102 protein-coding genes, 3 pseudogenes and 1 riboswitch (1 of these 106 cut by a window edge) are annotated in these 114,301 nt (G+C 69.6%); of the genes and pseudogenes, 49 read left to right on the forward strand and 56 right to left on the reverse strand.

Translation table 11 applies throughout. The features are described 5' to 3' along the window. The 3 genes from ACWEOI_RS07470 to ACWEOI_RS07480 form a co-directional block, all read right to left on the reverse strand. Positions 1-1,256 (reverse strand): class I adenylate-forming enzyme family protein (locus ACWEOI_RS07470; RefSeq protein WP_452359209.1); only part of this gene is annotated, 1,256 nt, incomplete at its 3' end. Between the two features lie 58 nt (positions 1,257-1,314). After that, entirely contained in the window at positions 1,315-2,463 is a 1,149-nt protein-coding gene (locus tag ACWEOI_RS07475) for a serine hydrolase domain-containing protein (protein WP_452359210.1), read from the reverse strand. A 14-nt stretch (positions 2,464-2,477) separates the two neighbouring features. After that, positions 2,478-3,860, reverse strand: a complete 1,383-nt coding sequence (locus ACWEOI_RS07480) for a flavin-containing monooxygenase (RefSeq protein WP_452359211.1) — start codon at positions 3,858-3,860, stop codon at positions 2,478-2,480. Positions 3,861-3,976: 116 nt separating this feature from the next. On the opposite strand from ACWEOI_RS07480, the gene ACWEOI_RS07485 reads away from it, so the two are divergent. Beyond that, on the forward strand, positions 3,977-4,615 hold the full coding sequence (locus tag ACWEOI_RS07485) for a TetR family transcriptional regulator (RefSeq protein WP_433667799.1): 639 nt from the start codon (positions 3,977-3,979) through the stop codon (positions 4,613-4,615). Here the strand turns inward: ACWEOI_RS07485 and ACWEOI_RS07490 are convergent. From ACWEOI_RS07490 to ACWEOI_RS07525, 8 genes and pseudogenes are all read right to left on the reverse strand, one after another. After that, on the reverse strand, positions 4,612-5,019 hold the full coding sequence (locus ACWEOI_RS07490) for a nuclear transport factor 2 family protein (protein ID WP_452359212.1): 408 nt from the start codon (positions 5,017-5,019) through the stop codon (positions 4,612-4,614). The genes ACWEOI_RS07485 and ACWEOI_RS07490 overlap by 4 nt on opposite strands. A gap of 133 nt (positions 5,020-5,152) precedes the next feature. Beyond that, positions 5,153-5,365, reverse strand: coding sequence for a hypothetical protein (locus ACWEOI_RS07495; protein WP_433667802.1), 213 nt, complete (start codon positions 5,363-5,365; stop codon positions 5,153-5,155). A 134-nt stretch (positions 5,366-5,499) separates the two neighbouring features. Continuing rightward, the gene (locus ACWEOI_RS07500; RefSeq protein ID WP_452359213.1) at positions 5,500-6,324 is read right to left on the reverse strand and encodes a sirohydrochlorin chelatase; all 825 of its coding nucleotides are present in this window, start codon (positions 6,322-6,324) and stop codon (positions 5,500-5,502) included. A gap of 551 nt (positions 6,325-6,875) precedes the next feature. Continuing rightward, positions 6,876-8,030, reverse strand: a pseudogene (locus ACWEOI_RS07505) (uroporphyrinogen-III synthase); the annotation flags it as partial. Continuing rightward, positions 8,027-8,422, reverse strand: coding sequence for a nitrite reductase small subunit NirD (gene nirD / locus ACWEOI_RS07510; RefSeq protein WP_357283661.1), 396 nt, complete (start codon positions 8,420-8,422; stop codon positions 8,027-8,029). The gene nirD and the pseudogene ACWEOI_RS07505, both read right to left, overlap by 4 nt. Positions 8,423-8,487: 65 nt before the next feature. Continuing rightward, a complete protein-coding gene (gene nirB, locus ACWEOI_RS07515) occupies positions 8,488-11,040 on the reverse strand; it encodes a nitrite reductase large subunit NirB (RefSeq protein WP_452359561.1) in 2,553 nt (850 codons plus the stop codon). Between the two features lie 38 nt (positions 11,041-11,078). Beyond that, positions 11,079-12,584, reverse strand: coding sequence for an MFS transporter (locus tag ACWEOI_RS07520; RefSeq protein ID WP_433667806.1), 1,506 nt, complete (start codon positions 12,582-12,584; stop codon positions 11,079-11,081). Positions 12,585-12,865: 281 nt separating this feature from the next. Then, a complete protein-coding gene (locus tag ACWEOI_RS07525; RefSeq protein WP_433673455.1) occupies positions 12,866-14,017 on the reverse strand; it encodes an MFS transporter in 1,152 nt (383 codons plus the stop codon). Between the two features lie 224 nt (positions 14,018-14,241). Between ACWEOI_RS07525 and ACWEOI_RS07530 the strand changes: the two genes are divergently transcribed. Together ACWEOI_RS07530 and ACWEOI_RS07535 are read left to right on the forward strand one after the other, a co-directional pair. Next, positions 14,242-14,925: a FadR/GntR family transcriptional regulator gene (locus tag ACWEOI_RS07530; protein ID WP_379277676.1), complete on the forward strand. Its 684-nt coding sequence runs from the start codon at positions 14,242-14,244 to the stop codon at positions 14,923-14,925. A 145-nt stretch (positions 14,926-15,070) separates the two neighbouring features. Then, positions 15,071-16,525 carry an MFS transporter gene (locus ACWEOI_RS07535; protein ID WP_452359214.1) on the forward strand — a complete coding sequence of 485 codons (1,455 nt, stop codon included), beginning with the start codon at positions 15,071-15,073 and terminating at the stop codon, positions 16,523-16,525. Positions 16,526-16,613: 88 nt separating this feature from the next. On the opposite strand, the gene ACWEOI_RS07540 is transcribed toward ACWEOI_RS07535, so the two are convergent. The 3 genes and pseudogenes from ACWEOI_RS07540 to ACWEOI_RS07550 all read right to left on the reverse strand — a co-directional run. Further along, entirely contained in the window at positions 16,614-17,465 is an 852-nt protein-coding gene (locus tag ACWEOI_RS07540; protein ID WP_357087345.1) for a TIGR02569 family protein, read from the reverse strand. A gap of 172 nt (positions 17,466-17,637) precedes the next feature. Continuing rightward, positions 17,638-18,825, reverse strand: a complete 1,188-nt coding sequence (gene moeZ, locus ACWEOI_RS07545) for an adenylyltransferase/sulfurtransferase MoeZ (RefSeq protein WP_433667810.1) — start codon at positions 18,823-18,825, stop codon at positions 17,638-17,640. Between the two features lie 284 nt (positions 18,826-19,109). After that, a pseudogene (locus tag ACWEOI_RS07550) lies at positions 19,110-19,379 on the reverse strand (sigma-70 family RNA polymerase sigma factor); the annotation flags it as partial. Positions 19,380-19,773: 394 nt separating this feature from the next. On the opposite strand from ACWEOI_RS07550, the gene ACWEOI_RS07555 reads away from it, so the two are divergent. Beyond that, a complete protein-coding gene (locus ACWEOI_RS07555; protein ID WP_452359215.1) occupies positions 19,774-20,031 on the forward strand; it encodes a hypothetical protein in 258 nt (85 codons plus the stop codon). Here the strand turns inward: ACWEOI_RS07555 and ACWEOI_RS07560 are convergent. Next, positions 20,016-21,011, reverse strand: coding sequence for a DUF3152 domain-containing protein (locus tag ACWEOI_RS07560; RefSeq protein WP_433673456.1), 996 nt, complete (start codon positions 21,009-21,011; stop codon positions 20,016-20,018). The two genes, ACWEOI_RS07555 and ACWEOI_RS07560, sit on opposite strands and share 16 nt — an antisense overlap. 389 nt (positions 21,012-21,400) lie before the next feature. On the opposite strand from ACWEOI_RS07560, the gene ACWEOI_RS07565 reads away from it, so the two are divergent. After that, positions 21,401-22,066: a TetR/AcrR family transcriptional regulator gene (locus ACWEOI_RS07565; RefSeq protein WP_452359216.1), complete on the forward strand. Its 666-nt coding sequence runs from the start codon at positions 21,401-21,403 to the stop codon at positions 22,064-22,066. A 96-nt stretch (positions 22,067-22,162) separates the two neighbouring features. Here the strand turns inward: ACWEOI_RS07565 and ACWEOI_RS07570 are convergent, their stop codons facing one another. The 3 genes from ACWEOI_RS07570 to ACWEOI_RS07580 form a co-directional block, all read right to left on the reverse strand. Beyond that, a complete protein-coding gene (locus ACWEOI_RS07570; RefSeq protein WP_213559758.1) occupies positions 22,163-22,390 on the reverse strand; it encodes a DUF3107 domain-containing protein in 228 nt (75 codons plus the stop codon). A gap of 96 nt (positions 22,391-22,486) precedes the next feature. Then, complete coding sequence (locus tag ACWEOI_RS07575; protein ID WP_452359217.1) at positions 22,487-23,176, reverse strand: ferritin-like fold-containing protein; 690 nt, start codon at positions 23,174-23,176, stop codon at positions 22,487-22,489. A 45-nt stretch (positions 23,177-23,221) separates the two neighbouring features. Beyond that, the gene (locus ACWEOI_RS07580; RefSeq protein ID WP_452359218.1) at positions 23,222-24,256 is read right to left on the reverse strand and encodes an alpha/beta fold hydrolase; all 1,035 of its coding nucleotides are present in this window, start codon (positions 24,254-24,256) and stop codon (positions 23,222-23,224) included. A 430-nt stretch (positions 24,257-24,686) separates the two neighbouring features. On the opposite strand from ACWEOI_RS07580, the pseudogene ACWEOI_RS07585 reads away from it, so the two are divergent. The 4 genes and pseudogenes from ACWEOI_RS07585 to ACWEOI_RS07600 form a co-directional block, all read left to right on the forward strand. Next, positions 24,687-26,109 (forward strand): annotated as a pseudogene (locus ACWEOI_RS07585) (DEAD/DEAH box helicase); the annotation flags it as partial. Positions 26,110-27,413: 1,304 nt separating this feature from the next. Further along, positions 27,414-28,637, forward strand: coding sequence for an Rv3212 family protein (locus ACWEOI_RS07590; RefSeq protein WP_433667822.1), 1,224 nt, complete (start codon positions 27,414-27,416; stop codon positions 28,635-28,637). A 163-nt stretch (positions 28,638-28,800) separates the two neighbouring features. Then, positions 28,801-29,418: an acid phosphatase gene (locus tag ACWEOI_RS07595; RefSeq protein ID WP_433667824.1), complete on the forward strand. Its 618-nt coding sequence runs from the start codon at positions 28,801-28,803 to the stop codon at positions 29,416-29,418. Beyond that, on the forward strand, positions 29,415-29,894 hold the full coding sequence (locus ACWEOI_RS07600) for a GNAT family N-acetyltransferase (RefSeq protein ID WP_433667825.1): 480 nt from the start codon (positions 29,415-29,417) through the stop codon (positions 29,892-29,894). Before ACWEOI_RS07595 ends, ACWEOI_RS07600 begins: the two co-directional genes overlap by 4 nt. Before the next feature lie 91 nt (positions 29,895-29,985). Here the strand turns inward: ACWEOI_RS07600 and ACWEOI_RS07605 are convergent, their stop codons facing one another. Continuing rightward, entirely contained in the window at positions 29,986-30,444 is a 459-nt protein-coding gene (locus tag ACWEOI_RS07605) for a hypothetical protein (RefSeq protein ID WP_433667827.1), read from the reverse strand. Between the two features lie 198 nt (positions 30,445-30,642). On the opposite strand from ACWEOI_RS07605, the gene ACWEOI_RS07610 reads away from it, so the two are divergent. Together ACWEOI_RS07610 and ACWEOI_RS07615 are read left to right on the forward strand one after the other, a co-directional pair. Next, a complete protein-coding gene (locus ACWEOI_RS07610) occupies positions 30,643-31,581 on the forward strand; it encodes a diacylglycerol/lipid kinase family protein (protein ID WP_452359219.1) in 939 nt (312 codons plus the stop codon). Positions 31,582-31,836: 255 nt separating this feature from the next. After that, positions 31,837-32,091 carry a WhiB family transcriptional regulator gene (locus ACWEOI_RS07615; protein WP_033087439.1) on the forward strand — a complete coding sequence of 85 codons (255 nt, stop codon included), beginning with the start codon at positions 31,837-31,839 and terminating at the stop codon, positions 32,089-32,091. 251 nt (positions 32,092-32,342) lie between these two features. On the opposite strand, the gene ACWEOI_RS07620 is transcribed toward ACWEOI_RS07615, so the two are convergent. Then, positions 32,343-33,857, reverse strand: coding sequence for a histidine kinase N-terminal domain-containing protein (locus ACWEOI_RS07620; RefSeq protein WP_433667831.1), 1,515 nt, complete (start codon positions 33,855-33,857; stop codon positions 32,343-32,345). Positions 33,858-33,942: 85 nt separating this feature from the next. Continuing rightward, positions 33,943-34,158 (reverse strand): biotin/lipoyl-binding carrier protein, encoded by a 216-nt coding sequence (locus tag ACWEOI_RS07625; RefSeq protein WP_213559751.1) that lies wholly within the window; start codon positions 34,156-34,158, stop codon positions 33,943-33,945. Positions 34,159-34,249: 91 nt separating this feature from the next. Here ACWEOI_RS07625 and ACWEOI_RS07630 point away from each other — a divergent pair, with 91 nt between their 5' ends. Beyond that, entirely contained in the window at positions 34,250-34,324 is a 75-nt protein-coding gene (locus ACWEOI_RS07630; protein WP_153805149.1) for a 50S ribosomal protein bL37, read from the forward strand. An 82-nt stretch (positions 34,325-34,406) separates the two neighbouring features. Here the strand turns inward: ACWEOI_RS07630 and rsrA are convergent, their stop codons facing one another. Both rsrA and ACWEOI_RS07640 read right to left on the reverse strand, forming a co-directional pair. Then, positions 34,407-34,688, reverse strand: a complete 282-nt coding sequence (gene rsrA / locus ACWEOI_RS07635) for a mycothiol system anti-sigma-R factor (protein WP_452359220.1) — start codon at positions 34,686-34,688, stop codon at positions 34,407-34,409. A gap of 65 nt (positions 34,689-34,753) precedes the next feature. After that, entirely contained in the window at positions 34,754-35,482 is a 729-nt protein-coding gene (locus ACWEOI_RS07640) for a sigma-70 family RNA polymerase sigma factor (protein ID WP_379095821.1), read from the reverse strand. Between the two features lie 234 nt (positions 35,483-35,716). Between ACWEOI_RS07640 and ybaK the strand changes: the two genes are divergently transcribed. From ybaK to ACWEOI_RS07660, 4 genes are all read left to right on the forward strand, one after another. Next, the gene (gene ybaK / locus ACWEOI_RS07645; RefSeq protein ID WP_379278411.1) at positions 35,717-36,208 is read left to right on the forward strand and encodes a Cys-tRNA(Pro) deacylase; all 492 of its coding nucleotides are present in this window, start codon (positions 35,717-35,719) and stop codon (positions 36,206-36,208) included. A gap of 156 nt (positions 36,209-36,364) precedes the next feature. Beyond that, positions 36,365-36,910: a MarR family transcriptional regulator gene (locus ACWEOI_RS07650; RefSeq protein WP_433667833.1), complete on the forward strand. Its 546-nt coding sequence runs from the start codon at positions 36,365-36,367 to the stop codon at positions 36,908-36,910. 71 nt (positions 36,911-36,981) lie between these two features. Then, positions 36,982-38,598 carry a DHA2 family efflux MFS transporter permease subunit gene (locus ACWEOI_RS07655; RefSeq protein ID WP_433673457.1) on the forward strand — a complete coding sequence of 539 codons (1,617 nt, stop codon included), beginning with the start codon at positions 36,982-36,984 and terminating at the stop codon, positions 38,596-38,598. Positions 38,599-38,765: 167 nt separating this feature from the next. Next, positions 38,766-39,068: a hypothetical protein gene (locus ACWEOI_RS07660; protein WP_433667834.1), complete on the forward strand. Its 303-nt coding sequence runs from the start codon at positions 38,766-38,768 to the stop codon at positions 39,066-39,068. Between the two features lie 23 nt (positions 39,069-39,091). Here ACWEOI_RS07660 and ACWEOI_RS07665 read toward each other — a convergent pair whose 3' ends face one another. Further along, positions 39,092-39,859, reverse strand: coding sequence for an SOS response-associated peptidase (locus ACWEOI_RS07665; protein WP_452359562.1), 768 nt, complete (start codon positions 39,857-39,859; stop codon positions 39,092-39,094). Between the two features lie 146 nt (positions 39,860-40,005). On the opposite strand from ACWEOI_RS07665, the gene ACWEOI_RS07670 reads away from it, so the two are divergent. Next, entirely contained in the window at positions 40,006-41,514 is a 1,509-nt protein-coding gene (locus ACWEOI_RS07670) for an aldehyde dehydrogenase family protein (protein WP_433667835.1), read from the forward strand. A gap of 50 nt (positions 41,515-41,564) precedes the next feature. Here the strand turns inward: ACWEOI_RS07670 and ACWEOI_RS07675 are convergent, their stop codons facing one another. Further along, on the reverse strand, positions 41,565-41,855 hold the full coding sequence (locus tag ACWEOI_RS07675) for a hypothetical protein (RefSeq protein ID WP_433667837.1): 291 nt from the start codon (positions 41,853-41,855) through the stop codon (positions 41,565-41,567). A 104-nt stretch (positions 41,856-41,959) separates the two neighbouring features. Between ACWEOI_RS07675 and aroA the strand changes: the two genes are divergently transcribed. The 4 genes from aroA to ACWEOI_RS07695 all read left to right on the forward strand — a co-directional run bounded on the left by aroA (position 41,960) and on the right by ACWEOI_RS07695 (position 45,051). Beyond that, positions 41,960-43,261, forward strand: coding sequence for a 3-phosphoshikimate 1-carboxyvinyltransferase (gene aroA / locus ACWEOI_RS07680; RefSeq protein WP_452359221.1), 1,302 nt, complete (start codon positions 41,960-41,962; stop codon positions 43,259-43,261). Then, entirely contained in the window at positions 43,258-44,265 is a 1,008-nt protein-coding gene (gene rsgA, locus ACWEOI_RS07685) for a ribosome small subunit-dependent GTPase A (RefSeq protein WP_357087350.1), read from the forward strand. The genes aroA and rsgA overlap by 4 nt, the downstream gene beginning before the upstream one ends. Positions 44,266-44,343: 78 nt before the next feature. Next, positions 44,344-44,499: a hypothetical protein gene (locus ACWEOI_RS07690; protein ID WP_433667840.1), complete on the forward strand. Its 156-nt coding sequence runs from the start codon at positions 44,344-44,346 to the stop codon at positions 44,497-44,499. A gap of 27 nt (positions 44,500-44,526) precedes the next feature. Beyond that, positions 44,527-45,051 (forward strand): nitroreductase family deazaflavin-dependent oxidoreductase, encoded by a 525-nt coding sequence (locus tag ACWEOI_RS07695; RefSeq protein WP_433667841.1) that lies wholly within the window; start codon positions 44,527-44,529, stop codon positions 45,049-45,051. Between the two features lie 6 nt (positions 45,052-45,057). Here the strand turns inward: ACWEOI_RS07695 and ACWEOI_RS07700 are convergent, their stop codons facing one another. Further along, positions 45,058-47,883: an AAA family ATPase gene (locus ACWEOI_RS07700; RefSeq protein ID WP_452359222.1), complete on the reverse strand. Its 2,826-nt coding sequence runs from the start codon at positions 47,881-47,883 to the stop codon at positions 45,058-45,060. Positions 47,884-48,211: 328 nt separating this feature from the next. Here ACWEOI_RS07700 and ACWEOI_RS07705 point away from each other — a divergent pair, with 328 nt between their 5' ends. Continuing rightward, on the forward strand, positions 48,212-48,529 hold the full coding sequence (locus ACWEOI_RS07705) for a hypothetical protein (RefSeq protein WP_357283604.1): 318 nt from the start codon (positions 48,212-48,214) through the stop codon (positions 48,527-48,529). A gap of 36 nt (positions 48,530-48,565) precedes the next feature. Here the strand turns inward: ACWEOI_RS07705 and ACWEOI_RS07710 are convergent, their stop codons facing one another. From ACWEOI_RS07710 to secA, 3 genes are all read right to left on the reverse strand, one after another. Continuing rightward, the gene (locus tag ACWEOI_RS07710) at positions 48,566-51,187 is read right to left on the reverse strand and encodes a LuxR C-terminal-related transcriptional regulator (RefSeq protein ID WP_452359223.1); all 2,622 of its coding nucleotides are present in this window, start codon (positions 51,185-51,187) and stop codon (positions 48,566-48,568) included. Positions 51,188-51,390: 203 nt separating this feature from the next. Then, on the reverse strand, positions 51,391-51,630 hold the full coding sequence (locus ACWEOI_RS07715) for a hypothetical protein (RefSeq protein ID WP_452359224.1): 240 nt from the start codon (positions 51,628-51,630) through the stop codon (positions 51,391-51,393). A 171-nt stretch (positions 51,631-51,801) separates the two neighbouring features. Continuing rightward, a complete protein-coding gene (secA, locus tag ACWEOI_RS07720; RefSeq protein ID WP_452359225.1) occupies positions 51,802-54,627 on the reverse strand; it encodes a preprotein translocase subunit SecA in 2,826 nt (941 codons plus the stop codon). A 459-nt stretch (positions 54,628-55,086) separates the two neighbouring features. On the opposite strand from secA, the gene ACWEOI_RS07725 reads away from it, so the two are divergent. From ACWEOI_RS07725 to bluB, 6 genes are all read left to right on the forward strand, one after another. Next, positions 55,087-56,508: a wax ester/triacylglycerol synthase family O-acyltransferase gene (locus tag ACWEOI_RS07725; protein WP_433667851.1), complete on the forward strand. Its 1,422-nt coding sequence runs from the start codon at positions 55,087-55,089 to the stop codon at positions 56,506-56,508. Then, positions 56,492-57,082, forward strand: a complete 591-nt coding sequence (locus ACWEOI_RS07730) for a DUF6912 family protein (protein WP_433667852.1) — start codon at positions 56,492-56,494, stop codon at positions 57,080-57,082. The genes ACWEOI_RS07725 and ACWEOI_RS07730 overlap by 17 nt, the downstream gene beginning before the upstream one ends. A gap of 201 nt (positions 57,083-57,283) precedes the next feature. Next, the gene (locus ACWEOI_RS07735; RefSeq protein WP_379280008.1) at positions 57,284-58,447 is read left to right on the forward strand and encodes a ferredoxin reductase; all 1,164 of its coding nucleotides are present in this window, start codon (positions 57,284-57,286) and stop codon (positions 58,445-58,447) included. A 155-nt stretch (positions 58,448-58,602) separates the two neighbouring features. Next, positions 58,603-60,078 carry a fatty acid desaturase family protein gene (locus tag ACWEOI_RS07740; RefSeq protein WP_452359226.1) on the forward strand — a complete coding sequence of 492 codons (1,476 nt, stop codon included), beginning with the start codon at positions 58,603-58,605 and terminating at the stop codon, positions 60,076-60,078. A gap of 94 nt (positions 60,079-60,172) precedes the next feature. Further along, on the forward strand, positions 60,173-61,423 hold the full coding sequence (locus ACWEOI_RS07745; RefSeq protein WP_433667853.1) for a fatty acid desaturase: 1,251 nt from the start codon (positions 60,173-60,175) through the stop codon (positions 61,421-61,423). Positions 61,424-61,564: 141 nt separating this feature from the next. Next, positions 61,565-62,197 carry a 5,6-dimethylbenzimidazole synthase gene (gene bluB / locus ACWEOI_RS07750; protein ID WP_452359563.1) on the forward strand — a complete coding sequence of 211 codons (633 nt, stop codon included), beginning with the start codon at positions 61,565-61,567 and terminating at the stop codon, positions 62,195-62,197. Between the two features lie 78 nt (positions 62,198-62,275). Here the strand turns inward: bluB and ACWEOI_RS07755 are convergent, their stop codons facing one another. From ACWEOI_RS07755 to ACWEOI_RS07800, 10 genes are all read right to left on the reverse strand, one after another. Continuing rightward, positions 62,276-62,977 (reverse strand): hypothetical protein, encoded by a 702-nt coding sequence (locus tag ACWEOI_RS07755; RefSeq protein WP_452359227.1) that lies wholly within the window; start codon positions 62,975-62,977, stop codon positions 62,276-62,278. 23 nt (positions 62,978-63,000) lie between these two features. Further along, complete coding sequence (locus tag ACWEOI_RS07760; RefSeq protein ID WP_433667857.1) at positions 63,001-63,369, reverse strand: hypothetical protein; 369 nt, start codon at positions 63,367-63,369, stop codon at positions 63,001-63,003. Positions 63,370-63,434: 65 nt separating this feature from the next. Continuing rightward, entirely contained in the window at positions 63,435-63,860 is a 426-nt protein-coding gene (locus ACWEOI_RS07765; RefSeq protein WP_433667859.1) for a hypothetical protein, read from the reverse strand. A gap of 221 nt (positions 63,861-64,081) precedes the next feature. Then, entirely contained in the window at positions 64,082-65,374 is a 1,293-nt protein-coding gene (locus tag ACWEOI_RS07770; protein WP_452359228.1) for an acetyl-CoA C-acyltransferase, read from the reverse strand. 110 nt (positions 65,375-65,484) lie between these two features. Next, positions 65,485-66,150, reverse strand: a complete 666-nt coding sequence (gene hpf, locus ACWEOI_RS07775) for a ribosome hibernation-promoting factor, HPF/YfiA family (protein WP_452359564.1) — start codon at positions 66,148-66,150, stop codon at positions 65,485-65,487. A gap of 233 nt (positions 66,151-66,383) precedes the next feature. Continuing rightward, complete coding sequence (locus ACWEOI_RS07780; protein WP_433667862.1) at positions 66,384-67,028, reverse strand: ComF family protein; 645 nt, start codon at positions 67,026-67,028, stop codon at positions 66,384-66,386. A 15-nt stretch (positions 67,029-67,043) separates the two neighbouring features. Then, positions 67,044-68,843 carry an MtrAB system accessory lipoprotein LpqB gene (gene lpqB, locus ACWEOI_RS07785; protein WP_452359229.1) on the reverse strand — a complete coding sequence of 600 codons (1,800 nt, stop codon included), beginning with the start codon at positions 68,841-68,843 and terminating at the stop codon, positions 67,044-67,046. After that, positions 68,840-70,843 carry an MtrAB system histidine kinase MtrB gene (mtrB, locus tag ACWEOI_RS07790; RefSeq protein ID WP_452359565.1) on the reverse strand — a complete coding sequence of 668 codons (2,004 nt, stop codon included), beginning with the start codon at positions 70,841-70,843 and terminating at the stop codon, positions 68,840-68,842. Before mtrB ends, lpqB begins: the two co-directional genes overlap by 4 nt. 44 nt (positions 70,844-70,887) lie before the next feature. Next, a complete protein-coding gene (gene mtrA / locus ACWEOI_RS07795) occupies positions 70,888-71,565 on the reverse strand; it encodes an MtrAB system response regulator MtrA (protein WP_033090495.1) in 678 nt (225 codons plus the stop codon). 78 nt (positions 71,566-71,643) lie between these two features. Beyond that, entirely contained in the window at positions 71,644-72,291 is a 648-nt protein-coding gene (locus tag ACWEOI_RS07800; protein WP_357087078.1) for a dTMP kinase, read from the reverse strand. A gap of 165 nt (positions 72,292-72,456) precedes the next feature. On the opposite strand from ACWEOI_RS07800, the gene ACWEOI_RS07805 reads away from it, so the two are divergent. Together ACWEOI_RS07805 and ACWEOI_RS07810 are read left to right on the forward strand one after the other, a co-directional pair. Beyond that, on the forward strand, positions 72,457-72,732 hold the full coding sequence (locus tag ACWEOI_RS07805) for a hypothetical protein (protein WP_433667865.1): 276 nt from the start codon (positions 72,457-72,459) through the stop codon (positions 72,730-72,732). A 155-nt stretch (positions 72,733-72,887) separates the two neighbouring features. Then, the gene (locus ACWEOI_RS07810) at positions 72,888-73,322 is read left to right on the forward strand and encodes a hypothetical protein (RefSeq protein WP_452359230.1); all 435 of its coding nucleotides are present in this window, start codon (positions 72,888-72,890) and stop codon (positions 73,320-73,322) included. Positions 73,323-73,398: 76 nt separating this feature from the next. Here ACWEOI_RS07810 and ahcY read toward each other — a convergent pair whose 3' ends face one another. The 4 genes from ahcY to ACWEOI_RS07830 form a co-directional block, all read right to left on the reverse strand. Then, positions 73,399-74,874, reverse strand: coding sequence for an adenosylhomocysteinase (gene ahcY / locus ACWEOI_RS07815; RefSeq protein WP_433667868.1), 1,476 nt, complete (start codon positions 74,872-74,874; stop codon positions 73,399-73,401). A gap of 33 nt (positions 74,875-74,907) precedes the next feature. Then, positions 74,908-76,065: a fatty acid desaturase gene (locus ACWEOI_RS07820; protein WP_433667870.1), complete on the reverse strand. Its 1,158-nt coding sequence runs from the start codon at positions 76,063-76,065 to the stop codon at positions 74,908-74,910. Positions 76,066-76,276: 211 nt separating this feature from the next. Beyond that, positions 76,277-76,990: a response regulator gene (locus tag ACWEOI_RS07825; protein WP_433667872.1), complete on the reverse strand. Its 714-nt coding sequence runs from the start codon at positions 76,988-76,990 to the stop codon at positions 76,277-76,279. Continuing rightward, positions 76,987-78,537 (reverse strand): ATP-binding protein, encoded by a 1,551-nt coding sequence (locus ACWEOI_RS07830; RefSeq protein WP_433667874.1) that lies wholly within the window; start codon positions 78,535-78,537, stop codon positions 76,987-76,989. The genes ACWEOI_RS07825 and ACWEOI_RS07830 overlap by 4 nt, the downstream gene beginning before the upstream one ends. Positions 78,538-78,614: 77 nt before the next feature. On the opposite strand from ACWEOI_RS07830, the gene ACWEOI_RS07835 reads away from it, so the two are divergent. Next, positions 78,615-79,958: a cation:dicarboxylate symporter family transporter gene (locus tag ACWEOI_RS07835; protein WP_452359231.1), complete on the forward strand. Its 1,344-nt coding sequence runs from the start codon at positions 78,615-78,617 to the stop codon at positions 79,956-79,958. A gap of 75 nt (positions 79,959-80,033) precedes the next feature. Here the strand turns inward: ACWEOI_RS07835 and ACWEOI_RS07840 are convergent, their stop codons facing one another. The 4 genes from ACWEOI_RS07840 to cofD all read right to left on the reverse strand — a co-directional run bounded on the left by ACWEOI_RS07840 (position 80,034) and on the right by cofD (position 83,607). After that, complete coding sequence (locus ACWEOI_RS07840; RefSeq protein ID WP_357087100.1) at positions 80,034-80,480, reverse strand: 6,7-dimethyl-8-ribityllumazine synthase; 447 nt, start codon at positions 80,478-80,480, stop codon at positions 80,034-80,036. 76 nt (positions 80,481-80,556) lie between these two features. Beyond that, positions 80,557-80,719: riboswitch (FMN riboswitch) on the reverse strand. 52 nt (positions 80,720-80,771) lie between these two features. Continuing rightward, entirely contained in the window at positions 80,772-81,290 is a 519-nt protein-coding gene (locus tag ACWEOI_RS07845) for an NUDIX hydrolase (protein ID WP_357283541.1), read from the reverse strand. Further along, the gene (locus ACWEOI_RS07850; protein ID WP_433667877.1) at positions 81,287-82,651 is read right to left on the reverse strand and encodes a coenzyme F420-0:L-glutamate ligase; all 1,365 of its coding nucleotides are present in this window, start codon (positions 82,649-82,651) and stop codon (positions 81,287-81,289) included. The genes ACWEOI_RS07845 and ACWEOI_RS07850 overlap by 4 nt, the downstream gene beginning before the upstream one ends. Then, the gene (cofD, locus tag ACWEOI_RS07855) at positions 82,648-83,607 is read right to left on the reverse strand and encodes a 2-phospho-L-lactate transferase (protein ID WP_379275090.1); all 960 of its coding nucleotides are present in this window, start codon (positions 83,605-83,607) and stop codon (positions 82,648-82,650) included. Before cofD ends, ACWEOI_RS07850 begins: the two co-directional genes overlap by 4 nt. A gap of 595 nt (positions 83,608-84,202) precedes the next feature. Here cofD and ACWEOI_RS07860 point away from each other — a divergent pair. Further along, the gene (locus ACWEOI_RS07860) at positions 84,203-84,463 is read left to right on the forward strand and encodes a WhiB family transcriptional regulator (RefSeq protein WP_213560898.1); all 261 of its coding nucleotides are present in this window, start codon (positions 84,203-84,205) and stop codon (positions 84,461-84,463) included. A 52-nt stretch (positions 84,464-84,515) separates the two neighbouring features. On the opposite strand, the gene ACWEOI_RS07865 is transcribed toward ACWEOI_RS07860, so the two are convergent. After that, entirely contained in the window at positions 84,516-84,995 is a 480-nt protein-coding gene (locus ACWEOI_RS07865; protein ID WP_357087107.1) for a metallopeptidase family protein, read from the reverse strand. A 206-nt stretch (positions 84,996-85,201) separates the two neighbouring features. On the opposite strand from ACWEOI_RS07865, the gene ACWEOI_RS07870 reads away from it, so the two are divergent. The 5 genes from ACWEOI_RS07870 to ACWEOI_RS07890 all read left to right on the forward strand — a co-directional run bounded on the left by ACWEOI_RS07870 (position 85,202) and on the right by ACWEOI_RS07890 (position 90,580). Then, on the forward strand, positions 85,202-85,591 hold the full coding sequence (locus tag ACWEOI_RS07870) for a DUF3499 domain-containing protein (protein WP_379275089.1): 390 nt from the start codon (positions 85,202-85,204) through the stop codon (positions 85,589-85,591). A 121-nt stretch (positions 85,592-85,712) separates the two neighbouring features. Next, positions 85,713-87,089 (forward strand): phosphomannomutase/phosphoglucomutase, encoded by a 1,377-nt coding sequence (locus tag ACWEOI_RS07875; protein WP_433667879.1) that lies wholly within the window; start codon positions 85,713-85,715, stop codon positions 87,087-87,089. Positions 87,090-87,162: 73 nt separating this feature from the next. Further along, positions 87,163-88,359 (forward strand): tobH protein, encoded by a 1,197-nt coding sequence (locus ACWEOI_RS07880; RefSeq protein ID WP_433667881.1) that lies wholly within the window; start codon positions 87,163-87,165, stop codon positions 88,357-88,359. Further along, positions 88,359-89,582 (forward strand): mannose-6-phosphate isomerase, class I, encoded by a 1,224-nt coding sequence (gene manA / locus ACWEOI_RS07885; protein ID WP_433667882.1) that lies wholly within the window; start codon positions 88,359-88,361, stop codon positions 89,580-89,582. Before ACWEOI_RS07880 ends, manA begins: the two co-directional genes overlap by 1 nt. Positions 89,583-89,653: 71 nt before the next feature. Further along, on the forward strand, positions 89,654-90,580 hold the full coding sequence (locus ACWEOI_RS07890) for a cation diffusion facilitator family transporter (RefSeq protein WP_433667884.1): 927 nt from the start codon (positions 89,654-89,656) through the stop codon (positions 90,578-90,580). On the opposite strand, the gene ACWEOI_RS07895 is transcribed toward ACWEOI_RS07890, so the two are convergent. The 3 genes from ACWEOI_RS07895 to ACWEOI_RS07905 are packed head-to-tail and all read right to left on the reverse strand — an operon-like array spanning position 90,581 to position 93,106. Further along, on the reverse strand, positions 90,581-90,982 hold the full coding sequence (locus tag ACWEOI_RS07895) for a hypothetical protein (RefSeq protein ID WP_433667886.1): 402 nt from the start codon (positions 90,980-90,982) through the stop codon (positions 90,581-90,583). Positions 90,983-90,998: 16 nt separating this feature from the next. Beyond that, on the reverse strand, positions 90,999-92,480 hold the full coding sequence (locus tag ACWEOI_RS07900; RefSeq protein WP_433667887.1) for an FAD-dependent oxidoreductase: 1,482 nt from the start codon (positions 92,478-92,480) through the stop codon (positions 90,999-91,001). A gap of 38 nt (positions 92,481-92,518) precedes the next feature. Further along, a complete protein-coding gene (locus ACWEOI_RS07905) occupies positions 92,519-93,106 on the reverse strand; it encodes a TetR/AcrR family transcriptional regulator (RefSeq protein WP_379275064.1) in 588 nt (195 codons plus the stop codon). A gap of 124 nt (positions 93,107-93,230) precedes the next feature. Between ACWEOI_RS07905 and ACWEOI_RS07910 the strand changes: the two genes are divergently transcribed. Continuing rightward, positions 93,231-93,449 (forward strand): DUF4287 domain-containing protein, encoded by a 219-nt coding sequence (locus ACWEOI_RS07910; RefSeq protein ID WP_433667890.1) that lies wholly within the window; start codon positions 93,231-93,233, stop codon positions 93,447-93,449. Positions 93,450-93,528: 79 nt separating this feature from the next. Here the strand turns inward: ACWEOI_RS07910 and ACWEOI_RS07915 are convergent, their stop codons facing one another. From ACWEOI_RS07915 to rfbD, 3 genes are read right to left on the reverse strand one after another with little or no spacing between them, the layout of a single operon-like run. Continuing rightward, positions 93,529-94,620 carry a mannose-1-phosphate guanylyltransferase gene (locus ACWEOI_RS07915; protein ID WP_433667891.1) on the reverse strand — a complete coding sequence of 364 codons (1,092 nt, stop codon included), beginning with the start codon at positions 94,618-94,620 and terminating at the stop codon, positions 93,529-93,531. A 60-nt stretch (positions 94,621-94,680) separates the two neighbouring features. After that, a complete protein-coding gene (locus ACWEOI_RS07920; protein WP_357087136.1) occupies positions 94,681-95,601 on the reverse strand; it encodes a glycosyltransferase family 2 protein in 921 nt (306 codons plus the stop codon). Then, entirely contained in the window at positions 95,598-96,515 is a 918-nt protein-coding gene (gene rfbD / locus ACWEOI_RS07925; protein WP_433667893.1) for a dTDP-4-dehydrorhamnose reductase, read from the reverse strand. The genes ACWEOI_RS07920 and rfbD overlap by 4 nt, the downstream gene beginning before the upstream one ends. A gap of 273 nt (positions 96,516-96,788) precedes the next feature. Between rfbD and ACWEOI_RS07930 the strand changes: the two genes are divergently transcribed. The 3 genes from ACWEOI_RS07930 to ACWEOI_RS07940 all read left to right on the forward strand — a co-directional run bounded on the left by ACWEOI_RS07930 (position 96,789) and on the right by ACWEOI_RS07940 (position 100,358). Then, the gene (locus tag ACWEOI_RS07930) at positions 96,789-98,246 is read left to right on the forward strand and encodes an LCP family glycopolymer transferase (protein WP_433667895.1); all 1,458 of its coding nucleotides are present in this window, start codon (positions 96,789-96,791) and stop codon (positions 98,244-98,246) included. Next, a complete protein-coding gene (locus tag ACWEOI_RS07935) occupies positions 98,234-98,950 on the forward strand; it encodes a TIGR03089 family protein (RefSeq protein WP_433667896.1) in 717 nt (238 codons plus the stop codon). Before ACWEOI_RS07930 ends, ACWEOI_RS07935 begins: the two co-directional genes overlap by 13 nt. 112 nt (positions 98,951-99,062) lie before the next feature. Beyond that, positions 99,063-100,358, forward strand: coding sequence for a cytochrome P450 (locus ACWEOI_RS07940; protein ID WP_452359566.1), 1,296 nt, complete (start codon positions 99,063-99,065; stop codon positions 100,356-100,358). 31 nt (positions 100,359-100,389) lie between these two features. On the opposite strand, the gene ACWEOI_RS07945 is transcribed toward ACWEOI_RS07940, so the two are convergent. Next, a complete protein-coding gene (locus ACWEOI_RS07945) occupies positions 100,390-101,949 on the reverse strand; it encodes a carboxylesterase family protein (protein WP_433667898.1) in 1,560 nt (519 codons plus the stop codon). Positions 101,950-102,059: 110 nt separating this feature from the next. Here ACWEOI_RS07945 and ACWEOI_RS07950 point away from each other — a divergent pair, with 110 nt between their 5' ends. After that, complete coding sequence (locus ACWEOI_RS07950) at positions 102,060-102,281, forward strand: FmdB family zinc ribbon protein (protein WP_379093988.1); 222 nt, start codon at positions 102,060-102,062, stop codon at positions 102,279-102,281. Here ACWEOI_RS07950 and ACWEOI_RS07955 read toward each other — a convergent pair. After that, complete coding sequence (locus ACWEOI_RS07955) at positions 102,278-102,577, reverse strand: SelT/SelW/SelH family protein (protein WP_357087150.1); 300 nt, start codon at positions 102,575-102,577, stop codon at positions 102,278-102,280. The genes ACWEOI_RS07950 and ACWEOI_RS07955 overlap by 4 nt on opposite strands. 187 nt (positions 102,578-102,764) lie before the next feature. Here ACWEOI_RS07955 and ACWEOI_RS07960 point away from each other — a divergent pair, with 187 nt between their 5' ends. The 7 genes from ACWEOI_RS07960 to chrA all read left to right on the forward strand — a co-directional run. Beyond that, the gene (locus ACWEOI_RS07960) at positions 102,765-105,686 is read left to right on the forward strand and encodes a DUF5691 domain-containing protein (protein ID WP_452359232.1); all 2,922 of its coding nucleotides are present in this window, start codon (positions 102,765-102,767) and stop codon (positions 105,684-105,686) included. A 2-nt stretch (positions 105,687-105,688) separates the two neighbouring features. Further along, positions 105,689-106,801: an AAA family ATPase gene (locus tag ACWEOI_RS07965; RefSeq protein ID WP_433673463.1), complete on the forward strand. Its 1,113-nt coding sequence runs from the start codon at positions 105,689-105,691 to the stop codon at positions 106,799-106,801. Beyond that, positions 106,798-109,155, forward strand: coding sequence for a DUF5682 family protein (locus tag ACWEOI_RS07970; RefSeq protein ID WP_452359233.1), 2,358 nt, complete (start codon positions 106,798-106,800; stop codon positions 109,153-109,155). The genes ACWEOI_RS07965 and ACWEOI_RS07970 overlap by 4 nt, the downstream gene beginning before the upstream one ends. 139 nt (positions 109,156-109,294) lie before the next feature. Continuing rightward, positions 109,295-110,455: a VWA domain-containing protein gene (locus ACWEOI_RS07975; RefSeq protein WP_452359234.1), complete on the forward strand. Its 1,161-nt coding sequence runs from the start codon at positions 109,295-109,297 to the stop codon at positions 110,453-110,455. Between the two features lie 98 nt (positions 110,456-110,553). Next, positions 110,554-111,978: a protein kinase domain-containing protein gene (locus tag ACWEOI_RS07980; RefSeq protein ID WP_433667904.1), complete on the forward strand. Its 1,425-nt coding sequence runs from the start codon at positions 110,554-110,556 to the stop codon at positions 111,976-111,978. 79 nt (positions 111,979-112,057) lie between these two features. Then, a complete protein-coding gene (locus ACWEOI_RS07985) occupies positions 112,058-113,203 on the forward strand; it encodes a serine hydrolase domain-containing protein (RefSeq protein WP_452359235.1) in 1,146 nt (381 codons plus the stop codon). 72 nt (positions 113,204-113,275) lie between these two features. Beyond that, positions 113,276-114,301: the 5' portion of a chromate efflux transporter gene (chrA, locus tag ACWEOI_RS07990; protein ID WP_433667907.1), read on the forward strand. Its footprint extends 156 nt past the window's final position; 1,026 of the gene's 1,182 nt are visible here — the first part of the coding sequence; its start codon is at positions 113,276-113,278; the stop codon falls past the right edge of the window.

The following is a 114,301-nucleotide window of genomic DNA, read 5'->3' on the forward strand; positions in this document are numbered from 1 at the left end:
TTGTTCCAGTAGCCGAGCATGACGTAGGGGCTGCGGATGCAGATCTCCCCCTCCTCGCCGTCGGGCACCGGCTTGCCGTCCGGATCCCGGACCTCCAGCGAGACGCCGACCACCGCGCGGCCCACGGTCTCGTTGTCGGCGGCCAGTTCCGGCGGGGTCGCCACGGTCGCGGCGGTGCCGGACTCGGTGCAGCCGTAGCTGGTGGTCAGGCCCTGCAGCGCCACCGGGAACTTCTCGCGCAGCCGCTGCACCAGCGCCGGGGAGGACGGCGCGGAGTTCAGCGAGAACGCGGTCAGCGAGGACAGGTCGTACTTCGAGATGTCCACGCCCAGAATGCGGCTCGCCAGCGTCGGCACGGCCGCCCAGTTGGTGACCTTCTCGGTCTCGACCAGCTCGAGCAGCGATTCCGCGTCGAACTCGCCCGAGGTCGGGAAGACCACGGCGTCACCGGTGGTGAGGCGCGGGATCGACAGGTTGTGCAGGCTCGCGATGTGGAACAGCGGCATGGTGGCCAGGTAGCGGCGGCCGGCCGGGGAACCGTCCCAGGCCTGGCCGCGGAAGCCGGCGGCCAGCGCGTCCATGAAGCGGTGGTAGTCGGCGACCGCCACCATGTTCCGCTGGGTGTGCACCACGCCCTTGGGGCGGCCGGTGGTGCCGGAGGTGTAGAGGATGATCGCCGGATCGTCCTCGGTCATCTCGGCGGCCGGGTTGCCGCCCGCGAACTCCGCGATCAGCGCGGGCAGGTCGGTCTCCATGGTCAGCACCGGGATGTCGGTGCCGGTCTCGGCGGCCAGCGCGGCGCGCTTGGCGTCGGCGATCACCACCTTCGGGGCGGAGTGCTCGAGACCGTACTCGATCTCGCGCGGCACCCACCAGGCGTTGTAGCCCACCGGGATCGCGCCCAGGCGCTGCGCGGCCCAGAAGGTCAGCACCCATTCGGGGGTGTTGGCGGCCAGGATGCCGATCCGGTCGCCCTTGCCGACGCCGTAGCGCTCGGCCAGCGCGGCCGCGAGCGCGCCCGCAGCGGCGTAGTGCTCGGCGAAGGTGTAGCGGGTGCGCGCGGACACGAGGTAGTCGAGTTCGCCCAGGTCACGGGAGGCGTCCAGCAGCTCCAGCAGCGACGCGTGGCGGTGCTTGAACACCGGCTGCGGCACGCCCAGCACCTGCTCGACCGTCATCTCGAACGGGCCGCCCGGGCCGGTCAGCTTTCCGGCGACCTGCGCGGCGAGCGCCTGGAGGTCAACTGCGTTGGTCATGAATCAAGTCCTCGAATCCTTGTGCGCGAACCGTGGCGGGTGATCGGAGTGAGGCCGGTCACGCCGCCCCCCGGACTGTATCGAAGGTCGCTTTCAGGTAGGCGTCGGCACGAGGCGAACCGATCAGGCCGGCCTCCATCCGGTTCATCGCGTAGGCGAAGGTGACCCGGTGGTCCAGGTCGTTGACCACCATCGACCCGCCGATCCCGGCCCACCAGCACACCCGGCCGTCCGGCACGTGCGGCGCGGTCTGCGGCTGCGGCAGGCCGTACCCGATGCCGAAGCGCAGCGGCACCATGATGGCCAGGTCCACGCCGTCGGACTGCTGCTCGAAGATGAGGTCGATGGTCTTGTCCGACAACAGCTTCCGGCCGCTCAGCTCGCCGCCATTGCTGATCAGCGACTGCAGCCGGGCGATGGAACGGGCATTGCCGTGCCCGCCCATGCCGCCCAGCTCGGCCTGCTGCCACTGCGGGGTGCCGCATTCGGCGAAGTCCAGCAGCGGCTGGAACAGGGTCTTGAACATGACGCTGTCCTGCGGCAGCAGCGACGGATCGAAGTCCGGCAGCTCCGGCGGGACCAGGGTCGCGACGCGGCCCAGATCCTCGGTGGCCATGCCGATGTGGAAGTCCGCGCCCAGCGGGCCCGCCAGCTCCTCGGCGAAGAAGCGGCCCAGCGGGCGCCCCGTGACGCGCTTGACCAGCGCGCCCAGCAGGTGGCCGTAGTTCATGGCGTGATAGCCCGACGCGGTGCCCGGCTCCCACCAAGGTTCCTGCGTCGCAAGACGATCCGTGGAGGCATCGGTGTCATAGATGTCCGACAGCACGATCGGGGCCTCCCAGCTGGAGACGCCCGAGGTGTGCGAGAGCAGGTGCCGCACTTCGATATCGGCCTTGCCGTTGGCCGCGAACTCCGGCCAGTAGTGGGCGACCTTCTGATGCACGTCCAGCTCACCGCGATCGACCAGCAGCAGGACGCTCAGCGCGACCATGGTCTTGGTGATCGAGAAGGTGTTCACCAGGGTGTCCGGGGCCCAGCGCGCGGTCTTCTCCGGATCGGCGTAGCCGCCCCAGAGGTCCACCACCGGCTCGCCGTCCACGGTCACGCAGACCGACGCGCCCAGTTCGGCGCCCGACTCCACCTGCTCGGTGAAAGCCGCACGGACAGCTTCGAATTCATCGGCACAGAAACCAGCGACGTTGCTCATTCCGACCGTCCCCTCTACGCCTCGACCAGCGCGCGGCTGCGCACCGGCAGGGCATTACCCACCGCGGCGGCACGGCGCGCACCGTCGGCGAGTTCCTTCTTCAGCTCGCGCACATAGATGTCGAAGTCGATCTGGATCGTGTGCCGCGGTGAGTTGTAGTAGCGCTCGGCGCGCTCGGCCTCCGCCTTGGTCACCGCGGCGCTCATGTCCGCCTGCGACGGGAAGCGGTAGTTGCCCGACAGGTACGCCGCGACCAGCTTGGACTGCTGCTCGGCGAAGTTCACCAGGGTCGGCATCGGCTGGGCCAGACCGAGATAGAACAGATTGTCGACATCGGGCTTGAGCATCTGACGCCACAGCGGCAGCTTGTTGCTCGCGTCGGGCTTGAGCACCGGATCGGTGAAGAACGGGAAGCTGATGTGATAGCCGGTGGCGCAGACGATCACGTCCACCTCCTCGGTGGAGCCGTCCGCGAAGTGCACGACCTTGCCGTCGAGCTTGGTGATGGCGGGCTTGAAATCGATGTCGCCGCAACCGACCTTGTGCAGGAACTCCTCACTGGCCGACGGATGCGCCTCGAAGGGAAGGTGATCCGGCTTGGGCAGGCCGTAATCCTCCATGCGGCCGCGGTTCTTGACCACGAAGCGCTGCTTGAGCTTGAGCGCCAGCTTCTGCGGCATCCAGGACGGCACCACCTGGGTGTCGCCGACCTTGCCGCCGACGTACTTGGGCAGCACCCACACGCCACGGCGGGCCGAGACCCACAGCTTGTCGGCGATGAACTTCTGCGACAGCTCGCAGGCGACGTCCAGACCCGAATTGCCCATGCCCACCACGACGATTCGCTTGCCGCGCATGTCGATCGGGTCGAAGGGGTCGTTGTAGGAGTGCGAGTGGATCAGGGTGCCGTCGAACTCGCCCGGGTAGTCGGGGGTGCGCGGATCCCAGTGGTGGCCGTTGGCCACGATCAGGGCGTCGTAGGTCTCGACGGTGCCCTGGTCGGTGGTGACCGTCCACAGGCCGTCGGCGGCGCGATCGGCCGAGGTCACCTTGTGGTTGAACCGGATTCGGTCGCGGAGGCCGAAGTGCTCGACGTAATCCTTGAAGTACTGGTGCAACTGGCTGTGGTGCGGGAAGTCCGGCCACTCGTCGGGCGCCGGGAAGTCCTCGAACTGCAGACGGAACTTCGAGGTGTCGATGTGCAGGCTCTGGTAGCAGGCCGACATCCCGTTCGGGTTCTTGTAGTACCAGTTGCCGCCCACCTCATCGGAGGCTTCGTAGCAGTCGAAGGGGATGCCGTATTCGGCCATGCGCTTCGCGGCGGTGATGCCCGAGGGGCCCGCGCCGATGATGGCGACCCGGGGTAGCTCGCGGTTCTGTGCGGATTTCGCAGCCAATTCACTCTCCTGATTCGGCGACGGGTCTGAGAGCCCTGCCGGACGTGACGTGCCACACACGCTAACACTCACTAGACAGTGTGTCTAGTGAGTGAACTTGCGTCTATCATTCAAGCGTGACCCGATCCGATGTAGACCACCCCGAAACCCCGCGGCGCACCTCGCTGCGCGACGAACAGAAACGGCTCACCCGCAGCCGGCTCATCGACGCCGCCAAGCAGCTGTTCACCGAGCAGGGCTACGCGCCGGTCCGCGTCGACGACATCGCCGCCGCCGTCGGCTGTAGCCGCGCCACCTTCTACCTGCACTTCACCGGGAAACCGGACGTGCTGCGGGCCATCGCCGAACAGGGCACGCTGCCCAGCGTCCGGAACTTCTACGAGGACCTCGACCACGTGCTCGACACCGGCTCGCGCGAGGAATTCGCGGCGTGGATGCGCCGGGCCATCGACTGGTTCCAGGAATACAAGGACCTGCTCCCCGCCTGGGACGAGGCCACCACCCTCGAACCCGAATTCCGCGAAGTGGCCAAGGAGGGCATCATGTCGCTGCCCAGCGTCATGAGCTCCTACCTGTCGCGCTGGCCCGCCGATCGTCAGGAGGAGGCGCGCCTGCGCGTCGAACTCCTGGTCGCCCAGCTGGAACGCTTCTTCACCCGCTGGGCCATGCAGGGCACCATCGACGTCTCGGCCGACGAGGCCGCCGCCGTTCTCACCGATATCTGGTACCCGGCGCTCCAGACGCCGAAGGGCTAATTCGAGACCGGCGTGACGCGGGCGCGATCCAGTTCCCAGAACGCGCGCAGCGCAATGATTTTCCCGTCCGCGTTCACGCGGTAGACGGCCACCAGATCGACTTCGACGCTCACCTCGGGGCGCGTACTGCGAATGGTTCCGGTGAAGGCCGCCTCGTCGCCGCAGGCGAAGGAATCCGACCAGGTGAATTCGATTCGGCTGGGCTCGATCGCCAGATCCCAGAATGCCGCGATGGCCGCGTGCCCGGAATGCCCGTGACCCACCGGGTCGTACGGGGAGACGCCGACGGGATCCTCGACACAGGCGTCATCGGCGAACAGGGCCAGCCACTCGTCCTTGCGCTTGGCGCGCACCGCCGCCTGCGAGGCGAGTCCGGCACGGCGAGCGGGATGTTCGGGCGACATCCCGCCATCCTGACCGCCACCCGCGCGGACCGAACCGGCAAATTCCGGTGAGCGGGATGGCGAGTGCGCGAAATAGACTCGGGCCGGCGTCGAATGACGCCGGCCCGAGTCTGAAAATCAATTGTTTTAGAGATCAGCGGGAGAACGAGGAACCGCTGTAACCCAGACCCGCGCCCTGATCGGTCGGCTGGGTGTTGTTGACCAGCGCCTGGCACTGCTCGACCGTCTGACCCGCCTGGATGCAGGCCGCCCACGGGTCGTAGATCGTGGGGAAATCGGCGGCGGCGGTGGCGGCCGGGCCGGCGATACCGCCCGCGATCACAGCGGCGACGACAAGCTTCTTCACGTGGTAATCCTCCAGAGTCTTTACCGAATTGCGGTAAAGGTTGCCACGCGAATCCGAAAATCACCAAGCGGTACGGGAATTCGGCGTGGGAATTAGGGCAGAACCCCTAATCCCCACGGGACGGAAGGGACCGATCAGGCAACTCGGACGTCGGCCGCCGAGGTGTCGGCCGTCAAGGATTCGACGGCCCTGTAATAGCGATCGGCGAGCAGGCGCACCACGGACGGGTGCACGCCGATCGGCTCGGCGACGCCGTCCGCGCCCGCCTCGTGCAGGCGCTGATGGAACAGGCCGTGCGCGAGCAGGTACGAGGCCACGAAGACCCGGCGCGCGCCCGCGGCCCGGACCCGGGCCACCACTTCGGGGACCTTGGGCTCGCCGGTGGCGATGTAGGCCAGATGGGCCGGCGTGCCGACCCGCTCGGAGAGCAGGTTGGCGGCGCGCTGCACATCCTGGCGCGCCCGGGCGTCCGAGGAGCCCGCGGCGGCGAAGACCACCGCGTCCCCCGACCGCCAGCCCGCCGCGCGCAGCCGCAGGTGCATGACCTCGGCCAGCGCCGGGTCCGGACCCATGGCCTGGGTGACCGCGACCGCGTCGTGCGCACTCGCGGCCACCTCTCGCGGCACATCCTGATACACGTGGTAGCCCGAGGCCAGAAAGGCCGGAACCACCACGGCGGGAACCGGATCCAGATCCCGCAACACCTCGGCCGGGGACGGGCCCAGCACATCCACGAACGCGGTCCGCACCTGCGGCGCGGCCGTGATCGCCACTTCACGCAACGATGCCGATGCGGCCCCGAAATCGGCACCGGCACCTGTCCCGGACAGCCGGGCCGCGTGTGCGAGCGCCGAGGCGCCCAGCTCCCGCGCGACCGCCTCGGCCAGCTCGGCGATCATCTCCACACCGCGCGCGCTGCGGGTGCCGTGGGCGACCAGCACCAGCGCGGGGGCGCTCACCACGCACCCCGCGGCGGACGGACGGCTCCCGACCCCGGCGGGATGCCGGGAGAGCCGTACGAGCGGGGCGGGAAAGCCTGCCGTGATACCGAACTCGACTGTGTGGCATTGGGATTCGACGGGCGCGACGCCGACACGGCGCGAGCGGTGGCCGCCGACCGGGCCGAGCCGGCCGCCGGACCCGCGACCGGGGTCACGGGTGCCGCGCTGCCGGTCTGCGCCGGAAGACCGACGGGGCGAACATCATTCGCCGGGGACGCCGATCGCACCGGGGCCGCGCCCGGTCGCGCCGCCCCGGTACTCGGGCCCGCCGGAGCGGGCGCCGATCGCAGCGGCGCGGCGGTGGACCGCGCCACCGGCGACGGGGCCGCGGACGGGTGAGCCGTGCCGTTGACGGCCGACGGGGCGCCCGGGCGGCGAGGAGCCACGGCGGGCGGGGTGTCGGTCAGCGGCTGCCGGGTGCCCGGGATCCGCGACGCCGGGACCTCCCGACGGGCGCCCAGACCGGTGCTCCGAGCCGGGCCCGCCTGGCGGGCAACGGGATTCGTGGCCTCGTGCGGATTGTCGATGCACTCGGCCGGGTCCAGGGCGAGACGGTACCCGCGCTTGACGACGGTCTGGATGGCCTTGGGGGTGCCCAGACCCGCCCGCAACCGGGCGATCGCGGTCTCCACGGCGTGGGTGTCGTCGCCACCGCCGGGGAGGGCGGCGAGCAGGTCCTCACGGGAGACAACGCGGCCGGGCTGGCGGGCCAGCGAACGCATGAGCGCCATCGGCGCGGGCGCCAGCTGCCGCACCTGACCGTCCACCACGACGCAGCCGCCGCGGACGCTCAGGACGTGACCGGCGGCCTGAATCCGGTTGGCGCGCCGGGGCAGTTCCTCGGCGACGTGCCGGGCCAGGGCGCCCAGGCGGGCACGGCCGGGGCTCGTAGTGGGCACGCCCAGCTCCTCCAGCGGCGCGGCCGTGATCGGGCCGACACAGGCGGGCAGCACCCGGGTGCGGAAGGCGTGCAGTACCGCCTCCAGCAGACCGGTTTCCTTGGCGCGCATGAGAAGTGACGCGACGGCCGGGGCACTGGTGAAGGTCACGCAGTCCAGTCCGGCCGTGACGATCCCCTCGATGAGGCGATCCATCGGGGTGCGGTCGTCCGGCGGGATCCACCGGTAGACGGGCACCGGAACCACGTCGGCTCCGGCGCAGCGCAGCACCTCGCAGAAGTCGGGGACGGGCTCCCATTCGGTGGTCGCGCCGTGCAGCTGCACCGCGATCCGCACCCCCTCGACGCCCTGCGCCAGCAGGTGATCGAGCACCTCGGCACTGGATTCCGAAGCGGGAGACCATTCTTCGCGCAGCTCGGCCGCGCGGATGGCGCCCTTGGCCTTGGGGCCGCGGGCCAGCATGCGGGTCGAGGCCAGCGTGGAGCGCAGCTCCTCGGCCAGGCCCCAGCCCTCCGCGGCCTCCATCCAGCCGCGGAAACCGATGCCGGTGGTGGCGACCGCGATCTGCGGCGGGTCGGCGACCAGCTGTCGCGTCACCCGCTCCAGCTCGTTGTCGTCGGCAAGGGGAATAATCCGGATGGCCGGGGCGGACACGACATTCGCGCCCCGGCGGGCCAGCAGGGTGCCGAGTTCGTCGGCACGCCGGGCAGCCGTGATGCCGACCGTGAAACCGGCCAGCGGAGTACCGCCGTCGACCTCGGTCATGCGGTACCGCCGACGAATTGCACGGGGTCGTTCGACACCGCGACCACGCCGTCCTCCACACGCACCGCGTAGACCGGCAGGGAGATGGCGTCGTCGTCCAGGCAGCGCCCGTCGATCAGCGAGAACGCCTGCTTGAGCAGCGGGGACGCCACGACGGGCACGCCGCCGCGGTCGCCGACCAGGCCGCGCGACATGACCGCCGCGCGCCCGAACGGATCGATATTGCCGACGGCGAACAGCGTGCCGTCGGTGGTGAGGAACAGGGCCGCCTGGCGGCCGCCCTTCAGCAGCACCGCCACGCCGCGGCCGGGAATCAGATAGTCCTGCCGGCAGGCCTGGGTCCACCCCGAGGTGGTGGTGACTGCGGTGCCGGGTGTGTCGATCACGGTCATCGGTAACTCTCCTCCGAACGCCTTACCTATTGGTACCGGCGCCCTGTTTCCAAGTCGTTAAGCAGTCATTTCCCGGTTGTGGCGGCTTCTGTGGCCTGGGCCGCACCGACCGGAAGCTCCGGAATGCCGAGCAGGACGGGCACCTTGCGCTCGCCGCTCTCGTCGAAGCCGATGGTCGGGTCCGACTCCTCGGGGGCGTTGACGAAGGACACGAAGCGCGACAGCTTGCCCTCGTCCTCGAGCACGGCGGCCCACTCGTCCTTGTAGCCGTCCACGTGCTTGGCCATGGCGGCCTCCAGGTCGGCGGCGATGCCCAGGCTGTCCTCGCAGACGACGGCCTTGAGGTAGTCGATGCCGCCCTCCAGGGCCTCCTGCCACGGCGCGGTGCGCTGCAGGCGGTCCGCGGTGCGGATGTAGAACATCAGGTAGCGGTCGATGTACTTGATCAGCGTCTCGTCGTCGAGCTCGCCGGCCAGCAGCACCGCGTGCTTCGGGGTCAGACCGCCGTTGCCGCCGACGTACAGGTTCCAGCCGTTCTCGGTGGCGATGACGCCGACGTCCTTGCCGCGCGCCTCCGCACACTCACGGGCGCAACCCGACACGGCCAGCTTCAGCTTGTGCGGGGAACGCAAACCGCGGTAACGCTTTTCGAGCAGCACCGCCATGCCGACCGAGTCCTGCTGGCCGTAGCGGCACCAGGTCGAGCCGACGCAGGACTTCACCGTGCGCAGCGACTTGCCGTAGGCGTGGCCGGACTCCATGCCCACGTCCACCAGGCGCTTCCAGATCAGCGGCAGCTGCTCGACGCGGGCGCCGAACAGGTCGATGCGCTGACCGCCGGTGACCTTCACGTACAGGTCGAATTCCTTGGCGATCTCACCGATGGTGATGAGCTGGTCGGCGGTCACCTCACCGCCGGGCATCCGCGGCACGACCGAGTAGGTGCCGTTCTTCTGCAGGTTGGCCAGGAAGTGGTCGTTGGTGTCCTGCAACGAGGCCTGTTCGCCGTCGAGGATGTGATCGCTCGAGGTGGAGGCCAGGATGGAGGCCACCGTCGGCTTGCAGATGTCGCAGCCGGCGCCCTTGCCGTGCTTGGCGATCAGCGCCGAGAAGGTGCGGATGCCGGTCGACTGGATGATGTGGAACAGCTCGGCGCGCGACTGCGAGAAGTGCTCGCACAGCGACTTGGAGACCTCGACGCCCGACTGCTCCAGCAGCTTCTTGAGCATGGGAACGCAACCGCCGCAGGAGGTTCCGGCATTGGTGCAGCTCTTGATGGCCGGGACGTCGCAGGCGCCGTCGGCGATCGCGCCGCAGATGGAACCCTTCGAGACGTTGTTGCAGGAGCAGATCTGCGCGTCGTCGGGCAGCGCGTCCGCGCCCAGTTCCGCACCGGCCGGGGAGATCAGCGCGGCCGGATCGGCGGGCAGCGGACGGCCGACCAGCGGACGCAGCGCCGAGTACTGGGTGGCGTCACCGACCAGGATGCCGCCGAGCAGGGTCTGCGCGTCGTCGGAGACGACCAGCTTGGCGTAGGTGCCCTTGGCGGCGTCGTGCAGCACCACCGACAGCGCGCCCTCGGTCCTGGCGTGCGCGTCACCGAAGGAGGCCACGTCCACGCCGAGCAGCTTCAGCTTGGTCGACATGTCCGCGCCCGGGAACTCGCCCTCGCCGCCGAGCAGGCGGTCCGCGACCACCTCGGCGGTGCTGTAACCCGGGGCCACCAGGCCGTAGCAGACGCCCTCGACCGCGGCCACCTCACCGATGGCGTAGATGCTCGGGTCCGAGGTGCGCAGGCCCAGGTCGGTGATGACACCGCCGCGCGGGCCGACCTCGATGCCGGCGGTCTTGGCGATCTCGTCGCGGGGACGCACACCGGCGGCGAAAACCACCAGCGCGGCCCGCAATTCACTCTCGTCGGACAGCTTCACCGACAGCTTCTCGGCGAGCGCGGCATCGGCGACGATCTCGACCGAGGAGGTGCCGACGCCGGTGTGCACCTCCAGGCCGAGCTCGGTGACCAGCTTCTCCAGGATCGCGCCGCCGCCCTCGTCGACCTGGGCGGGCATCAGCCAGTTGTTGTACTCGATCACGTGCGGGGTCATGCCCAGCAGGCGCAGCGCGTTGGCCGCCTCCAGACCGAGCAGACCGCCGCCGACCACGACGCCGACCGCGCCCGGACCGGCCGCCTCGGCGGTGGCCCGGATGCCGTCGAGGTCCTCGAGGGTGCGGTAGACGTAGCAGCCCTCGGCGTCGGCGCCCGGCACCGGCGGCACCCAGGCGTAGGAGCCGGTGGCCAGCACCAGCGCGTCGTAGCCGATCACGTCGCCGGTGGAGGTGGTGACCTTGCGGGCCGCCTTGTCGATGCTGTCCGCGCGTTGGCCCAGCCGCACCTCGACCAGCTCGTCACCCTCGTAGTCGTTGCCGGGCAGCGCCAGCGCCGAGGTCTCCCAGATGCCGACGTAGGACGAGAGCCCGACGCGGTCGTAGGCGGCCAGCTTCTCCTCGCTGAGCACGATGACCTGCCACACGCCGGCCTCGTCGCGGGAGCGCAGGGCTTCCACGAAGCGGTGTCCGACCATGCCGTGGCCGACCACTACGACGGTCTTGCGTTCGATGTTGTTGGTCATGACGGTCCCTTTCGAGAACGGGCAGGTCAGGCGCGAGCCGACGTAGCGGACGAAGCGGGGTTGGATGCAAGATCGGCTGCGGCGGAGTGGGATTCGGCCTCGAGGACCACGGCCTCCGCCTCGACGACGACATCGGCGCCAGAGGTCTCGGCGGACAGCGCCCGCAGGCTCGGACGGCGCATGAAGACCGCCCAGCAGACCACGCCGCACAGCACGTAGAAGGCCATGAAGACCCAGAAGGCGGTGGTCGCGGACTTGGTGGAGGCGTAGGAGGTGCGCAGCATCAGGTTGATGCCGACGCCGCCCAGGGCGCCGATGGCGCCGACGAACCCGATCAGCGCGCCCGAGGTGTTGCGGGCCCATGCCGCGCGGCTGGCCGAATCACCTTCCAGCGAGCGGGATTTGGCCTCGAACACCGAGGGGATGATCTTGGTGACCGCGCCGTTGCCGAAACCGGAGATCACGAACAGCGCGGTGAAGCCGATGATCATGGCCACCAGCACCCCGCCCGTCGGGTGCCCGGCGCGATCGCCGAGAGTCGAGGCCACCGCGACCACCACGGCCGCGGCCGTCATCGCGACGAAGGTGAACAGCGTGACCTTGCTGCCGCCGATGCGGTCGGCCCACTTGCCGCCGTAGGGGCGGGCCAGCGAACCCAGCAGCGGGCCGATGAAGGCGATCTGCGCGGCGTGCAGCGCGGCGGCGGCGACGGTCGCGCCGTCGGCCTTGAAGGTGATCTGCAGGACCTGGCCGAACGCGAAGCTGTAGCCGATGAACGAACCGAAGGTGCCGATGTAGAGGAAGGCGATCGCCCACGACTGCGGGATCCGCAGCGCCTTGATCATGTAGGACAGGTCGGCCTTCTGGTTCTTGACGTTGTCCATGAACAGGGCCGCGCCCAGCGCCGCCACCACGATCAGAACCAGGTAGACCGCGCACACCACCGAGGCATTGCCGTAGTGGTTGCCCAGGGTCGCGATGACCGCCAGGCCGATCAGCTGCACCACCGGCACGCCGATATTGCCGCCGCCCGCGTTCATGCCCAGCGCCCAGCCCTTGAGCCGCTGCGGGTAGAAGACGTTGATGTTGGACATCGACGAGGAGAAGTTGCCGCCGCCCAGGCCGGCGAAGGCCGCCACCACCAGGAAGGTGGTGTAGGACGTGCCCGGCTGGTTGATGAAGTACAGCGTCAGCAGCGCGGGGATGAGCAGCAGCAGCGCGGACACGATGGTCCAGTTGCGGCCACCGAACTTCGCGGTCAGCACGGTGTAGGGGATCCGCATGAACCCGCCGACCAGCGTCGGGATCGCGCCCAGGAAGAACTTGCCCGCCGGATCGATGTGGAAGACGTCGGTCGGCATGAACAGCACCATGACCGACCAGATCGACCACACCGAGAACCCGATGTGCTCGGCGAAGACCGACCAGATCAGATTGCGGCGCGCGATGTCCTTACCACCGGCTTCCCAAGCCACGACATCTTCGGCATCCCAATGCTCGATGTCGCGCTTGCGGGTCAGCGTCGTCAACAAGAGGCCCTCCTGAAATCTGGATGGCCCCAAGGTAGAAAACGGGTATTGCGCCCGTGCTGCGCGAAATGTCCGGCAAATCAACGGTTGCTCACGAAATCCGGGATTACGGCGTGAGATCCGGTCTTATGTTTCGCCTATGTGACACAACGGTTTCCGGCGGTCACAAAACGCCTGAAAACGAGTTTCCGAGCCGTGAGGTGAGAGCCTTGCCACACAGCATGGCCCCAACCTCACGACTCGGCAACTCGAAAAGTGAAATTCCGGCTAGCTCCGGGTGACCGTCAGTTCCAGCTGTCTTCCAGGAAACGCGGCTTGCACGCGACCCACGCGCCGGCCATCAGAATCAGCACCGCCACCGTGAGGAAGGCGAACGGCACCGGCCAGCCGCCGGTCATGGTGTGCAGCGTGCCGAACAACAGCGGACCCACGCACGCCACCGAGTAGCCGACACCCTGGGTGAAACCGGACAGCGCGGCCGAACCGGCGCCGGTGCGGGTCCGCAGGTTGATCAGCGTCAGCGCCATCGGGAAGGTCGACGGGCCCAGGCCCAGCGCCAGCACCCACACCAGCGGGGCGCTCATCGGCGCGAACAGCAGGCCGGCGAAACCGATGAAGAAGAACACCGCGCAGCCGATCACCACCGGGAACGGATTGGCCATGCGGCCCACCACGATCGGCGCGCTCAAGGCCGCGACCAGGCCGATCAGCGCGAAGATGCCGACCATCGAGCCGCCGAACGCCGCGTCCGCGCCCGCGTCGCCGAAGATCGTGGGCAGCCAGGTGAACATCGAATAGGTGATCAGCGAGGTCATGCCGAACATGAAGGCCATGCCCCAGGCCAGCGGCGAGCGCCACACCTTGCCGGTGGACTCGGCCGGGTCCGCGGGCAGTTCGGTGGTGTCGAACCGGGCGTTCGCGCGGCGGGTGCGCAGCACCGCGATCCACGGCAGCGCGGCGGCGAAGGCCAGCGCGGCCCACATGCCCAGCGACAACCGCCAGCCGTGCGCGTCCGCGATCGGGACCGTGATCAGCGCCGGGAACACCGTGCCCAGCTGCACCATCACGATGTAGACGGAGCTGAGCAGCGCCAGCCGATCCGAGAAGTACCGCTTGACCAGCGGCGGGATCACCACATTGCCGATGCCCATACCGGCCAGCGCGAAGGCCGAGAAGGCCAGCAGCTGCCAGGTGTCCGGCACCAGGGCGCGCAGCACCGAGCCGATGCCGGTCATGAGCATGGCCGCCAGCGCGGTCATCTCCAGGCCGAATCGGCGCGAGAGCACGGGGGTGAGCAGGCCGCCGAGGGCGAACATAGCGGTCGGCAGCATGCCGAAGACGCCGACCACGGCGGTGGAATAGCCGATGTCATCGCCGATGCGGGCGGCCAGCGGGGTGAACGCGGTGACCGCGATACGCAGGGTCAGCGCGGACATGACGATGGCGACCAGCACCAGCAGGCGACCCTCGAAGAGCGCGCGCTTGGAAATCGCGGACTGGAGGTTCGGCGCTTCGAGATGGACGCGCCCCGGCTCGGCAGGGGTACGGGTCGTGCCCCGCCCGGGGGCCATCGTCTCATCCATCGTCGCAGTCACCACGAAATCATAGGATGACCCGATGATGTGATGCAACGAATGTGAGGCAAGGTACGCTGTCCCCCGTGCAACCAGTCCGGCGCACGAGCCTCATCGCCCAGGTGACCGAGCAGCTTCGTGCCGAAATCCGTTCCGGCCGTTGGGCCGTCGGCTCGCGCATCCCCACCGAGCCCGAACTCACCGAACTCACCGGCACCGGCCGCAATACCGTGCGCGAGGCCGTGCAGGCCCTCGTGCACGCCGGCATGCTCGAACGCAGACAGGGTTCGGGCACCTACGTCATCTCGACCTCCACCCTCGGCGGCACCCTCACCGAGTACTTCGCCGACGCCCAGCAGCGCGACGTCCTCGAACTGCGCCAGGCCCTCGACACCACCGCCGCCCGGCTGGCCGCCACCCGCCGCGACGACCACGACATCGCCGAACTCCGGCGACTGCTCGACGACCGGACCCGGCTGTGGGACAGCGACTTCGACGCCGCCATCGAGGCCGACGTGCAACTGCACCGCGCCATCGTGGTCGCCAGCCACAACGCGGTGTACCTCGAGTTCTACGACTCACTGCTGCCGGTGATCGCCGCGGGCATCCGTTTCCGCTCCGCGCGCGAGGGCGAGACCTACCATGACGAGCACGCCGAGCTGGTGGCCGCGGTGATCGACGGCGACCCCGACCGGGCGGCCCGCACGGCCAACTGCTTCCTGGACTCGCTCATGGCTGAATACCGGACGCTCGATAAGAATTTCGGGTAACCGAAGGGTCACCATGCGAATCCGGGCCAAGTGAGCCCGAATTGTCATCTCCGTCATGGAAAAACACCCGGACGTAAAACGGGCTTCCTACGGTTGACGGGACCGCAGATGAGGGCGGTCGCATCAGCCGAGAGGACAACCGCTCATGGCAACAGTTATCGAGCCTACCGAAATCACGTATCAGAAACGCGGACGCTGGATCGACCGTTGGGAACCCGATAACACCGAATTCTGGGAAAACGGGGGTAAACAAACCGCCCGCAAGAATCTGATCTTCTCGGTATTCGCGGAGAACCTCGGATTCAGCGTCTGGGTGCTCTGGGCCAGCGTCGTCACCGCCATGGGCTCGGCCGGATTCGCCTTCCTGGGCAAGAACAATCCCGACGCCGTGAACAACGCCCTGCTGCTCACCTCCACCCCGACCCTGGTCGGCGCGGCGCTGCGGGTGCCCTACACCTTCGCGATCCCCCGCTTCGGCGGCCGCGCGTTCACCGCGTTCAGCGCGGGCATGCTGCTGCTGCCCACACTGGGCCTGGCCTATTTCATCAACCAGCCCGGCACCCCCATGTGGGTGTTCATGCTGCTGGCCGCCATCGCCGGTGTCGGCGGCGGCAACTTCTCGTCCTCCATGGCGAATATCAACTTCTTCTTCCCCGAGGGCAAGAAGGGCGCGGCCCTGGGCATCAATGCCGCGGGCGGCAATCTCGGTGTGGCACAGACACAATTGTTCGTACCGCTCATCATCACGCTGGGCACCCACATCATGGCCAAGGACGCCGCCGGATACCGCTTCGGCATCACGCTCGCGGTGCTGGTGTGGATTCCGTTCATCCTCGCCGCCCTCGTCGGCGCGCTGCGCTACATGGACTCGCTGTCCGGCGCGAAATCCGATGGCACGTCCTACAAGCGGGCGCTGGCCAACCGCCACACCTGGGTGATGGCCATCCTCTACATCGGCACCTTCGGCTCCTTCATCGGCTTCTCCTTCGCCTTCCCGACCCTGCTCAAGGCCAACTTCCCGAGCCTGGCCAAGATCGGCTGGATGAGCACGCTGGGCAACCTGGCCTTCCTCGGCGCGCTGGTCGGATCCTTCAGCCGGCCCTTCGGCGGGTGGATCGCCGACAAGCTCAGCGGCGCCCGGATCACGCTCTACGTCTTCGGCGGCATGGCCTTCGCCACCGCGCTCATCGTGGCGTCGTTGTCCGCCAAGAACTTCCCGCTCTACCTGGCCTCGTTCCTGCTGCTGTTCGTGCTCAGCGGCATCGGCAACGGATCGACCTACCGGATGATCCCGATGATCTTCACCGCGGAAGCGCGGCGGCACGCCTCGGAGACCGGGCAGGACATCGGTGGCGCGCTGATCTCGGCCAAACGGCAGGCGGGCGCGGCCATCGGCGTGATCGGCGCGATCGGCGCGGCGGGCGGCTGGATCCTGCAGCAGGCGCTTCGACTCTCGAACACCCACTACCACAGCATGAATCCGGCCTTCTGGGGCTACGTGGTGGCCTACCTCGCCATGGGCGCGCTGTGCTGGTGGTTCTATCTGCGATCCTCGTTCGCCGTCGGCCGGGCGCCCTCGCTCGCCCACGCGAACGTGTAAGACTCCCCAACCGCCCCTGGGGAAACGGAAAGGCCGCACCGGAATTCGTCGCCCGGTGCGGCCTTTCCGCATGATTTCGCGGGGACCCCTAGAGCAGCAGGCGGGTCATGTCCGCGGTGCGGGCCAGACCCGGGAACGCCTCGGGGGTCGAGCGCGGGTGCAGGGCGTGCACGGCCAGCCGGAACATGACCGCGCGCACCAGCATCTGCGGCCACTCGGGCAGCTGGGCCCAGCGCTCCAGCAGACCGTCGTCCGCGCCGCCCCAGGACAGGGCGTCCACCACGATGACCGCCGCCGCCCACGGCGCGGGACGCCAATAGGGGGTGATGTCGGTCAGACCGGGCGCGTAACCGCCGGAGAACAGCACGGTGCCGAACAGATCGCCGTGCACCAGCTGAGGGGGCGTGGTCACCGGCTTGCGCAGGGTCGACAACTGGGTGATCAGGGTCAGGCTGCGGTCGCCGTCCGGCGAGGTGGACGGCAGCATGCCGCCCAGCTTCAGGCTGCGCAGCGGAACCGCTTCCCACGCCGCCCGATCCGCGGCCGCGAACACGTCCACGTCCGCCCACGGCGCGACCGGCTGCGCGGCCAGGAAACGCGGACGCTCCAGTTGCGCGGTCACCTGGTGCAGCCGCAGCGACAGCGACACCACTTCGTCGTGCCGCGGTTCCGGCACGCCTTCGAGGTAGGTGTCGGCGCGCCACCCGGATACGACATACCGTCCATCGGTGGCCCGTACCGGCCGCGCCAGGCGCAGCCCGTCCACCCGCAGCGTCTCGCGCACCTTCGCCGACCAGGCGGCCCGCGCATGATCGGTCACCGGGCTCAGGACGACATCGCCACACCGCCAGCCGCCATCCCAGTTCCCCAACGGGACCGGCGGTTCCTCGCGCAACCCGAAGGTTGAGCGCACATGCTCAGGAGGTTCCACAACAGTCATCGTCACGCGCGTACGGTACCGCTGGCCAGGTTTTCGCGACTCTCGCCGCGCCGACCGTTCCACACGCCGAAACCATGGTGTGAAACACCGGCGACCGAGGCGTTACCTCCGGGCTCCCGGACCGCCGCCGAACAGGCCCCCGCGCTACCGCCGAGGGCCCGTCCGCGCGGACTCAGTAGACCGGCAGCGAGGGGTCGACCTGGTTGGCCCAGGCGATGATGCCGCCCTGCAGGTGGGTGGCATCGGAGAAGCCCGCGTTCTTCAGGGCCGCGAGCGCCTCCGCGGAGCGGATACCGGTCTTGCAGTGCAGCACGATCGGGGTGTTCTGCGGCAGCTCCGACAGCGCCTCACCCGAGAGGATGCGGTCCTTGGGGATCAGGGTCGCGCCCTCGAGCCGGACGATGTCCCATTCCACGGGCTCGCGCACGTCGATGATGGCCACGTCCTTGCCCGCGTCCAGCATCTCCTTGAGCTCGCGGGCGGTGATGGTGGAGCCGATGGCCGCGGCCTGGCCCTCCTCCGACACCACGCCGCAGAAGGCGTCGTAGTCGATGAGCTCGGTGATGGGCTGACGCTCCGGATCGCGGCGCAGCTTGATGGTGCGGTAGCTCATGTCCAGTGCGTCGTACACCATGAGCCGGCCGAGCAGCGGGTCGCCGATACCGGTGATCAGCTTGATCGCCTCGGTCACCATGATCGAGCCGATGGACGCGCACAGCACGCCCAGCACGCCGCCCTCGGCGCAGGACGGGACCATGCCCGGCGGCGGGGCCTCCGGGTACAGGTCGCGGTAGTTGATGCCGCGGCCGTCGGGGGCGTCCTCCCAGAAGACCGAGACCTGGCCCTCGAAGCGGTAGATGGAACCCCACACGTACGGCTTGCCCGCCAGTACGGCGGCGTCGTTGACCAGGTAGCGGGTGGCGAAGTTGTCGGTGCCGTCCACGATCAGGTCGTACTGCCGGAACAGCTCGATCGCGTTGTCGGGCTCGAGCCGAATCTTGTGCAGCTCCACCGTGATTCCGGAATTGATCTCCAGAATCGAGTCGCGGGCGCTGTCGGCCTTGGAGCGGCCGATATCGGATTCGCCGTGGATGATCTGCCGCTGCAGGTTCGACGCGTCGACCTCGTCGAACTCGACGATGCCGAGGGTGCCGACACCGGCGGCGGCCAGATACAGCAGCGCCGGGGAGCCGAGCCCGCCCGCGCCGATCACCAGCACCTTGGCGTTCTTCAGACGTTTCTGACCGTCCACCCCGAGATCCGGGATGATCAGATGGCGGCTGTAGCGGGCGACCTCGTCCCGCGTCAGCTCCGCCGCCGGCTCCACCAGGGGCGGCAGGGAGGGATGCGATGCTGTCACGTGTGCGGACTCCTCAATCGAATTCGCCGGAAACTCGCGGCCATTTCTGCAACACAGAGACCGGGGCCGTTCTTCCCCAAGCCTAGGCCCTGACGAACCGGGGTGATCAGAGGCCGGTCGGTAGCCCGAACGCCGGGAACAAGGCGGGCGCGTGGAACAGATCCATGCGGGCGACACCCGCGCGATCCAGCGTCAGCACATGCAGATTAGCCGCCTCGAAGCCACCGCCGGGCGTGCGCCGGCGATTCGGGCGCGGGCGGCAGACGACCCGGGCCCACCACGGGATTCGGCTCCACCAGATCCACCGGGAGTGCCCGCCGCCCGGCGTTCTTCAAGGCGGTCAGACACACGTTCGTGGCGATCCGGTACAGCCAGGTGCGCAGCGAAGCCCGTTGCGGGTCATACGAATCCGCCGATCGCCACGCCCGCACCAGCACCTCCTGCACCAGGTCCTCGGCGTCGTGCAGCGACCCCGACATCCGATAGCAGTAGGCGAGCAGTTCGGGCCGATGCGATTCGGCGACGGCGACCACGTCGTCGACGGTGGCGGTCATCTCCCCTCGCCGCCGCCCGATGCGGTCGCCGATCACCGACGCGGTGAGCAGCAGGACCGCGAAGGCGAGCGTGTAGGCGTTGAGCGTCCACCCCAGCGCTTCGAGCGAAGCGCCGAGCTGGACCCGGATCGTATTGAGCGCGGTGGTGACGACGAGCGCGTCGCCCTCACCTCGGTGGCGTCGCTCATGGTGGGGCTGCTCGGGCTGGTGCTGGGACTGGTGCGCGGCAATGTCAGCGGATGGACCAGTCCCGAGATCCTGGGCGCGCTGCTCGGCGGGGTGGCGCTGCTGGCCGGGGTCGGGGTCTCGGCCGCCATGCCCGCGGTGCAGAACGCGGCCATCAGCTCGGTCCGGGCCGGAAGCCATCGGCACCGCCTCGGGGGTGTACAACGCCATGCGGCAGCTCGGCGGAAGCTTCGGGATCGCGGTCACCTCAGCGGTTTTCACCGTCGGCGGCGGCTACGGGTCCGATGCGGCCGTGCAGCACGGGTTCCGGGCCGCGGTTCTCACCGCCGCGGCGAGTGCCGCTCTCGGGGTATTGGCCGGACTGGGAGTGGCGCGACACCGGCGTTCCGCCGCAATGGAATCCGCGCGACCCGCGACGACCGAGCTGCCCGGCGCCGCGCCCGAGGTCGCTCAGGCGCGGGGGTAGGGCCAGGGGTTGAAGCGGCAGGTCTTGCCGTCCATCGGCACCACGCCTTCGGGATCCAGCTTCGCGATGTCGTTGTTCCGGGTCCCGAAGGTCTGCTGCATCATGACCGGGGCCAGCCCGCCGTCGGTCTCGCACGGCTGATGCTCGTGGTAGCCGAGGGCATGGCCCACTTCGTGATTGATCTGGTACTGCCGATACGAGCCGACATCACCCTCGAAGGCCGGGGCCCCGCGCACCCACCGCACCTCCGAGAGCACGACGCGGCCCAGTTCGGTGTTGTAGCAGGAGGAGTCGACCGGGATCTCGAAACCGCACGACTTGCGGGTGGTGTCCCGCGAGGTCAGCGAGATGCGGAAGTCCGGGTTGCCGGCGTCGACGCGGCGCAGCGCGAAGCGCGGATCATGGGTCCAGGACTTGGGATTGGCGAGAGTGGCGTCGATCATCTGCGCCACCGCCGCGTCACCGCCCAGGGACGCGGTGTCCACCCCGTTCTCGATCTCGACGGAGTAGGTGAAGGCGTGCTGGGTGCCGGTGCCGACCTGCGCGGTGGTGCCCGGAATCACCCGCCAGGTGCCCGCGCCGGTGTCGGTGTAGGCCCCGCCGGGCGGGACCGCGCCGGTGGGCAGGTCGACGGCGTACTTGCCGTCGCCCTTGGGCGCGCCGCCGATGATGCGGCCCGGCTTGTCGGTGTACTCGCTCAAGCGTCCGAATCCGGGCAGCCCGGCATCGCTGTCACCGGTGTGGCGGAAGGCGTCGACGGCGACCACGACGGTGATCACCAGCAGCACCGGCAGCGCGTAGGCGCGCCAGCCGTAGGTGTTCACGAACCGGCCCAGCGGACTCTGCTTCTTGGTCTCGCGGTCGGGGCGCGGGCGATTGCGGGCGTCGGCGGGCGGGGAAGTCGGGTCCCAGCGGGCGCGCAGCGGCTGATGCGGCAGCGGGCGGTCCTCGGCGGGGAGATCCGGATCGGGTGGCGCGATGAGCCCAGAAGATACCGACGGGCCGGTCTCCGATGCGCCGTCGTCGTCGAACAAACCGAGCGGATCGTAGATCGGCCCGCTGGGTCTACCCCGTCGCTTGTTGCCGGCGGCCTTCTCGGTCACGCCTGACAGACTCTCACAGCCCGGCCGGTCGCCGAGAGCTGCCGTCCCAGCCCGTGATCATTGCTGCGAGATATCTCACGCTAATGCGGCAGACCTCACAAATCGGAACATGTGCTACACAGTTGTGATCGGCCTCGCATAATCAATGCGAGCATCACGCGACCAATATTCGGAACCTGGATCGGCAGCGGCCCCCTGAGCGCGTATCGTTCGTGGGATACCGGTGAACATCCTTCCCACCGGGAATCAACTGGGAGAAATAGGCAATGACTGACCTCGTGGACCGGATGACATCGCACCGTGTGTCGTCCGAGGCCATGGCGACGAGCAAGCGCGGCACCCGTCTGCCCCGCGAGGCGCGCCGCGCGCAGCTTCTCGCCGCAGCCAGCGAGGTCTTCGTGCAACGCGGCTATCACGCCGCCGGCATGGATGAGATCTCGCAGTGCGCCGGCGTCAGCAAACCGGTGCTCTACCAGCACTTCTCGAGCAAGCTCGAGCTGTACCTGGCGGTGCTGCAGAACTACGTCGACGTGCTGGTGTCGAGCGTGCGCCAGGCGCTGCGCTCCACCACCGACAACAAGCAGCGCGTGCGCGCCGCCGTCGCGGCGTACTTCGACTTCGTCGACCATGAAACCCAGGGCTTCCGCCTGGTTTTCGAATCGGATCTGACCAATGAGCCGCAGGTGCAGCGCCGGGTCGAGCAGGCCACCGAGGCCTGCGTGGACGCGGTGTTCGACCTGGTCGCCCACGACTCCGGTCTGGACCCCTACCGGGCCCGCGTCCTCGCGGTCGGCCTGGTCGGCGCCAGCCAGCTCAGCGCGCGGTACTGGCTCGAGGCGGACCGGCCGATCCTCAAGGACGACGCCGTCGACACCACGGTCGCGCTGTGCTGGGGCGGACTCAAGCACGTTCCGCTGCACCCGATCGATTGAGAGATAACAACTCTCGTTGAATCAAAAAGAATGGCCCGCCGACAAAGTCGGTGGGCCAATTCTTTTCGCGCGATCTACCGCGTCGCGCGCGGGAAACTAGACGGCGGCGAAGCCGACACGACCCGAGGACGGAGCGCCGATCTCGACATAGGCGACCTTCGCGGCCTGGATCAGGAACTTGCGGCCCTTCTCGTCGGTGAGCGCCACGACGCCGCCCTCACCCTGCAGCGCACCGCTGACGAGCGCCTCGACCTCGGCCGGGGTCTGCGAGCTGTTGATGACGAGCTCACGCGGGCTATCCGAAATGCCGATCTTGACCTCCACGGCCAACCTCCGAACCTAGAGTCGTAGTCCTGTCCCGATCACGCTAGCGCAGGCGCGACCGCCATCGGCCCCGACCGCCTGCGCTGATAGCGAAACTCAGCCCAGACCGAGCACGCGCATGCGCTCCGCGTGACTGTTCTGCATGTGCTCGAACAGCGTGGCGATGCCGTTCAGGTCGCCGGTCGCGATGAGCACCAACTCGGTGAGCTCATCGCGCTGCGCCATCACGTACTGCGCCTGGGTGATCGCCTCGCCCAGCAGCCGGCGGCCCCACAGCGCCAGCCGGTCGCGCTCGGAGCGGTTCTGCGCGACCGCGCCGCGCACCTCCTCGATCACGAACTCGGAGTGGTTGGTCTCGGCCAGCACATCGCGCACCACGTCGGCGACCTCGGGAGCCAGGGCGCCGGCGATCTCGGTGTAGAAGTCGGCGGCGATGCCGTCGCCGACGTAGAACTTGACCATCGACTCCAGCCAGGTGGAGGGGTCGGTGGAGGCGTGATAGGCGTCCAGGGCGCGCACGAACGGGGCCATGGCGTCGAAGACATCCGTGCCGCGGTCGGCGAGGGCGCTTTCCAGGGTCTGGAAATGCTCGGCCTCGTTACCCGCCATCTTGGCGACGGCCACCTTGCCGCGCAGCGTGGGCGACAGCTTGGCCTCTTCGGCGAGACGGTAGAAGGCGGAGATCTCGCCGTAGGCGAGGACGGCGAAAAGGTCGGTGACACCCGGGTGTTCGGCGGCGATGAGGTGGCCCGTGGGCTCCGGGGCGGTGGACGAGTTTGCTCCCATGGGTCACCACCCTAGCCCCAGAAATTGACGGGCACCGGTCACCGATCAGGCCAGGTCGCGCAGGAACTTGTCCAGATAGGTCCACGTGGTGTCACGGGCGATGAGGATGCCGAGGTGCGAGCCCGGGGCGGTCTCGTACCGCACATCCGGCGACCCGGTCAGGGTCTTCGTCCCGTGCTCCACGGCCGCGGCCGCGGTGATCGCGTCCTGCGGTCCGCCGACCAGCAGCACCGGCTGGGTGACCTCGGCCAGCGCGATCTCACGCTCGCCCAGCCGCAGCCCGCCCTTGCCGATGTCGTTGTTGAGGATGAAGCGACCCCACAGCTGGTTGTAGAACCGTCCCGGATAGCCGGGCAGCGAATTCTGGAACCGGTCGATGGTCTCCATCCGGGCCAGCGTCGCGGTGTCGGCGATATTGCTCGCGATGAACAGCGGGCGCTCGAGTTCCCGGTTCCAGGCGGTGGCCCGGTACGCGAACCGGGTGATCTGCGCCGAGACGCCGCCGAGGGCCCGGATCGCGGTGGTGGCGGTGCGGCCGCCGTCGAGGCGGGCCAGTGAGCGCAGTTCGCGCGCGCCGAACATGTGGTCGTAGCTCAGGGGCGCGCCCACCGCGGTGATCGAGCGGATCGGCAGGGTCTGGTCGGCCGCGGCGGTCAGCAGGGCCAGCACGCCGCCGATGGACCAGCCCACCAGGTCCACCGGGCGGCCGCCGCGATCGGCGGACACCTGGCGGATGGCCTCGGGCAGGATGTCGTCGATCCAGGTCTCGAAGCCCATGCGGCGGTCGTCGAAGGTGATGTCGCCGTAGTCGACGAGGTAAGGGGCGCGGCCGGAGTCGAGCAGGAACCGGGCCAGGCTCTGGTCGGGGCGCAGGTCGAAGCAGAAGGCGGGCGCGGCCAGCGGCGGCACCAGCAGCACGGCCGGATCGTCGGGGCCCGCGCCGTCGTAGCGGCGCAGTTCGCGGTGCGGCGCCTCGGACAGCACCGTCGAGGGGGTGGGATCGGGGGCCTCGATGCCGTCGCCGAACGTCAGGGCCCACGCGTTGCGCGCAGCGGTTGTCACGGTGTCTGCCAAGCTCACGGCACCACCATGACAGATAGTGGTACACGACGTATCACACATGTGAGCAACTCAACTGCCGATGACGCGGCCCGCTCCCGCTCCCGGACCGAATTATGGTGCGCCGCAATCATTAACGCTACTGCGAAACCCCGGATCGGACCCCTGTCCGATATCGATAAGCGCGCCTACCAGCGCAATAATGCCGCACATCGGCGGTGGCGGAAAACAGGGCGAAGGTTGTATCACGCTACAATCTCCGCGGACGGTGGAAATTCATACCCGCCAGTCCATGGAAAATGTGCGCGCACTCCGATCCGCAGCACTGCACCGCCGCGCCAGGTCGACGCCCATCCCCCCGGACAGGCATCCCAGCAGCGGCGAGAAACCGGATCTAGTGGTCGTCGCGGGCCGTCCGGGTCCGCCCCACGCCTCGTGCGCGCGAGACGCGATAACGAGGAAAGGCAAGAACCTGAGCAAGATCACCGTAGAGCAGGAACCGGGTGTGGCGGACACGCTGCTGACCGCGGAACTCGACGACACCCACCTCGCTCCCACTTTCGCCGAATTGGGCGTGCGCCCCGAAATCGTCCGGGCCCTCGCCGACATCGGTATCGAACGCACTTTCGCCATTCAGGAACTCACCCTGCCGCTCGCGCTGGCCGGTGAGGATCTCATCGGCCAGGCCCGCACCGGTATGGGTAAGACCTTCGGTTTCGGTGTGCCGCTGCTGAACCGGATCGCCACCGCAGGCTCCGGCACCAAGACTCTCGACGGCACCCCGCGCGCCCTGATCATCGTGCCGACCCGCGAACTCTGCATGCAGGTCACCGAAGATCTGGAGAACGCCAGCAAGTACCTGAAGGACGACCACGGCACCCCGGTGCGCGTGACCGCCATCTACGGCGGCCGCCCCTACGACACCCAGATCGCGGCGCTGCGCGCCGGCGTCGACGTGGTCGTCGGCACCCCGGGCCGTCTGCTGGATCTGGCCCAGCAGAACCACCTGATCCTGGGCAAGGTGGAGGTGCTCGTCCTCGACGAGGCCGACGAAATGCTGGACCTGGGCTTCCTGCCCGATATCGAGCGGATCCTGAACATGGTCCCCGAACAGCGGCAGACGCTGCTGTTCTCGGCCACCATGCCGGGCCCGATCATCACCCTGGCCCGCACCTTCCTGAGCCGGCCCACCCACATCCGCGCCGAGGAGCACCACGAATCCGCGGTGCACGACCGGATCACCCAGCTGATCTACCGGGCCCACGCGCTCGACAAGAGCGAGCTGGTCGCCCGCATCCTGCAGGCCGAGACCCGCGGCGCGACAATGATTTTCGCGCGCACCAAGCGGACCGCGCAGAAGGTCGCCGACGATCTGGCCGAGCGTGGCTTCGCGGTCGGCGCGGTCCACGGCGACCTCGGGCAGATCGCCCGCGAGAAGGCGCTGAAGAAGTTCCGCGAAGGCAAGATCGACGTGCTGGTCGCCACCGACGTGGCCGCCCGTGGCATCGACATCGACGACGTCACCCACGTCGTCAACTACCAGTGCCCCGAGGACGAGAAGACCTACGTGCACCGCATCGGCCGCACCGGCCGCGCGGGCAAGACCGGCGTCGCGGTCACCCTGGTCGACTGGGACGAGCTGAACCGCTGGGCCATGATCGACAAGGCCCTGGGCCTCGGCATCCCGGAACCCGCGGAGACCTACTCCCGCTCCCCGCACCTGTACGAGGAGCTCGGCATCCCGCAGGGCGTCACCGGCACCGTGCGCAAGGGCCCGGCCCCGCGCGACGAGGACGCCGTCGTCGTCGAACGCGAGCGCCGCGCGCCCCGCGAACGCAACCGCCGCCGCACCCGTGGCGGCCGCCCCGAGGGTGACGCCGCCCCGGCCGCCACCACCACTGAAACCGTTGCCGCCGAGACGGATTCGACCACCGGCGATCCGGAGAAGACCGGCCGCCGTCGTCGCCGTCGTCGCCGCGGCAAGGGTGGCGCGGAGACCAACGCGACCGTCCAGGCCACCACCTCGGTGGAGACCGAGGCCGCCGCCGAACCCGCGGGCGAGACCCCGGCCGAGGGTGGCCGCAACCGCCGCCGCAACCGCCGTGGCAGGCGCTCCGAGAACGGCACCGTGGAGGTCACGACCGAGAACGTGACGGGTGACGCCGCGTCCGGCGAGAGCCGCCCGGCCGAGGCCACCACCGCCGTCGCGGCGCAGGACCAGGCTCCCGCGGTTGCCGCGACGACCGATTCCGGTGCGGAAGCGACCGCGACGACCGCTCCGCGCAAGCGCACCCGTGCCGCCAAGGCGGCCGCGCCGGTGACCGAGACGGATTCGGCCGCCGAGGCCGTGGTGGTCGAGGCCGCGTCGCAGGATGCGGAAGCGCCGCGCAAGCGCACTCGCCGCAAGGCCACCGCCGAGGCCGGTTCGGCGATTGTCGCCGACAGCGCCGTGGCGGACCCGAAGCCCGAGGCCGCCGTGGTCGCGGAGACCGCGCCGGAGGCGGCGGCACCGCGTAAGCGGGCCGGCCGAACCAAGGCGACCGCCGAATCCGCTACCAGCGCAAACGGTTCCGCCGCAACGGTGACCGCCGAGAGCGATGCGGATGTCGCGATGGCCGCGCCGAAGAAGCGGGCGAGCCGCGCCAAGGCCGCCGTCGAGGCAGTGACCGAGGAGTCGGGTGCGGTCGCCGAGGCGGCGCCGCGCAAGCGCACTCGCAAGGCCGCGGCCGAGACCGTCGCCGAGGCTCCGGCCGCGGAGACCGTCGAGGCGCCGAAGAAGGCTCCGGCCAAGCGGACTCGCAAGGTCGCCGCCGCCGCTGCCGACACCCAGGCCGAACCCGCCGACAGCAAGACGGAGCCGGCCACCAACGGCAAGGCGAAGTCCGCCACCGCGAAGGCCGCGCCCGCCAAGGCCAAGGCCGGGGCGAAGAAGGCGACCGCTGAGGTCGTGGCCGAGGCGGAGGCGCCGAAGAAGCGGGTTCGCAAGGCCGTGAAGGCGGCGGCGAAGTCCGAGGTCGAGGCCGTCGAGTCGGGTACCGCGGCAAGCGGTTCCGAAGCGGCCCCGGTGAAGCGGACACGTCGCAAGAAGACCGAGGACGGGGCGGAGGGCGCCGTCACGGTGGCCGACACCGCGGTCGCGGCCTCGGCCTAGTCCACCGGATCGGCTACTCTCGCTGTCGTGCTCGCACCCGAGCGGCGGACGCGCGCCGATATTCTCACCGCTGTCGCGATCGCCGCTCTGGTGGCGATCGCGACAGTGGTCGTGGTGCTGACCAGCGGTGTTCGCGGTACCCACGCCAGTACCGCCACCCGCACCCTGCCCGCGCCGATCTCCACCGATCCGGTGCCCCAGCAGGTCGCGGAGCTGTGGCACGCCCCCGACGGGGCGACCCAGCGGTCGCTGGTGGTGGGCGGCGTGGCCGTCACCGCCGACGGCGGCACGGTGTCGGGGCGCGATCCCCGCACCGGCGAGCAGGTGTGGACCTATGAGCGGGATCTGCCGCTGTGCGCGGTGGAGGTCCAGTTCGGCACGGTCATCGCCACCTACCAGGATCAGCGCGGGTGCAGTCAGACCACTCTGCTCAACGCCGAGAACGGATCTCGGGTGGCGGCCCGGTCCAGCTACATGGACGACAAGATCACGCTGGCCCCCGACAGCACCTACATGCTGGCGCAGGGTCCGCGGCGGCTGGAACTGTGGCGTTCGGACATGGTCCGCACCCTCGAGTACGGCTATGTCGACGCCCCGGTGAATCCGCACACCCAGCCGCGCAGCGGCTGCACCCTGCTGTCGGCGGCTTCGGCTCCCAGCCGGGTGGCGGTGCTGGAACGCTGCCCGAACGAGGCGGCCGCGCGGCTGACCATCCTCAATCCCGCGCCCAAGGACGGCACCACGCCGGAGGAGTACAGCTCGCACGTGCTCACCGAGCCGGGCGGCGCGGTCGACGGGGCGAAGGTGATCGCGGTGTCCGACACCAGGATCGCGCTCTACCTACCCGGAACCCCGTCCACCACACCGGTTCTCGCGCTCTACGACGTGAACGGCAATCTGGTCGCCACGCACCAGATGCCGGCGTTCTCCGACACCGCCATGGTGGCGCGGCTGTCGTCGGGCTACTTCGTCTTCACCGGTGAGGCGCTGGTCGCGCTGAACCTCGCCACCCTGGACCCGCTGTGGGGCACCCACAATGTGCTCGGCACCGCCGCGATGATGTCCGGCCAGCTGATCGCCCCGATCCCGGACGGACTGGCCATCCTGGATCCCGCCACCGGCGCACAGACTTCACGAATCCCACTGCAGCGCAGCGACTATCACAAGGAACCCATCTCGCTCGGAGTGTCCGGAACCGTGTTCCTGGAACGCCGGGGCACGCAGGTGTACGCAGTCGGCGCCCGCTCCTGAGCGGTCGTATGCCACCGCGACAGCGGATTTCGCAACGGCCGGGGTAACTCCCCGGGGACGCCCAGGGTCGGATCGGCTCCCAACCGCCGGCACGGGTGCGCAATTCCGACGGCAATCTGTCGCCCGCCGAGTATTCGGGGAGGCGGTGGAGCATGATCGATTCATGAGCGGTGGCGAATTTCGGCTGGTGTTGCTTCGACACGGGGAGACTGCCTGGTCGGCCGCGCGGCGCCACACCGGGCGCACCGACATACCGCTCACAGAACTCGGGGAGGCCCAGGCTCGGGCGGCCGGAAAACTGCTGTACGACCTGGACCTGTCGAATCCCCTGGTGCTCAGCAGTCCCAGGCAGCGGGCGCTGCGGACCGCCGAACTGGCCGGGCTGAGCGGGGTCATCGTCGACGACGACCTGGTGGAGTGGGATTACGGCGAATACGAGGGCCTGACCACGCCGGAGATCCAGCGGATGTCGCCCGGCTGGACCATCTGGACCGGGGAGGTCCCCGAGGGCGAGACCGCCGACCACGTCCGTAAACGCGCCGACCATGTGCTGGCCACGGTCATCCCCGAACTCGCCACCCGCGACGTGGTGCTGGTCGGGCACGGTCACTTCTCGCGCGCGCTGATCGCCCGCTGGGCCGAGTTCGAGGTGGCCGAGGGCCGCCGGTTCTACCTGTCGACCGCCGCGGTTACGGTGCTGGGACACGACCATCGTGCGCGAACCGTGCTCGCGCACAATCTGGTCGCGCCGCTGGAACCGATGGAAGGAAACCCCGAATGATCCGCCGCGCCACACCCGACGACGTTCCCGCGCTGGTGGGTCTGGTCCACGATCTGGCCGAGTACGAGAAGGCCCCCGAGGAGTGCACGCTCACCGAGGAGCAGCTCCGGACCGCGCTGTTCGGGCCCACGCCCGCGCTGTACGCGCATGTCGCCGAGAGCGATCACGGCGTGGTGGGCTGCGCCATCTGGTTCCTGAACTACTCCACCTGGAAGGGCGTGCACGGGATCTACCTGGAGGATCTCTACGTCAAGCCGGAGGCGCGCGGGCGCGGGCTGGGCAAGAGCCTGCTGGCGACGCTGGCCCGGGAGGCCGTGGAGCAGGGGTACGCGCGGGTGGACTGGTCGGTCCTCACCTGGAACACCCCGAGTATCGACTTCTACCGGTCCATCGGGGCCGAGCATCAGCACGAGTGGACCGGCTATCGGCTCTCCGGTTCTCCCCTGGCGCGCCTGGCGTCGCACGCCGACGACTGAGGGCCGAGAGGCCCGGGAAGCGCTCGCTCACCCAGGAGGTGGGCGAGCGTCCAAAAATCGGCTCAGCGGCCGCCGAGCCGGGCGCGCGGCGCTACTCCGAGCCCGAGCCGTACCCCTCGGCCATCCACTTGACCGAGGCGGGCGCGAACAGCGCGCCCAGAGTTCCCAGCGCCAGCAACCCCAGCGGCGTCCCGAATTCGGGCCGCCCCGAGGTGAACATGTAATACGCGACACCGAGCAGCAACAGCTGGGTCAACGTCGCCAGCGCCCGCCCCCAGCGCTTGCCGCGCATGAGCGTGAGCCCCGCCGCCAGCACCGCGCCGCCGAGGATCGCCGCGTACCCGGCGGTGAGATAGCTGTTCTTCGCGCTCTGCGCCTCGCCGTTCAGGCCGACGATGATCAGGATGACCATCGCCACCAGCCCGGCCGCGCCCTCGAGCGCGACCAGCGCCCCCGCGACCCGCACGGTCGTGGGCACGCCCCCGGCCTGCGCGGCCCCGGCCCCGGTGTCGCCCGCCGACTTGCTCTCGCCCTGGTTCTGCTCAGCCACGCCCACAGCCTACGACCGAGCGTCGTTGGCGAATGCACCCGCACGGCGTTTGACCAGTTGAGAACTGGCACTGGAAGGTTCGCGGCCGTCTCGTTCTGGACTGACGGAGCGGGGCAGCGAAGCGGAGGAGCGGAGGAGGGAAGAACGAGACTTCGGGGCCGCGAACCAGCCGGAGCGAAGCGGAGGCAGAATGGCACCGTGCGGACGCTGCTGATCGTGAACCCGAATGCCACTTCGACCACTCGGTCCACTCGCGATCTGCTCGCCCACGCACTGGAAAGCCGCACCGAACTCACCGTCCGCCAGACCGAGCGCCGGGGGCACGCCGCCGAATTGGCGAGCTGGGCCGCCGACAATCGGATGGATCTGATCGTCGTGCACGGTGGCGACGGCACCGTGAACGAGACGATCAACGGTTTCCTCCCGCTGCCCGGGCAGCCGCAGCGCGAATGGCTGCCGCGGCTGGGCATCATTCCGGGCGGTTCGGCGAACGTGTTCGCGCGCTCGCTCGGCATCGAGCCGGATCCGGTGACCGCGACCAATCAGCTCATCGATCTGGTGGCCGACAGCGCGGATCGCCGCATCGGCCTGGGCGTGGCCGACGATCGCTGGTTCTGCTTCAGCGCGGGAGTGGGCCTGGACGCGGACGTGTGCGAGGCCATCGACGAGAAGCGCGCGAAGGGCAAGGCCGCCACGCCCGCTCGTTATCTGCGCACCACGGTCAAGCAGTTCTTCCGCGCCAAACGCCGTGCCCCGCAAGTGACCTTGGACATTCCAGGTCACGAACCGGTCACGGATGTGCATTACGCATTCGTGACCAACGCCAGTCCCTGGACGTATCTCGACAACACGCCCGTGGTCACCAACCCGGGGACCAGATTCGAATCCGGTCTCGGGGTGTTTGCCATGCGCACCATGGGTGTTCTGCCCACCTTGATGGTCGCGAGACAGTTGCTGGCGGCCCAGGGGGATCCCCAGGGCCCCACATTGTTTCGCGAGGACGACGTTCCGGGCGTAACCGTCACGGCGGAAGAACCGATCGGGTTGCAAATCGACGGCGACTTCATCGGTCGCCGCAACATGGTGAATTTCACAGCAGTCCCGGATATCCTCGATGTGGTCGCGCCGAAGCCCTAGCCGGCTCGACACACCTGAGAAAACTCGTTGTTGCGCTGCGAAAACCCGCTCGACCGAGTACAAATGACACGGCGGACCCCCATGTAGGGGTCTTACAGCGTGAGCTTCCCCACGGTGCACCAGGTATCTATTGACATCTACGGTGTTCGTGAAAGCATTCACAAGCAACCGTGCGGAAACATTCGAGTCGCACAAGTGAACGGACCACAAACCCGAGGGGCAGCGCCATGCGCGCCCTAGCAAAGGAGCAGAGGAATGGACTGGCGCCACAAGGCCATCTGTCGCGACGAGGACCCCGAGCTGTTCTTCCCGGTGGGTAACAGTGGTCCGGCGCTCGCGCAGATTGCCGATGCCAAGCTGGTCTGCGCTCGCTGCCCTGTCACCGCTGACTGCCTTTCCTGGGCCCTGAAGTCGGGCCAGGATGCCGGCGTGTGGGGTGGAATGAGCGAGGACGAGCGTCGCGCGCTGAAGCGTCGCAACGCGCGCACGCGCACCCGCAGCGTCGTCTAACCACCTAGACGACAAGGCGTTACGGCCCAACCCAGCCTCGGGGCCGCAGCGCAATTCGGCCCGGCACCAACACAGGTGCCGGGCTTCAGTGTGTAAATGGCCGACTCGCGGCTCCCGCAGGGGCTTCGCCCCCGAACCCCGACGAGAAGAATTCCCCGGGCAATTCCCGTTCAACGGGATTCGCGCCTCGAACGAAAGTTCGGGCGCGGCTTTTCAGCTCACGCCCGAACTTATGCGTCGAAGTTGATATTTCAGCGCGCGGAGCGCCGGCCGAGCGGAACTCGCAGCACCGCGTCGGTTCCGACATCGGCTCCGGGGTGAAGTCCGATCGAGCCGCCCAATTCCGCCGTGACCAGTGTGCGGACGATTTGCAGGCCCAACCGGTCGGAGGCCTCCAGGCTGAATCCGTCGGGCAGGCCGCGGCCGTCGTCGCTGATGATGACGTCGAGCCAGCGCGCCGAACGCTCGGAACGGATTGTGACCGTACCGTTCTCACCCGCGTCGAAGGCGTGCTCGATGGCGTTCTGCACCAGCTCGGTCAGCACCATGACCAGCGGGGTGGCGCGTTCGGCGGAGAAGACGCCCAGGGATCCGGCGCGGCGGACCTTGATGCGGGCGGTGTGCACGGTCGCCACGTCGGCCATGATCGGCAGCAGGCGGTCCACCACCTCGTCCAGATCGACCTCTTCGTCAACCGACATCGACAACATTTCGTGCACGGACGCGATGGAGGTGACCCGGCGGACCGATTCGGTCAGCGCCAGGCGGGCCTCCTCGTTCTCGGTGCGGCGGGCCTGCAGGCGCAGCAGCGCGGCCACCGTCTGCAGGTTGTTCTTCACCCGGTGGTGGATCTCGCGGATGGTGGCGTCCTTGGACAACAGCGCACGGTCGCGGCGCTTCACCTCGGTCACGTCGCGAACCAGCACGGCGGCGCCGCCGAGCTCACCGTGCGGGCGCAGCACCAAGGTGCGCAGCAGCACGGTGGCGCCGCGCGCCTCGACTTCCATTCGGCGCCCGCCCTTTCCGGCCAGGGCCGCCTGGATGTCGCCGACCACCTCCTGCGCGTCGAACGGGTCGGTGATGAGCGAGCGCGTGGTCAGCGCCAGGTCCTGGCCGACCAGATCGTTCTGCAGACCCATGCGGTGATACGCCGACAGCGCGTTGGGGCTGGCGTAGACGACGGTGCCCTCGGTGTCGAGCCGGATGAAACCGTCGCCCGCGCGCGGGCTGGAATGCGAGCCGGTGCGGTCCTCGAGCGCCGGCCAGGTGCCGTCGGCGACCATCTGGCACAGGTCGTCGGCGCAGGACATGTAGGCGATCTCGAGACTGGACCGCATCTTGCGGCGCTGGGTGTCCGTATCGCGGCCGAGGACGGCGATGATGTCGTCGCCGACCCGCACCGGAATGGCCTCGCGCATGGCGTGCACGGGATGCGGGTGATAGACCCCGGTCAGGGCGGTGTCGGCCTCGAAGCGCTGGATTTCGCAGTTCAGCAGGGCCTCGAACACGTGCGGATTGGCCTCTTTGGTGGCGTATCCGCCGACCAGGTCCTCCGGGTGCACGGTGGGGGCGGTGGTGGGGCGGCACTGCGCCACGCAGACCACCTCCGCGCCCTCGGTCACCGGTCCGGTGCCCACCCACAACAGCAGATCCGCGAAGGACAGATCCGCCAGCAGCTGCCAATCCCCCACCACCCGCTGCAAATGGTCGACCGCCGCGCCCGGTAGATCGGTGTGCTCGGCCAGTAGCTCACTCAGGGTCGACATTCACCCACACTCCTCTGTTCCCACGTCGGGTGTATGTTCCCACGCGACACGGCAAGGATGCGTCAGGAGCGGGCGGGGCTCGCGCTCAGGAGATGACGGCGATCAGGTCGCCGGGCTGCAGGACGTCGCCGGGCTTGACGTTGATCGAGGCCACGGTGCCGGGTCCCTCGACGATGACCGGGATCTCCATCTTCATCGACTCGAGCATGACCACGGGGTCGTCGGCCTTCACTTCGTCGCCGACGGAGACCAGGATCTCCTGCACGGTCGACACCATCTCGGCCAGCACTTCCTCAGCCATGAACACCTCTCGCTTTCGAGTCACCTGTAGCCCCTGAAGGTACAGCAGATCACGCGTGAAAGAATGGCGACCGACTGAAGGGAGATTACCTATGGGTAAGCGTGGACGTAAGAAGCGTGGCCGCAAGAAGAATGCCGCCAACCACGGCAAGCGGCCGAACGCCTGAGCTGCTTCGATAAGCTCGAAAACTGCTGAGCGGCACCACTTCCCACCGGGGAAGGGTGCCGCTCAGCTGTATCCGGGATGTCTTATTCGGCCGGTTCGATCCGGGTCTCGACCACGGTGTAGCTGGTCCGGATCTCCATGGTCAGGCGCTGCCGGAGCGAGTCCGGTGCGCGATCGCCGCCGCACTTGCGGTTCAGCAGCGACTTGAGTTTCTCCTCCAGGCCGTAGGCCTCGACGCACGGCGAACAGCGGTCGATGTGCTCCCGCAGCCGCGCCTTCACGGTCTCGTCGCACTCGTTGTCCAGGAGCAGCCAGACATCGGCGAGCACCGCCGAGCAGTCCAGTTCTTCCATCTCGTCGCTCATGCCTCCGCTTCGCTCCGACCCGAGCGACGCGTCGGCTGTGCCCATTTTCCGCTCGCTGCGCTCGCTCACTGGGTTACCTCCTCGCGCGCCGCATCGCTGCCCGACCGGTTGAATCCACGTTCCCGCGCCACGTCCGCGAGCAGGCCCTTGAGCTGCTTGCGGCCCCGGTGCAGGCGGGACATGACAGTACCGATGGGAGTACCCATGATCTCGGCGATTTCCTTGTAGGGGAAGCCCTCCACATCGGCGTAGTACACCGCCATCCGGAACTCCTCCGGCAGCGACTGCAGAGCGGCCTTGATGTCGTCGTCCGGCAGCGCCTCGAGCGCCTCCATCTCCGCGGAGCGCAGGCCCTGGGAGGTGTGCTCGGCGGTGGCGGCGAGCTGCCAGTCGGTGATCTCGTCGGTCGGATACTGCGCGGGCTGGCGCTGCTTCTTCCGGTACGAGTTGATGTAGGTGTTGGTGAGGATGCGGTACAGCCAGGCCCGCAGGTTGGTGCCCTCGCGGAAGGACTTGAAGCCCTGGTAGGCCTTGGCGAAGGTCTCCTGCACCAGGTCCTCGGCATCGGCCGGGTTGCGGGTCATGCGCAGGGCCGCGCCGTAGAGCTGGTCCAGCAGCGGCAGCGCGTCGCGTTCGAACCGGGCGGCCAGTTCGGCCGTCGATTCGGAGCTTCTGGCCCCGGATTCGCTCACTTCGTCGTCATAGTCGACCGCTTGGTCGTCACCGGCGTCGATGCTGTCCGCATCGTCATCACGCCGGCGATCGACCATGTCGTCGTCGCTCGTCACGCTAATCCCTTCGATCGCCGTAGCAATTGAATCTACCGCGAACAGGGATTCGGCCCGGAAACCGGTTGGTCGCTCCTCGAGCAGAACGGACACCGACTCCTCCTTGGTCATGGGATCGAGTGCTTCCCGTCCGTGGGCCCGACGGTTGCCGAGAAGCGCGTATCGCATGCAACAGGGTGAACGCTCCGCCTGTTCCCACACTCTGAAATCGGCTTGCGCGCGGTGTCTAGGGTGAGCCGCATGGCCGCTTCTACTCCCGCGATCAAAGCCCTGGTACAGGCGAAGGTGGAGCATCGGGTGCACGCGTATGCCCATGACCCGCGCAGTGATTCGTACGGCGCGGAGGCGGTGGACGCGCTGGCGGCCGAGGTCGGGGTGAGCGCCGGGCAGATCTTCAAGACGCTGGTGATCGACCTGGGTTCGGGCGGGCTCGCGGTGGCGGTGCTGCCGGTTCCGACCACGCTGTCACTGAAGGCGGCGGCCGCGGCGCTGGGCGGCGGCAAGGCGGCGATGGCGGACAAGGCGAAGGCCGAGCGCACGACCGGCTATGTGCTGGGCGGGATTTCGCCGCTGGGGCAGAAGAAGCGACTGCCGACGGTCGTCGATTCGTCGGCGCTGGAGTGGGATCGGGTGTTGTGCAGCGCGGGCAAGCGCGGGCTGGAGATCGAGCTCGCGCCTGCGGATCTGGTGCGGCTGACGGGGGCGGTGACCGCGGCGGTCGCGGTGGCCTGACCTGCCGATTCCTGGGCGAATTGTCCGATTCGGCCGTGAGCGGAGACACAACCTCCGGAAATCCCTTGCCAAGGGACAACTATGTCGGAATACTTGCGCCGTACAACTAGTTGCCTTTTACAAGCAATTGCCCGACGCAAGGAGGTGAGACCGACCGTGACCGACGATGACCCGGCGACCAGCACCGACATCGACGACGGCCTTGTCGATGCCATCGCCTACGAGATCGCCCGGCTCACCAAGCTGCGCGATCGCACCAACGCGCAGATCTCGGCCCTCACCGGGGGCGAGATCGAACCAGCCGCGTTCAGCATCCTGTTCCAGCTGATCCACGGCGGCCCGAAACGCTCGGGCGCGCTCGCCGAGGCCCTGTACTCCGACGCCTCGACCATCAGCCGCCAGGTCGCGAGCCTGGTCAAACGCGGACTCATCGAACGCCGCGCCGACCCCGCCGACGGCCGCGCCAGCGTGCTCGACGTGACCCCCGCCGGACGCACCGTGGCCGCCCAGATCCGGGCCCGCCGCAACGATTCGCTGCGCGACATGCTCACCGACTGGGCCCCCGGCGAACGGGAGGTCTTCTCCCGGCTGCTGCGTCGCTTCGTCGACGGCTACGAGGGGACCCGGCAACGCATGCTGGCCGATATCGCGGCCCACAAAGACCTGAAATCCTATTACGAACCCGCGGAGAGCAATTCGTGACAACCCAAGCGACAGTGGCGGAGCCGGAACTCAATTCGGCCGGCTTCACCCACAAGCAGATCCTGGTGATCATGAGCGGCCTGATGATGGGCATGCTGCTGGCCGCCCTCGATCAGACCATCGTGTCGACCTCCATCCGCACCATCGCCGATGAGCTGCAGGGCTATTCGGCGCAGGCGTGGGTCACCACCGCCTACCTGATCACCTCGACGCTGGCCACCCCGCTCTACGGCAAGCTGTCGGACATGTACGGCCGCAAGCCGTTCTACCTCGCCGCCATCACCATCTTCGTGGCCGGGTCACTGGCCTGTTCCGTCGCGACCTCGATGTACCAGCTGGCCGCCTTCCGGGCCTTCCAGGGCCTGGGCGCGGGCGGTCTGATGTCGCTGGCGCTGACCATCATGGGCGACATCGTGTCCCCGCGGGAACGCGCCCGCTATCAGGGCTACTTCCTGGCCGTGTTCGGCACCTCCAGCGTGGTGGGGCCGGTCATCGGCGGTCTGCTCTCGGGCACCGACCAGATTCTGGGCGTCACCGGCTGGCGCTGGGTGTTCCTGGTGAACGTGCCGATCGGCATCATCGCGCTGGCCGTGGTGACCCGCGTGCTCAAGCTGCCCAAGCGTCCCGGCAACAAGGTCGCCATCGACTGGATGGGCATCTCGGCGCTGGTCGTCGGTCTGGTGCCGCTGCTGGTGATCGCCGAGCAGGGCCGCGAATGGGGTTGGACCAGTGGACATGCCATCATCTGCTACGCCCTCGGCGCGTTCGGCGTGCTGACCTTCATCGCGGTCGAGGCCAAGCAGGGCGACGCCGCGCTGATCCCGCTGCGCATGTTCAAGAACTCCACCTTCGCCCTGGGCGTGCTCATCTCGGTGGTGGTCGGCGCGGCCATGTTCGGCGGCATCACCCTGCTGCCGCAGTACCTGCAGGTGGTGCAGGGCGCGAGCCCGACCAAGGCGGGTCTGCTGATGCTGCCGCTGGTGGCGGGCATGATGACCGGCTCGATCCTGGCGGGTCAGCTGATCTCGCGGACCGGACGGTACAAGTTCTTCCCGCCGGTCGGCGCGGGGCTGCTCACCGCGGGCCTGTTCCTGCTGCACCTGGTCTCGGCCGACACCAAGCTGTGGATCGTCATGATCTTCATGGCCATCACCGGCTTCGGCCTGGGCAACCTGATGCAGCCGCTGACCCTGGCGCTGCAGAACGCGTTGCCGCCCAAGGACATGGGCGTGTCCACCGCCGCCGCGACCTTCTTCCGGCAGATCGGCGGCACCCTGGGTGTGGCGGTGTTCCTGTCGGTGCTGTTCACCCAGCTCACCCCGAACATCACCACCTCGCTCGAGCACGCCGCCCAGCAGCCCGCCTACGTGCAGGCCATCCAGGACGGCCGGAACAGTGACAACCCGGTCGACAAGCAGGTCGCCAACGGGCTGATCGCCAAGGATCCGGAGGTCGCGAAGCAGGTGCTCAACGACAGCTCGGTCATCCAGAAGCTGGACCCGACCCTGGCGCATCCGTTCAAGGAGGGCTTCGCCGAGTCCATGGACCGGGTGTTCCTGGCGGCCACCGCGGTCGCGCTGATCGCCTTCCTGCTGGTGCTGTTCTGGAAGGAGGTGCCGCTGCGGACCGCGGGCGGCATCCAGGCCCGGGACGAGGCCGCCGAGAAGGCGGATCCCGCGACGGTCTGACCGGCGACAATCGAATCGACAGTGCCCCCGCCGCGGAGACGCGGCGGGGGCACTGCCATTTCACTATCCCGGCGGTTTTCTGTGAGTTACTGGGGAGCGAGCAGTGAGGTTGTTGTGAACGTGTGCAGTCCGCAAGGTCCGTTCGAACCCGAGGATGTGATGCGGTTATGTCTCGCAATCGGCGCATTGGCACGGCTGTCGCCACCGGAACACTGATCCTGGCACTGGGCGCGGGCCCATTGACAGCCGTCACCGCGATGGCCGAGCCCGTCCCCGTCCCCGTCGCGCCGCAGGGGCCCAGCTTCCCGGACCCGGGCACACCAGGCGGCGGAGCGCAGCCGAAGAAGGACGAGAGGGTGGAGAAGGCCGAGGCGCTCGGCGGCGGCATCATCACGAAGATGATCGACTCGTCGGCCGAAACGCTGAGATGCACACTGAATATCGCTCTGCCGACAGTGAAGTGCAAATAGCGCGTCGAACGTTCACGGGCCGGTCAGATCAGGCTGATCTGACCGGCTTGTTCGTCCACAGCCGCCAACAGGTCGGGTCCATTGTTCTTCACACTGTTCACCAGCGACGGGACCTCACGGATCAGGATGTCCGAAACCGCCGCGGCGGCGGGCGTTTCCAGCAGTTCCTCCGGGGCCGGGTGATCCGGGTCCAGCCAGGCGGCCCAGTGCTCGCGCGGCATGGGCAGCGGCATGCGGTCGTGCACCTTGGTGAGATCGCCGACGGCGTCGGTGGTCAGGATCGTGCAGGACAGCAGCGGCTGCGCGGCGTCACCGAGCTCGCGGTCGCGCCAGACCGACCACAGGCCCGCCATATAGAGGCGGCCGCCGTCGGCGCGGGACATGAAGTACGGGCGCTTGACGGCCTTGCCGGCGCCGCCCGCCTCGGTGATCCACTCGTACCAGCCGTCCATCGGCACCAGGCAGCGGCGCTTCTTCACCGCGTCGCGGAAGGAGGCGGTGGTGGCGGCCTTGTCGGCGCGGGCGTTGAAGAGCGGTTTGCCCTTCACCGGGACGCCCGGTTCGGCGGTCTTGGTCCAGGGTGGGATCAATCCCCAGCGCATGGCCCGGACGCGCAGGGCGGCCGGGTCCTCGGGGTGGTCGCGGTCGTGGCGTTCGACGACGGTGAGCACCTGGTTGGTGGGGGCCACGTTGTAGTTGGGGTCGAAGACCTTGTCGCCGGTCTCGTCGATGGCGTCGAGCTCGACGGCCAGCTTCGCGGGATTCGTCGTGGTCGCGTATCTACCGCACATGCCGACCATGCTGCCACCGGTCACCGACACCCACCAGGACCACCGCGCCCGCGAATCGAATCGTCATCGATGTGATGGCAATTGACATCACTTGGACGGTGTGAGACGTTCGTCTCATCACACTCTCATCAAGGGATCGCCGCACAATGACTGCAACCGAAGCCGCCCCGCTCGATCAGGCCGAGACGCTGACTTCCGTCAACCCTGCCACCGGCGAGGCCCTCGCCACCTACCGGATCGATGATGAGGCGGCCGTGCGCGCTGCCGTCGCCAAAGCCCGCAGCGCCGCAGCCACCTGGGGCGCGCTGAGCTACGCCGAGCGCAAGAAGCACGTGCTGCGCTGGGGCAGCAAGCTCGTCGAGAAGTCCGACGAGTTGTGCGAGCTCATCCACGCCGAGAACGGCAAGCCCGTCGACGACGCCTTCCTCGAGCTCATGCTGGCGCTCGAGCACATCAAGTGGGCCGCCTCCAACGCCGAGAAGGTGCTCAAGCCGCGCAAGGTCTCGCCCGGCACGTTCATGGCCAACTTCGCCGCCCACCTGGAGTACCGCCCGCTGGGCGTGGTCGGCATCATCGGCCCCTGGAACTATCCGGTCTACACCCCCAACGGCTCCATCGCCTACGCACTGTCCGCGGGCAACTGCGTGGTGTTCAAGCCGAGCGAATTCTCCACCGGCATCGGCAATTTCGTGGCCAAGGCGTTCGCCGAGGCGAACCCGGAACTGCCGGACGGGGTGTTCGTCACCATCAACGGCTACGGGGCCACCGGCGCCGCGCTGGTGAAGTCCGGCGTCGACAAGCTGGCGTTCACCGGGTCCACCGCGACCGGTAAGAAGATCATGGCCTCGGCCGCCGAGTCGCTCACCCCGGTGCTGCTGGAGTGCGGCGGCAAGGACGCGGTGATCGTGGCCGCCGACGCCGACATCAAGGCCGCCGCCGACGCCGTCGCCTGGGGCGCCACCGCCAACTCCGGCCAGACCTGCGCGGGCGTCGAGCGCGTGTACGTGGACAAGTCCATCGCCACCGAGTTCGTGGCCGAGGTCAAGCGCATCCTCACCGACATCAAGCCCGGCTCGGACGACAAGGCCTCCTACGGCCCGATGACCATGCCCAGCCAGGTCGACATCGTGCGCCGGCACATCGAGGACGCGCTGAAGAACGGCGGCACCGCGGTGCTCGGCGGGCCCGAGTCCGTCAAGGGCTCCTTCATCGACCCGGTCATCCTGGTCGACGTGGACGAGTCCTCGGAAGCGGTGTGCGAGGAGACCTTCGGCCCGACCGTCACCATCCGCACCGTCAGCGGCGTGGACGAGGCCGTGGAGCTCACCAACAAGAGCAAGTACGGCCTGGGCTCGGCGGTCTACTCCAAGAAGCAGGGCATGGAGATCGCCCGACGCCTGGAGGTCGGCTGCACCTCGGTGAACTCGGTGCTGTCCTATGCCGCCATCTCCGGCCTGCCCTTCGGCGGCGTCCGCGATTCCGGCATCGGCCGCATCCACGGCGCCCCCGGCCTGCTGGAATTCGCCCGCCCGCACTCGATCGCGGTGCAGCGCTTCACGATTCCGGGCATGGCGCTGCTGTCCTACACCCGCACCGACCGCACCATGAAGCTGCTCCGCAAGATCGTGCCCCTGGTGCACGGCCGCGCGAAGTGATCTGACGCTCGCGAATGCCGGTTCCCTTCGCGGGCACCGGCATTCGGCGTTCAGGGGGTCGGCGGCAGCGGCGGTGCGGCGAAGAACTCCTCGAGCGGAGTCGGACCGGTATAGCGCTGGCAGTTGCAGCGCGACCAGGCTTTGATCCCGGCCCCGGTCTTGCGGAAGTTCTCCGCGTGACAGTGGCCCGCCGCACGGTCGTGCAGGGCCAGGTCATGGCCGCAGCCGCACCGGGCGGGACTCTGCTGAGCTGGTTTGGGGCGACGGGAGCCGAACCGGCCCGCGAGCCAGCCGCCGCCGACCAGAGCGCCACCGATTACCAGGCTGAGAGGATCGATCACCCACCCAGCATACGTACCCATATACGTATACGTCGAGCAGTCCGATAGTGCCGAGAACGGGATGTGGACCCCGCGAGAGCCCGGTCATTTGGGAAGATGGTGCGGTGACTTTCTGGCCCGCGCCCCATGTCCGAGTTCCCGTCCACGCTTCCGTGACCCTGCCCGGGTCCAAATCCATTACCAATCGGGCGCTGATCCTCGCCGCGCTGGCGGATCGGCCGTCCACCATCACCGGGGCGTTGCGCAGCCGGGACACCGATCTGATGATCGCGGCGCTGCGGGCCATGGGCACCGGGATCGAGGGTGACGGCAGCACGCTGGTGGTCACTCCGCCCGCCGAATTCGGCAGCGCCATGGTCGATTGCGGCCTGGCGGGCACGGTCATGCGGTTCCTGCCGCCGGTGGCGGCGTTGGCGCGCGGCGACGTCGCCTTCGACGGCGACGAACAGGCGCGGGCGCGGCCGCTGGGCACCATCCTGGACGCGCTGCGGGCGCTGGGCCTCGACATCGACGGCAACCAGCTGCCTTTCGTGGTGCACGGGATGGGGGCGCTGCGCGGCGGGCCGGTCACCATCGACGCGTCGGGTTCCTCGCAGTTCGTGTCGGGGCTGCTGCTGTCGGCGGCGCGGTTCGAGCAGGGCGTCACCGTGAACCACGACGGCGCGGCGCTGCCGTCCATGCCGCACATCGAGATGACCGTGGAGATGCTGCGCCGGGCCGATGTTCGCGTCGACGCTCCCAACGATCCGCGCAAGGCGCAGACCTGGACCGTCGCGCCCGGCCCGATCCGCGCGGTGGATTGGGACGTGGAGCCGGACCTGTCCAACGCCACCCCGTTCCTGGCCGCCGCGGCCGTCACCGGCGGTGAGGTGAGCATCCCGCACTGGCCCCGATTCACCACCCAGCCCGGCGACGTGATCCGCGAGATCCTGGTCCGGATGGGTGCGGAGGCGCGGATCTTCGACGGCGTGCTCACCGTGCGCGGCCCGGAACGCCTGGCGGGCATCGACATCGACCTGCACGACGTGGGCGAGCTGACCCCGACCGTGGCCGCGCTTGCGGCCCTGGCGGATTCGCCGTCGCGGCTGCGCGGCATCGCGCACCTGCGCGGGCACGAGACCGACCGGCTGGCGGCGCTGGCCACCGAGATCAACCGGCTCGGCGGCAAGGTCACCGAGACCGAGGACGGGCTGGCCATCGTGCCGAACCCGCTCACCGGCGGGCAGTGGCGCTCCTACGCCGACCACCGGATGGCCACCGCGGGCGCGATCATCGGCCTGGTGACCCCGGGCGTGGAGATCGAGGACATCGGCACCACCGCCAAGACGCTGCCGGGATTCGTCGAGTTGTGGGAGAGCATGCTGGCCGGAGCGGACCACACCGGCGAGCCGGGAGCAGACCGCTGAGGCGCCGCGAGTACGACGAGTCCGATGTCCGGGTGCGCCCGGGCAAGGGCTCGCGCCCGCGCACCAAGACCCGGCCGCAGCATCTGGATGCCGAAGCGGCCATGGTCGTTTCGGTGGACCGCGGCCGCTGGGGGTGCGTGCTGGACGGGGATCCGGAGCGCGGCGTGGTCGCCATGCGGGCGCGCGAACTGGGCCGGACCCCGATCGTGGTCGGCGACCAGGTGGATCTGGTCGGCGACCTGTCGGGCAAGCCCGACACCCTGGCCCGCATCGTGCGGGTGTCCGAACGGCGAACGGTGTTGCGCCGCACCGCCGATGACACCGACCCGTTCGAGCGGGTGGTGGTGGCCAATGCCGAGCAGCTGTTCATCGTGGTGGCGCTGGCCGATCCGCCGCCGCGCACCGGGTTCGTGGAGCGGGCCATGGTGGCGGCGTATGTCGGTGGGCTGCAACCGATCCTGTGCCTCACCAAGCACGATCTGGCCGCCGACTCCGAATTCGCCTCGGCCTTCGAGGATCTGGATCTCACCATCGTCTACGCGGGCATCGAGGATCCCCTGGAACCGGTGCTGGAGCTGCTCGACGACAAGCTGACCGCCTTCATCGGACATTCGGGGGTGGGCAAGTCCACCCTGGTGAACCGGCTCGTCCCCGACGCCGAGCGCGCGGTCGGCGAGGTGTCGGGGGTCGGCAAGGGGCGGCACACCTCGACCCAGTCGGTGGCGCTGCCATTGCCCGATGATGGCTGGGTGGTCGACACGCCCGGCGTGCGATCGTTCGGTTTGGCCCACATCACACCCGACGACGTGATCGCCGCCTTCTCGGACCTGGCCGAGGCGATCGAGGACTGCCCGCGCGGCTGCACCCACCTGGGCCCGCCCGCCGATCCGGAATGCGCACTCGACCTGCTGGAAGGCAAGGAGCAGCGGGTGGCGGCCATCCGCCGTCTGCTGACCGCGCTGAATTCCAACGACCCCTGGTTCCGCGGCAACAGCGAATCCTGAGGCGACACGGGCCGCCATCGGTAGCTGAAGAATCGCCCATTCGATACCTTTTGTGCATAACCGGCACGAAGGGATGTCATGAGCGAGGAAACTCCACCGCGCGAGCATGACGACGACGCCGACTCGCGCGAGGACGAGAAGAAACAACTGCGCCGCGAACACGACGAGGACCGCTCCCCCACCGACCCGAACGACTGGAACGAGGACTGGGACCGGGCGCGTTGGGCGCCCTAGTGGCGGCCCGGCAACATAATCGGGGACATGGTTTTCGCTGAATGGCAGCGCGGCCCCGGCGCGCCCGCCCGCTGGAATCCGGTCCCCCGGCTGGGGCGGGCACTGGCCCGCCGCCGCACGGTCATGCGCGCCGCCCCGCTGGTCTTCGCGCTGGAACGGATCGCGCGGCGAACCACCAAGGGCCGCATGGGGATTCTCGACGTGGCGGGCCTGCCCGCGGTGGAGCTGACGGTGGCGGGCCGCCGCACCGGACTGCCGCGCACGGTCAGCCTGCTCTACACGCCCGATCTCCTGGACGAGAAGCGGTTCCTGATCGTCTCGTCGAATTGGGGCAAGCTCGAAGAGCCGTCCTGGTCGGCCAATCTGCGGCACGCCGAAGCGGCCGAACTGACGGTGCGGGGCGAGCGGTTCCCGGTCCTGGTGCGCGAGCTGACCGGCGACAGTCGGGACCGGGCCTGGCGGCGGGCGCTCGAATTCTGGCCCGGCTACGCCATGGAGCAGCGGCTCGCGGGGACGCGCCGGTTCCGGCTGTTCGAACTCACCCGCGCCTGAGCGGCGTCACAGCGGCGGACGGGTCAGCCGCATGCCGTTGTCGAAGTCGATGCCGCGCAGCTCGGAACGGCCGGTGAGACCGAGCTTCTCGAGAATCCGCGACATGTGGTGGCCGACGGTGCGCGGGCTGAGGAACAGTTCCGCGCCGATCTCCCGATTGGTGAGGCCCTGGGCGGCGAGCCGGGCCACCTGGGACTCCTGCACGGTCAGCGGCGTGTCCGAACCTCCGGCGGGTTTGGTCCCGGTGCCGGTGAGGTCGAGTTCGGTGCGGGTGCGCGCGGCCCACGCGGTCGCGCCGATCAGCTCGAAACCGTCCGCGGCGAGGCGCAATTGCTCGGCGGCATCACGGCGGCGGCGGACCCGGCGCAGCCACTTGCCGTAGAGCAGCTGGGTGCGGGCGCGTCCGAAGCTGCCGTGCCGGGAATCGCCGACCGCGACGGCGCGCCGGTAGTAGTGCTCGGCGCGGTCCTCCTCCGCGAGCAGCGCCCGGCAGGCGTAGGCGGCGGCCAGCGCCCAGCGGGCCCGGGACCGCCGCGCCCAGAGCACGATGTGCTCCGAGTGCGCGGCGGCCTCGTCGAAACGACCCACGCGGCACGCCGCTTCGACGAGATCGAGGGTGGCCAGCCGGGCCAGTGTGGGGTGCGCGGCCTCGTGGCCCGGCTGCGACAGCGCGCGCAGCCGGCGGTAGGCGGCCTCGGCGTCACCGGCGGTGAGCGCGTGGAAGCCGTGGTGCCAGTAGGCGCCGCCGGTGAGCAGTGGTACCGCGTGCGGGCGGGACAGCGCCAGCGCGCGCTCCACGCTGTCGGTCACCAGGTCCGCGTCGCCGCGCTGAGCGGCCAGCCGGGCCCGCAGGTTCCAGCACTGGGCGAGGATATTGTCGGCGCCCGCACCCGAGGCCAGGTCGAAGGCCTCCTCGAGGGTGGCCTCCCCGGCCTCCCACCGCCCGGTCGCGAACTGCATGGTCGCCAGCTGCGGCAGCACCCCGACCGCCGCCGCCCGATCGCCGGAGGCTCGAAGTCCGGCCGCCACCCCCAGATACGGTTCCAGTCCCGCCTCGGCCAGCCCCCACTCCAGCAGTTGCGCCGCGGGCGGCAGCAGCTGCGCCGCGAGCATCGGCGACGGCTCCGCCACCACCGCCTCGAGCTGCCCGTCCATCGGCCGGTCGACGCCCTGCCCGAGTACCCACTCGGTCCGTTCCGCCAGTAGCCGCAACCCCGCGACCAAGTCGGCCCCGCGCGCCGGCCGCGACTCCCCGCCCGCGAATTCCGTAGCCGCGGGGGACGGCGCAGCCGAATCTCGGCCGGACAGAGCCGAATTCGCGGTCCCGACGGTGACCTGCCCCGGCGACTCGGGGCGCACCGCCGATACGGGTGGCACCGGCGCGGACGTGCCCGCGCCGGCGGCAGGGGTTTCCGCGAGGCGGGCGGCTATGGCGTCGGCGTCGCGGAGCAACAGGATGCGGGCGCGGGCGGGGTCGCCGGCGACGAGCTCGAGCAGGCCGGGCAGGCCCGCGGCGGCGGTGGTGATGGCGGCCGGGGTGGTGCGCGATTCGGCGAGGGTGAGCAGGCGGCGGGCGGATTCGATATCGCCGCCCTCCCAGGCGAATTGGGCCGCGGCGGCGAGGCGGAGACCGGCGGTGGCCGGATCGTCGGTGATGGCGGCGGCGCGGCGCAGGACGGCGGCCGCGGCGAGGGGGCCGTTGTGGCGCAGGACGCGGGGTGCGCCGTCGGCGAGGGCGCGGGCCAGTTCGGGATCGGGGGTGTCGAGTCCGGCGGCGAGGTGCCAGGCGCGTAGTTCGCCGGCGCCGGAGCCGGGGAGCGCGGCGGCCAGGGCGAGGTGGACGGCGCGGCGCTGGGCGGGCGGGGCGGCGTCGTAGGCCGCGCCGCCGAGCAGACGGTGCCGCATGTCGACGCGGCCGTCGGTGACGACCAGCAGACCCGCCTCGAAGGCCCGCTCCCAATCCGCCGGGGCGACACCGAGTTCGGTGGCGGCGGACGCGATCGGGCACAGGGTGCCGCGGTCCTCGGCGGCCGCCACCACCAGCAGCAGGCGAATGCCCGGATCCAGGGCGGCGAGCCGGTCGGCGAAGGCGGCGCGCAGGCGGGGGCCGAAAGGCGCGGGTCCCCACGCGATTCCGGCGGTGTCCTCGGTGTCGATCGGGAATTCACGCAGGGCCAGGGGGTTTCCGCCGGCCAGTTTCAGCATGCGGTTCGCCCGGGGCGCACCGACGCCACCCGCCCGCCGCGCCAGTAGCCGCCGCGCCTCCGGGTCGGGCAGCGGGGCGATCGGCAGCACCCGCAGCGACTGCCACACCGTGGTGGCGGGGCTGTCCCGCATGGCGATCAGCAGGGCCACCCGGACCCCGCCGAGGCGGCGCAGCGCGAACGTGAGCGCCCGGGCGGTCGCGAGATCCACCGACTCCGCGTCGTCGACGACGAGCAGGACCGGCTGCTCCGCGGCCACCGCCGCCAGCAGGGAGACCACGGCCGCGCCCACCAGGAACCGGTCCGCCGGGCCGGGTCCGCGGCCGAGGGCGGCGGTCAGGGCGCGGGCCTGCGGACCGGGCAGCGCGGGCACGCGGTCGGCGAGCGGGCCGAGCAGTTCGCGCAATGCCGCGAAATCCACTCCATTGTCGGCGGAATTTCCGCGGCAGTGCAGAACTCTGAATTCGGTGGCGCGTTGTTCGGCGTCCCGCAGTAGCGCGGTTTTCCCGATCCCGGGTTCTCCCCAGAGCAGCATTCCCCCGCCGTGACCGGCGCGTGCCTGGGTCAGGACCCGAGACAGTTCGTTCTGTTCTCGTTCCCTCCCCTGGAGCACCCGGATCTCGCGCACGTCGCAAGGTACCTCGCATTACGAGCAACCGACAAACCTGTAAACGCGATCTTCCCAGCGGCTGAGATCACCGCCGGGATAAGCGATTCCGGACATTTCGCGATCGACCGATTGACCGACCGATACGATGACCGATTCTCTTCCGGATCGGGAAGACTAAAATGCGGGCGCGAATAGGGAACCCCAATTCGGGCATCGCTCCGAAACGCTTTCCATTGCATTCCCGGCGGCGCCCCGGTTAAACATTCCGGCCCGCACCGGGCCGGGCCCAGGACACGTTTCGGTCGCACGGCGTGCGGACCCCGCCGGAAATAGTTAGCCTGCGCAGGTGGAAGACCGTGAGCGCAAGGAATTTTCGCCGCTCCTCGACGCAGCCCTCGGCCCGGGAGCACCCGTCACCCCGGAGGTCCGGATCGGGCGCAACGACCCGGACGACGCGCTGCCCGAATGCGTCCGCTGCGGCAGACCCGCGGCATTGCACCTGCGCGCGGTCTGGCTGTCCACCCGCGCCGTGATGGCCGGGGACACCGACGTGGACAGCGTGATCCAGGTGCACGCCTGCGGCGGCTGCGCGGGCAGTGTGGCCGGCATGATCCTGATCAACTGGGACCCGCGCTACTGGGGCGAGTCGGTCAACCTGGACTGACCGGTCGACAGCCGCACCTACCGCGAGCCGGAACCGTCAGCGCGGCCGCACGATTCGCATGCCGTTGTCGAAGTCGACATCCACCAGATCGGACCGGCCGCTGAGCCCCAGCTTGCCGAACACCCGCGACAGGTGGTGCCCGACGGTACGGGGGCTGAGGAACAGCTCGGTCCCGATCTCCCGGTTGGTGAGCCCGTGGGCGGCCAGCCGCGCCACCCGCAGCTCCTGCGCGGTCAGCACCGAGGTCTCGCCGTGCGCGGTGACCGGCGTCGCCCGGCGGCCGGTGAGTTCGAGCTCCTGCCGGGCGCGCAGCACCCACTGGGCCGCGCCCATGCCCTCGAACGCCTCGGCGGCCGAACGCAATTGCTCGGCGGCGTCGGCGCGGCGGCGGGCCCGGCGCAGCCACTTGCCGTAGAGCAGACGGGTGCGCACCTGGTTCAGGTCGTGGCGGGTGCGCCGCGCGGCCAGCGCGCGCTGGAAGTACTTGTCGGCGCGGTCGTCCGTGCACAGCAGCGCCCGGCAGGTGTAGGCGGCCGAGACCGCCCAGTCGGCGCGGGAGCGCACCGCCCAGTCCCGGATCTCCTCGTAGTACCCGGCGGCCTCGCCGTGGCGGCCCACCCGGACCGCGGCCTCCACCAGATCCACGGCGGCCAGCCGCGCGTAGGTGGGATGCCGGGCGTCGTGGCCCGGCTGGGCCAGGGTGCGCAGACGCAGATACGCGGTCTCCGGATCGCCGAGGCTGAGGGCGTGGAAGCCCAGATGCCAGTGCGCCGACGCGATGACCGCGTGCGCGCGCCGCGGCCGGGCCAGCGCCAGCACCTGATCCGCGGCCGCCAGCACCCCGTCCGAATCACCGTGCAGAGCCGCGATTTTCGCGCGCAGCGCCCAGCACTGGGCGAGCACGTTGTCCACGCCGCCGGCCTCGGCCAGCTCGAACGCCTCGTCCAGGGTGCGTTCGGCGGCCGGGAAGCGGCCGTTGGCGAATTGCAGGATGGCCAGCTGCGGCAGCAGCGACACCGCGGCGGGAGCGGCACTGCCCCGCAGCGACGCCGCCGCTTGGGTGTACGGCTCCAGAGCGGTCTCGGCGAGTCCCCACAGCAGCACCAGCGGCGCGGGCGGCAGCGGCCGGATCATGGTGTGGAAGCGGGAGATACCTTCCCGCACGGTCATTTCCGCGGGATCCAGATCGAGCACGCCGTGCCCGGCCACCCAGCGCGCACGTTCCGCGTCGACCCGCAGGTTGGCGGCGGTCGCCGGGTCCACCAGCTCGGCGTCGCGCAGCAGCAGGCGGCTCGCCCGTTCCGGTTCTCCCGCGACGAATTCCAGCAGTCCGGCCAGGCCCCGGGCGGCCGTCGCGGCCCGTTCCGGGCCCAGGCGGGCGACGGCGCGGTCGAGCAGGCCGTGCGCGGAGGCGATATCGCCGCCCGCCCAGGCGAATCGGCCCGCGGCGGCGAGCCGTTCCCCGGCCCGCTCCGGGTCGGGTGAGATGGCGGCGGCCTGGCGCAGCATGGCGGCCGCGGCCATCGGCCCGTGCGCGGCGCCGGTCGCCCGTTCGGTCAGCGCGGCGGCGAGGTCCTCGTCGGGCCGGCCCGCGGCGAGGGCGCGGTGCCAGGCGCTCAGGTCGTGATCGCCGGTCCCGGTCAGCGCGTCCGCGACGGCCAGCTGGGCGGCCCGGGTCTCGGCCACGGTCGCGGCCGCGTGCACGGCGGCGCACAGCAGCGCGTGGGTGCGTTCGACGCGGCCGTCACTGATGGTGAGCAGCCCGGCGGCCGCGACGTACTCCCAGGCCTGGGCGTCCACGCCGAGGGCGGCCGCGGCGGTGGTGACGATGCCCAGCACGCCGCGGGTCTCGGTGGCGGCCACGGTCAGCAGGGTCCGGACGGTGGCGGGCAGGGCGGCGACGCGTTCGCCGAACGCGGTGCGCACGCCGGGGCCCAGGGCCATGGGTTCGGGGGCGGTGCCCGCGAGATCGCCGACGACACCGGGCAATTCGAGCAGCGCGAGGGGGTTGCCGTCGGCCACGGAGAGAATCCGGCCCAGGCGCAGCGCGCCGAGCGGGCCGTACCGGTCGGCGAGCAGGCGGCGGGCCTCGGCGTCGGGCAGACCGGTGACCCGCAGCGCGGGCAGGTCCCGCCACAGCGTGTCGGCGGGGTCGTCGCGCAATGCCGCCAGCAGTGCGACGGGGGCGGCGGTGAGGCGGCGGATGGCGAAGACGATGGCCCGCGCCGATTCCGGGTCGACCAGTCGGGCCTCGTCCACGATCAGCAGCAGCGGCTGCTCGGCGGCGAGTTCGGTGAGCAGCCGCACCAGCGCGGCCCCGACCAGGAACGGGTCGGCGGGACCGGCGTCGAGGCCGAGCACCACGCCCAGGGCGCGGGCCTGGGCGGGCGGCAGCAGCGGCAGCCGGTCGGCGACCGGCAGCAGCAGCTCGTGCAGGGCCGCGTGGTCCAGGCCGGATTCGGCGCGGATGCCCTGGCAACGCAGCACCCGGAAGTCCGCGGCCTGGTCGAGCGCGGCGCGTAGGAGCGCGGTCTTGCCGATCGCCGGATCCCCGGACAGAACCAGCGCCGCACCGCGGCCCGAACGCGCCGCCGCGAGAACGCGATCCACGTGGACGCGTTCTCGTTCCCTCCCGTAGAGCTTCAGGTCCTCCCACACATTCGGGAAATTTAGTCTAGCTAATAGCGTGCAACCAAGCCCTTCGCAAGCAACTGGCACAAATTGTCCCGAATGACGCAGATCACAAGATCAATAGGAGCAATTCAATTAACGCACAACCGAGTTCGCGCGATAGAAATGCCCCTTATTGTCACCGTTGAAGCGAAAAGCACCCGAATGGGATTCGCCGGGCAGCTCGCCGATCAGCGGAAGATGGTCATGTACCAGAGCCCGTCGGCGCCCTGATCGCAGCTCCACCGCCAGCCGTCCTCACCGCGCAGCTGCACGCCACCGGACTGGAACTGGCCATTGTTGCCGTCCGCGGCGCAGCCGTCGAGCGAGGAGTAGCTGCCGTCCACCGTCAGAGTCTCCGCGTGCGCCGTCGCGATGCCCGCCCCGAAGATACCGACGGTCGCGGCGGCGAGTGTGAAAGTCTTGAACATTGTGTGATTCCTTCCTTTTCGATCGCCACCCGGCGACCGATTCGGAAGCAATTCCAGCGCACCGATCATGACCGTTTCATGACCACGCGAAAACTCTTGGCGCACTGCGGAAAACACCGCGCCCCGGGTGAGAACACCCGGGGCGCGGCACGTTTCGACAGGGTCGCGAACTCAGTGGCGGCGCTTGGTCCGATCCGCCTTGGACTGCGCCCGGGCCGCCTCGCGACGCTCGCGGCGGGTGCCGCCCTGCGCGTCCTCGGCGCCGTACTCGTCGCTGTCGCTGCGCACGGCCGCGTGGCCGCCCTCGTCCGGGCCGCTGTAGGACAGCCCGCGCGGGCCGGACTCGTCGATTCCCTTGGCGCGCAACGCCGCCGGAGCGCCGTTGCCCGCCTGCGCCGCGTCCTCCTGGGTGGGCAGCGGACGGTTGCCGACCGGCGACTGCAGGCCCGCGGCCACGTTCACGCCCACCGGCTGCGGCTGCTGCACCTCGACCTGGAGGTTGAACAGGAAGCCGACCGACTCCTCCTTGAGGCCCTCGAGCATGGCCGCGAACATGTCGAAGCCCTCACGCTGGTACTCGACCAGCGGGTCGCGCTGCGCCATGGCCCGCAGGCCGATGCCCTCCTTGAGGTAGTCCATCTCGTAGAGGTGCTCGCGCCACTTGCGGTCCAGCACGCTCAGCAGCACCTGGCGTTCCAGGTTGCGCATGCTGCCCTCGCCCGCGAGGCCGTCGATCTCGCCTTCGCGGTTGTCGTAGGCGGTGTGCGCGTCGTCGAGCAGCGCGTCCAGCAGTTCCTCGCGGGACAGGTCGCCGGGCTCGCCGTTCTCGATCTCACCGGTGAGCTCGCGGTAGTCGATGCCGCCGGGGTACAGCGTCTTGAGCGCGCCCCACAGCTTGTCCAGATCCCAGTCCTCGACGTAGCCCTCCGCGGTGGCGCCGTTGACGTAGGCGGTGATCACGTCGGTGATCATCTCCTGCACCTGGCCCTCCATGTCCTCACCATCGAGGATGCGGGCACGCTCGGCGTAGATCACCTTGCGCTGCTGGTTCATGACCTCGTCGTACTTGAGGACGTTCTTGCGGATCTCGAAGTTCTGCTGCTCGACCTGGGTCTGCGCCGACTTGATGGCCCGCGAGACCATCTTGGCCTCGATCGGCACGTCGTCGGGCAGGTTCAGCCGGGTCATGATCGACTCCAGCGCCGCGCCGTTGAAGCGCCGCATCAGCTCGTCGCCCAGCGACAGGTAGAAGCGGGACTCGCCCGGGTCGCCCTGCCGGCCGGAACGACCGCGCAGCTGGTTGTCGATACGCCGCGACTCGTGGCGCTCGGTGCCCAGCACGTATAGGCCGCCCGCCTCACGCACCGCCTCGGCGTCCGTGCCGACCTGCTGCTTGACCCGGTCCAGGGTGGCGTGCCACTGGGCCTCGTACTGGTCGGCGGTCTCGACCGGGTCCAGGCCCTGCCGGCGCAGCAGGATGTCGGCGATGATGTCCGGGTTGCCGCCCAGCACGATGTCGGTACCACGACCGGCCATATTGGTGGCGACGGTGACCGCGCCCGGCCGACCGGCCTCGGCGACGATCTGCGCTTCCTGCTCGTGGAACTTGGCGTTCAGCACACTGTGCGCGATGCCGCGCTTGGTGAGCAGCTTGGACAGGTACTCCGAGCGCTCGACCGAGGTGGTGCCGACCAGGACCGGCTGGCCCAGCTCGTGCTTCTCCTGGATGTCGTCGGCGACCGCGGCGAACTTGGCCTCTTCGGTCTTGTAGATCAGGTCGGACTGATCCTGGCGGACCATCGGCTTGTTGGTCGGGATCGGCACCACGCCCAGGCCGTAGGTCTGGTGCAGCTCGGCCGCCTCGGTCTCGGCGGTACCGGTCATGCCCGACAGCTTGTCGTACAGGCGGAAGTAGTTCTGCAGCGTGATGGTGGCCAGCGTCTGGTTCTCCGGCTGGATCTCCACGCCTTCCTTGGCCTCGATGGCCTGGTGCATGCCCTCGTTGTAGCGGCGGCCCACCAGGATTCGGCCGGTGAACTCGTCGACGATGATGACCTCGCCGTCGCGGACGATGTAGTCCTTGTCCTTGGTGTAGAGCTCCTTGGCCTTGATGGCGTTGTTCAGGTAGCTCACCAGCGGCGAGTTCGCGGCCTCGTACAGGTTGTCGATGCCCAGCTGGTCCTCGACGAACTCGACGCCCGCCTCGTGCACACCGATGGTGCGCTTCTTGATGTCGACCTCGTAGTGCAGGTCCTTCTTCAGCAGCGGGGCGATGCGCGCGAACTCCGCGTACCACTTCGAGGAGGCGTCGGCCGGGCCCGAGATGATCAGCGGGGTGCGGGCCTCGTCGATGAGGATGGAGTCGACCTCGTCGACGATGGCGAAGTTGTGCCCGCGCTGGACCAGATCGTCCAGCGTGTGGGTCATGTTGTCGCGCAGGTAGTCGAAGCCGAACTCGTTGTTCGTGCCGTAGGTGATGTCCGCGGCGTAGGCCTCGCGGCGCTCGGCCGGGGTCATGCCGCCCAGGATCACGCCGACCTCGAGACCGAGGAAGCGGTGCACGCGGCCCATCCACTCGGAGTCGCGCTTGGCCAGGTAGTCGTTGACGGTGACGACGTGCACGCCCTCGCCGGAGAGAGCGTTGAGGTAGGCGGGCAGCACACAGGTCAGGGTCTTGCCCTCACCGGTCTTCATCTCCGCCACATTGCCGATGTGCAGGGCGGAACCGCCCATGATCTGGACCTTGTAGTGCTTCTGGTTGAGCACTCGCCAGGACGCTTCCCGCGCGGTCGCGAAGGCCTCCAGCAGCAGTTCGTCGAGGGTCTCGCCCTCGGCGTAGCGCTGTTTGAACTCCGCGGTCTTGGCCTGGAGCTCGGCGTCGGAGAGCGCCGTGTACTCCTCGTCGAGGGCGATGACCTCGTCCGCCAGGCTTGCCAGCCGCTTGACCGTGCGACCTTCACCAATCCGTAGCAACCTTGAAAAACTCAGCGCAGGCACGGGTCTTGTAGTCCTCTGGTCGGTGTTGTCGGTAGCCCCCACCATGGCGGGAGGCCTGCGCGCGGGCGCGCATTCACAAGCCATGGTAATCCGGCCCCCATCGTAGGTGCTGAACTGCGCACGGGACTGCCCGGGCGCTGAGGAGAAGCTGTGAAAACGCGACGCTCGCACCGCCGCTCCGGGCCCCGGCGAACGTCCAGCGAATGGGCTTGCGGCCGAAGCTGATTCGACACCCCTGACGTACCATGTAGGGGGTCCGGCGTGCGGCGGTCCGCGTCCGCGCACCCGGAACCGCGGCACCGACGACGGTGCGTGATCTCGGGCAGTGCGGCCCATACATTCCCCCAGGTGACCGGATTGCGATAGCTTGCCTCCAGGCGGTTCGTCCGCATGAAAGCCGGCGCCTCGGCAGGGGGAAAACTGCGAGGCGCGGGCAGGGATAAGGGAGTAGCGGGCAGCGTGATCACCAGACTGACGCCGCAGGACGCGTCGTTCTACCGGCTGGAATCCAGCAGCAACCCCATGCACATCGGCTCGCTGGCGATCCTGCGCAATCCCGCGCCCACCGGTAGATCCGGGCCCGGGCCGCTGGATTACGACCGGCTGGTGTCGCTGGTCGAGTCGCGGCTGCCGCTGGTGCCGCTGTACCGGCGCAAGGTGCGGGAGATCCCGTTCTCGCTGGGCCGCCCGATCTGGGTGGACGACAGCCACTTCGACATCACCTACCACGTGCGGCGTTCCGCGCTGCCCGAGCCGGGCACCGACGAACAACTGCTGGACCTGGTGGCCCGGCTGGCCTCGCGCCCACTCGACCCGAGCCGGCCGCTGTGGGAGATGTACCTGGTCGAAGGCCTGTCCGAGGGCCGCTGCGCGATCTTCACCAAGACCCACTCGTCCCTGGTGGACGGCGACAGCGCGCTCGAGATCGGGCATGTGATCCTGGACACCTCCACCGCGCCCCGCGACGTCGCCGACGACGCCTGGGTCGCCCACCGCGAGCCCGCCGAACTGGAACTGCTGCTCGGCGCGGTCGGGCACCTCGCCACCCAGCCGCGCGAAGGCCTGGAGGTGGCGCGGCACCACATGGCCGAGGCCTTCGCCATGGTCGACGCGACCGGCAAGGCCGTGCAGAAACTGGTGTCCATGGTCCGCACCGCGGCCATCGGCGCGCCCGACAGCCCCCTGAACACCCGCACGTCCCGCAATCGCCGCTTCGAGGTGGTGCGCACCGATCTCGAGGACTACCGCAAGATCCGCAAGCGGTTCGACTGCTCCATCAACGACGTGATCCTCGCGGTGGTGACCGGCGCGCTGCGCAATTGGCTGCTCTCGCGCGGGCAGGTGCTGACCGAGGCCGACGCGCTGCGCGCGGTGGTCCCCATGTCGGTGTACGCCGACGGGCCGCACGGCGAACTGAAACCCGCGGGCGAGGTCACCTCGCTGCTGCTGGATCTGCCGGTGGGCGAACCGAATCCGGTGATCCGCATCGAGCACATCAAGCACGCCACCGAGGCGCACTCCCGGCATCAGCGCGGGGTGCGGGCGCGGACGCTGGTGCACATGGCCGGATTCGCTCCGGCGAGCCTGCATGCCATGAGCGTGCGGTCGGCGAGTACTTTTGCAGAGCACACGTTCAATCTGGTGATCACCAACGCGCCGGGTCCGCAGCAGGCCATGTACATCGGCGGCGCGCGGATGCTGGAGATGTACCCGGTATCGCCGTTGCTGCGCTTTCAGGCTCTGAGTATCGGGCTCACGTCCTACGACGGGCGGGTGTTCTACGGACTCACGGCCGATCGCGACGCCATGGCCGATATCGCGGTGCTGACCGCTTCGGTGCACGAGTCGATGGAGGAGATGCTCGGTGCCTGCGTCCAGTGAGTCGTCCGCCGTGCCGAAGAAGCTACGGGTCTACGTCCCGGCCACGGTGCCGATGCTGCGGGAACTGGTGAAGGACCGGGAGATCCGCGCCCTCAACGACACCGCCTTCGCGGTGACCCCCGCGCTGCGCGAGGCCTACGCCTCCGGCGACGACGAGGAACTCGCCGAGGTCGCGATGGCCGAGGCCGCGCGCGCCTCGCTGCGACTGCTCGCCGAGGAACAGGCCGCCGCCGACCTGGGCGGCGAGGACGCGGGCGACGAGTCGGGCGAGGCCGCGCCCCGCGGCCCGATCTTCCGCCGCGCGGTCATCGCCGCCGACGTCACCGGCGCGACCCTGCGCCCCGACCTCGACGACGCCGTGGTCCGGCTCTCCGCCGCCATCCCCTACGACCGCATCGCGTCCATCCACGTGGACCTGGCCGAGGCCGAATCCGAGGTGGCCAAGGCCGTCGAGGTCATCGACGCCGCCGACATGGGCGACGCCGACGCCGAATTCGTGCTCGGCGATGCCGAAGACCACCAGCTGGCCTGGTACGCCGCCCAGGAACTCCCCTTCCTGCTCGACCTCCTCTGACCGCTCGAAGCCGTCTCCGCACCGCCATCCACAGCCCTCGATCCGAGCCCCCGATTCCCGGAATCGGGGGCTCGTGAGCTTCGAGAGGTACTCCGAACCTACGATGCCGTAACCTGGCTGTGATGGTTGCCTGTCACAGGGGCGACCGGTGCGCGACGAAGCGCTGACCAGCGTGCACGACGACAGAAAGCGTTCCCGGATATGGCATCGAAGAGTGGCGGATTCTCCGTGCGAGGACTGCGCGAGTGGCTGGAGGCCCCCGTGGCCGAAGGCGGGAACGCCGGGCGGACCCCGCTCGACGCCCTGCGCGGAGCCGCCGCCCGGATCACCACTCCCCTGCTGCCCGACGACTACCTGCACCTGGTGAACCCGCTGTGGTCGGCGCGCGAGCTGCGCGGCCGCATCGTGGAGGTCCGCAAGGAGACCTCCGACTCGGCCACCCTGGTGATCAAGCCGGGCTGGGGCTTCGACTTCAAGTTCGCCCCCGGCCAGTACATCGGCATCGGTGTGCTGGTGGAGGGCCGCTGGCACTGGCGCTCGTATTCGCTGACCAGCCCGCCGGATTGGACCGGCGACGGCGCCCACAAGGGCCGCCGCCTGATCTCCATCGCGGTGAAGGCGATGCCGGAGGGCTTCCTGTCCACCCACATCGTCTCCGGTGTCCCGGCGGGCACCATCGTGCGCCTGGCCGCGCCACAGGGCGGTTTCGTGCTGCCGGATCCGGCGCCGCGCAAGGTGCTGTTCCTGACCGCGGGCTCGGGCATCACCCCGGTGATGGCCATGCTGCGCACCATGGATCGCCGCGACGCGGTCCCGGATGTGCTGCACGTGCACTCCGCCCGCACCCCCGACGACGTGATGTTCGGCGACGAGCTGCGCGAATTGCACGACCGCCGGCCCGGATTCACCGCCCACCTGCACCTCACCGGTGAGAACGGCAAGTTCGCGCTCGCCGATCTGGACACCGTGTGCCCGGACTGGCGTGAGCGCGAGACCTGGGCCTGCGGCCCGCTGCCCATGCTGGACGAGATCGAAAAGCATTGGGCCGCCGCCGGTATCGGCGACCAGCTGCACGTGGAGCGGTTCGAGATCGAGCGCAACGCCACCGCCGAGGGCGGCACGGTGACCTTCGCCAAGACCGGTCGCACCGCCGAGACCGACGGTGCGACGACCCTGCTGCAGGCCGGCGAGGACGCCGGCGTGCAGATGCCGTTCGGCTGCCGCATGGGTATCTGCCAGACCTGTGTGGTGACCGTGACCGAGGGTCATGTGCGGGATCTGCGCAACGGCAAGGAACACCGCGCCGGCGACAAGATCCAGACCTGTATCTCGGCGGCCGCGGGCGACTGCACCCTCGAGGTCTGACCGACACTGCCCCGGGCCCGTCCCACACCGCACCGTGTGGGACGGCTCCGCCCGAGAACCGCTACCCTCGATAGCAATCGAGCCTGACCGGCCCCCGTCGGGGCCGCCCGTCCGCGCAGCGGCGCGAGGCAGATCAACCACGGAAGGACCTGCCGGTGGCCATCACCGACATCAAGGCGTTCGCCCATCTCACGGCGTCCGATATCGAGACCCTGGGCCAGGAGCTCGACACCATCCGGCGCGATGTCGAGCACTCGCTCGGCGAGCGTGACGCGCGCTACATCAAGCGCACGATCGCCGCGCAGCGCATCCTCGAGGCCGCCGGTCGCGCGACCCTGTTCGCCTCCAAGAAGCGCTGGGCCTGGCTGACCGGCACCGCTCTGCTCTCGGTCGCGAAGATCATCGAGAACATGGAGCTCGGGCACAACGTCAGCCACGGGCAGTGGGATTGGATGAACGACCCGGAGATCCACTCCACCACGTGGGAGTGGGATATGACGGGGACGTCGGCGCAGTGGAAGGCCGCGCACAACTACTCGCACCACATGTACACCAACATCCTCGACATGGATGACGATCTGGGCTTCGGCATCCTGCGCATGACGCGCGACGAGGAGTGGAAGCCGATCAACCTGGTGCAGCCGGCCGCGAACCTGGTGCTGGCCGCGCTGTTCGAGTGGGGCATCGCGCTGCATGATCTGGCTGCCACCAAGGAGCAGATGGGTGTGCCCCCGTCGCAGCTCTTCCCGCCGCGCCACATCCTGACCGAGCCGAACAAGGCGTTCTGGCGCAAGGCCGGTAAGCAGGTCGCCAAGGATTTCGTGATCTTTCCGGCGCTGACCGGTCCGGCGTGGAAGTCGACCCTGAAGGCGAACGCGACCGCGAACCTGGTCCGCAATCTGTGGGCCTACGCGGTCATCTTCTGCGGCCACTTCCCCGACGGCGCGGAGAAGTTCACCGAGGAGCAGTTCGAGAACGAGACGCAGGGCGAGTGGTACCTGCGGCAGATGCTGGGCAGCGCCAACTTCGACGCGGGCCCGGCCATGGCGTTCATGAGCGGCAATCTGAGCTACCAGATCGAGCACCACCTGTTCCCGGACCTGCCGAGCAACCGCTACGCGCAGGTGTCGGTGAAGGTGCGCGAGCTGTGCGACAAGTACGACCTGCCGTACACCACGGGCTCGCTGGGCAAGCAGTACCTGCTGGCGTTCCGCACGATTCACAAGCTGGCGCTGCCGGACCAGTGGCTGAAGCGGACGGCCGACGACGCCCCGGAGACCTCCTCGGAGCGCAAGTTCGCGGGCATCTCACTGCCGGCGTGGAACGGCTCCGAGTGGCTGGCCGAGCACAACAAGTCCGGCGAGTGGCTGGCCGTGCACAATGCGTCGGAGTGGCTGGCCGAGCATCAGCCGAGCTGGGGCCTGGACCCGGAGACGGGTGAGCGGCGCGGGCTGCGGTCGGCGCTGCAGGAGGCCAAGGTGGCGTTCAAGGAGAAGGCCGCGCACGAGAAGCAGGTGCTGCGCGAGGCCAAGGAGGCTTTGCGCGAAAAGGCTTTGGCGGAAAAGGCTTTGCTGACCGAGAAGGCTCAGCGCGAGGGTTGGTTCTCGCGTAAACTCCGCCGTAATCGCTAGCAGACGAGGGTCGCGAAAACAATGCGGGATTCGACACGGTAGAGATTCGATCGTCGTAACCTACGGGACCGTAACCTACGGTACTGTAACCAGCATGGCGATCTCGGATGTCAAGGAATACGCGCACCTCACCCCGGAGGATGTCGAAGCGATCGGGGCGGAGCTGGACGCGATCCGCCGCGAGGTCGAGTCAACCCTGGGCGAGCAGGATGCCCGTTACATCCGCAATGTGATCCGTCTCCAGCGCGGCCTCGAAATCAGTGGCCGCGCAGTGCTTTTCGCTAGTCTGTTCCCGCCCGCGTGGCTGGCCGGCGTCGCCCTGCTGGGCACCGCCAAGATCATCGAGAACATGGAGATCGGCCACAATGTGATGCACGGGCAGTGGGACTGGATGAACGATCCGGAAATCCACTCCACCAAGTGGGAATGGGACAACGCCGGTCCCTCCGAGCACTGGAAGATCACCCACAACTTCCTGCACCACAAGTACACCAACGTGCTGGGCATGGACGACGACATCGGCTACGGCCTGCTGCGCGTCACCCGCGACCAGCGCTGGACGCCGTTCTACCTGGGCCAGCCGGTCTACAACCTGCTGCTGCAGATGTTCTTCGAGTACGGCGTCGCCATCCAGCACCTCGAGCTGGGCAAGGTCGCCAAGAAGAAGTGGGCCCCGGGTTCGCCCGAGCGCATCCAGTTCGAGGAGGACCGCAAGACGGTTCTGAAGAAGATCGGCAAGCAGGCCGCCAAGGACTACCTGATCTTCCCGCTGCTCACCGGCCCGTCCTTCCTGGGCACGCTGACCGCGAACCTGGCCGCCAACGTCGTCCGCAATGTGTGGACCAACGCGGTCATCTTCTGCGGCCACTTCCCCGACGGCGCGGAGAAGTTCACCAAGTTCGACTGCGACAACGAGACCCAGGGCGAGTGGTACCTGCGCCAGATGCTGGGCTCGGCGAACATCTCCGGCGGCCCGGTCATGCACTTCATGAGCGGCAACCTGTCGCACCAGATCGAGCACCACCTGTACCCGGACATCCCGTCCAACCACCTGAAGGACATCGCGGTGCGGGTGCGGGCGCTGTGCGAGAAGTACGACCTGCCGTACACCACCGGGTCGCTGCCGGTGCAGTACGCCAAGTCGTGGCGCACCATCATGAAGCTGTCGCTGCCCAACAAGTACCTGCGCCGCTCCACCGACGACGCTCCGGAAACCAAGTCGGAGAAGATGTTCGGCGGCGCGACCACCGTGGACCCGATGACCGGCCGCCGCCGCGGCCTGCGCACCGCGCTCAGGGAGGGCCGCCGCAAGCTGGCCCGCCGTGAGCCCGCCATGGCGGGCTAGTCCCCCACGACCGCGAACGCCTCCCGCCGGACTCTCGGCGGGAGGCGTTTTCGCTGTGGAGGGCTGCCAGGTTCGGCGCGGATCCGGCCTGGTTCACTGGACCGCGTGTGTTCCGAAGGCCCGATCAGCCCCCTCGAATGTCTGAGCGTCTACGACGCCATCAAGTTGCGTCGTGACGTCCGCGCCGAATTCACCGGCGAGGTGGTCGACGACGCCACGCTGCTGCGGATCCTCGAGGCGGCCCATCGCGCGCCCAGCGTCGGCAATTCCATGCCGTGGGACTTCGTGGTGCTGCGCGATCCCGGCACGCTCGGCAAGTTCGCCGATCACGTGGCCGAGAAGCGGCAGGAGTTCAACGACTCGCTGCCCGCCGACCGCGCCGAGACCTTCAATCCGATCAAGATCGAGGGCATTGTCGAGAGCGGCACCGGGATCGTGGTGACCCACAATCAGGCCCGCGGCGGCACCCACGTGCTCGGCCGGGCCACGGTGCCCGAGACCGGCATCTACTCCACCATTCTGGCCATCCAGAACCTGTGGCTGGCCGCCACCGCCGAGGGCGTGGGCGTGGGCTGGGTGAGTTTCTACGACGAGCCGTTCCTGACCGACCTGCTCGACCTGCCGCCCGGCGTGAAGCCGGTGGCCTGGCTCTGCGTCGGCCCGGTCCACGAGTTCCAGCAGGTCCCGGACCTGGAACGGTTCGGCTGGCGCAATCGCCGCCCGCTCGAGTCGGCCATCCACTGGGAGCGGTTCACGCCCCGCGCGGACGACTGACCTCGACGGCTCGGTGCCGCGGGGCGGTGGCGTAGCCGACGCCCGCACCCGCGGCGGCGGCCTGCTGGCCCATGAGGTTCAGGGTGTCCACCCGGTTGCCGCGACCACGCCCGTCCGGCGCTTGCTCCGCAGGTTCGACAGCCCGATCGCCGAGCCGGTCAGCAGCACGAGGGTGTCGAGCGGAATTCGCCACTGCCAGAACAGATCCGCGTATCGACCGGGATCCGCGGTCGCCGCGCCGCGCAGCACGGCAAGCACGATCCAGCTCGAAGCCGAAGCGGCGAACCAGAGTTGGACGCGAGCGACCGGGCGGGCCAGTGCCACCGTGATCAGCACCGACGCGTTCACCGCGATCATCAGCAGCGACAGCAGCAGGCCGTAAACCGTTGCGAGGCTGTTCACATCGCCGGTGTGGCCGCGATGCGATCCGGCGTACTCGGCAATGGCGTAGACGACGATCAGCACCAGCCCACCGGCGAGAGCGATCGTCAGGGCCGCCCGGTGCAGCCACTCGTTGTCCCACACCCGCGCCACGTACGCGCACAGCAGGCAGGCCGCCGCCAACAGCAGCACATCGGCGATGATGCCCGCGAATCCGCCGGTCGCGACGAAAGAGTCGACATTGTCGCGGCAGCGCGGCTCGATGAGGATCGCGCCGAGGGCCAGCAGCGCCGCCGCCACGGTGAGCAGCCGGGTGCGGGGCGCGGCGCACCACAGGGTGAGCCGGACCAGGGCCACGGCGGCCGTGACGGCGATGGCGGCCGCGAAGACGATCTCCATTCGTTCCTCCCGCGGCCCGCGCGCTATTCCTCCAGCAATCCGTGCCCGAGCCGTTCGCGTGGTGTGGTTGTGGACTGGTCCTCGGCGGCGTCCGGTTCGGGATCGGCCAGGCGCCGGGCCACCTCGGCGGCCAGTTCCGCGCCGGTCGCCTCGCGCAGCGCCTCCACCAGGGAGGCGCGCAGGACGTCGTCGCGGGTGAGGAACCCGGCCGCGATCAAACCTTCGATCGGACTCACACCATAGGTGCGGCAGAACGCGATGACCGTTTCCGCGACCGGCGAGTCGCTGCTCAGGTGCCGGGACACCCGCATCTGGTTGGTGCCCATCCGCGCGGCGATGGCGCGGTCACTGTCGCCGTTGGATACCGTCTGCTTCCACTCCCGGAATCCCACACCTCGATTGTGTACCGGATGTGTTTCACGCTGCAATCATTCCGAGGGGCGCGGCGGGTCCCGGCTCAGCGCAGCGCGTCGGTGGGGTGGTGCCCGATGACGGACACGTCGTCCAAGGTGACCACGGGATCGCCCGAGTCGTTCTTGCCGTTGATGGTGATGGTCCCGGTGAACTCGTCACCCTGTTTGACCGACTCCCGGACCGGTCCGGTGAGCTCCACCCGCGCCCCGTCGATCGTGTAGTACCGGGTCGGCTCCCCGTGCACGAACCCGAGCGTCCACACCGCCGCGTCCGAATACACCAGTCCGTAGACGGAATACCGTTCCCCGACATGCCGTCCGGCATCGTGCAGCCGCAGCTTCAGATCGGAGACCGGCTGCCCACCCTCGGACCCGGTCGCCGGAAGTGGCAGCGCCGCAGCGTTTCCCGCCCCGGCGATCCCCGCCGCGAGCAGGACTGCCGCGGTGCCGATCATCGTCCTGCCGTTCATGATCCGCCTCCGCCCAGCTCGTTTCCCCCGGGATACCCATTCGACGCCGAGTCTCCACCAACGATTTTCGATCCGCCCGCCGGAAACCCCGGTCCGCCGTGGCGGATCGGGGTCTCACCTGCACGAAGGCGCATCCGCGCCGAGTGTCCGTACTGCGGCGCAGTCGCGAAGCCGGTACGCCGGCCACCGGCATTCACGCCGGTGACACAGAAGTGTGTCAGCTAGACGGCTTCCAGCACCGCCGAGGCTCCGATGCCGCCCGCGGCGCAGATCCCGAGCAGTGCGGTGGACTTGCCGGTGAGGGCGAGTTCATTGGCCATGGTGGTGACCATGCGCGCGCCGGTGGCGCCGAACGGGTGCCCCAGGGAGACCGAGCCGCCGTGGACATTGAGCTTGGCCGGGTCGATCTCGCCGACGGCGGTGTCGCGGTCGAGGCGGGTCTTGGCCCATTCGTCGCTGGCCAGGGCGGAGACCACGGACAGGGTCTGGGCGGCGAAGGCCTCGTGGATGTCGACGAAATCGATGTCACCCAGCGACATTCCGGCCTGGTCGAGGGCGCGCGGCATGGAGATGGCGGGGCCGATGAGGACCTGGTCGCGCGGGTCGACGCTGACGAAGCTCCAGGAGCGGAAGGCGGCGAGCGGCGTGAAGCCGAGGGCGCGGGCCTTCTCCTCGCTCATCAGTAGGACCGCGGACGCGCCGTCGGTGAGGGGGCTGGAGTTGCCCGCGGTGACGGTGCCGTTCTCGGCGAAAACCGGTGCCAGTTTGGCGAGTTTGGCCAGGCTGGTGTCGCGGCGGACCAGGCCGTCGCGGGTGACGGCGGTGCCGTCGGGGGTGCTGACGGAGAGCACCTCGCGGTCGAAGCGGCCGGATTCGATGGCGGCCGCGGCGCGGTGGTGCGAGGTGGCGGCGAAGTGGTCCTGCGCGCCGCGGGAGACGCCGTGGATGCGGGCCATCTTCTCGGCGGATTCACCCATGACCTCGCCGGTGGTGCGCTCGGCGATCTGCGGGCGGCGCGGCATGAGGTCGTAGAACGGGGCCAATTGCGTTGCCGCGGTGAGGTAGTCCTTGGCCTTGGGCTTGCCCAGCGCCAGCGGCGCGGCGGCGTGCACCAGCTTCTGCGGCAGCTTGACCTCGGCGTTGCTGGTGGAGTCGCTGCCGCCGGCGATCATGATGTCGTGTTCGCCGCGCTCGATGGCGGCGGCCGCGGACACCACGGCCTGCAGGCCCGACGCGCAGGCGCGCGTCACCGTGTAGCCCTCGCAGCCCGGGTCGAGTTCGAGGTCGAGCGCGATCTCGCGGGCGATGTTCGGCGCGGCGCTGGGCAGCACCACGCCGCCCCACACGATGCCCTGGACGTCACCCTTGGGCAGTCCGGTGCGTTCCAGCAGCCCGCGCACGGCGATGCCGACCAGGTCGATGGAGTCCATGCGTGTGAAGTCGGTGAATGCCCGCACGAACGGGGTCCGAGCCCCGGCGACGATGACAGCACGGCGAGCGCCCTTGGTAGCCATGGCACAGTTTTAACTGATACGCGCCGTAACAGCAAGACTTGCCCCGGACAACAGGCGACCGGGGCCTGTCCCATGACCCCGGTCGAAAAGTGGATGTCCCTGGTTACCGACTACGCGAGCCTGATGAGCCCGTAGTCGAAGGCGTGACGGCGGTAGACGACCGACGGTCGGTCGGTCTCCTTGTCCTGGAACAGGAAGAAATCGTGACCGACGAGCTCCATCTGGTAGAGGGCGTCATCGACCGTCATGGGTATCGCGGGGTGCTGCTTGGTGCGCACGACATGGCCGGGACCGGCGGAATCGCCTTCCATCGCAGCCGAATGGTCGTGGGCCTCGGATCCGTTGTCGGAGAACAGCGATTCGTCGACCAGACCCGCGGTCGCCTCCGCGACCGAGATCGGCGTCTTGTCCCCGTGATGCACGCGGCGGCGATCCTTGAGCCGGCGCAATCGGCTCTCGAGCTTCTCGACCGCGCCCTCGAGGGCCGCGTAGAAGCTGTCCGCACAGGCCTCGGACCGCACGATCGGGCCCTTGCCCCGGGCGGTGATCTCGATCCGCTGGCAGTTCTTGCGTTGACGACGGTTACGTTCGTGGGTGAGCTCCACGTCGAAAAGGTAAATGGTGGGGTCGAAGCGCTCGAGCCGAGACAGCTTGTCCGCCACATGAATTCGGAAATGGTCGGGCACTCCGCCCTCCCCCAGGGTCCTGCCCTTGACCACGACGTCCGCCGTGGTGGCCCGACTGGCTGATTCGTCGATGAGCTCGTCATCGAGCAGCACCGAAGTGCTTGCATTCTTCGCTGAGAGTCGTGAAGAAGTCGTCACGCGTACCTCCCGGATCTGGCCGCACAAGCCGCTCGTGCGGCGGGATTGAAACGTGTGCCGACCGATGGAACTCGCATCGGCACATATGTCCGAGGCGCCACCTCCAAACTTGCGGTTCGGGTGTCTGATCGCCAACCTAGTGCGCCAGCGACCTGTCCGCCAGTGTTCACGCAAATTTCGGAGAATCAAGCAGCGCAGGTAACCAGCACGGCACGCACGGCGATCCGCGCGGCGGTGAGCGCTCGGACCGATTCGGTCACCGTGACACCGGTGGTCAACACGTCATCGATCACCACTACCTCGGCATTTGCCGGAAACAGCGCGCTCGGGGGCCGGGTGGTGGCTACCATGATCCGCCCGTGCAGATTGTGCTGGCGATCGCGGCGCCCGAGGCCGACCGAATCCCGCACACCGGGACCCATGCGCAACACGCGTACCAGGCGGCAACCCGGTAGCCAACCCGCCGCGACGCTCGCGGCACGCACCACCGGATCGCCGCCGCGCCGCCGGGCCGCGGCCGCGCGACTGGGCGCGGGCACCAGCGCCAGGGGCCGGGACGCGTCCCGCAAATGATCCAGCCCCCTGGCCAATCCGGTTCCCAAGGGCCGGGCCAGCTCCCGCCGACCCTGTTCCTTGACGCCCAGCACGGCCCGTCGCGGCGGACCCGCGTAGGCGGCCAGCGCCCAGCACGGCACCCCGGGATCGGCGCGCGGTCGGATCCGGATGGGCGGGCCGGACAGCGCGGCGGCGCAGTCCGCGCACCACCAGATACCGGCTCGCCCGCACCCGCCGCAGGCGCGCGGCAGGATCAGATCCAGCAGTTCCCCCATGCCCCCAGTGTGCGCCTAGCCGGGCAGCACCGGAACCGCGTTGGCCCCCAGACCCGGAACTTCGCGCCAGTAGTCCTCGCGCCCTTCGGGATTGCGGGTCAGTTCCAGCACCGCGCGCGAATCGGCCACGTACTCCTGATCCGGGGAGGCGCTCACCACCCGCACCGGCGGGGTGAGGTTCTGCGAGGACTGAGCCCGGTACTCGGATCCGTCGACCAGCACGCCGGCCACCGGGTCCACCGTGCCGTCACGGGCCACGATGACCCGTTCGTCGGTGAGCCAGTCGATGGACACCGCGGGCGTGGACAGTCCGATGGCCAGCGGCAGCGGCGAGGACAGCGCGAACTTCCCGTTCGGCTTCGGGACCACCACCGCCACGTACACCTTGCCGTTCGCGATGATCGCCGCCCGCGCCCCGGACGGGGAGATGCGCAGTTCGGTGATGGGGGTGCGCGGCGAGGTCGAGTTGATCGCCGCCGCCATCAGGTCGGCGATGTCGACGTCCTGCACCGACACATTGCCGGTGCTGCGGTCGTGCACGGCCCGGATCACCCGGTCCCCGTCCACCACCGACCAGGCCGAACTGCCGTCGGCGGGCCAGGTGGGCCGGGTGAAGGTGCCGCCGGCGGCGACCGGAAAGCCCTGCCCGTCATAGGTTCCGACGATCAGGGTGCGCTCGGGTTCGGGGTCCGGACGGCCGGAGCGGGCCACCGCGGCGACCAGCGTCCCGTCCGGTGAGAGCCCCACCGACTGCAGCGCGTGGGTGCTGCCGAAGAAGCCGGGGGCGGGCGTGATGCCGCTGCCGTTGACCGCCACCAGCGAACCGTCACGGACCGCGTGCAGACCGGTCCGGTTACGGGCGATCACATCCGGACTGCGGGCCTCCACATCGGCGCGCTGCCAGCCCGCCGAGTACTTCTCGACCAGCGGTTTGCCGTCGGCGTTGATCAGATACGGGCCCAGCACGTCGGCCCCGGACAGGGTGAGCACCACCTGGGTGGCCAGCAGGTCCCGGTTGGCCGGGTCGAGCGCGGCCGCGCCGGAGAAGTCGACGGCCATCCCGCCGCCCGCGACCCCGACGCTGTCGGGATCGCCATTGGCCTTGGTGACCGGGCCGCGCTGCGACACGGGCGCGCCCATCGGATTGTGCACGGCCGGGGCCAGCCCCGACTGCGGTCCCTCGCTGAGCATGCTGAGCAGCCGCTGCGCCACCTGGTCCTTGCGCGCGGAGATCCAGCGCAGGTCCGGCACCATCCCGGCCCCGGCCAGATTCGGGAAGAACAGCGAGTACCGGTGGTAGAACTTGGCGAACGCGGCCTGCTCGACGATGACGCCCGAGGGCAGATCCTTGATCCGCCACTCGCCGCCGATCTTCTCCATGTCGATCTTGGTCTCCAGCGTGCCGTCGGCGGCCCGGTAGGAGCCGTCCGCGGCCAGCTCGCCGATCTTGCGCGCCCGGATCACGTAGGTGGCCGAGTCACCCGTGCGGGACTCGCGCAAGGTGTTCGGCTGCGAGTCCACGATGGTGATCCCGGCCCCGTCGTCCCACTGCACATTGGCCGCGGGCGAGAGGAATTGGCGCGCCAGCTGATGCCGGTTCGCCGGGTCCGCGGTGGCCTGCAGGTAGTCCAGCAGCAGCTGTTCGGGCTCACGCCCGGCCACGGGCGGGTTGAGCGCGGTGCTGGTGGGCTGGTGGTCCAGGCTGCCCAGCGCCTGCGGCGCCGACGAATCCGGCAGGCTCGCACAGGAGCTCACCGCGATCAGGCAGCCGAGGGCCGCCAGGGCCCGGAACAGGGCCCTCGCCGGCCGCCTCATGATTGGCCGTCACCCGGCTCGGCCGGTGCGGAGCCCCCGGAAGCGTCACGCCCGGAACCGGTTTCATCGGCGCCGCCGGGAGGTGTTCCGGTGGTGCCGTTGTCGGGGGGCTCGGGCTCGAAGCCCTCGCGGACGGCCAGGTCGGCGGCGTCGGCCAGGTCGGCGGCGGTCACGTCGCCGTGGTCGGCGGTGGTGTCGTCGATCCCGGTGGCGGCCGGGAATTCCGGGGCGATGGCGTCGAATCCCGGTTCCACCGTGCCGACGTCGAGGCCGTCGGCGTCCGGTTCGATTGCGGTGGGCTCGGATTCGAGGGCGGCCAGGCCGAGCAGGCCCCCCGGGACCGCGTCGGGGCCCGCGGCGGCATCGCCGGACGCGGTGTCCGAGCCGGCCGGGGTGTCGGAGCCCGCGATATCCAGGGCCAGTTGTTCGGGTGAGAACGCGCCGCGAATCTTGGGCGGCTCCAGCGAGAGTGGGCTCGTGCCCAGTTTGCGGCCGCGGACCAGCGGGAGGGTGAGCCGGAAGCTGGCGCCCACGCCGATCTCGCCCCACGCCTCGAGCTTGCCCTCGTGCAGGTTGGCGTCCTCGACGCTGATGGACAGGCCCAGGCCGGTGCCGCCGGAGCGGCGCATGCGGGAGGGGTCCGAGCGCCAGAAGCGGTTGAACACCAGCTTCTCCTCGCCCGGGCGCAGGCCCACGCCCTGGTCGCGCACCACGATGGCGACGGCGTTGGCGTCCACGTCGCCGCGCATGCGCATGAGGACCGGTTTGCCCTCGCTGTGGTCGATCGCATTGGCGAGCAGGTTGCGTAGCACCCGCTCGACGCGGCGCGGATCCACCTCGGCGACAAGGGGTTCCTCGGGCATGTCGACCACGAGTTCCACGCCGGATTCGCGGGCCAGGTGCCGCACCGTGGAGACCGCGGCCCGCGCGCACATCCGCACGTCCAGCGATTCCACCTGCAGCTCGGCCACACCCGCGTCGTGGCGGCTGATCTCGAGCAGGTCGTTGAGCAGGCCCTCGAACCGGTCGAGTTCGTTGACCAGCAGTTCGGCGGAGCGCGCCAGCGCGGGGTCCAGGTCGTCGCTGGATCCGTGGATGAGGTCGGCCGCCATGCGCACCGTGGTCAACGGTGTGCGCAGTTCGTGGCTGACATCGGAGGTGAAGCGGCGCTGCAGATTTCCGAACTCCTCGAGCTGGGTGATCTGGTTGGACAGACTCTCGGCCATCTCGTTGAACGACATGGCCAGCCTGGCCATGTCGTCCTCACCGCGCACCAGCATGCGTTCCTTGAGGCGCCCGTCCGCGAATCGGCTCGCGATGCGGGCCGCGGATCGGATGGGCAGCACCACTTGCCGGGTCACCAGCGCGGTGATGGCGGCCAGCAGGACCAGCAGCACGATGCCGCCGATGAGCATGGTGCCGCGCATGAGCGACAGGCTGCGTTGCTCATTGGTGAGCGGGAAGATCAGATAGATCTCCAGCGAGTCGATATCGGCCGACGGACTGCCGATGATCAGCGCCGAACCCTTGTACCCGTCCGGGCTGGAGACCGTGGAGAACTGGTAGGAGACCTGCCGCTGCTTGACGAATTGCCGCAGCTCGGTGGGGATCTCCTGGATCGAGCCGGAGGTGAGCTCCTGTCCGCTGTCTCCCGTCATCGCCAGGGCGGCCTCGTAACTGCCTGCGGCGCCTCCGGTCTGGGTCCCGCCGGCGCTGGAGAACAGCGCGCGGCGGGCATCGTCGAGTCGACTCTGCTGGGTGCCCGAGTCGTGCACACCGGTCAGTTGATTCTGAACGGTGTTGCGGGCGCGACCCATTTCCTCGACGGCCGCGTTGATCTTCGCGTCCAACAACCGGTCGGTGATCTGACTCGTGAGCACGACGCCCAGAATCGTGATGACGATCAGCGACAGGGTGAGGGTGGACACGACGACCCGCAACTGCAGCGAACGCCGCCACACATGGCCCAGTTGCTCGCCCAGATTGCGGAACCAGGCCATCACTACCGCCAGCCACCGCTGCACGCGGTTTCTGGAGCCATCGATCACGGCGGTCCGGCCTTGTAGCCCACACCTCGAACGGTCAACACGATCTCAGGGTTCTCCGGGTCCTTCTCCACCTTGGCGCGCAACCGCTGCACGTGCACGTTGACCAGGCGGGTGTCGGCGGCGTGCCGGTATCCCCAGACCTGTTCCAACAGCACCTCGCGGGTGAACACCTGGCGCGGCTTGCGGGCCAGCGCCACCAGCAGATCGAACTCCAGGGGAGTCAGCGAAATCTGCGCGCCGCCGCGAGTCACCTTGTGCGCGGGCACATCGATGACGATGTCGGCGATCGACAGCAGTTCCTGCGGCTCCTCCTCGGTGCGACGCAAGCGCGCCCGCACCCGGGCCACGAGTTCCTTCGGCTTGAACGGCTTGACGATGTAGTCGTCGGCACCGCTTTCCAAACCCAGGACGACGTCGACCGTGTCGGTCTTCGCCGTCAGCATCACGATGGGCACACCCGAGTCGGCTCGCAACACCCGGCATACGTCGATGCCGTTCATGCCGGGCAGCATGAGGTCCAGCAACACGAGGTCCGGGCGCAACTCCCGGACCGCGGTCAGCGCCTGCGTGCCGTCTCCGACGACGTGGGGGTCGAAACCCTCACCGCGCAAGACGATCGTGAGCATCTCCGCGAGAGCCATATCGTCGTCGACGACCAGAATCTTCGGCTTCATAACGTCTAGTTTGTCACCTCTCCGGCTCTGATTCGGCCGCCACGCCAACACTCGTGACCTGTCGGCGGACATCCAACCCTATCCAGCAACAATTTCCGCGAGGCGCGCGGCGAGTGTTGCCGGATCGTCTCCGGTTCGATGCACCCACCACGGTCCACGCCAGCTGATTTCGGCCAGCTCACGGTAGACCCTACCGGTGCGACGCTGCAGTCCACCGTCTTTCTCGTACGCGTCCAACGCGCGCGCGGCGTCGGCCTCGCCGCGCAGGCGGGCGCGCTCCTCGGCCACGTCGACCGGAACATCCAGGAGAATCTGGACATCCGGGGCCGGCAGTCCGAATCGTTCGAACTCCAATGTGGCGATCCAGTCCACGATTTCACCGCGCGCGTCCTGTTCCATCCGCGCGGCGGAATAGGCGGCATTGGAGGCGACGTAGCGGTCCAGTAGCACGATGTCGTTGTCCGCCAGCAGCTTCGAGAGCTGGTCGCGCGCGTCGGCGCGGTCGAGGGCGAACAGCAGCGCCATGGCGTTCACAGACTGGGCGGTATCTCCGTGGCCGCCGCGCAGCGCCTCGGCCGCCAGATCGGCGTGCACCGAGACCCCGTACCGCGGGAAGGCCAGCGTCGCGACGCGCAGTCCGCGGGCGCGCAGGTCCGCGACGACAGCCTCGGTGAGCGTGCGTTTCCCCGCGCCGTCGAGTCCTTCCACCGGAACCAGTGCACCCATGCGGCGAGACTACCCAACCTCCGCCGCCATATAACGGCAGGTTCCCCTTTGTCCGGCAAGCCCGATCCGCGATCGCCGGAACAATATGGGCGAATCCGAAACGTTCACGATTCAACCCTTGTAGGTTCTAGCCACCACTCCCCCCGCAAGGAGCGCACCCCCCTGATGAAGACACGCCTCACCTTGGCCGCCGTCGCCATCTCCACCGCCGCCCTCTCCCTGGCCGGCACCGCGAACGCGGCTCCTCTCACGCTCGACCCCGCCACCCCCGCCGCGGCCATCCAGGTCGCCAACTCCGGCTCGGCCTCCTCCCTCTCCTCCTCCGGTGGCTCGAGCGACTTCGTCGGCACCGACTCCAGCGTCAGCCAACTCCTCAGCGCCGGCCTGTGCATCATCACCGGCGGCACCTGGCTCCCGGTCTTCAAGACCTGCGCCCGCTAGTACCCACCGGTCGACTGTGCCGCCGCCCCGAACGGGTCGGCGGCACAGTCGTTTCCACACCCCACCCCGGTCTCATGCCCCCAGAATTCACGGCACAGTTCTGAAACGCGTTCCTTTTAGAATTTGCCAACGTTGAACCATCAAGGAGCCGGCCGATGAAATCCACCCTGACGCACCGCGTCTCGGCAATCCTGGCCACCACCCTGGCCACCGCCGCCCTCGCCACCGGCGCCGCCACCGCGGCCCCGATCACCCTCGACCCCGTGGCGGCACCCGCCGATCCGGCGTCGATCGCCGACCCGTCCCCGACCGGATCCGCTGGGCTCGATCTGGGCAATGCGGTCCTCGCCACCGTCCTCAACCGGTTGGCCACCGGGTCCGCGCTGGCGAGTGGGAGCAGTCAGTGGGCTTGCAAGGGGCAGGGCGGTACCTGGATCCCGGGCGACAGCACCCACGATTCCTATTGCAAATATCCCCCGTTCAACCCGACCGCCCTCACGACCGACCCCGCCCCGGTCGCCGCGCAGCCGGTGGCGACGACCGCCGATTCGGGATCGTCCGGCTCTGGCTCAGTGGGAGAAACCAACTAGTTCGCGCGATAACGAGATTCGGCCGGTCACCCGTGGGTGACCGGCCGAATTTTCAGCTGTTACAAGCGGTTTCCGCTCAGTAGCGGTAGTGGTCCGGCTTGTACGGGCCCTCCACGTCCACGCCGATGTACTCGGCCTGGTCCTTGGTGAGCTTGGTCAGGGTGCCGCCCAGGGCCTCGACGTGGATCTTGGCGACCTTCTCGTCGAGGTGCTTGGGGAGGCGGTAGACCTCGTTGTCGTACTCCTCCGGCTTGGTCCACAGTTCGATCTGCGCGATGACCTGGTTGGAGAAGGAGTTCGACATGACGAACGAGGGGTGGCCGGTGGCGTTGCCCAGGTTGAGCAGGCGGCCCTCGGACAGCACGATGATCGCGCGGCCGGTCTCCTTGAACGTCCACAGGTCGACCTGCGGCTTGATGTTCAGGCGGTCGGCGCCCGAGCGCTCCAGGGCGGCCATGTCGATCTCGTTGTCGAAGTGGCCGATATTGCCCAGGATGGCCTGGCCCTTCATCGCCTTCATGTGATCGAGGGTGATGATGTCCTTGTTGCCGGTCGAGGTGATCACGATGTCGGCGTCGGCGATGGCCTGCTCGACGGTGACCACGTCGAAGCCGTCCATCAGCGCCTGCAGCGCGTTGATCGGGTCGATCTCGGTGACCTGCACGCGCGCGCCCTGGCCGGCCATCGACTCCGCGCAGCCCTTGCCGACGTCGCCGTAACCGCAGATCAGCACCTTCTTGCCGCCGATGAGCACATCGGTGCCGCGGTTGATGCCGTCGATCAGCGAGTGGCGGGTGCCGTACTTGTTGTCGAACTTCGACTTGGTGACCGAGTCGTTGACGTTGATGGCCGGGAAGACCAGCTCGCCCGCGGCGGCGAACTGGTACAGCCGCAGCACGCCGGTGGTGGTCTCCTCGGTGACGCCCTTGACCGACTCGGCGATGGCGCCCCACTTGCCGCCGTCCGCCTCGAGGCTCGCGCGCAGCAGGTTCAGGAAGACCTTGTACTCCTCGGAGTGGGTCTCGTCCTCGGGCGGCACGACGCCGGCCTTCTCGAACTGGGCGCCGCGCAGCACCAGCATGGTGGCGTCACCACCGTCGTCGAGGATCATGTTGGCGGGCTCGCCCGGCCAGGTCAGCATCTGCTCGGCGGCCCACCAGTACTCCTCCAGGGTCTCGCCCTTCCAGGCGAAGACCGGGGTGCCCTTGGGCTCGTCGACGGTGCCGTGCGGGCCGACCACGACCGCGGCGGCCGCGTGGTCCTGGGTGGAGAAGATGTTGCAGGACGCCCAGCGGACCTGCGCGCCCAGCGCGACCAGGGTCTCGATCAGCACGGCGGTCTGCACGGTCATGTGCAGGGAGCCGGAGATGCGCGCGCCCTTCAGCGGCTGCACGTCGTGGTACTCGCGACGCAGCGCCATCAGGCCCGGCATCTCGTGCTCGGCAAGGCGAATCTCCTTGCGGCCGAACTCGGCCAGTGACAGATCCGCCACCTTGTAGTCGATCCCGTTGCGAACATCAGGGGTCATCGTGCTGGACACTGAGGTCGTCATCTGCCTCTCCTGGTCGGCTGCTTCTCCCAAACCCTACGCGGCCGCCCGGAGGTCGTACGCGGCGAGGATGCGCTCCCGCTTGCGGGGTTGGATATTGGCCCGGCTGACGTCGCCCGCGTAGTGCGCGAGCAGGCGCGGATCCATGACGATGCGCCACAGCGGCGGGAACAGCGCCAGCACGATCATGGTCGCGTAGCCGGCGGGCAGCTGCGGGGCCTCCTGTGAGCTGCGCAGGGTCTGGTAGCGGCGGCCGGGGTTGGCGTGGTGGTCGCTGTGCCGCTGCAGGTGGAACATGAAGATGTTGGTGACCAGGCGGTCGCTGTTCCAGCTGTCGCTGGGCGCGCAGCGGGCCCAGTTGCCGTTCGGGCGCCGCCGCCGCAGCAGGCCGTAATGCTCGACATAGTTCACGGTTTCGAGCAGGCCCGCGCCGATCACGGCCTGCAGCACCAGGTACGGCAGGATGGTCGGGCTGTAGATCGCCATCAGTCCGCCGAACAGCACGACGGTCATGCTCCACGCCTGCAGGATGTGGTTGTGGACACTGAACCAGCGGTGTCCCTTGCGCGCCAGCCGCTCGCCCTCGAGCGCGATTGCCGACCGGAAGCCGCCGATCACGCTGCGGGGCAGGAACTCCCACAGGGACTCGCCCATGCGGGCGCTGGCGGGGTCCTCGGGGGTCGCGACGCGGGCGTGGTGGCCCTTGTTGTGCTCGACGAAGAAGTGGCCGTACGCCGACTGCGCCAGCGCCATCTTCGAGAGCCAGCGCTCCAGGCTCTCGACCCGGTGGCCGAGTTCGTGGGCGGCGTTGATGCCGATGCCGCTGACGAGTCCCAGGGTGGTTGCCAGCCCGATCTTGTCGACCACCGACAGGTCGGTTCCGGCCCACATGCAGGCGGCGATGATCAGGCCGATCACCTGGATCGGCAGAAACAGGTAGGTGCACCACCGGTAGTACCGGTCGTTGCTCAGTAACTCGTAGTCCTCGTCGCGCGGGTTGGTGCCGTCCTCCCCGACGACCCAGTCCAGGACGGGTATCGCGATCAGGATGATGATCGGACCGATCCACCAGAACACCTCGAGCTTGGTGTGCAACACCAGCTGCGACGGCAGCAACGCACACCCGGGGGCAATGAGCCCCAGCACCCACAGGTGGCGTTTGGGATCCGGCGAACCCAACCGTTTGCCGAACATTCGCACCTTTTCTCCGCTACTCAACCTCATCGAACTTCGCAGCTACATATCTTGGAACCTAGCCGCTGTTACAGCACGTGTGCGGACCGAAAGGTGGCCACCGTTACATCATGAGCAGTCGGTTCCGGCGCAACCGACCCTGTGGTTCCCGTCACTGCCCCGTACGCGCAAACCAGCCGCGAACCGCGCTCGGCGTGCGATCCCCCCGCACTCAGCGCAACCACACGTAGCGAACCTGCGGCCGTCCCGTCCGACCGTAGTCGGTTCGCCGTTCCACCACGCCGTCTTCGGCCATACGTTCCAGGTATCGCCACGCGGTCACCCGCGAAACCCCCACCGCGCGGCCCGCTTCACCCGCGGACAGGCCTTCCGGCGCGGCCCGCACCGCGCGCGACACCTCGTCCATCGTCTGCGGCGCAATGCCTTTCGGGGACGTGGGCCGCTGCTCGGGTGTGCGCAGCACCCCGAAGGCGCGGTCGATGTCGTGCTGCGACACCGCCGTCTCGCCGGCGGGCAGCGCGGCTCGGTACTCGCGGTAGCGTTCCAGCTTCTCCCGGAAGGCCGCGAAGGTGAAGGGCTTCAACAGATACAGCACCACGCCGTGCGCGACGGCGGCGCGCACCATGGCCAGATCCCGGGCGGAGGTGACGGCGATGACGTCCGGGCGCGGGCGCAGCACCGCGAGCGCGGCCGCCACCGCGAGCCCGCTCATGTCCGGCAAACCGATGTCCATCAGCACCAGGTCGATCGGGACGCCGGAAGATTGTGACCTTTTCGCGATCGAGAGGGCCTCGCGCCCGGTGTGCGCCACCGCCACCACGTCGAAACCGTCCACCCTTTCCAGGTAAGAGCGGTGTGCCGCAGCGATTTTCGGCTCATCCTCGACGATCAGCACCCGGACCGGCGCCTCGCGGTCGATTCTCATCGCGGAAACCTCACGATCACAGCGGATTCCGGCTCGCGCCGGGCCCGCAACTCACCGGCGTGCCGGGCCACCAGCCGCCGCACCAGCGCCAGCCCGAGCCCGTGGTGGTCGGTCTTGGTGGAGTAGCCGCGCTCGGTGGCGCGGGTGAACAGCTCCTCGGACATGCCGGGCCCGCTGTCGGCGACCCGGATGTACAGCTCGGTGTCGTCGCGGCGCACCGTCACCTCCAGCCAGGCGTCCTCATCGTGGCCGACCTCGTCGAGGGCGTTGTCGATGAGATTGCCCAGCAGCGTGACCATCTCGTGCGGGGTGAGCGGCTCGGTGGTGTCGAGCAGGGTGTCGCCGGTGACGGTCAGCTCGACGCCGTATTCGGCGGCCTGCTCCACCTTGCCCAGCAGCAGCGCCACCACCGCGGGTTCGGCGACCGCCCCGGTGAGCCGGTCGATGAGGGCCTGGGACAGTTCGAGTTCCGCGGTCGCGAAGCTCACCGCTTCCCGGGACCGCCCCAGCTCGACCATGGTGACCACGGTGTGCAGCCGGTTGGCGGCCTCGTGCGCCTGGGCGCGCAGCGATTCGGCGAAGCCGCGCACCGAATCCAGCTCGCCGAGCACGTCCCGCAATTCGGTGTGGTCGCGCAGCGTGACCACGGTGCCGATGCGGCGTCCGGCGTGCTCGACCACATCCTGGTTCACCACCAGCACCCGTTCGGGGGTCACGTGCATCTCGTCGCGCACCACGCCGGTCCCCAAGCGCTGCAACGACACCGGCAGGTCCGCGCGCGTGATCGGCCCGTCGGGCAGGCCGAGCAGCAGGCGCGCCTGATCGTTGACCACCTCGGCGTCGGCGTCGGACTTGCCGAACACCAGCAGCCCCTCGTGGATGGAGTGCAGCACCGCGTCGTGGTGCTCGTACATCATCCGCAGTTCGGCTGTGCCCAGCCCGTGGGTCTGCCGTAACAGCCTGCGCCGCAGCAATAGTGAGCTGATGGTGGCGAGCGCCAGCCCGCCCGCGGCGACCGCCAGGATGAGCGGCAGCTGGGCGCGCACCTGCTCACCGATGTGGGTGCGGGTGACACCCGCCGACACCAGCGCGACGATGCGGCCGTCGGCGTCGCGGACCGGGGTGACCGCGCGGATGGAGGGGCCGAGGGTGCCGGTGAACGTCTCGGTGAAGGTCTCCCCCGCCAGCGCCCGATCGATATTGCCGCTGAACGGTTTTCCGATCCGGTCGGTCTCGGTGTGGGTGTAGCGGGTGCGGTCGGGGGCCATCACCACGATGAAGTCCATGCCGGTGGCCTTGCGGATGGCCTCGGTCACCGGTTGCAGCGCGGCGGTCGGGTCCGGGCCGCGCACCCCGGCCAGGGTGGAGGGCGACTGCGCGACCGCGACCGCGGTGTCGCGCACCTCGGCGCGGGTGGCGTCGTCCTGCACCCGGCGGGTCTGCAGGAACGTCAGCAGCGCCGCGGCGGCGATCACCGCCGCGAGCACCAGCACCTGGACGACGAACACCTGCCCGGCCAGGGTGCGGCGGGGTCTTCGGCCCTTCACGATTCCTCCGCGAACGTCATGAACATAATTTACGAAACAGTGACCGGCGTCACTCGGTGGAACATGATTCTCACGTTATGAGCGACAGTGCAACACCACCGGCCCGAGACCGTACCCACTGGCTGTACCTGGCCGTCATCGTGGCCGTCATCGCCGGCGTCGTGGTCGGCAAGCTGGCCCCGGGCTTCGGCAAGAGCGTCGGTGAGCTGGGCACCATCTTCGTGAACCTGATCAAGATGATGATCACGCCGGTCATCTTCTGCACCATCGTGCTGGGCATCGGCTCGGTGCGGGCGGCCGCCAAGGTCGGCCGGGTGGGCGGTCTGGCCATCGGCTACTTCCTGATCATGTCCACGGTGGCGCTGGGCATCGGCCTGCTGGTCGGCAATCTGCTGCATCCGGGGTCGGGCCTGAACGTGGCCGCGCACGCGAAGGAGGTCACCAAGTACGCCACCGACGCCAAGGCGGCGGGCGGCACCTGGCAGTTCTTCGAGGACATCGTGCCGACGACGCTGCTGTCGTCGCTGACCTCGGGGAAGGTGTTGCAGGCGCTGTTCGTGGCGCTGCTGGCGGGATTCGCCATCCAGGCCATGGGCGCGGCGGGTGAACCGATCCTGCGCGGGGTGGCCTCGATCCAGAAGCTGGTCTTCCGGATTCTGACCATGATCCTGTGGCTGGCCCCGATCGGCGCGTTCGGCGCGATGGCGAATGTGGTGGCGCGCACCGGATTGGACGCGGTGAAGCAGCTGGCGCTGCTGATGGTGGCCTTCTACCTGACCTGCGTCGTGTTCATCTTCGGCGTGCTCGGCCTGCTGCTGCGCCTGGTGGCGGGGACCTCGATCTTCAAGCTGGTCCGCTATCTGGCGCGCGAGTATCTGCTGATCTTCGCGACCTCGTCCTCGGAGTCGGCGCTGCCGCGGCTGATCGCCAAGATGGAGCACGCCGGGGTGGATCGCACCACGGTGGGTGTGGTTGTGCCGACCGGGTATTCGTTCAACCTGGACGGCACCGCCATCTACCTGACCATGGCGACGCTGTTCGTGGCCGACGCCATGGGCAAGCCGCTGGCCTGGCACGAGCAGCTCGGGCTGCTGCTGTTCATGATCGTGGCGTCCAAGGGCGCGGCGGGTGTCACCGGCGCGGGCCTGGCCACGCTGGCGGGCGGCCTGCAGAGCCATCGCCCGGAGCTGCTGGACGGGGTCGGCCTGATCGTGGGCATCGACCGGTTCATGTCGGAAGCCCGTGCGCTGACCAACTTCTCGGGCAATGCCGTCGCCACCCTGCTGGTCGGCACCTGGACCGACACCATCGACCCGGCCCGCGTCCGCGCGGTGCTAAACCGCGAGATCCCGTTCGACGAGCGGGCCATGGTCGACGACGACCATCCCGGCCCGCACGACAAAGACCTGGTTCCGGCCTGACCCCAACCCCTGGGCCGAAACCGGACCGCCGGCGCGTTCCCCCTGCTGCGCGCCGACGGCACCCGCACCCTGGTCCTAGGCGCGCACCGCGCCCAGGGCCAGGGTCGCGGCGATCGCGTTGGCGAGCTCCGCGCCCTTCTTCACGAAGTGGCGGGCGAAGTACTCGAGATGTTCGGCGTGCTCGTGGAAGTGGTGCGGGGTGAGCACCGCGGAGAACACCGGCACATCGGTGTCGAGCTGTACCCGCATGAGCGCGTCGACCACGGTCGGCGCGACGAAGTCGTGGCGGTAGATGCCGCCGTCCACCACCAGCGCGACCCCGGCGACCGCGGCGTACGCGCCACTGGTGGCCAACCGCTTGGCCTGCAACGGAATCTCGAACGCACCGGGCACCTCGATCACGTCGATCTCGGTGTACCCGCGCTCGAGCAGCTCGGCCCGGCAGGATTCGACGGCCTTGTCGACGATGTCGCTGTGCCAGCGGGCGGCGACGAGAGCGATGCGATTCGGCATGGGTGACATGGGGATTCCTCCTGTTCGCTGTCACCCAGGGCATAGACGCGAACAGGGCCCGACCGCGCGGGCGGACGTGCCGGTGCCGCGTTCTCTTCCATCCGGACTCTGACCGTCGGCTCCGGGATCACACCGGAATCTGCTGGACCCACACCCGAGGGTGTGGCGCTCGCGGGCTCGTGCGTCCCGGATCGGTCCGGATCGCCATTGCCGCCGGTGGGGAATTCCACCCCGCCCTGAGAACGTGTACGACCGGACAGTAACACGGGGGTTCCGCCGTCCGGAACCCCCGTGTCCCGGTCAGCGCAACAGCACGTCCGCGTCGGCGGGGAGGGCGTCGACGGGCCACCAGCGCAGGTCGGTGGATTCCGAACTACGTACCGGGACAGCGCCTTCCGGGGCCTTGATCTTGAAGAGCAGGTCCAGGTGCCGGGTGGGGACGCCGAGGGAGCAGGTGATGGGGTGGGCCTGCGCGCCGTAGAGGCCGGGCTCGAGGGTCAGGCCCTCGATGCCGGATTCCTCGGTCGCCTCGCGGAAGGCGGCCGCGGCGACCGAATCGTCGGATTCCTCGCAGTGGCCGCCGAGCTGGATCCACCGGCCCACCCGCGGGTGCAGGGTGAGCAGCACCTCGCGCTCGTCGTGGGAGAGCACGATGGCCGAGGCGGTGATGTGCCCGGCCGCGTGCTCACGCAGGCAGCCGCGCGGCGCGGAACCGAGGAAGGCCAGCATGGCCTCGCGCAGCGACTGCTCGGGACCCGTTGCCGGGGACCAGGTCTCGAGCAGCTCGGTGGCGGACTTGTGTAGCGACTCCGCGCTCACAGCTCGACCAGGCCGATGCCGGGCTCGCCGACCTCGCGCGGGGCGAGCTCGTCGAGGGGGTAGCCGACGGCGATCGCGCCGAGCGGACTCCAATCCTCGGCCAGACCCAGCACCTCCCGGGTGACGTCGGGCGCGAAGATGGTGGACCCGATCCAGCAGCTGCCCACCCCGCGCACGGCCAGCGACACCAGCAGACCCTGCACGGCCGCGCCGACCGCGACGGTGAACATGGTCTTCTCCGCGGCCCGGCGGGTCTCGTCCGGATAGTCGTGCGCGCCGTCGGGCACGCAGAACGGGATGATCACCTCGGGGGCGTCGAACAGGATGCGGCCCCGCGCGACTCGCTTCTCCACGCTCTCCGGGGAGCGGCCGTCACCGGACAGGTCGGTCCGCCACTTCTCGGCCATGGCCTCGAGCAGCTGGTCGCGCAGACCGCGCTTGCGCACCCACACGAACCGCACCGGGCGGGTGTGGTGCGGGGCGGGAGCGGTGAGACCGGCGGCGACGGCGGCCCGGATGATCTCGGGTTCGACCGGGGTGTCGGCGAACTGGCGCACCGAGCGGCGCAGCAGCAGCGCCTGTTTGCGGCCCAGGTCCACCGATTCCTCGGTGCCGAGCCAGAACAGGTCCTCCTCGCCGCGGCGCAGCAGGTCCCCGGCGGTGGAGCCGTCGTCGGCGTAGTCGAGGCCGCGCACCACCGCGACCGGGACGCCGCCGAGCTTGCCCTTCACCAGGTCCGCGGCGGCGGCCAGTTCGTCGGCGACCGCGACCAGGGTGACGTGCAGTTCGTTGCCCTGCCCGTCGACCGCGCCGTTGTAGTCGTGCAGCACCCGCAGCCCGGCCGCGCCGATGGCGGCGTCGATCTGGCCGTTGCGCCAGGCCCGGCCCATGGTGTCGGTGATGACCACGGCCACCTGCACGCCGAGCCGTTCGGCCAGGCCCGCGCGCAGGGCCTTGGCGCTGGCGTCGGGATCCTCGGGCAGCAGCACGAGTTCGTCCTGTTCCACATTGGAGCCGTCGATGCCGGCGGCGGCCTGGACGATGCCGAGTTTATTCTCGGTGATGAGGGTGCGGTTCTTGCGGGCGAGTACCCGCACCGACTCCTCGAGCACCAGCCGGCGGCGGGCGGCGTCGCGCTCCTCGGGGTCGGTGGGCACGGAGACCACGCGGCCCTCGGCCTTGGCGACGATCTTGCTGGTGACCACCAGCACGTCGCCGTCCTGCAGCCAAGGCGCCTGTGCCGCAATGGCTTCGGCGACGTCGTCGCCGGGCCGGAATTCGGGCAGGCCCGGAATCGGCAGGATGCGCAGTTCGCCGCCGGACGCGTGGTCGCCCTGGGTCTGGATGGAATCCGTTGTCACGGTTTGACTCCCGCGATGTCGAGGGCTTCGCGAACCATCTCGGCGGTGGTCGCCGGGTCGGTCATGAGCAGGGGGACGCTGCGGACTTCGACGCCCGGGATGTCGGCGGTGTCGCCGGTGTGGACGAGCCAGCCGTCGAGGATGCCGGTGCCCGAGCGCGCGCCGTAGTAGGCGCCGACCGCCTCCGCGGAGGTCTCCACGCCGATCACCGACAGGCATTCATCGGCCATGCCACGCAAGGCTTTTCCGCCGATCACCGGGGACAGGCCGATCACCTTCGCGCCCGAAGTGCGGATTGCGCCCCGGATGCCGGGGACCGAGAGGATGGCTCCGACGCTCACGACGGGGTTCGACGGAGCGAGCAGGATCACATCGGCCGACTCTATGATTTCCGTCACACCCGGTGCCGGTTTCGCAGCTTCTGCCCCAATAGTCACAAATCCATGGGTCTCAACGTTCGCCCGGTACCGGACCCACCACTCCTGGAAATGGATCGCGCGGCGTTCGCCAGCGTTCTCCGGGTCCGCGATGACGACATGGGTTTCGCAGCGGTCGTCGGTTGCCGGGAGCAGCTTCACCCCGGGCTGCCACCGATTGCAGAGCGCCTCGGTCACCGCGGAGAGCGGATAGCCCTGACGCAGCATTTCCGAGCGGATGAGATGGGTGGCGATATCGCGGTCGCCGAGGCCGAACCAATCGGGCTGGGCGTGGTATTTCGCCAGCTCCTCCTTGGCGCTCCAGGTCTCGTTCGCGTGTCCCCAGCCGCGTTCCGGATCGATGCCGCCACCCAGGGTGTACATGCAGGTGTCCAGGTCAGGGCAGATGCGCAGCCCGTGCATCCAGACGTCGTCACCGACATTGACGATGGCCGTGGTGTCGGCTCCGGGCAGCAGCTCGCGCACGCCCATCAGGAACCGGGCGCCGCCGACTCCGCCGACCAGGACCGCGATCCGCAGGCCGGTGCCGGGCGCGGTGTCCGCTTGTTCTCGAGTCACATCCGCACAGCCTATGCCGTGACGGGCCGAAAGCGGCTCGCAGCTCATTTGCTGTGAATTTGCTGTCTGATCTGCGGGAACGTCGCCAGCGGGGGTCACAGATGGTAACGGAATCGCTTCGGCAGCTTGACCATCGCCGCTCCCGGCGTGTCTAATCACAGGCATGTCATTCCGGGTCCGCGTGAGAGTGCAAGGCGCGGACGGGTTTTCGAACAGCTGTTCGCACCGGAGTGGCGCAAGCTCGGGGATGGCCGCGGGACTACGCCGCGGTGTTGGGCCGTCGGTGGGATCGGCTCCGACGGATTAATCATTCTGCGCTAACACACAGTGAGGAGGCGGAGCGATGGCCGATGAGCTGGCCCCGTCGGGTATTCCGGGCGGTGTATCGCAAACCGATTCCACGACTGGCGCAGCACCTGACTTCTGCGCCGACGATCGGAACGGATACGAGGGGGGTGAACCGATGACGACGCGGCCGGGGGGCGGACAGTGGGCGCGAGCTGCCTACCAGCCCGAACCACCGCGGCTGAGCCTGATCGTCACCGGTGCCGAGGATATGTACGACACTTTCGCGCGCGGCGGTCGCATGATGACCGAAGCTGAACAATGGCAGGAACGGGCACTCTGCGCCCAGACCGACCCGGAGGCGTTCTTCCCCGAGAAGGGCGGCTCCACCCGCGAGGCCAAGCGCATCTGCCTGGGCTGCGAGGTCCGTGACGAGTGCCTGGAATACGCCCTCGCCAACGACGAGCGCTTCGGCATCTGGGGCGGTCTCTCCGAACGTGAGCGCCGCCGCCTCAAGCGCGGCATCATCTGAAGGAAACCCGCTGTAGCCGAGGGGAATTCCGGGCCGGGCGGGCCCGGGTCCCCTACTCCGGCTCGGGATCGATGATGTCCGGCTCCACCCCGAGATAGGTCGCGATCTGCTGCACGAGAACCTCGCGCAGCAGGTCGACCAGGTCGTCCGGGTCACCGGCCCGCAACTCCAAAGGCTTGCGGAACAACACGACTCGCGCACGGGTGGCCATGCCGTAGCGATCCACCCCCGCGGGGATCAGACGCGACAGCGGCACCGGCCCGTCGGCCACCACCTCGTCGGGCCAGGTGACCGAATCCGGGTGCAGCGGACGGATTTTCGGCACGTCGTCCACCGCGATGTCGAGCTTGGTCAACTGCTCGTGCCAGCGGCTCTCCAAAGGCGCGAACGCCTCCAGCACCAGCCGGTCGAACTCCTGGCCGCGGGTGCGCCGGGCCGGAACCGTCGGAGGCAGCATCGGCCCGCGCACACCCCGCCCGCGGCGGATGACCGACCGCGCGGTGGGCGGCCGCCTCTTACGTGAACGGGTCATACCTTGAATCTAACCCTTGCCCCGACCGGGTGCGCGCACCCGGCTCACGGGCTCGCGGCGGTGTCCGAGACACGCCCGGCGGGACCCTTCCGGGCCACGATCGCACAGGTACCGCAGGTCCTTGTGGCACGAGTGAGACGCGGTTCATTGAGCGTGTCTGTGTCCACGGGGCCGTGAGGGGGGTTACCCTGCTTGGCGTGATCCCCATGCGTCGTTGCTGCCGTCCAGGCTGCAAGAACCCGGCCGTCGCGACGCTGACCTATGTGTACTCCGACTCGATGGCGGTCGTGGGTCCCCTGGTCACGGTCGCGGAACCACATTCCTGGGACTTGTGTGAAACACATGCCTCCCGGATCACCGCGCCGAAGGGATGGGAGTTGGTCCGGCACGAGGGCGGGTTTTCCAGCTCCACCCCCGACGACGACGATCTGACCGCCCTGGCCGAAGCCGTCCGCGAAGCCGGATTGCGCCGTCGCACAACGGATCCCGACCCGCGCGCCTACGCCGACTACGCGCCGGCCCCGCAGCGCACCACCCGCACGGGCCGCACCGGCCGCCGCGGGCATCTACGCGTCCTACCCGACCCGCCCAGCTGATCGAGCGCGCGCCGTCGAGCCATACCCGACGAATCGCCCTCGGTTCACCGAATCACTTGACCCGACAAGTAGGGGCAGGCGAAGTCTGCCTCGGCAAGGGTCTGCTACTAGGGTGTTCCCCATGACAGTCGCCCGGTCCGCCGAGTCCGTTCAAGCAGTCATCAAGGCATACGACGTTCGCGGCGTGGTCGGCGAGCAGATCGACGCGGACTTCGTCCGCGATGTCGCGGGCTCCTTCGCCCGGCTGATGCGCACCGAGGGCGCGCAGCGCATCGTGATCGGTCACGACATGCGTGACTCCTCCCCCGAACTGGCCGCGGCCTTCGCCGACGGCGTGCTCGCCCAGGGCCTGGACGTGGTGCACATCGGCCTCGCCTCCACCGACCAGCTGTACTTCGCCTCCGGCCACCTGGACTGCCCGGGCGCCATGTTCACCGCCAGCCACAACCCGGCCAAGTACAACGGCATCAAGCTGTGCCGCGCCAAGGCGCTGCCGGTCGGTCAGGACACCGGCCTGGCCACCATCTCCGAGGAAGTCATCGCCGGCGTCCCGGCCTTCGACGGCCCGCGCGGCACCGAGTCCCGCGAGGACCTGCTCACCGCCTACGCCGACTTCCTGCACAAGCTGGTCGACCTGAGCGGTTCGCGCCCGCTGCGCATCGCGGTGGACGCCGGCAACGGCATGGGCGGCTACACCGTGCCCGCCGTGCTGGGCACGCTGCCGCAGTTCACCATCGAGCCGCTGTTCTTCGAACTGGACGGCTCCTTCCCCAATCACGAAGCCAATCCGCTGGATCCGAAGAACCTGGTCGACCTGCAGGACTACGTCCGCAAGACCGGCGCGGACCTGGGCCTGGCCTTCGACGGCGACGCCGACCGCTGCTTCGTGGTGGACGAGAAGGGCGACCCGGTCTCCCCGTCCGCGGTCACCGGCCTGGTCGCCGAGCGCGAGCTGACCAAGGAGCCGGGCGCCACCGTCATCCACAACCTGATCACCTCGAAGGCCGTGCCGGAGCTGGTGACCGAGCTGGGCGGCACCCCGGTGCGCACCCGCGTCGGCCACTCCTTCATCAAGCAGCAGATGGCGGCCACCGGCGCGATCTTCGGCGGCGAGCACTCCGCGCACTACTACTTCCGCGACTTCTGGGGCGCCGACTCCGGCATGCTGGCCGCGCTGCACGTGCTGGCCGCGCTGGGCGAGAAGGACCGCACGATGTCGGAATTGGCTTCGGCCTACGCGACATACGCGGCCTCCGGCGAGATCAACTCGACGGTCGCCGACGCGCAGGAGCGGACCACCGCGGTGGTCGAGGCCTTCGGCGGCCGCGCCACCTCGGTCGATCGGCTGGACGGCGTCACCGTGCAGCTGGCCGACGGCGCCTGGTTCAACCTGCGCGCCTCCAATACCGAACCGCTGCTGCGGCTCAACGTCGAGGCGCGATCGCAGGACGATGTAGACGCACTCGTAACCGAGATCCTGAGCATCGTGCGCGCCTGACTGGAATAGTGGAATCACAGAGCTTGGATTCACCAGCGCCTGGTGACCCGATGAGGGGAGGTGGCAACGCCCGATGATCGCTGGGACACCGGTAATCGACCTCGATGACGTCGCCTCGCTGGAGGCGGCGGACGCCGGGGGTGTGCTGCGCTCCGCCGCATCGGGGGGAGCGCAGGTAAGGGCAACCGCCGCCGCGCTTTCCGAGGATGCGCTCGCCCGGCTGACCGATCTGCGCCCGCGCAGTCTGGTCCTGGTCTCCGGGAGCGGACGCGCCGCCCGCGCGGCCGCGCTGCTGATCGCGGCCCTGGGTGACCACACCAGCCTGCCGCTGGTGTCGGCGACCTCGATCCCGCCGTGGGTCGGACCGCTGGACGTGGTGCTGGTGGCCGGTGACGACGCGGGTGATCCGCGCCTGGCCGAGGCGGTGGACCGAGCGCTCCGACGGGGCGCCGAAGTGGTCGTCGCCGCACCGGACGAGGGCCCCATCCGGGCCGCGGCCGCCGGACGCGCCACCATTCTCGCGCCGCGGGTGCGGGTGCTCGACCACAATCTGATGCTGCGCTATCTGGCCGCGGGCCTGGCCGTGCTGAGCACCATCGACCCGCATCGGGTCGGACCGCTGGTGCCCGAATTGAACGCTCTCGCAGACCTGCTCGACGAGGAGGCGCTGCGCGACGGCCCGCAGCACGAGGCCTTCCACAATCCGGCCAAGACCCTGGCCACCCGCATGACGCAGCGCAAGCGCGTCGTGCTGGCCGGTGATTCCACCGCGGCCGCCGAGCTCGCCGGACACGGGTCGGAGGTGCTGCTGGCCGCGGCCGGGCAGATCACCGCGGCCGTCTCGCTCTCGGAAGCCATTGCCGCGCACGGCCGCCTGGTGCAGGCCGCGGGCGTGGCCGCGCCCGGTTTCGATCCGCTGTTCCACGACGAGGAGCTCGACGGGCCCGCGCCGGTGGAGCAAGTCCGGATCTTCGTGGTGAGCGCCGGCCCGGACGAGGTCGCGGTGCGCCGCCGGCTGGCCGTGTTCGGCTCGGACGCCGGGCTCGTCGACACCGACCTGATCACCGTGGACACGGAGGCGGCCGCCGCCCCGCCCGCCACCGCGCCCGGGCAGCCCGTGCCCGCCGCCGCGAGCGGCGAGGTCACTGAGCTTGCTACGAGCAGGCTTGCGGTACTCGCACTTCGGCTGGAGATGGCGGCTGCCTATCTCCGACTACTCGGTTCCCGCCCGGCCACCGGACCGGGTCGCTACGACGGGGGCAATTACTAGTGCACGAACTCGTTGGTGCGCTGCGTTCCTACGCTTGGGGTTCGCGCACCGCGCTCGCACAGCTGTGCGGACGACCGGTTCCCTCCGCGCATCCGGAAGCCGAACTCTGGTTCGGGGCGCACCCCGCCGATCCGGCCCGCGTACAGATCAACGGTCACAGCGAATCCCTGCTGGAGCTGGTCAGCGCCGACCCGCAACACGAACTCGGGCCGGTGGCAGGCGAATTCGGCGGACGGCTGCCGTTCCTGCTGAAGATCCTGGCCGCCGAGGAGCCGCTCTCGCTGCAGGCGCATCCCAGCGTCGAACAGGCCCGGGCCGGGTTCGCGCGGGAGAACCACGCCGGGGTGTCCATCGACTCGGCCATGCGCAACTACCGCGACGAGAACCACAAGCCGGAACTGGTGGTGGCGCTGGGCCGCTTCGAGGCGCTGGCCGGGTTCCGCGATCCGCGCCAGACCGTGCGGCTGCTCCTCGCCCTCGACGTCCCGGAACTGAGCCAGTACGCCGATCTGCTTGCCGCCCAGCCCGACTCCGCGGGCCTGCGCACGCTGTTCACCACCTGGATCGCGCTGCCGCAGGCGAGCCTGAGCACGCTGCTGCCCAAGGTGCTCGACGGTTGTGTGCGCTACCTGTCCGAGGCGGGCAGCGGCAGCAAGGAATTCGTGTCCGAGGTGCGCACCGCGCTCGAGCTGGCCGAGGCCTACCCCGGTGACGCCGGGGTACTCGCGGCGCTGCTGCTCAACCGCATCACGCTGGAGCCCGGCGAGGGCCTGTTCCTCGATGCCGGGAACCTGCACGCGTACCTGCGCGGGGTGGGCGTGGAGATCATGGCCAACTCCGACAATGTGCTGCGCGGCGGGCTCACCCCCAAGCACGTGGACGTCCCCGAACTGCTGCGGGTGCTCGACTTCGAGCCGCTCGACCTGCCGGTGGTGCACGCGGAGCAGGTGTCGGACAGCGTCTTCCGCTATCACACGCCCGCGCCGGAGTTCGGGCTCAGCCGCTTCGAGCTGGCGCCGGACGCCGAGCCGGTGACGGTGGTGCGTTCCGGTCCGGTGATCGCGCTGGCCACCCATGGCCGGGTGCGGTTGTTCCAGGGCAATCACGACCTGATCGTGGAGTGCGGTCGGGCGGCGTGGATCTCGGCCGCGGAGGGCGGAATCCGGGCTCAGGCGGTGGACGGTCCCGCGCAGCTGTTCTGCGCCGCGGTCGGCGAGGAGTGACGAGCGGACGGTAGGCTCCTCCCGGTCACACACGTTTTCTAGGCAAAACGGACATCGGAAGGGGCGGTTCATTGTCTGCGGGCGGCGGTAAGAAGGCCATCCTGGCGGCGCTGAGCGCGAATGCCGGCATCGCGGCGGCCAAATTCGTCGGCGCGGCCATCACCGGCTCCGCGTCCATGCTCGCCGAGGCCGTGCACTCGGTGGCCGACACCTCCAACCAGGGCCTGCTGCTGCTCGGTCAGCGCCGCGCCGCGCAGGAGGCCGACGAGCTGCACCCGTTCGGCTACGGCCGCAACCGCTACTTCTATTCGTTCGTGGTCGCGCTGGTCATCTTCGCGCTCGGCTCGGTGTACGCCATCTACGAGGGCATCCACAAGATCGAGCATCCCGAGGAACTGACCAACCCGATCGTCGCGATCGTCATCCTCGGCCTGGCCATCGGGCTCGAGGGCTTCAGCTTCATCACCGCCATGCGGGAATCCAAGCCGCTCAAGGGCAATGCCAGCTGGTGGCGGTTCATCCGCAACTCGCGCAACCCGGAACTGCCGGTGGTGCTGCTGGAGGACTCGGGCGCGCTGATCGGCCTGGTCCTCGCCTTCGCCGCGATCAGCCTGACCATGATCACCGGCGACCCGGTCTGGGACGGCGTCGGCACCCTGTCGATCGGCATCCTGCTGGGCGTCATCGCCGTCATCCTGATCGTCGAGATGCAGAGCCTGCTCATCGGCGAGGGCGCGACCCCGGAGGAGGACGCGGCCATTCGCGCCGCCCTGGTCGACGACCGCTGCATCGACAAGGTCATCCACCTGCGCACCCAGTACCTGGGCCCGGAGGAGATGCTGGTGGCCGCGAAGGTCGCCATCGTGCCCGGCCTGGAGATCGCCCAGATCGCCGCGGCCATCGACGAGGCCGAGGCGCGGGTGCGCGCCGAGGTTCCGGCCGCCCGGGTCATCTACCTGGAACCCGACCTGTACCGGGCCCAGCCGGTCGAGAAATAGTCAGCGATCGGCGAGGCGGACCACGAACCGCAGTCCCGACCAGGTGCCGTCGATGGCGGCGACCTTGTTGTCCACCAGGCCCTGACCCAGACCGTAAGCGCGAGCGGCGTTCTCACCGAGATCGGTGGGGACGCCGCTCGACTTCTTGGGCCAGGCCAGCCACAGGCCGCCGTCGATCGCGAGCCGCTCCCGCCAGCCGGGAAACCGGCGGGTCAGGGCGGCGCGGTCGGGGCAGAAGCCGAGGATCACGTCATAGGGCCCGACCCCGGCGCGGCGGTGCAACAGCACCCCGCCGGGCAACTCCCCCAGCTCGAATCCCGCGGGCGCCGAGGCCAGCAGCACCCGGCTCCCGGGTTTGATGCCGAGCTTGCGCGGGAGCGGCGTGCCCGAGTAACCGGCCATGGCCGCAGCGTAGCAATCAGTTGCGCCAGCGACCGGTAAGTAGTTCCAGCGGATCGGTCGGGATGCCGAACTCCTTGCGCAGGGCGTGGCAGGCGGCGTGGTAGCCGTTCATGCCGTGCACGCCCGGCCCCGGCGGAGTGGCCGAGGAGCACAGGTAGACGCCGGGCAGCGGGGTGGCGTACGGGTTCCAGCGCGGGGCGGGCCGGAAAACGGTCTGGCGCAGGGTCATCGCGCCCGCGGAGATGTCGCCGCCGATGTAGTTCGGATTGTGCGCGGGCATGGTCACCGCGGTGCGGACATGGGTCGCGAGGATCAGGTCGCGGAAGCCGGGCGCGAAGCGTTCGACCTGGGCGGTGATGGTCTCGGTGAGGTCCTCGGCCGAGCCGTTGGGCACGTGCGCGTAGGTGTAGAGGGTGTGCTTGCCCGCGGGCGCGCGGGTGTCGTCGACGACGCCGGGCTGGATGGCCAGCACATAGGGTCGCTCGGCGTGCCGCCCTGCGGCGACGGCCTTTTCGGCGGCCACGGCCTCGGCGCGGGAGCCGACCAGGTGCAAGGTTCCGGCCCGATCACACCCCTGCGCCTGCCACGGCACCGGACCCGAGAGCGCGAAATCCACCTTGCAGGCCGCGCCGCCGTAGCGGAACCTGTTGAGCGCGAAGTTGTATCGCGCGGGCAGCGTCGCGATGCGCTGCAGCTCGGCGGGCGCGACATCGAGCAATACCGCTCGGACCTCGTCGAATTCGTCGAGGGAGTCGACGCGGTGGCCGGTGACGATGCGCCCGCCGTGCGTGCGCAGATCCTCGGCGAGGGCGTCGATGATGGCCTGGCTGCCGCCGCGCGGCACCGGCCAGCCGCGCACATGGGCGAGCGTGCCCAGCAGCATGGCCACACCGGCGCCCGGGAATCCGCGCGGCGGCCGGATGGCGTGCGCGGACACACCGGTGAGCAGCGCGGGCGCCACGTCCTCGCGAAAACGCATGTTCCACAACGGCGTCGCCTGTTCGACCATCCGGCGCAGGACGCGCAGTTCGATCCCGGGGTCCAGGCGCAGCATGCCGGTCGGGTCGATCGGCGGATGCCGCAGATCCGACATGAGCAGGGCGACCAGGTCCTCCCACTTGCGCACCAGCGGACCGAACAGCCGCCGCCACGCTCCCCCGTCGCGGCCCAGGCCGTCGGCGGTGTGGTCGAGGTCGAGCCAGGCCAGCCCGGCGCGGCCGCCGTCCAGCGGATGCGCGTAGGACACCTGCGGGGTGAGCAGTTCGACCCCGTGCGCCTTCAGATCGAAGGCCCGGAAGAACGGGGACGCCACCGCCATCGGATGCGCGCCCGCGCACAGGTCGTGGTGGAAGCCCGGCAGCGTGACCTCGCCGGTGCGGCACCCGCCCCCGATGCCGTCGGAGGCCTCGTACACCTCGACGTCGAGCCCGGCGCGGGCCAGGATCACCGCCGCCGCGAGCCCGTTGGGACCGGATCCGACCACCACCGCGTCAGCCATGCTTTCAGCGTATGCCCGGGTGGGAGGTCCGTGGGTGATCAGTGGGGTCGGTCACCGCGAACCCATTGGGCGACCAGGATTTCCAGGCGCTGCTGTCGAAAGTCGGGCCGCAGTCGGCCACCCCGATCCAGCGTGGCCAGGCCGTGCATGGTGCTCCAGGCGACCTCGGTGAAGGTCTCCGGGTCGTGCGGCGGCGCGAAGGGCGCGAAGGTGAGCAGCAGTTCGACGAACGCGTCCTTGAGGGCCTGCGGCGCGTCGGGGCCGAACTTCAGGTCGGTGCGCAGCAGGAAGATGGCGTCGTAGAGGGCGGCGCTGTCGCGGGCGAAGTCGAGGTAGCCCTGGACCACCGCGCGCAGGGCCTGTTCGGGGGTTTCCGCGGACTCGCGGAGTTCGCGGACCACCCCGGCGAATTCGGCCATCCCCGCCTCGGCGACCGCGGAGACGATGGCGTCCTTCCCGGCGAAGTGGCTGTACAGCACGGGCTGGCTGTATTCGATGCGATCCGCGAGCTTGCGCACCGTGACCGCGTCCCAGCCCTCGGTCTCGGCGATCTCCCGCGCCGTGTCGATGATGCGCTGCCGCCGTTCGATGCGTTCGCGTTCCTTGCGGGTCTGAATGGCGCTCATGACCGAACTCTAGCACTGCTAGACAATCTACCGATGCATATACTGTGACCCGCGACACGGCACGATGAATTCCGGTGGGGCGCACCGTCCCCACCTCTGACACCCCAGCGCACAGGAGACCGACATGGCGACCACCAAGCCCCAGGGCCCGGCTTCGTACTTCCCGTCCATCGAGGCCAAATACGGCCGCTCCGTGGACGACTGGTTCACCCTGCTCGCCGAGACCGGCATCACCGGACAGAAGGACCTGGTGAACTGGCTGAAGACCGAGCACGAGATGGGCCACGGGCACGCCACCGCGCTGGCGCAGTTCCACCTGAACCCCGGCAAATGGGAGCGCTGACCGCGCCCGCGGAAAACTCCGCCACACACCCGAAATCGGCCGCCCCATCCATGGGAGCGGCCGATTTCGTTGTGACGGATCAGACGTCGGTGGAGAAGCGGATGCCACCGTCCGGGATGTCGACCCCCGGCCAGATGCGCGCGCCGCGCAGCAGTTCACAGCGCGCGCCGACATTCGCGCCGTCGCCGATGACGGCATCGCGGACCAGGGCGCGCGGACCGATCCGGGCGCCGAAGCCGATGATCGAACGTTCCACGGTGGCGCCGGCTTCCACCCGCGCCCCGTCGAACAGGATCGCACCGTCCAGGCGAGCGCCCGCGCCGACCTCGGCCCCGCGGCCGACGACCGTGCCGCCGATCAGCAGCGCGCCGGGCGCGACGCCCGCACCGGGGTGGACCAGGGATTCGCCGCGCTGCCCCGGCAGCGCCGGGGACGGGGCGATGCCGCGGACCAGGTCGGCCGAGCCGCGCACGAAGTCCTCGGGGGTGCCCATGTCACGCCAGTAGGAGACGTCGACGTGGCCCTGGATGTGCGCGCCCTCGGCGAGCAGGGACGGGAAGGTCTCGCGTTCGACCGACACCGGTCGGCCCGCGGGGATCTTCTCGATGTACTCGCGGCGGAAGACGTAGCAGCCCGCGTTGATCTGGTCGGTCGGCGGATCCTGGGTCTTCTCCAGGAACGCGGTGACGCGGCCGTTCTCGTCGGTGGGGACGCAGCCGAAGGCGCGGGGGTCACTGACCCGCACCAGGTGCAGGGTGACATCCGCACCGGAGGTGTGGTGGGTCTCGAGCACCCCGCCCAGGTCGGTGCCGCCGAGCACGTCGCCGTTGAACACCAGCACGGTGTCGGCGCGCAGCTTGGGCAGCACGTTGCGGATGCCGCCGCCGGTACCGAGCGCCTCGTCCTCGGTCACGTATTCGAGCTCGAGGCCCAGGTCGGAGCCGTCGCCGAAGTGCTCTTCGAACACCTCCGCCTTGTAGGAGGTGCCGAGCACCACATGGGTGATGCCGGCGTCGGCGATGCGCGCGAGCAGGTGCTGCAGGAACGGCAGTCCGGCCGTGGGCAGCATCGGCTTGGGGGCGGACAAGGTCAGCGGACGCAGGCGGGTGCCCTGGCCTCCGACCAGGATCACCGCGTCCGTGGACCCGGCGGTGTTACCGCTGTTCGCCATCTTCTCCCCTGTGTCAGGTGGTCAGTGATACGCGACCGCAGATCCTAACCGCCCCAGATGTTAAACAGAGCCGTTTCGATCTCGTTCGCGCAGTGCGGATCGAACCGCAAGTTTGCAACGCACCGCAAGTCCAGCTTTCAGTGCCACCCGAAGTGGGGCCTGCCACCAGTGCGGATGCCGATCGGCCTGGAAACGGTACGCGCTGGCGTGATGCGCGGGCAGCATGGTCTCCGGATGACGACCCGCGGCATGCCCCTTGGCGTGCGTGACCTCGGCGGACGGCACGAAGACATTGTGCCAGCCCGCCCGGCCCATCCGGTCGCCGAAGTCGACATCCTCCATGTACATGAAGTAACGGGAGTCGAAACCGTCGATGGAATCGAAGGCCGCGCGGCGCACCAGCAGGCAGGAACCCGACAGCCAGCCCACCGAACGCTCCGAGATGGCCTCGTTGTCCTGGCGGTAGCGCAGCGTCCACGGGTTCTTGGGCCAGATGCTGCCCAGGATGGCGTGACCGGCGCCGTCGGCGATGCCGGGCACCGAGCGGGCGGACGGGTAGGTGCTGCCGTCCGGCTCGAGCACCTTCGGGCCCAGCGCACCCGCGCGCGGCCAGCGGCGGGCGGCGGCCAGCAGTTCGTCGATGGCGTCGGTACCCCAGCGCACGTCCGGGTTGGCGATGACGATGAACTCGATGTCCGGGTCGATCTCGGCCACCGCGCGGTTGATCGCGCCGCCGTAGCCGATATTGCCGCCGGTGCGCAGCAGGCGCACGTGGGCGTTGGCCTCGGCCGCCAGTTCCGGGGAACCGTCGACCGAGCCGTTGTCGGCCAGGATGACCTGCGGCTTCTCACCGGTCGCGATGGCCAGGGTGCTGATGAAGTGTTCCAGGTGCTCGCCGGGCGAGTAGGTCACCGTGACGACTGCCAGCTGCGGTTTTTTCGCCGCGGCGGGGGGCTGTCCGACAGAATCCGAGGGGCTCACGGGGGCCCAGGATAGTCGGAGACGGCGGCCAATGCGTCGTTCAGTGCCAGCTTCCAGTCCCGCAACGGCGACAGGCCGCCCGAGACCCACGAATTGCCCGAAAGGACCGAATACGCCGGGCGCGGAGCGGGTCTCGGGAAATCCTCGGTGCCACAGGGCCGTACGCGTTCGGGGTCCGCGCCGAGGCCCGCGAAGACCGCGCGCGCCAGATCGAACCAACTGGCTTGTCCGGCATTGGTGGCGTGCAGGATTCGGGGTCCCCCGGGATTGACGCCCGATCCCAGCATTCCCGCGAGTTCCAGCAGACCGGCCGCGAGATCGAGGGCGTAGGTCGGTGAGCCGATCTGGTCGTTCACCACCGTGATGGTGTCGCGCTCGCCTTCCAGCCGCCGCATGGTCGCCACGAAATCACCGGTGTCGCCGGTGTAGACCCAGGCGGTCCGCACGATGCGCGCGTCCGGCGAATACTCCAGAACCGCTTGCTCGCCAGCGAGTTTCGTCCGCCCGTACACCGTGGCCGGTCCGGTCGGATCGTCCGGTTCGTACGGGTGGGAGGCGGTGCCCGGGAACACGTAATCGGTGGAGACGTGAATGAGCCGGGCGCCGCGTTCGGCGCACACCCGGGCCAGCACGCCCGGCCCGGTGGCGTTCACCGCGAAGGCGGCCTCGGGCTCGGACTCGGCCTGATCGACGGCGGTGTAGGCCGCGCAGTTGATCAGTACGTCACCGGGTTTCACCAGTTCACGCACGGCGTCGGCGGCGGTGATGTCGAGATCGGCGTGGGCCAGGCCGCGCGCCCCGGGGGCGAGGGTGGTCAGGGCCCGGCCGAGCTGGCCGCGCGCTCCGGTCACCAGCAGCCGGGCGGTCTCGTGGCGCGGCTGCCCGGTGGTCGGGCTCACGTCGTCGGCAATCACGGCTGTCAGTGTGGCACGCCACGTCCGCCACCCCGCGAACCCGTCGCGACCTGTGGATTCATTCGGACAGACCGGGGTAATCGGGCGACATCGCGCGACTCACGGAGTCCGGGCTACGGCAACTGAACGGTTACCGCCACTAGCCTGCAGGGTGGGGGTCTCCCATTCGATTCGACCTCGCTTGCCGGGGTCCAGTGGGCCGAGTTCGGAAAGGACAGTCGGTTGCCGGAGAGTGCCTGGGCATCCGTGCCGAAAGGGTCCCGCCCATCAGCGATGCGCCCGCGGCAGCGGGGCGGGCCGGGCCGGGCGCTGGCCGCGCTGGCCGCGGTGCTGGCCCTGACGGTGACCGGACTCGGCTGGCACAGCGTGGACCAACTGGTGTCGGGCATCGAGCGGATCGGCAATCTGGGGCTGGGCGGCGGCAAATCCGACGGCGCGACCGACATCCTGATGGTCGGCATCGACGCGCGCACCGACGCGCACGGAAATCCGCTCACCCAGGACGAATTGGCCATGCTGCACGCCGGCGACGACGGCGAGGGCGGACTCAATACCGACACCATCATCCTGATCCGGGTGCCCAACAACGGGCGATCCGCTGTGGCCGTCTCCATCCCGCGCGACTCCTACGTGGACATCCCGGGCCTGGGCAAGGGAAAGATCAACTCCGCGTACGGCATCACCAAGTCGACCCTGCAGCAGAAGCTGATCGATCAGGGCGTCTCGCCCACCGAGGCGGACCAACGATCCACCCAGGCCGGGCGGCAGGCGCTGGTCAAATCGGTGGCCGGGCTCACCGGCATCACCGTCGACCACTACGCCGAGGTCGGGCTGCTGGGCTTCGTGCTGCTCACCGACGCGGTCGGCGGTGTCGACGTGTGCCTGAACAACGCGGTGGACGAACCGCTCTCGGGCGCGGACTTCCCCGCGGGCAAGCAGAAGCTCGACGGCGCAGAGGCTTTGAGCTTCGTGCGCCAGCGCCACGACCTGCCGCGCGGCGATATCGACCGCATCGTGCGCCAGCAGGTGTACATGGCGCAGCTGGTGCACCAGGTGCTCAGCGCCAAGGTGCTCGCCAGCCCCGGCCGGTTGAAGGAGCTCAGCGACGCGGTCGGCCGCACCGTGGTGCTCGACGACGACTGGGACGTGCTCAGCTTCCTGCACCAGCTGCAGGACCTCGCGGGCGGCGAGGTGAAGTTCGAGACCATTCCGGTCAAGGACCTCAACGGCTGGACCGACAATGGCGAATCCGTGGTCCGGGTGGATCCGACCGCCGTGCACAAGTACGTGACCGCCGCGGTCGGCGACGACGACGAGACCAAGGGCGACGGCGGCATCGAGCCGTCCACGGTCGTCGCGGACGTCTACAACGCCTCCGGCGCCGGCGGCCTGGCCGGGCAGGCCGCACAGGCGCTGGCGGCCAAGGGTTTCCGCACCGGCACGGTGGACAACTGGATCGGCGGGCCGGTGCAGAGCAGCCGGGTGCTGGCCGCCTCGGGCGGCGACCCCAAGGCGCGCGCGGTGGCGCAGGCGCTGGGCGGGCTGCCGGTGATGGCGGAGCCGGGACTGCCCGAGGGCTCGGTCCGCGTGGTGCTGGCGGGTGACTATTCTGGTCCGGGTTCGGCGAAGGGCAGCGCCACGTTCGATTTCTCCGGAACCGCGACCGCGACGCCTGTGCCCCCAGCCCCACCTATCGACGCCGGCACGAACGGACCGAAATGCGTGAACTGAACGAGACCCTCACCGAAGCGGTACTCGACCCCATCCTCGCCCGCGACCCCGCCGGGCCGCGCATCACCTATTACGACGACGCCACCGGCGCGCGCATCGAACTGTCCGCGCTCACGCTGGCCAACTGGGCGGCCAAGACCGCCAATATGATTCGCGACGAATTCGGGCTCACCTCCGGCGCCCGGGTGGCGGTCCTGCTGCCGGCGCACTGGCAGACCGCCGCGGTGCTGCTGGGCTGCTGGTGGGCGGGCGTCGAGGTGGTGCTGCACGCCGATCCGGACGCCGAACTGGCGCTGGTGACCGCCGACCGCATCGACGAGGCCGACGGCATCGCCGAGGTGGCCGCGCTCTCGCTGGACCCCATGGGCATGCCGGTGCGCGACCTGCCGATCGGCGTCACCGACTACGCCACCTCGGTCCGCGTCCACGGCGACCAGTTCCGCCCGCACGGCATCGGCTGCGCCCTGGACGGCACCTCGGTCTCCGCCGTCCTCGACGAGGCTCGCAAATCGGCTGCCCGCCAGGGCTTCACCGCCGAGGACCGGGTCCTGTCCACCACGTCCTGGGACACACCCGCCGAACTGATCGACGGCTTCGTCGCGATCCTGGCGTCCGGCGCATCACTGGTCCAGGTCACCAACCCCGACCCCGCCGCCCAGGAGCGCCGCGTCGCCACGGAGCGCGTCACCGCCCAACGCCGCTGACAATCGAGTGCTCCTACCCGGGTAGGAGCACATTTTCCCTCCTCGGGATGTTTATCCACAGCAAGCGTGTACGTACCGTGGAATCATCCGATGACGAGGGAGTCCCGCGATGATGAGTCCCCGATACTGGGCCCGATGGATGGTCGAGCACGGTGCCCCGCGCTGGGGCCTGCGTTGGCAGGCCCGCCACGACGTTCCGTTCGCCAAACTGATCACCACGTCGGACGCGCTCCACGATCCGTATCCCCTGATCGAGGACATCCGTGCCCGCGGCCGCCTGGTGCACAACCCGTACACCTGGTCGACGGCCGACTACGAACTGATCCGCACCATCCTGCGCGACAACCGCTTCGGCGCGTTCGGCCCGGACGGCGTGGACATGCCCGCCTGGCTGCGCGATCGCCTGAAGCGGGCGCAGACGCCGCCGAATCCGGTGGAGCCGCCGTCCATGCTGATGATCGATCCGCCCGATCACACCCGCATCCGCAAGTCGGTGTCGGCGGCGTTCACGCCGCGCGCTATCGGCCGGCTGCGTGATCGGGTGGAGTCGGTGACCGCCGAACTGCTCGACGAGCTGCCGCCGGAGGGCTCGGCCGACCTGATCGCGGCCTTCGCGCAGCAGGTGCCGATCGCCATCATCACCGAGATGCTGGGTTTCCCGCAGGCGTCCCGCGACGAGTTCCTGATCTGGGGTGACGCCGCCAGCCCGCTGCTGGACATCGGCATCTCGTGGCGGGCCTGGCGCGACGCGTACGCGGCCATGGGAGTGATGGACGAGTACCTGAACGGGCATCTGGCGAAGCTGCGGGCCACCCCGGGCGAGGACATTCTGTCCAGTCTGGTGACGGCCGGGGAGCTGAACGAGCGCGAGCTGAAGGCGACCGCGAGCCTGCTCATGGGCGCGGGGTTCGAGACCACCGTGAACCTGATCGGCAACGGGGTGGTCCAGCTGCTGTCGCATCCGGAGCAGCTGGCCATGCTGCGCGCGGATCCGGACCTGTGGCCGCAGGCGATCGACGAGATCCTGCGCTTCGACCCGCCGGTCACCATGACCGCGCGCATCGCCCTGGCCGACGCCGAGGTCGGCGATCAGCGGCTGGCGGCGGGCAGCGTCCTGGTGATGTCGCTGGCGGGCGCGAACCGGGATCCGAAGAAGTTCACCGACCCCAATCGGTTCGACATCACCCGCGAGAACGCCCGCGAGCATCTGACCTTCTCCAGCGGCATCCACACCTGTCTGGGCGCGAGCCTGGCCCGGATGGAGGGCGTGCACGCGCTGCGCGCGCTGTTCGACGCGTTTCCGGATCTGGCGCTGGCGGGAGCGCCCGAACGCCGCCCGCTCTACACGCTGCACGGGTACGCGCACATGCCCGCGCACCTGGGCCGCCGCGCCACCGCCACCGTGTAGCCCGCCGCGGTGGGGCGGGATCGGTTGCGGCTCAGTAGAAGCCGACGACGTCGTCGCCCCACACGGAGTTGCGGTCGCGGTCGGGATCGTCGATGACCCGGTCCATGCTGTCGATGACGAGCGTGGTCCGGGTGGCGGCGTGGTAGGGCGGCCAGTGCTTGGATCCGTCGATGGCGGCGGGCACGCCGTACTCGGCGAAGGCCAGCCAGCGGCGCATCACCCGGCCCGAGACCTCCTGCGCCGCTTTGCGTCCGCCGAGCCAGAAGGTCGGGTCGTAGTCGAAGGAGCCGAAATTACCGAAGACATACGGCAATTCGGTGGCGTGGCCCGCGCCGACCCGGGCCGCCTTGAGCATCGGGGTGGCGTGGTCGAACCGGTACATCCAGGTCGGCGAGTGCGTGGAGTGCGCGTCGGCCACCCACTGCGAGGGCATTCGGAACGCGGCGTCGGTCGACATGATCATCGCGCCGCGCGACGTGCCCGCGGCGTAGGCGGCCGCGAACTCGGCGACGCGTTCGGGTGACAGGCCCGGATGCTCGGCGGCGACCGAGCGCAGCATGGAGTTCACGGCGTCCGGGGTGACCGGCATGATCGGTGAGCGCAGCAGCCGGAACAGCGAGGATTCGTCCTTGTTGGTGCCGATGAGCAGCGGCACCCGATGCGACCGGCCCTGCTGGAAGCGCTCGCTCGGGTAGCCGGGCAGCACATCGCCGTCCACTACGGGCGCGGCGGCCAGACGGCCCGGTTCCCGCGCGGGCACCTCGTCGAAGAGGGTTCCGGCCGCGGTCACCATACGTTCGAGGGGCATGGTGAGCAGTTCGGGCGCGCGGTCGGGTGTCAGCTCCAGCAGTTCCAGATAACGCTTGGCCACCACGGCGGCTCGCTCCGGACCGAAAACCGCTGTGGCTGGCGGGGATTGGGCGATGGCCCGATGGAACAGGCCTGCCGACAGCGGCGAGGTGAGCAGCGCGGTGACGCAGCCCGCGCCGGAGGATTCGCCGAAGATGGTGACATTGCCCGGGTCCCCGCCGAAGGCCGCGATATTGTCGCGCACCCAGGCCAGCGCGGCGATCTGATCGTGCAGGCCCAGATTCGGGACGAACTCCCCGCCCAGCGAGGACAGGTCCAGGAAGCCCAGCGCGCCGACCCGGTAGTTGACGCCGACCACGATCACCTGACCGGCCTCGGCGAGGCGGCGGCCGTCGTAGATGGCCTGGGCGGCGGTCCCCAGGCAGTACGCGCCGCCGTGCAGCCACACCATGACCGGGCGGGGTTCGCCGAGGGCGGCGGCCGGGGCCCAGACATTGAGCCACAGGCAGTTCTCGCCCATGCGCAGATTGGCGTCGACGGGCACGAAGCCCGGGGTCTGCGGGGCGACGTCGCCGTAGCGCACGCATTCGCGGACGCCGGTCCAAGGCCGCGGGGGCTGCGGCACCCGGAAGCGGTGCGGACCGGCGGTGCTGTCGGCGTAGGGAATGCCCTTCCAGACCGCGGCCGATCCGATGACGGCGCCGGACACGTCGCCGTACACCGTCCGTGCCACCGGCACGTCATCGCCTTCGGTCCGCTCGTCGAAGATCCGAGTGTTCATACGACACCTCCTCGTACTCCGTAAATCGAGGGTACTGGTGGTTCGCGGGTCGCCGGGCGATCATCGTCAGCGCGCCGCACGAGCTCGGCGGTGTGGTCTACGCTGGCCGGGTGCCGAGCTATGCGTATCGATGCCGCAGCTGCGGCGACACCTTCGAGCTGACCCGTCCGATGGCCGAGGCGTCCGCCCCCGCGACCTGCCCCGACGGCCACGACGACACCGTCAAGCTGCTGACCACCTTCGGAACCGTGAGCCGTGGCGGCGCCGCCCCGGTGTCCATGCCCGCCCCACCGGCGGGCGGCGGCTGCTGCGGTGGCGGAGGCTGCTGCTAGCTCGCCGGTCCGGCGTTCTCGTCCGTCTTCTTGTCCGCGTGGCCCAGTGAGCGATCCGGGGCCACGCGGTCGCGGACGCGTTGTTTCAGCAGGGCGATATCGGGAAAACCGCCGTCGGCCTTGCGTTCCCAGATCTGCTCGCCGTCGACGGTGATGCGGAAGACGCCGCCCTCGCCGGGGACCAGGGCGACCTCCGACAGATCGGTGGCGAAGGTGGTCAGCAACTCCTGGGCCATCCAGCTCGCGCGGAGCAGCCAGCGGCACTGTGTGCAGTATTCGATCGCTACGCGAGGCATGTCCGCGACCCTATCCCGCCCCACCGACAGCCCCGCCCGCACCCGTCGGCGGCCCTCGGCACGCACTGCCCGCATCGTCCGAATCGGTGGCGGCGGAACGACTTCCGCATCCGACCCGGCCGCGCCGTGACGCCCGGATCTGTCGGTGCCCTCGGATAGAAATATGTCAACCGAGGAAGGGGGATGGATGACCACCGCTTGGACCGCCGATCACATCGGCTCGCTCGCACCGGACGCCGCGTCACTGACCGCCGCCCGCAAGTTGCGCGGCAAGTGGAGCGGCACCGGGATTCACGACACGGCGCTCTGGGGGCTGTGCAAGGGCAGCGGCAGCCGCCCGTACCAAACCATCGTCGACCTGGCCGGACCCGCGTACAAGTGCACGTGCCCGAGCCGCAAGTTCCCGTGCAAGCACGCCCTGTCGCTGCTGCTGTCGTGGAGCGCCGGCGAGGTGCCCGCCGCGGACGCCGTGGGCGATTTCGCGGCAGACTGGCTGGGCGGCCGGGCCGCCCGCGCCGCCAAGAAGGCCGCGCCCGAGACCAAGCCCGCGGCGAGCGCCGGGGCCACCGCCGATCAGCGCCGCGCCCGGGTCACCGCGGGCCTGGCCGACCTGGACACCTGGCTCACCGATCAGGTCCGCACCGGCCTCGCCCAGTCCGACCGTTCGATGCGGGCCTTCGAGACCGTGGCCGCGCGCATGGTCGACGCGCAGGCCCCCGGCGTGGCCGCCACGCTGCGTCAATTGCCGCTCGCCACAAGCCATTCCGACTGGCCCCGGCTACTGTTGCGCGAATACGCCCGGCTGCACCTGCTGGCGGCCGCGCACACCCGCCTCGACGAGCTCTCCCCCGGCCTGCGCGCCAGCGTGCGCACCCACATCGGCTACCAGACCCCGGCCGACTCGGTCCGCGTCGAACCCGCGGTCCGCGACCGCTGGCAGGTCCTGGGCGTCCGCACCACCACCGAGGACGGCCTCTACACCCGCCGGGTCTGGCTGCGCGGGCGGGCCTCGGGCCGCTGGGCCCTGATCCTGGACCACCACTACGGCAGTCCCGCCTTCCCCAACGACACCCCGGCTCCGGGCTTCCAGGTGGACGCGAACCTGCACTTCTACCCCGCTGCCGCGCCCTTGCGCGCCGTCTGGGGCGACCGCCACGAGGACATTCCCGAACCCTTCACCACGATCCCGCTGCCGGACGCCACCGGCGAGAACCACGGCGACCAGGTCGCGGCGGCGTCCGGCTCGCGGCCGGGCAGCATCGCGGCGGCACTGGTCGAACAAGCGCGGGCATTGGGAGCCGATCCGTTCCTGCGGTCATGGCCGGTGCTGCTCGTCGATGTCGTTCCGGTTCGCGGCGAAAAGACTTGGGAAATAGTGGAATCCGGTGGCGACGCGTTGCCGGTGGCGACGGCCGAGGGTGAGCCGTGGCGGCTGCTCGGGCTGTCGGGCGGGCACGCGGTGACGCTGCTGGCCGAGTGGACCGCGGACGGGCTGGTTCCCGTCGCGGCGCTCGCCGACGGAGTGATGGTGGATGTCGGTGTGGCGCTGGGGACTCCGAATCCGGTCCGCGGCGGAATCGAGGACGCCGGGAGCGCCGAGCTGGTGTCGGCGGCGCTGGTCGGCACGGCGCGACGGCAGGCGGACCTGTGCGGATTGGCCTCGCCCGTCACCGCGGCGGCGACCGCGCTGAGCGGGGATCCGGCTGTTGTCTTGCTGGAATCCATTGCGCTGCAGGATTGTTTCGCTCGCGGCGGCGTCACCGCCGGTTCCGGTGAGCGCGGCGCCGCCGCGTCCGATGACGAGCGGCCCTTGCTGCCTGCCGCCGCGGGAGCGCGCTTGATCGACATGCTGTCGGACAATTCGTCGTTCCTCGAGGAGTGGTTCGCCCTGGCCGGGCCGCGGGACTTCCGCGCGCCGGACGGCCTGGTGAGCGTCCTGCTCGATCGCGCCAAAGCGCTCGCGCCGCATCGGGAGCCGCTGTTGCGGCTGGCCGGGGCGCGGGGACGGTGGCTGGCCGGACAGCATCCGGGCTGGAAGTCGCTGGTGCGGGCGGCCGCCGAGGACGACAGCGTGTGGTCGCACGGCCGGGCGACGGAACGGCGCAGCTGGCTGGCCCAGCTGCGGCAGCGCGATCCGGCGGCCGCGAGCGCCGTGCTGGCCGGGTCGTGGGGCACCGAGTCCGGGCCGGGCAAGGCCGACCTGCTGGCGGTGCTCGCCGACGGGCTCTCGCTCGCCGACGAGCCACTGCTCGAGACCGCGCTCGACGATCGGCGCGCGGAGGTGCGGCGGCTGGCCGCGGATCTGCTGGGGCGGCTGCCGGATTCTGCTCTCGCGCAGCGGATGTCGCAGCGGGCGGCGGCCTGGCTGATGTTCGGCGCGCGCCCGGTCACGGCGTTGCTGGTCACCACCGGACCCGGCGTGCTCGACGACGCCGCCCGCCGCGACGGTGTCGGGGATTCCTTCGGCTACACCGCCTACCGCGCCGACGGCGCACCCGATCTCGCCACCGAATGGCTGCACCGGGTGGTGGCCGCCACCCCGCTGCGGCACTGGGAACGGCTGCTCGGGTCCCCCGAGGAGGCGGTCCGGGTGTCCATGGGCGACGGCGTGCGCGGACCCATGTTCGCGGGCTGGACCGATGCCGCACTGGCACAGGGTGATCCGGCGTGGGCGCGAGCCCTGTTCGGGGCGATCTCCGGCCCGGCCGCCCGCGACGCCGATTCGGACAAGCTGCGTGCCCTGTTCGCGCTGCAGCCCGAAGCCGATCAGGTGCGTTACCTGCGCGGCCTGGATTCCAGCTGGCTCGCCGAGATCGAATCCCTGTTGCGCGCCATGCCCCGGCAGTGGCCCGGCCCGATGGCCGAACACGTGCTGCGGCTGCTCACCGAACGCGCGCGGCTGTGCGCCGACCGGCCGGGTGCGCCCAGCCTGGTGCCCGGCTCGTATCGGACGCTGTTCCGCGCGGCGTCCGCCCACTTCCCGGTGGAGCTGGCCGGGATGGTGTCCGGCCTGGCCCGCCGCTGCGCGGATCCCTACTGGGAGCAGGCCTTCGACCAGCTCGCCCATGACCTCATTGAACGCAAGACGATGCTCGAGGAGTTGCAGTGACCATTACTCAGGAAGTCACCATCGCTCAGGAACCGGACGCCCTGCTGCGCCCGCACGCCGAACAGGCCTTCGCCGACGAGCTGAAGGCGCTCGCCGCGACCGATGACCGCCCGCGTCCGCCCTCCTGGAACCTGTCGCCGTGGGCCGTGGTCACCTACCTGCTGGGCGGCACGCTGTCCGACGGCACCGTGATCACGCCCAAGTACGTGGGCCCGCGCCGGATCATGGAGGTCGCGGTCTCCACCCTGGCCACCGACCGCGCGCTACTGCTGATCGGTGTCCCCGGTACCGCGAAAACCTGGGTGTCGGAACACCTCTCGGCCGCCATCGCCGGACATTCGACGCTGCTGGTGCAGGGCACCTCCGGGACCGCGGAGGAGGCCATCCGCTACGGCTGGAACTACGCCCGGCTGCTGGCCGAGGGTCCGAGCGAGGCCGCGCTGGTGCCCTCGCCGATCATGACCGCCATGCGCGCCGGCTCCATCGCCCGGCTCGAGGAGCTCACCCGCATCCCGTCGGACGTGCAGGACGCGCTGATCACGGTGCTGTCGGAGAAGACGCTGCCGGTGCCGGAACTGGGCACGGAGGTACAGGCGGCCAAGGGCTTCAACGTGATCGCCACCGCCAACGACCGCGACCGCGGCGTCAACGAGCTGTCCTCCGCGCTGCGCCGCCGGTTCAACACCGTGGTGCTGCCGCTGCCGGCCGGGGAGGACGAGGAGGTCTCCATCGTCACCCGCCGCGTCGAACAGCTCGGCGTCGCACTGGAACTGCCCGCCGTGCCCGCGGCCGTCGAGGAGATCCGCCGCGTGGTGCGGGTGTTCCGCGAACTGCGCTCGGGCATGACCGAGGACGGCCGCACCAAGCTCAAGTCGCCGACCGGCACGCTGTCCACGGCCGAGGCGATCTCGGTGATCACCAATGGCATCGCGCTGGCGGCGCACTTCGGCGACGGCGTGCTGCGGCCCGCCGACATCGCGGGCGCGGTGCTGGGCGCGGTCATCAAGGATCCGGTGGCCGACCAGGTGGTGTGGACCGAGTACCTGGAAGCCGTTGTGCGGCAGCGCCCGGACTGGGCGGACTTCTACCGCGCCTGCCGCGAGGTGCACGAATGACGGCCGCCACGATCCCGGCCGACGCCGACGAGACCGCCCTGCCGAGCGAGACCGTGGCTTCCACCACGGCCGCCGGCCCGGCCGAGACGCGGGTGTTCGGCATCCGCCACCACGGCCCCGGATCGGCGCGATCGCTGGCGCTGGCGCTGGCGCGGTTCCGTCCCGACGCCATCCTCATCGAGGGCCCTTCGGACGCCGATCCGCTGGTCGGTTACGTCGCGGCCGAGGGCATGTCACCGCCGGTGGCCCTGCTCGCCTATCAGCCCGACAGTCCCGCCAAGGCCGCGTTCTGGCCGTTCGCGACCTTCTCCCCGGAGTGGGTGGCGCTGCGGTACGCGGCGGAACACGGTGTGTCCGCGGGCTTCTGCGACCTGCCGGCCTCGATCTGCCTGGCCGTGGAGGACGAGCCGGGCGATCGGACCGACCCGCTCGGCATCCTGGCCTCGGCCGCCGGATACGACGACGCCGAACGCTGGTGGGACGCCATCGTCGAATCCGCCTCGGACGCCGATATCTTCCCCGCGGTCAACGAGGCGATGGCCGCCCTGCGCGAACACGCGGAGGATCTTCCGGAGGTCTCGGAGGAATCCGATTCCGTCGTCCCGGCCGAGGGGTCCGGGACAGCGGAGGAGGAGCCTTTCTCGGCCGCCACGGCGCGGATCACGGTGGACGCGCACACGCTGCGGCGTGAGGCGCACATGCGACAGATCATGCGAAAAGCCTTGAAGGACGGGGCGAAACGGCTCGCCGTGGTGTGCGGCGCGTGGCACGCGCCCGCGCTGGAGGGCAAGCTGGGCCCGGCCGCGGCCGATGCCCGCCTGCTCAAGGGCCTGCCCAAGGGCAAAGCCACGCTGACCTGGGTGCCGTGGACGCATTCACGGCTGGCGAGCTCGTCCGGCTACGGCGCGGGCATCACCTCCCCGGGCTGGTACCACCACCTGTTCACCGAGACCGACCAGCCGATCGCCCGCTGGCTCACCAAGGTCGCGGGCACCCTGCGCGCCCACGATCTGCCGGTGTCGAGCGCGCACATCATCGAATCCATCCGGCTGGCCGAGACTCTCGCGACCCTGCGGGAACGGCCGCTGGCCGGGCTGTCGGAGGTCACCGAGGCCACCCGGTCGGTGCTGTGCGACGGCGACGAGATCCTGTTGCGGCTGGTCAGCACCGAACTAGTGGTGGGCGAGGCGCTGGGGACGGTGCCCGAGGGCACGCCGACGGTGCCGCTGGAGGCGGACCTGCGGGCCCAGATCAAGACGCTGCGGCTCAAGCAGCAGGCGCTGGAACGGACCGTCGACCTGGATCTGCGCACCGACGGCGGGCTCGCGAGATCGCGTCTGCTGCACCGGCTCCGGCTGCTGGGCATCGAGTGGGGGCGGCTGACCGACAGCCAGGTCCGCAATGCGGGCACCTTCCGCGAGACCTGGACCCTGCGCTGGCGGCCGGAACTGGCGATCGCGATCGTGGAGGCGTCGCGCTGGGGCACCACCCTGCGGTCGGCCGCCGAGGCGAAGATCCTCGACGCCGCCCGGGACCCGGACGCCACGGTCGGGAAGGTGGCGTCCGCGCTGGAGGAGGCGCTGCTGGCCGATCTCGGCGGGGCCACCGACGGACTGATCGCGCGGCTGGAGACGGTCGCGGCCCTGGATCACGATGTCACCCACCTGATGTCGGCACTGCCCGGGCTGCTGCGCATCGCCCGCTACGGCGACGTGCGCGGCACCGACGGCGCGGCTCTGACCCGGGTGGCGGACAGCCTGCTGGTCCGCAGTTGCGCCGGCCTGCCGGGCGCGGTGACCGGACTCGACGCCGACGCGGCCGCCGCGCTGCGCGGCCGGATCGACGCGGTGCACCTGGCGCTGTCGAACCGCGACGACGAATGGGCCTCGGGGACTTGGCTGTCCACCCTCGAGACGCTGGCCGATCGCGACGACGTCAACGGCGGCATCGTCGGCCGCGCCGTGCGGCTGCTCTGCGACGCCGAGCGCATCGGCGGCGAGGAGTCCGGCCGCCGACTATCCGCGGCGTTATCCGTCGGCCGCACCGCGCCGGACAAGGCGGCCTGGATCGACGGCTTCCTCGGCGGCCGCGGCCTGCTGCTGGTGCACGACCGAAACCTGCTGTCGCTCATCGACGGATGGCTGTGCGGACTCGACGAGGACCAGTTCGTGGCCACCCTGCCCCTGCTGCGCCGGACCTTCGGCGCGTTCGAGGCCGGGGAGCGGCAGGCCATCGGCCAGGCCGTCCGTCACGGCGCGCCGACGGCCGCGGCCACCGGCAACGCGGAGTACGACGCGATCCGCGGCGCGCTGGCCATGCGTTCCGCCGCCGAGATACTCGGGGTGGCCCGATGAGCCGACACGGCGGTAGCCGGAACAGGCCGCGGAGTCTTCGACCGCAGCCGCGGGGCGGGCGCGCGTGCGAGCCGGGCCGGCCACTCGACTCCCTGTGGGGCACAGGCATTTACCACTCATACACATCCTGGGGGATGGCATGAACGAGATCGACGAAGGACAGCTGCGGCGGTGGCGGCTGGTGCTCGGCAGCGGCGGGGAGGCCGGGCTCGGAGGCGGCGGCCTGCGCAGCGCCGATGATCAAGCGATGGACCGCGCGCTGGGGTCGCTCTACGACTCCGGGCAGGGCGGGAGCGGACGGCGCTCGGGCGGGCTCGGCGGGTCCGCGCCGCAGGTGTCGCGGTGGCTGGGCGATATTCGCCGCTACTTCCCCTCGACCGTGGTAGAGGTGATGCAGCGGGACGCGGTGGATCGGCTCAACCTCACCGAATTGCTGCTGGAGCCCGAGCTGCTGGAGGCGGTCGAACCGGATGTGCACCTGGTCGGCACGCTGCTGAGCCTGAACCGGGTGATGCCGGAGACCACCAAGGCCACCGCGCGCATGGTGGTGGAGAAGGTGGTCAAGGAGATCGAGCGGCGGATCGCGGCACAGACCGTGGCCGCCGTGGGCGGGGCGCTGAATCGGGCGGCGCGGGTGTCGCGCCCCAAGCTGCGGGACATCGACTGGGACCGCACGATTCGCAAGAACCTGGCGAACTATCTGCCGGATCACCGGACCGTGGTGCCCGAGCGGCTGGTCGGGTACGGCCGCAAGGCGCAGGCGGTGAAGCGGGACGTGGTGCTGGCCATCGACCAGTCCGGGTCGATGGCGTCGAGTGTGGTGTACGCGTCGGTGTTCGGCGCTGTGCTGGCGTCCATGCGGTCGCTGCGCACCTCGCTGGTGGTATTCGACACCGCCGTCGTGGATCTCACCGAGAAGCTGTCGGATCCGGTGGAGGTGCTGTTCGGCACGCAGCTGGGCGGCGGCACCGATATCAATCGGGCCATCGCGTACTCCCAGTCGCTCATCACCCGCCCGGCCGATTCCCTGTTCGTCCTGATCTCCGATCTCTACGAGGGCGGCGTCCGCGCGGAGATGCTGCGGCGCATTCGCGCCATGAAGGAATCGGGGGTGCAGGTGGTGGTGCTACTGGCGCTGTCGGACGAGGGCGCTCCCGCCTACGACCGCGACAATGCGGCGGCGCTGACAGCCCTGGGTGTGCCCGCTTTCGCGTGCACGCCGGACAAGTTCCCGGACCTGCTCGCGGTGGCGCTGGACCGCGGTGACGTGCAAGGTTGGGCGCATCTCAACGCGGGCTGAGGGCTGGTCAGCGACAATTGAGCGGCGTCGGGCACTGATAGGCTGCCCTGCGGATTCAGGCTCGTGGCAGATTTGGTTTTGGGAAGCGGGTGCTCGGTTTGCGCTCTGGTGATGTGTTCGCCGGCTACGTCATCGAACGCGAGCTCGGCCGTGGCGGCATGGGCTCGGTGTATCTGGCCAAACACCCGCGGCTGCCCCGGATGACCGCCCTCAAGCTGCTCAACCAGGAGATGTTCTCCGACGACGAGATTCGCGCCCGCTTCATTCGCGAGGCGGATCTCGTCGCCCGGCTGGACCACCCGAATATCGTCACCGTCTACGACCGCGGCGACGAGGGCGAGCAGCTGTGGATCTCGATGCAGTTCATCGACGGCGTGAACGCCTCCTCCATCAGCCCCGGCACGCTGCCGCCGCTGCGGGCGGTCCAGATCATCACCGAGACCGCCAAGGCCCTCGACTATGCGCACGGCCTCAATGTCCTGCACCGGGACGTGAAGCCGGCCAATATCCTGCTGGCCCGCTCGTCCTCCAAGACCGGCTCCAGCGAGCGGGTCTACCTGACCGACTTCGGTATCGCCCGCCTGCGTGACGACACCGGGCATCTGACCCAGACCGGCACCGTCACAGCCACTCTCGCCTACGCCTCGCCCGAGCAGCTGACCGGCGCGTCCCTCGACGGCCGCTCCGACCAGTACTCGCTGGCCTGCACCCTGTTCCAGCTGCTCACCGGCGCGGTCCCGTTCGAGGGCACCAGCCCGGCCGCGGTCATCCGCGGCCACCTGCAGCAGCCGCCGCCCCAGGCGAGCCCGCTGCGTCAGGCCCTGCCCCGTGCCATCGACGCCGTCCTGACCAAGGCGCTGGCCAAGCGCCCCGCCGACCGCTACCGCTCGTGCGTCGAATTCGCCACGGCCGCCGAACGAGCCCTCTCTGCTCCGGCCGCCCCGCCGCGTCCCCCGACGCCCGCGCACCCGCAGCCGATCGTGGCCCCGCGTCCGCCGACCCCGGCCCGCCCTCAGCCGGTGATCCAGCGCCCGCCGACGCCCACCCCGTCGACCCCGCGCCCGCTGGTCGGCCCCGGTCCCACCTACACGAACCAGGGGCCCGCGTACCCGTCGCCGCCGACCTCGGCTCCGTCGTATCCGAACCAGCAGGCCCCGTCGTACCCGCACCACCCGATCCACAACCAGCAGACCTCGACGCCCGCCTATCCGAACCAGCCCGCGCCGCAACACTTCACGAGCCAGCAGGGCCCGTCGTACACGCCGCCCCAGACCTACGCGCACCACACCCCGCAGCCGAATTACGCTCCACAGCAGCGGAATTCGAACAGCACGGCCTGGCTGATCGCCGCCATCGTCACGGTGCTGGTGATCGTCATCATCGTGATCGCGGTGATCATCAAGAGCAGCAAGTCCAAGGCCGACGCCCCGCTGCAGCCCGACACCATCGTGTATTCGGCCTTCGCGGACCATCGCACGCCCGAGAGCATCCTCGGCGACAAGGCCTTCCGCATCACCCTGTGAAACCTGGGGGATCTCCCCCACCCGGATTCCAGGGATCCGCCGGATTCCTCGAGGATGCAGGCGGACATAGCGTCAAGTCATGGTCGAACGCTGTGCCGCCGTCCTCGGCGCTCTGCTGATCGCCGGGGCGACCGCCGGTTGCGCCGAGCCCGCGGAGTCCTCCCTCGCCCAACGGTTGCGCCAGGACACCGAGGCGATCCACGCCCTCGGCATCAGTGGTGTGCAGGCTCGCGTCATCGAGCCCGACGGCACGCAATCGGTCGCCACCAGCGGGACGGCCGACCTGGCGACCGGCGACCCGGTCCCGTCCGACGGGTACTTCCGGATGGCCAGCACCGCCAAGACATTCGTCGCCACCGTGGTCCTGCAACTGGCGGGCGAGGGCACGCTCACCCTCGACGACACCGTCGAGCGGTGGCTGCCGGATGTGGTGCGGGGCAATGGGAACGATGGCGCCCGGATCACCCTCCGTCAGCTGTCGCAGCACACCAGCGGTATTCACGACGACCTGCCCGGGTACACCACACCCGAGGAGTACACCCAGCAGCGCCACGACACCTACAGCCCCGCGCAGCTGATCGCCCGGGCCATGGCCCATGCGCCCGACTTCGCGCCCGGCTCGGGCTGGCAGTACTCCAATACCGGCTACATCCTGCTCGCCGAGATCATCCAGCGCGCCACCGGCCGACCCGCTCACACCGAGATCGAGAACCGCATCGTCACCCCGCTCGGCCTGCGCGGTACCCGATGGCTGGGCGACTCGCTCACGCTCCCGCAGCCGCACGCCCGCGCCTACCAGTTCTTCGGCCCCGGTTCCGAAGTCGACGTCACCGACCAGGTCGCGCTGGAACCGGAGAACCTGTCCTGGGTCACCACCACCGCGGACGAGAACATCTTCTTCCGAGCCCTGCTCGGCGGCCGCCTGCTCCCGGCCGACCGGCTGGCGGAGATGAAGCGGACCGTGCCGGTGAGCGGGGATCTCGAAACCATGTGGCCGGGTGGCCGATACGGCCTCGGCCTCGCCGAACGCCCGCTGAGCTGCGGCGGCGTCTACTGGTCCCACGAGGGCGGCGACGGCGGCTACATCACCCTCAATGGCGTCACCGGCGACGGCGCCCGCAGCGCCGTGGTCTCCATGTCCGAGGCCCTCGGCGATTCCCCGGAGCACATCCTGGCCCAGGAATCCGCGGCCGCCACCCTGATCGACCACGCCCTGTGCCCGTAACCGAACGCTGTTATCGTCTGCCTGTACTGCGGTTTCGGTGCTGGTCAGGACGATGAAGCGAGGGTTGCGGGCGTGGATGGCGGGGCCGGGCGGGGCGATCACGCGGTCGAGGTTCGCCTCAGCACGATCGCCCGCGAGTGGGGGCGGATCGGGTGCATCGGATTCGGCGGGCCGCCCACCCACATAGCGCTGCTGCGGCGGTTGTGCGTCGAGGAGCGGAAGTGGATCGCGCCCAACGAGTTCGAGGACGCGATCGCGGCGACGAATCTGCTGCCGGGCCCGGCGTCCACACAGCTGGCCATCTTCTCGGCCTGGCGGTTGCGGGGGACGGCCGGGGCGCTGGTGGGCGGGGCGTGCTTCATCGTGCCCGGTCTCGTGGTCATTCTGGCGTTGGCGGCGTTCTTCCTCGCCGGGGGCGTGCCGCGCTGGGCGCTCGGCGCGGCGGCCGGTGCGGGCGCGGCCGTGGCGGCGGTGGCCGTCCATGCCGGAGTCGGGTTGGCGCCCGCCAGCTGGCAGCGTGCCGGAACGGAGCGGGCGTCCCGACTGCGCTGGATCGCCTATCTGGTGGTGGGCGCGCTCGCCGCGGCCTTGATCGGTCCGTGGCTGGTGCTCGTCCTCGTCGCCGCGGGTCTCCTGGAAGTCGTTGTCCGCACCGGTATTCCGGGCCGATCGACCTCGTCGGCGGCACCGCTGCCGTTGGCGTTCACCCTGCCCACCCTCGGCGGTCTGGCGGCGGTGAGCTGGGTCGCCTTCAAGGTCGGAGCCCTCTCCTACGGCGGCGGTTTCGTCATCATTCCGCTCATGCAGTCCGACGCGGTCACCCACTACCACTGGATGACCGACGCCCAATTCCTCAATGCCGTTGCCCTGGGCCAGATCACGCCGGGTCCGGTCGTGCAGACGGTCGCGGTGGTCGGCTACGCCGCCGCGGGCATCCCCGGCGGCCTGCTCGCCGCCCTGGTGGCCTTCACCCCGTCGTTCCTGTTCGTCGTCTTCGGCGGCCCCCGCTTCGACCAGCTCCGCGAAAACCCCCGAGTCCTGGCCTTTCTCGCGGGCGCGGGCCCGGCCGTCATCGGCGCCATCCTGGGCTCCGCCATT

Source organism: Nocardia sp. NPDC004340 (assembly GCF_053602575.1).

What these genes read in the sequence shown, in the direction of transcription:
- ACWEOI_RS07475 (WP_452359210.1), bottom strand. Translation starts at nt 2,463, where the DNA reads ATGAGCAACGTCGCTGGTTTCTGTGCCGATGAATTCGAAGCTGTCCGT.
- ACWEOI_RS07490 (WP_452359212.1), bottom strand. Translation starts at nt 5,019, where the DNA reads ATGTCGCCCGAACATCCCGCTCGCCGTGCCGGACTCGCCTCGCAGGCG.
- nirD (WP_357283661.1), bottom strand. Translation starts at nt 8,422, where the DNA reads ATGACCGTGATCGACACACCCGGCACCGCAGTCACCACCACCTCGGGG.
- ACWEOI_RS07525 (WP_433673455.1), bottom strand. Translation starts at nt 14,017, where the DNA reads ATGTCCGCGCTGACCCTGCGTATCGCGGTCACCGCGTTCACCCCGCTG.
- ACWEOI_RS07535 (WP_452359214.1), top strand. Translation starts at nt 15,071, where the DNA reads ATGGCAACAGTTATCGAGCCTACCGAAATCACGTATCAGAAACGCGGA.
- ACWEOI_RS07540 (WP_357087345.1), bottom strand. Translation starts at nt 17,465, where the DNA reads ATGACTGTTGTGGAACCTCCTGAGCATGTGCGCTCAACCTTCGGGTTG.
- ACWEOI_RS07555 (WP_452359215.1), top strand. Translation starts at nt 19,774, where the DNA reads ATGCGGCAGCTCGGCGGAAGCTTCGGGATCGCGGTCACCTCAGCGGTT.
- ACWEOI_RS07565 (WP_452359216.1), top strand. Translation starts at nt 21,401, where the DNA reads ATGACTGACCTCGTGGACCGGATGACATCGCACCGTGTGTCGTCCGAG.
- ACWEOI_RS07575 (WP_452359217.1), bottom strand. Translation starts at nt 23,176, where the DNA reads ATGGGAGCAAACTCGTCCACCGCCCCGGAGCCCACGGGCCACCTCATC.
- ACWEOI_RS07595 (WP_433667824.1), top strand. Translation starts at nt 28,801, where the DNA reads ATGAGCGGTGGCGAATTTCGGCTGGTGTTGCTTCGACACGGGGAGACT.
- ACWEOI_RS07600 (WP_433667825.1), top strand. Translation starts at nt 29,415, where the DNA reads ATGATCCGCCGCGCCACACCCGACGACGTTCCCGCGCTGGTGGGTCTG.
- ACWEOI_RS07615 (WP_033087439.1), top strand. Translation starts at nt 31,837, where the DNA reads ATGGACTGGCGCCACAAGGCCATCTGTCGCGACGAGGACCCCGAGCTG.
- ACWEOI_RS07620 (WP_433667831.1), bottom strand. Translation starts at nt 33,857, where the DNA reads ATGTCGACCCTGAGTGAGCTACTGGCCGAGCACACCGATCTACCGGGC.
- ACWEOI_RS07625 (WP_213559751.1), bottom strand. Translation starts at nt 34,158, where the DNA reads ATGGCTGAGGAAGTGCTGGCCGAGATGGTGTCGACCGTGCAGGAGATC.
- rsrA (WP_452359220.1), bottom strand. Translation starts at nt 34,688, where the DNA reads ATGAGCGACGAGATGGAAGAACTGGACTGCTCGGCGGTGCTCGCCGAT.
- ybaK (WP_379278411.1), top strand. Translation starts at nt 35,717, where the DNA reads ATGGCCGCTTCTACTCCCGCGATCAAAGCCCTGGTACAGGCGAAGGTG.
- ACWEOI_RS07655 (WP_433673457.1), top strand. Translation starts at nt 36,982, where the DNA reads ATGAGCGGCCTGATGATGGGCATGCTGCTGGCCGCCCTCGATCAGACC.
- ACWEOI_RS07660 (WP_433667834.1), top strand. Translation starts at nt 38,766, where the DNA reads ATGTCTCGCAATCGGCGCATTGGCACGGCTGTCGCCACCGGAACACTG.
- ACWEOI_RS07665 (WP_452359562.1), bottom strand. Translation starts at nt 39,859, where the DNA reads ATGTGCGGTAGATACGCGACCACGACGAATCCCGCGAAGCTGGCCGTC.
- ACWEOI_RS07670 (WP_433667835.1), top strand. Translation starts at nt 40,006, where the DNA reads ATGACTGCAACCGAAGCCGCCCCGCTCGATCAGGCCGAGACGCTGACT.
- ACWEOI_RS07690 (WP_433667840.1), top strand. Translation starts at nt 44,344, where the DNA reads ATGAGCGAGGAAACTCCACCGCGCGAGCATGACGACGACGCCGACTCG.
- ACWEOI_RS07695 (WP_433667841.1), top strand. Translation starts at nt 44,527, where the DNA reads ATGGTTTTCGCTGAATGGCAGCGCGGCCCCGGCGCGCCCGCCCGCTGG.
- ACWEOI_RS07715 (WP_452359224.1), bottom strand. Translation starts at nt 51,630, where the DNA reads ATGTTCAAGACTTTCACACTCGCCGCCGCGACCGTCGGTATCTTCGGG.
- ACWEOI_RS07735 (WP_379280008.1), top strand. Translation starts at nt 57,284, where the DNA reads ATGGCATCGAAGAGTGGCGGATTCTCCGTGCGAGGACTGCGCGAGTGG.
- ACWEOI_RS07745 (WP_433667853.1), top strand. Translation starts at nt 60,173, where the DNA reads ATGGCGATCTCGGATGTCAAGGAATACGCGCACCTCACCCCGGAGGAT.
- ACWEOI_RS07755 (WP_452359227.1), bottom strand. Translation starts at nt 62,977, where the DNA reads ATGGAGATCGTCTTCGCGGCCGCCATCGCCGTCACGGCCGCCGTGGCC.
- ACWEOI_RS07765 (WP_433667859.1), bottom strand. Translation starts at nt 63,860, where the DNA reads ATGAACGGCAGGACGATGATCGGCACCGCGGCAGTCCTGCTCGCGGCG.
- ACWEOI_RS07770 (WP_452359228.1), bottom strand. Translation starts at nt 65,374, where the DNA reads ATGGCTACCAAGGGCGCTCGCCGTGCTGTCATCGTCGCCGGGGCTCGG.
- ACWEOI_RS07780 (WP_433667862.1), bottom strand. Translation starts at nt 67,028, where the DNA reads ATGGGGGAACTGCTGGATCTGATCCTGCCGCGCGCCTGCGGCGGGTGC.
- lpqB (WP_452359229.1), bottom strand. Translation starts at nt 68,843, where the DNA reads ATGAGGCGGCCGGCGAGGGCCCTGTTCCGGGCCCTGGCGGCCCTCGGC.
- mtrB (WP_452359565.1), bottom strand. Translation starts at nt 70,843, where the DNA reads ATGGCCTGGTTCCGCAATCTGGGCGAGCAACTGGGCCATGTGTGGCGG.
- mtrA (WP_033090495.1), bottom strand. Translation starts at nt 71,565, where the DNA reads ATGAAGCCGAAGATTCTGGTCGTCGACGACGATATGGCTCTCGCGGAG.
- ACWEOI_RS07800 (WP_357087078.1), bottom strand. Translation starts at nt 72,291, where the DNA reads ATGGGTGCACTGGTTCCGGTGGAAGGACTCGACGGCGCGGGGAAACGC.
- ACWEOI_RS07805 (WP_433667865.1), top strand. Translation starts at nt 72,457, where the DNA reads ATGAAGACACGCCTCACCTTGGCCGCCGTCGCCATCTCCACCGCCGCC.
- ACWEOI_RS07810 (WP_452359230.1), top strand. Translation starts at nt 72,888, where the DNA reads ATGAAATCCACCCTGACGCACCGCGTCTCGGCAATCCTGGCCACCACC.
- ahcY (WP_433667868.1), bottom strand. Translation starts at nt 74,874, where the DNA reads ATGACGACCTCAGTGTCCAGCACGATGACCCCTGATGTTCGCAACGGG.
- ACWEOI_RS07820 (WP_433667870.1), bottom strand. Translation starts at nt 76,065, where the DNA reads ATGTTCGGCAAACGGTTGGGTTCGCCGGATCCCAAACGCCACCTGTGG.
- ACWEOI_RS07825 (WP_433667872.1), bottom strand. Translation starts at nt 76,990, where the DNA reads ATGAGAATCGACCGCGAGGCGCCGGTCCGGGTGCTGATCGTCGAGGAT.
- ACWEOI_RS07835 (WP_452359231.1), top strand. Translation starts at nt 78,615, where the DNA reads ATGAGCGACAGTGCAACACCACCGGCCCGAGACCGTACCCACTGGCTG.
- ACWEOI_RS07840 (WP_357087100.1), bottom strand. Translation starts at nt 80,480, where the DNA reads ATGTCACCCATGCCGAATCGCATCGCTCTCGTCGCCGCCCGCTGGCAC.
- ACWEOI_RS07860 (WP_213560898.1), top strand. Translation starts at nt 84,203, where the DNA reads ATGTACGACACTTTCGCGCGCGGCGGTCGCATGATGACCGAAGCTGAA.
- ACWEOI_RS07865 (WP_357087107.1), bottom strand. Translation starts at nt 84,995, where the DNA reads ATGACCCGTTCACGTAAGAGGCGGCCGCCCACCGCGCGGTCGGTCATC.
- ACWEOI_RS07870 (WP_379275089.1), top strand. Translation starts at nt 85,202, where the DNA reads ATGCGTCGTTGCTGCCGTCCAGGCTGCAAGAACCCGGCCGTCGCGACG.
- ACWEOI_RS07875 (WP_433667879.1), top strand. Translation starts at nt 85,713, where the DNA reads ATGACAGTCGCCCGGTCCGCCGAGTCCGTTCAAGCAGTCATCAAGGCA.
- ACWEOI_RS07880 (WP_433667881.1), top strand. Translation starts at nt 87,163, where the DNA reads ATGATCGCTGGGACACCGGTAATCGACCTCGATGACGTCGCCTCGCTG.
- ACWEOI_RS07895 (WP_433667886.1), bottom strand. Translation starts at nt 90,982, where the DNA reads ATGGCCGGTTACTCGGGCACGCCGCTCCCGCGCAAGCTCGGCATCAAA.
- ACWEOI_RS07900 (WP_433667887.1), bottom strand. Translation starts at nt 92,480, where the DNA reads ATGGCTGACGCGGTGGTGGTCGGATCCGGTCCCAACGGGCTCGCGGCG.
- ACWEOI_RS07905 (WP_379275064.1), bottom strand. Translation starts at nt 93,106, where the DNA reads ATGAGCGCCATTCAGACCCGCAAGGAACGCGAACGCATCGAACGGCGG.
- ACWEOI_RS07910 (WP_433667890.1), top strand. Translation starts at nt 93,231, where the DNA reads ATGGCGACCACCAAGCCCCAGGGCCCGGCTTCGTACTTCCCGTCCATC.
- ACWEOI_RS07915 (WP_433667891.1), bottom strand. Translation starts at nt 94,620, where the DNA reads ATGGCGAACAGCGGTAACACCGCCGGGTCCACGGACGCGGTGATCCTG.
- ACWEOI_RS07930 (WP_433667895.1), top strand. Translation starts at nt 96,789, where the DNA reads ATGCGCCCGCGGCAGCGGGGCGGGCCGGGCCGGGCGCTGGCCGCGCTG.
- ACWEOI_RS07935 (WP_433667896.1), top strand. Translation starts at nt 98,234, where the DNA reads ATGCGTGAACTGAACGAGACCCTCACCGAAGCGGTACTCGACCCCATC.
- ACWEOI_RS07940 (WP_452359566.1), top strand. Translation starts at nt 99,063, where the DNA reads ATGAGTCCCCGATACTGGGCCCGATGGATGGTCGAGCACGGTGCCCCG.
- ACWEOI_RS07945 (WP_433667898.1), bottom strand. Translation starts at nt 101,949, where the DNA reads ATGAACACTCGGATCTTCGACGAGCGGACCGAAGGCGATGACGTGCCG.
- ACWEOI_RS07955 (WP_357087150.1), bottom strand. Translation starts at nt 102,577, where the DNA reads ATGCCTCGCGTAGCGATCGAATACTGCACACAGTGCCGCTGGCTGCTC.
- ACWEOI_RS07960 (WP_452359232.1), top strand. Translation starts at nt 102,765, where the DNA reads ATGACCACCGCTTGGACCGCCGATCACATCGGCTCGCTCGCACCGGAC.
- ACWEOI_RS07970 (WP_452359233.1), top strand. Translation starts at nt 106,798, where the DNA reads ATGACGGCCGCCACGATCCCGGCCGACGCCGACGAGACCGCCCTGCCG.
- ACWEOI_RS07975 (WP_452359234.1), top strand. Translation starts at nt 109,295, where the DNA reads ATGAACGAGATCGACGAAGGACAGCTGCGGCGGTGGCGGCTGGTGCTC.
- ACWEOI_RS07985 (WP_452359235.1), top strand. Translation starts at nt 112,058, where the DNA reads ATGGTCGAACGCTGTGCCGCCGTCCTCGGCGCTCTGCTGATCGCCGGG.